Source organism: Arthrobacter psychrolactophilus, assembly GCF_003219795.1.
Taxonomy (GTDB): Bacteria; Actinomycetota; Actinomycetes; order Actinomycetales; family Micrococcaceae; genus Specibacter; species Specibacter psychrolactophilus.
Window position 1 is genome coordinate 114,943 of the sequence record NZ_QJVC01000001.1, and the last position, 112,679, is coordinate 227,621.

The 112,679-nt window shown below is 61.8% G+C and carries 111 protein-coding genes and 4 tRNA genes (2 of these 115 only partly in view); 70 read left to right on the forward strand and 45 right to left on the reverse strand.

The features are described from left to right. A protein-coding gene (gene dacB / locus CVS30_RS00495) for a D-alanyl-D-alanine carboxypeptidase/D-alanyl-D-alanine endopeptidase (protein ID WP_110483377.1) crosses the window boundary here: on the forward strand, positions 1 to 112 show its end. 1,325 nt of this gene lie to the left of the window's left edge; 112 of the gene's 1,437 nt are visible here — the last part of the coding sequence; its start codon lies off the left edge, out of view; it ends in the stop codon at positions 110 to 112. On the opposite strand, the gene CVS30_RS00500 is transcribed toward dacB, so the two are convergent. The 8 genes from CVS30_RS00500 to CVS30_RS00535 all read right to left on the reverse strand — a co-directional run bounded on the left by CVS30_RS00500 (position 109) and on the right by CVS30_RS00535 (position 9,133). Further along, a complete protein-coding gene (locus CVS30_RS00500; protein WP_110483378.1) occupies positions 109 to 1,620 on the reverse strand; it encodes a CotH kinase family protein in 1,512 nt (503 codons plus the stop codon). The two genes, dacB and CVS30_RS00500, sit on opposite strands and share 4 nt — an antisense overlap. 50 nt (positions 1,621 to 1,670) lie before the next feature. After that, entirely contained in the window at positions 1,671 to 3,272 is a 1,602-nt protein-coding gene (locus CVS30_RS00505; RefSeq protein WP_110483379.1) for a carbohydrate-binding domain-containing protein, read from the reverse strand. A gap of 10 nt (positions 3,273 to 3,282) precedes the next feature. Then, positions 3,283 to 4,068 (reverse strand): polyphosphate polymerase domain-containing protein, encoded by a 786-nt coding sequence (locus CVS30_RS00510; protein ID WP_110483380.1) that lies wholly within the window; start codon positions 4,066 to 4,068, stop codon positions 3,283 to 3,285. Then, entirely contained in the window at positions 4,065 to 4,700 is a 636-nt protein-coding gene (locus tag CVS30_RS00515; RefSeq protein WP_110483381.1) for a DUF4956 domain-containing protein, read from the reverse strand. Before CVS30_RS00515 ends, CVS30_RS00510 begins: the two co-directional genes overlap by 4 nt. A 33-nt stretch (positions 4,701 to 4,733) precedes the next feature. Further along, positions 4,734 to 5,846: a GtrA family protein gene (locus CVS30_RS00520; RefSeq protein ID WP_110483382.1), complete on the reverse strand. Its 1,113-nt coding sequence runs from the start codon at positions 5,844 to 5,846 to the stop codon at positions 4,734 to 4,736. A 6-nt stretch (positions 5,847 to 5,852) separates the two neighbouring features. After that, positions 5,853 to 6,848: a phosphodiester glycosidase family protein gene (locus CVS30_RS00525; RefSeq protein WP_110483383.1), complete on the reverse strand. Its 996-nt coding sequence runs from the start codon at positions 6,846 to 6,848 to the stop codon at positions 5,853 to 5,855. Positions 6,849 to 6,914: 66 nt separating this feature from the next. Then, positions 6,915 to 8,390: a sensor histidine kinase gene (locus CVS30_RS00530; protein ID WP_245934362.1), complete on the reverse strand. Its 1,476-nt coding sequence runs from the start codon at positions 8,388 to 8,390 to the stop codon at positions 6,915 to 6,917. Then, positions 8,390 to 9,133, reverse strand: coding sequence for a response regulator transcription factor (locus tag CVS30_RS00535; protein ID WP_110483384.1), 744 nt, complete (start codon positions 9,131 to 9,133; stop codon positions 8,390 to 8,392). The genes CVS30_RS00530 and CVS30_RS00535 overlap by 1 nt, the downstream gene beginning before the upstream one ends. 202 nt (positions 9,134 to 9,335) lie before the next feature. Here CVS30_RS00535 and CVS30_RS00540 point away from each other — a divergent pair, with 202 nt between their 5' ends. The 13 genes from CVS30_RS00540 (at position 9,336) to panC (ending at position 21,615) form a co-directional block, all read left to right on the forward strand. Then, complete coding sequence (locus CVS30_RS00540; RefSeq protein ID WP_110483706.1) at positions 9,336 to 10,460, forward strand: Rv3626c family coenzyme F420 biosynthesis-associated protein; 1,125 nt, start codon at positions 9,336 to 9,338, stop codon at positions 10,458 to 10,460. Continuing rightward, positions 10,461 to 11,606, forward strand: coding sequence for a tRNA lysidine(34) synthetase TilS (gene tilS / locus CVS30_RS00545; RefSeq protein ID WP_110483385.1), 1,146 nt, complete (start codon positions 10,461 to 10,463; stop codon positions 11,604 to 11,606). Positions 11,607 to 11,659: 53 nt separating this feature from the next. After that, positions 11,660 to 12,211 (forward strand): hypoxanthine phosphoribosyltransferase, encoded by a 552-nt coding sequence (hpt, locus tag CVS30_RS00550; protein WP_110483386.1) that lies wholly within the window; start codon positions 11,660 to 11,662, stop codon positions 12,209 to 12,211. A gap of 307 nt (positions 12,212 to 12,518) precedes the next feature. Then, the gene (gene ftsH / locus CVS30_RS00555) at positions 12,519 to 14,525 is read left to right on the forward strand and encodes an ATP-dependent zinc metalloprotease FtsH (protein ID WP_110483387.1); all 2,007 of its coding nucleotides are present in this window, start codon (positions 12,519 to 12,521) and stop codon (positions 14,523 to 14,525) included. 98 nt (positions 14,526 to 14,623) lie between these two features. Further along, positions 14,624 to 15,184, forward strand: coding sequence for a GTP cyclohydrolase I FolE (gene folE / locus CVS30_RS00560; RefSeq protein WP_110483707.1), 561 nt, complete (start codon positions 14,624 to 14,626; stop codon positions 15,182 to 15,184). Between the two features lie 9 nt (positions 15,185 to 15,193). Continuing rightward, complete coding sequence (gene folP / locus CVS30_RS00565) at positions 15,194 to 16,153, forward strand: dihydropteroate synthase (protein WP_110483388.1); 960 nt, start codon at positions 15,194 to 15,196, stop codon at positions 16,151 to 16,153. After that, positions 16,150 to 16,560, forward strand: a complete 411-nt coding sequence (gene folB, locus CVS30_RS00570) for a dihydroneopterin aldolase (protein WP_245934363.1) — start codon at positions 16,150 to 16,152, stop codon at positions 16,558 to 16,560. Before folP ends, folB begins: the two co-directional genes overlap by 4 nt. Then, positions 16,557 to 17,096: a 2-amino-4-hydroxy-6-hydroxymethyldihydropteridine diphosphokinase gene (folK, locus tag CVS30_RS00575; protein ID WP_110483389.1), complete on the forward strand. Its 540-nt coding sequence runs from the start codon at positions 16,557 to 16,559 to the stop codon at positions 17,094 to 17,096. The genes folB and folK overlap by 4 nt, the downstream gene beginning before the upstream one ends. Positions 17,097 to 17,207: 111 nt before the next feature. Beyond that, positions 17,208 to 17,723, forward strand: coding sequence for a DUF3180 domain-containing protein (locus CVS30_RS00580; RefSeq protein ID WP_245934364.1), 516 nt, complete (start codon positions 17,208 to 17,210; stop codon positions 17,721 to 17,723). Beyond that, entirely contained in the window at positions 17,716 to 18,237 is a 522-nt protein-coding gene (locus tag CVS30_RS00585) for a PH domain-containing protein (RefSeq protein WP_110483391.1), read from the forward strand. Before CVS30_RS00580 ends, CVS30_RS00585 begins: the two co-directional genes overlap by 8 nt. Further along, positions 18,234 to 19,718 carry a PH domain-containing protein gene (locus tag CVS30_RS00590; protein ID WP_245934365.1) on the forward strand — a complete coding sequence of 495 codons (1,485 nt, stop codon included), beginning with the start codon at positions 18,234 to 18,236 and terminating at the stop codon, positions 19,716 to 19,718. Before CVS30_RS00585 ends, CVS30_RS00590 begins: the two co-directional genes overlap by 4 nt. Further along, complete coding sequence (locus CVS30_RS00595; RefSeq protein WP_245934366.1) at positions 19,708 to 20,634, forward strand: Rossmann-like and DUF2520 domain-containing protein; 927 nt, start codon at positions 19,708 to 19,710, stop codon at positions 20,632 to 20,634. Before CVS30_RS00590 ends, CVS30_RS00595 begins: the two co-directional genes overlap by 11 nt. A gap of 66 nt (positions 20,635 to 20,700) precedes the next feature. After that, the gene (gene panC, locus CVS30_RS00600; RefSeq protein WP_110483710.1) at positions 20,701 to 21,615 is read left to right on the forward strand and encodes a pantoate--beta-alanine ligase; all 915 of its coding nucleotides are present in this window, start codon (positions 20,701 to 20,703) and stop codon (positions 21,613 to 21,615) included. 120 nt (positions 21,616 to 21,735) lie between these two features. On the opposite strand, the gene CVS30_RS00605 is transcribed toward panC, so the two are convergent. After that, positions 21,736 to 22,668, reverse strand: coding sequence for a ribokinase (locus tag CVS30_RS00605; RefSeq protein WP_110483393.1), 933 nt, complete (start codon positions 22,666 to 22,668; stop codon positions 21,736 to 21,738). Then, complete coding sequence (uriH, locus tag CVS30_RS00610; protein ID WP_110483394.1) at positions 22,665 to 23,624, reverse strand: uridine-preferring nucleoside hydrolase UriH; 960 nt, start codon at positions 23,622 to 23,624, stop codon at positions 22,665 to 22,667. The genes CVS30_RS00605 and uriH overlap by 4 nt, the downstream gene beginning before the upstream one ends. 233 nt (positions 23,625 to 23,857) lie before the next feature. Here uriH and CVS30_RS00615 point away from each other — a divergent pair, with 233 nt between their 5' ends. The 9 genes from CVS30_RS00615 (at position 23,858) to dhaM (ending at position 32,802) form a co-directional block, all read left to right on the forward strand. After that, entirely contained in the window at positions 23,858 to 24,844 is a 987-nt protein-coding gene (locus tag CVS30_RS00615) for a LacI family DNA-binding transcriptional regulator (protein WP_110483395.1), read from the forward strand. A gap of 134 nt (positions 24,845 to 24,978) precedes the next feature. Next, complete coding sequence (gene lysS, locus CVS30_RS00620; RefSeq protein WP_110483711.1) at positions 24,979 to 26,427, forward strand: lysine--tRNA ligase; 1,449 nt, start codon at positions 24,979 to 24,981, stop codon at positions 26,425 to 26,427. A gap of 13 nt (positions 26,428 to 26,440) precedes the next feature. Next, positions 26,441 to 26,593 (forward strand): hypothetical protein, encoded by a 153-nt coding sequence (locus CVS30_RS17880; protein WP_181419639.1) that lies wholly within the window; start codon positions 26,441 to 26,443, stop codon positions 26,591 to 26,593. 96 nt (positions 26,594 to 26,689) lie between these two features. Beyond that, positions 26,690 to 27,028: a histone-like nucleoid-structuring protein Lsr2 gene (locus CVS30_RS00625; RefSeq protein ID WP_110483396.1), complete on the forward strand. Its 339-nt coding sequence runs from the start codon at positions 26,690 to 26,692 to the stop codon at positions 27,026 to 27,028. 158 nt (positions 27,029 to 27,186) lie between these two features. After that, on the forward strand, positions 27,187 to 29,676 hold the full coding sequence (locus tag CVS30_RS00630) for an ATP-dependent Clp protease ATP-binding subunit (protein ID WP_110483397.1): 2,490 nt from the start codon (positions 27,187 to 27,189) through the stop codon (positions 29,674 to 29,676). Between the two features lie 147 nt (positions 29,677 to 29,823). Then, positions 29,824 to 30,345 carry an amino-acid N-acetyltransferase gene (locus CVS30_RS00635; protein WP_110483398.1) on the forward strand — a complete coding sequence of 174 codons (522 nt, stop codon included), beginning with the start codon at positions 29,824 to 29,826 and terminating at the stop codon, positions 30,343 to 30,345. A gap of 118 nt (positions 30,346 to 30,463) precedes the next feature. Then, complete coding sequence (gene dhaK, locus CVS30_RS00640; RefSeq protein WP_110483399.1) at positions 30,464 to 31,465, forward strand: dihydroxyacetone kinase subunit DhaK; 1,002 nt, start codon at positions 30,464 to 30,466, stop codon at positions 31,463 to 31,465. Beyond that, on the forward strand, positions 31,466 to 32,113 hold the full coding sequence (gene dhaL, locus CVS30_RS00645; protein ID WP_110483400.1) for a dihydroxyacetone kinase subunit DhaL: 648 nt from the start codon (positions 31,466 to 31,468) through the stop codon (positions 32,111 to 32,113). Beyond that, positions 32,110 to 32,802, forward strand: a complete 693-nt coding sequence (gene dhaM / locus CVS30_RS00650; protein ID WP_110483401.1) for a dihydroxyacetone kinase phosphoryl donor subunit DhaM — start codon at positions 32,110 to 32,112, stop codon at positions 32,800 to 32,802. Before dhaL ends, dhaM begins: the two co-directional genes overlap by 4 nt. Before the next feature lie 19 nt (positions 32,803 to 32,821). Here dhaM and CVS30_RS00655 read toward each other — a convergent pair whose 3' ends face one another. Beyond that, a complete protein-coding gene (locus CVS30_RS00655; protein WP_110483402.1) occupies positions 32,822 to 33,769 on the reverse strand; it encodes an iron-sulfur binding domain-containing protein in 948 nt (315 codons plus the stop codon). A 50-nt stretch (positions 33,770 to 33,819) separates the two neighbouring features. Beyond that, a complete protein-coding gene (locus CVS30_RS00660) occupies positions 33,820 to 34,080 on the reverse strand; it encodes a helix-turn-helix domain-containing protein (protein WP_110483403.1) in 261 nt (86 codons plus the stop codon). A gap of 197 nt (positions 34,081 to 34,277) precedes the next feature. Here CVS30_RS00660 and CVS30_RS00665 point away from each other — a divergent pair, with 197 nt between their 5' ends. Next, positions 34,278 to 34,958, forward strand: a complete 681-nt coding sequence (locus CVS30_RS00665) for a hypothetical protein (protein WP_110483404.1) — start codon at positions 34,278 to 34,280, stop codon at positions 34,956 to 34,958. A gap of 12 nt (positions 34,959 to 34,970) precedes the next feature. Here CVS30_RS00665 and disA read toward each other — a convergent pair whose 3' ends face one another. From disA to CVS30_RS00690, 5 genes are all read right to left on the reverse strand, one after another. Further along, a complete protein-coding gene (gene disA / locus CVS30_RS00670; RefSeq protein ID WP_110483405.1) occupies positions 34,971 to 36,035 on the reverse strand; it encodes a DNA integrity scanning diadenylate cyclase DisA in 1,065 nt (354 codons plus the stop codon). 144 nt (positions 36,036 to 36,179) lie between these two features. Further along, positions 36,180 to 37,589, reverse strand: coding sequence for a DNA repair protein RadA (radA, locus tag CVS30_RS00675; RefSeq protein ID WP_110483406.1), 1,410 nt, complete (start codon positions 37,587 to 37,589; stop codon positions 36,180 to 36,182). A 47-nt stretch (positions 37,590 to 37,636) separates the two neighbouring features. Next, a complete protein-coding gene (locus tag CVS30_RS00680) occupies positions 37,637 to 38,773 on the reverse strand; it encodes an FUSC family protein (protein ID WP_110483407.1) in 1,137 nt (378 codons plus the stop codon). Positions 38,774 to 38,870: 97 nt separating this feature from the next. Further along, positions 38,871 to 39,359, reverse strand: a complete 489-nt coding sequence (locus CVS30_RS00685) for a MarR family winged helix-turn-helix transcriptional regulator (RefSeq protein WP_146233282.1) — start codon at positions 39,357 to 39,359, stop codon at positions 38,871 to 38,873. Further along, positions 39,356 to 41,011 (reverse strand): MDR family MFS transporter, encoded by a 1,656-nt coding sequence (locus CVS30_RS00690; RefSeq protein ID WP_110483712.1) that lies wholly within the window; start codon positions 41,009 to 41,011, stop codon positions 39,356 to 39,358. The genes CVS30_RS00685 and CVS30_RS00690 overlap by 4 nt, the downstream gene beginning before the upstream one ends. A gap of 348 nt (positions 41,012 to 41,359) precedes the next feature. Between CVS30_RS00690 and pstS the strand changes: the two genes are divergently transcribed. Genes pstS through pstB form a run of 4 tightly spaced genes read left to right on the forward strand, consistent with a single transcriptional unit; the run spans position 41,360 to position 45,377 of the window. Continuing rightward, positions 41,360 to 42,481, forward strand: coding sequence for a phosphate ABC transporter substrate-binding protein PstS (gene pstS / locus CVS30_RS00695; RefSeq protein ID WP_110483409.1), 1,122 nt, complete (start codon positions 41,360 to 41,362; stop codon positions 42,479 to 42,481). Between the two features lie 36 nt (positions 42,482 to 42,517). Further along, the gene (pstC, locus tag CVS30_RS00700; RefSeq protein WP_110483410.1) at positions 42,518 to 43,465 is read left to right on the forward strand and encodes a phosphate ABC transporter permease subunit PstC; all 948 of its coding nucleotides are present in this window, start codon (positions 42,518 to 42,520) and stop codon (positions 43,463 to 43,465) included. A gap of 11 nt (positions 43,466 to 43,476) precedes the next feature. Beyond that, on the forward strand, positions 43,477 to 44,571 hold the full coding sequence (pstA, locus tag CVS30_RS00705; RefSeq protein ID WP_245934367.1) for a phosphate ABC transporter permease PstA: 1,095 nt from the start codon (positions 43,477 to 43,479) through the stop codon (positions 44,569 to 44,571). A gap of 26 nt (positions 44,572 to 44,597) precedes the next feature. Next, positions 44,598 to 45,377, forward strand: coding sequence for a phosphate ABC transporter ATP-binding protein PstB (gene pstB / locus CVS30_RS00710; RefSeq protein ID WP_110483412.1), 780 nt, complete (start codon positions 44,598 to 44,600; stop codon positions 45,375 to 45,377). Between the two features lie 80 nt (positions 45,378 to 45,457). Here pstB and CVS30_RS00715 read toward each other — a convergent pair whose 3' ends face one another. The 3 genes from CVS30_RS00715 to CVS30_RS00725 form a co-directional block, all read right to left on the reverse strand. Then, entirely contained in the window at positions 45,458 to 46,468 is a 1,011-nt protein-coding gene (locus tag CVS30_RS00715; RefSeq protein WP_110483413.1) for an inorganic phosphate transporter, read from the reverse strand. A gap of 3 nt (positions 46,469 to 46,471) precedes the next feature. Beyond that, positions 46,472 to 47,089, reverse strand: a complete 618-nt coding sequence (locus CVS30_RS00720) for a DUF47 domain-containing protein (protein WP_110483414.1) — start codon at positions 47,087 to 47,089, stop codon at positions 46,472 to 46,474. Between the two features lie 193 nt (positions 47,090 to 47,282). Then, on the reverse strand, positions 47,283 to 47,930 hold the full coding sequence (locus CVS30_RS00725; protein ID WP_110483415.1) for a hypothetical protein: 648 nt from the start codon (positions 47,928 to 47,930) through the stop codon (positions 47,283 to 47,285). 160 nt (positions 47,931 to 48,090) lie between these two features. Here CVS30_RS00725 and CVS30_RS00730 point away from each other — a divergent pair. From CVS30_RS00730 to CVS30_RS00745, 4 genes are all read left to right on the forward strand, one after another. Beyond that, positions 48,091 to 48,163 (forward strand) — tRNA-Lys (locus tag CVS30_RS00730). 134 nt (positions 48,164 to 48,297) lie between these two features. Continuing rightward, positions 48,298 to 49,131: a hydroxymethylpyrimidine/phosphomethylpyrimidine kinase gene (locus CVS30_RS00735; protein WP_181419640.1), complete on the forward strand. Its 834-nt coding sequence runs from the start codon at positions 48,298 to 48,300 to the stop codon at positions 49,129 to 49,131. Between the two features lie 78 nt (positions 49,132 to 49,209). Next, positions 49,210 to 49,545 carry a GNAT family N-acetyltransferase gene (locus CVS30_RS00740; RefSeq protein WP_110483417.1) on the forward strand — a complete coding sequence of 112 codons (336 nt, stop codon included), beginning with the start codon at positions 49,210 to 49,212 and terminating at the stop codon, positions 49,543 to 49,545. Then, positions 49,546 to 50,307, forward strand: coding sequence for an SDR family NAD(P)-dependent oxidoreductase (locus CVS30_RS00745; RefSeq protein WP_110483418.1), 762 nt, complete (start codon positions 49,546 to 49,548; stop codon positions 50,305 to 50,307). It begins immediately after the preceding gene. 21 nt (positions 50,308 to 50,328) lie between these two features. Here CVS30_RS00745 and CVS30_RS00750 read toward each other — a convergent pair whose 3' ends face one another. The 7 genes from CVS30_RS00750 to CVS30_RS00780 all read right to left on the reverse strand — a co-directional run bounded on the left by CVS30_RS00750 (position 50,329) and on the right by CVS30_RS00780 (position 60,272). Beyond that, a complete protein-coding gene (locus tag CVS30_RS00750; protein ID WP_110483419.1) occupies positions 50,329 to 51,933 on the reverse strand; it encodes an MFS transporter in 1,605 nt (534 codons plus the stop codon). 179 nt (positions 51,934 to 52,112) lie between these two features. After that, on the reverse strand, positions 52,113 to 52,388 hold the full coding sequence (locus CVS30_RS00755; RefSeq protein ID WP_110483420.1) for an HPr family phosphocarrier protein: 276 nt from the start codon (positions 52,386 to 52,388) through the stop codon (positions 52,113 to 52,115). A 77-nt stretch (positions 52,389 to 52,465) separates the two neighbouring features. Continuing rightward, positions 52,466 to 54,184, reverse strand: a complete 1,719-nt coding sequence (locus tag CVS30_RS00760; protein ID WP_181419660.1) for a putative PEP-binding protein — start codon at positions 54,182 to 54,184, stop codon at positions 52,466 to 52,468. Between the two features lie 29 nt (positions 54,185 to 54,213). Further along, on the reverse strand, positions 54,214 to 56,238 hold the full coding sequence (locus tag CVS30_RS00765) for a PTS fructose transporter subunit IIABC (RefSeq protein ID WP_110483422.1): 2,025 nt from the start codon (positions 56,236 to 56,238) through the stop codon (positions 54,214 to 54,216). Positions 56,239 to 56,255: 17 nt separating this feature from the next. Next, positions 56,256 to 57,203: a 1-phosphofructokinase family hexose kinase gene (locus tag CVS30_RS00770; protein ID WP_110483423.1), complete on the reverse strand. Its 948-nt coding sequence runs from the start codon at positions 57,201 to 57,203 to the stop codon at positions 56,256 to 56,258. Further along, entirely contained in the window at positions 57,200 to 57,988 is a 789-nt protein-coding gene (locus CVS30_RS00775; protein ID WP_110483424.1) for a DeoR/GlpR family DNA-binding transcription regulator, read from the reverse strand. Before CVS30_RS00775 ends, CVS30_RS00770 begins: the two co-directional genes overlap by 4 nt. Positions 57,989 to 58,220: 232 nt before the next feature. Continuing rightward, positions 58,221 to 60,272, reverse strand: coding sequence for a PhoX family protein (locus CVS30_RS00780; RefSeq protein ID WP_110483425.1), 2,052 nt, complete (start codon positions 60,270 to 60,272; stop codon positions 58,221 to 58,223). A gap of 125 nt (positions 60,273 to 60,397) precedes the next feature. On the opposite strand from CVS30_RS00780, the gene CVS30_RS00785 reads away from it, so the two are divergent. Both CVS30_RS00785 and CVS30_RS00790 read left to right on the forward strand, forming a co-directional pair. Then, positions 60,398 to 61,036, forward strand: coding sequence for an alpha/beta hydrolase (locus tag CVS30_RS00785; protein ID WP_110483426.1), 639 nt, complete (start codon positions 60,398 to 60,400; stop codon positions 61,034 to 61,036). Positions 61,037 to 61,161: 125 nt separating this feature from the next. Further along, complete coding sequence (locus CVS30_RS00790; RefSeq protein WP_181419641.1) at positions 61,162 to 62,037, forward strand: hypothetical protein; 876 nt, start codon at positions 61,162 to 61,164, stop codon at positions 62,035 to 62,037. Positions 62,038 to 62,059: 22 nt separating this feature from the next. Here the strand turns inward: CVS30_RS00790 and CVS30_RS00795 are convergent, their stop codons facing one another. Then, positions 62,060 to 63,343, reverse strand: coding sequence for a DUF445 domain-containing protein (locus tag CVS30_RS00795; RefSeq protein WP_110483427.1), 1,284 nt, complete (start codon positions 63,341 to 63,343; stop codon positions 62,060 to 62,062). Between the two features lie 22 nt (positions 63,344 to 63,365). Between CVS30_RS00795 and CVS30_RS00800 the strand changes: the two genes are divergently transcribed. The 7 genes from CVS30_RS00800 to CVS30_RS00830 all read left to right on the forward strand — a co-directional run bounded on the left by CVS30_RS00800 (position 63,366) and on the right by CVS30_RS00830 (position 69,501). Then, positions 63,366 to 64,226, forward strand: a complete 861-nt coding sequence (locus CVS30_RS00800) for a glycerophosphodiester phosphodiesterase (protein ID WP_110483428.1) — start codon at positions 63,366 to 63,368, stop codon at positions 64,224 to 64,226. 12 nt (positions 64,227 to 64,238) lie between these two features. Beyond that, positions 64,239 to 66,086, forward strand: a complete 1,848-nt coding sequence (locus CVS30_RS00805; RefSeq protein WP_110483429.1) for a glycoside hydrolase family 15 protein — start codon at positions 64,239 to 64,241, stop codon at positions 66,084 to 66,086. Between the two features lie 62 nt (positions 66,087 to 66,148). Beyond that, a complete protein-coding gene (locus CVS30_RS00810) occupies positions 66,149 to 66,928 on the forward strand; it encodes an AzlC family ABC transporter permease (RefSeq protein WP_110483430.1) in 780 nt (259 codons plus the stop codon). Further along, positions 66,925 to 67,236 (forward strand): AzlD domain-containing protein, encoded by a 312-nt coding sequence (locus CVS30_RS00815; RefSeq protein ID WP_110483431.1) that lies wholly within the window; start codon positions 66,925 to 66,927, stop codon positions 67,234 to 67,236. The genes CVS30_RS00810 and CVS30_RS00815 overlap by 4 nt, the downstream gene beginning before the upstream one ends. A 43-nt stretch (positions 67,237 to 67,279) precedes the next feature. Next, complete coding sequence (locus CVS30_RS00820) at positions 67,280 to 67,612, forward strand: thiamine-binding protein (RefSeq protein ID WP_110483432.1); 333 nt, start codon at positions 67,280 to 67,282, stop codon at positions 67,610 to 67,612. 123 nt (positions 67,613 to 67,735) lie between these two features. Next, a complete protein-coding gene (locus tag CVS30_RS00825) occupies positions 67,736 to 68,638 on the forward strand; it encodes a variant leucine-rich repeat-containing protein (RefSeq protein ID WP_110483433.1) in 903 nt (300 codons plus the stop codon). Then, on the forward strand, positions 68,638 to 69,501 hold the full coding sequence (locus tag CVS30_RS00830) for a spermidine synthase (RefSeq protein ID WP_110483434.1): 864 nt from the start codon (positions 68,638 to 68,640) through the stop codon (positions 69,499 to 69,501). Before CVS30_RS00825 ends, CVS30_RS00830 begins: the two co-directional genes overlap by 1 nt. Here CVS30_RS00830 and CVS30_RS00835 read toward each other — a convergent pair whose 3' ends face one another. Further along, entirely contained in the window at positions 69,502 to 70,905 is a 1,404-nt protein-coding gene (locus CVS30_RS00835; RefSeq protein WP_110483435.1) for an amino acid permease, read from the reverse strand. 191 nt (positions 70,906 to 71,096) lie between these two features. On the opposite strand from CVS30_RS00835, the gene CVS30_RS00840 reads away from it, so the two are divergent. From CVS30_RS00840 to CVS30_RS00855, 4 genes are all read left to right on the forward strand, one after another. Continuing rightward, entirely contained in the window at positions 71,097 to 71,942 is an 846-nt protein-coding gene (locus CVS30_RS00840; protein WP_110483436.1) for an IclR family transcriptional regulator, read from the forward strand. 113 nt (positions 71,943 to 72,055) lie between these two features. Then, positions 72,056 to 73,627 (forward strand): histidine ammonia-lyase, encoded by a 1,572-nt coding sequence (hutH, locus tag CVS30_RS00845; RefSeq protein ID WP_110483437.1) that lies wholly within the window; start codon positions 72,056 to 72,058, stop codon positions 73,625 to 73,627. A gap of 290 nt (positions 73,628 to 73,917) precedes the next feature. Next, positions 73,918 to 75,648: an ABC transporter ATP-binding protein gene (locus CVS30_RS00850; RefSeq protein WP_110483438.1), complete on the forward strand. Its 1,731-nt coding sequence runs from the start codon at positions 73,918 to 73,920 to the stop codon at positions 75,646 to 75,648. Further along, on the forward strand, positions 75,648 to 77,675 hold the full coding sequence (locus CVS30_RS00855) for an ABC transporter ATP-binding protein (RefSeq protein WP_110483439.1): 2,028 nt from the start codon (positions 75,648 to 75,650) through the stop codon (positions 77,673 to 77,675). Before CVS30_RS00850 ends, CVS30_RS00855 begins: the two co-directional genes overlap by 1 nt. Before the next feature lie 3 nt (positions 77,676 to 77,678). Here the strand turns inward: CVS30_RS00855 and hutG are convergent, their stop codons facing one another. After that, positions 77,679 to 78,632, reverse strand: a complete 954-nt coding sequence (gene hutG / locus CVS30_RS00860) for a formimidoylglutamase (RefSeq protein ID WP_110483440.1) — start codon at positions 78,630 to 78,632, stop codon at positions 77,679 to 77,681. 170 nt (positions 78,633 to 78,802) lie between these two features. Then, positions 78,803 to 80,257, reverse strand: coding sequence for an NCS2 family permease (locus CVS30_RS00865; protein ID WP_110483441.1), 1,455 nt, complete (start codon positions 80,255 to 80,257; stop codon positions 78,803 to 78,805). Between the two features lie 236 nt (positions 80,258 to 80,493). Between CVS30_RS00865 and CVS30_RS00870 the strand changes: the two genes are divergently transcribed. Next, positions 80,494 to 81,105 (forward strand): copper resistance CopC family protein, encoded by a 612-nt coding sequence (locus CVS30_RS00870; RefSeq protein WP_245934385.1) that lies wholly within the window; start codon positions 80,494 to 80,496, stop codon positions 81,103 to 81,105. A gap of 3 nt (positions 81,106 to 81,108) precedes the next feature. Here CVS30_RS00870 and CVS30_RS00875 read toward each other — a convergent pair whose 3' ends face one another. The 3 genes from CVS30_RS00875 to CVS30_RS00885 form a co-directional block, all read right to left on the reverse strand. After that, on the reverse strand, positions 81,109 to 81,753 hold the full coding sequence (locus tag CVS30_RS00875) for an NAD(P)/FAD-dependent oxidoreductase (protein ID WP_110483442.1): 645 nt from the start codon (positions 81,751 to 81,753) through the stop codon (positions 81,109 to 81,111). 86 nt (positions 81,754 to 81,839) lie between these two features. Beyond that, positions 81,840 to 83,147, reverse strand: a complete 1,308-nt coding sequence (locus tag CVS30_RS00880; RefSeq protein WP_110483443.1) for a D-arabinono-1,4-lactone oxidase — start codon at positions 83,145 to 83,147, stop codon at positions 81,840 to 81,842. Beyond that, a complete protein-coding gene (locus CVS30_RS00885) occupies positions 83,144 to 84,487 on the reverse strand; it encodes a type III PLP-dependent enzyme domain-containing protein (protein ID WP_110483444.1) in 1,344 nt (447 codons plus the stop codon). Before CVS30_RS00885 ends, CVS30_RS00880 begins: the two co-directional genes overlap by 4 nt. Before the next feature lie 236 nt (positions 84,488 to 84,723). Between CVS30_RS00885 and CVS30_RS00890 the strand changes: the two genes are divergently transcribed. Further along, positions 84,724 to 85,719, forward strand: a complete 996-nt coding sequence (locus CVS30_RS00890) for a universal stress protein (protein WP_110483445.1) — start codon at positions 84,724 to 84,726, stop codon at positions 85,717 to 85,719. Between the two features lie 488 nt (positions 85,720 to 86,207). Here CVS30_RS00890 and CVS30_RS00895 read toward each other — a convergent pair whose 3' ends face one another. Both CVS30_RS00895 and CVS30_RS00900 read right to left on the reverse strand, forming a co-directional pair. Then, on the reverse strand, positions 86,208 to 87,728 hold the full coding sequence (locus tag CVS30_RS00895) for a C40 family peptidase (protein ID WP_110483446.1): 1,521 nt from the start codon (positions 87,726 to 87,728) through the stop codon (positions 86,208 to 86,210). 154 nt (positions 87,729 to 87,882) lie between these two features. Further along, positions 87,883 to 88,290, reverse strand: a complete 408-nt coding sequence (locus CVS30_RS00900) for a metallopeptidase family protein (protein ID WP_245934368.1) — start codon at positions 88,288 to 88,290, stop codon at positions 87,883 to 87,885. 183 nt (positions 88,291 to 88,473) lie between these two features. Here CVS30_RS00900 and CVS30_RS00905 point away from each other — a divergent pair. The 9 genes from CVS30_RS00905 (at position 88,474) to CVS30_RS00945 (ending at position 91,673) form a co-directional block, all read left to right on the forward strand. Further along, positions 88,474 to 88,546 (forward strand) — tRNA-Glu (locus CVS30_RS00905). A gap of 99 nt (positions 88,547 to 88,645) precedes the next feature. Beyond that, positions 88,646 to 88,719, forward strand: a tRNA-Asp gene (locus tag CVS30_RS00910). Positions 88,720 to 88,777: 58 nt separating this feature from the next. After that, a tRNA-Phe gene (locus tag CVS30_RS00915) sits at positions 88,778 to 88,853 on the forward strand. 172 nt (positions 88,854 to 89,025) lie between these two features. Then, positions 89,026 to 89,529, forward strand: coding sequence for an Asp23/Gls24 family envelope stress response protein (locus CVS30_RS00920; protein WP_110483447.1), 504 nt, complete (start codon positions 89,026 to 89,028; stop codon positions 89,527 to 89,529). Positions 89,530 to 89,531: 2 nt separating this feature from the next. Continuing rightward, a complete protein-coding gene (locus CVS30_RS00925) occupies positions 89,532 to 89,723 on the forward strand; it encodes a hypothetical protein (RefSeq protein WP_110483448.1) in 192 nt (63 codons plus the stop codon). After that, positions 89,720 to 90,094 carry a xanthine dehydrogenase family protein molybdopterin-binding subunit gene (locus CVS30_RS00930; protein ID WP_245934369.1) on the forward strand — a complete coding sequence of 125 codons (375 nt, stop codon included), beginning with the start codon at positions 89,720 to 89,722 and terminating at the stop codon, positions 90,092 to 90,094. Before CVS30_RS00925 ends, CVS30_RS00930 begins: the two co-directional genes overlap by 4 nt. Beyond that, the gene (locus tag CVS30_RS00935) at positions 90,091 to 90,696 is read left to right on the forward strand and encodes a DUF6286 domain-containing protein (RefSeq protein WP_110483450.1); all 606 of its coding nucleotides are present in this window, start codon (positions 90,091 to 90,093) and stop codon (positions 90,694 to 90,696) included. Before CVS30_RS00930 ends, CVS30_RS00935 begins: the two co-directional genes overlap by 4 nt. Beyond that, on the forward strand, positions 90,693 to 91,313 hold the full coding sequence (locus CVS30_RS00940; protein WP_110483451.1) for an Asp23/Gls24 family envelope stress response protein: 621 nt from the start codon (positions 90,693 to 90,695) through the stop codon (positions 91,311 to 91,313). The genes CVS30_RS00935 and CVS30_RS00940 overlap by 4 nt, the downstream gene beginning before the upstream one ends. A 69-nt stretch (positions 91,314 to 91,382) precedes the next feature. Beyond that, the gene (locus CVS30_RS00945) at positions 91,383 to 91,673 is read left to right on the forward strand and encodes a hypothetical protein (protein ID WP_110483452.1); all 291 of its coding nucleotides are present in this window, start codon (positions 91,383 to 91,385) and stop codon (positions 91,671 to 91,673) included. 67 nt (positions 91,674 to 91,740) lie between these two features. Here the strand turns inward: CVS30_RS00945 and CVS30_RS00950 are convergent, their stop codons facing one another. Continuing rightward, positions 91,741 to 93,471, reverse strand: coding sequence for a glycoside hydrolase family 13 protein (locus CVS30_RS00950; protein ID WP_245934370.1), 1,731 nt, complete (start codon positions 93,469 to 93,471; stop codon positions 91,741 to 91,743). Positions 93,472 to 93,616: 145 nt separating this feature from the next. Here CVS30_RS00950 and CVS30_RS00955 point away from each other — a divergent pair, with 145 nt between their 5' ends. From CVS30_RS00955 to CVS30_RS00975, 4 genes are all read left to right on the forward strand, one after another. Beyond that, positions 93,617 to 94,903 carry an ABC transporter substrate-binding protein gene (locus CVS30_RS00955; RefSeq protein ID WP_110483716.1) on the forward strand — a complete coding sequence of 429 codons (1,287 nt, stop codon included), beginning with the start codon at positions 93,617 to 93,619 and terminating at the stop codon, positions 94,901 to 94,903. A gap of 123 nt (positions 94,904 to 95,026) precedes the next feature. Then, positions 95,027 to 96,058, forward strand: a complete 1,032-nt coding sequence (locus CVS30_RS00960) for a carbohydrate ABC transporter permease (protein ID WP_110483453.1) — start codon at positions 95,027 to 95,029, stop codon at positions 96,056 to 96,058. Beyond that, the gene (locus tag CVS30_RS00965; protein ID WP_110483454.1) at positions 96,055 to 96,945 is read left to right on the forward strand and encodes a carbohydrate ABC transporter permease; all 891 of its coding nucleotides are present in this window, start codon (positions 96,055 to 96,057) and stop codon (positions 96,943 to 96,945) included. Before CVS30_RS00960 ends, CVS30_RS00965 begins: the two co-directional genes overlap by 4 nt. Positions 96,946 to 97,248: 303 nt before the next feature. Next, the gene (locus CVS30_RS00975) at positions 97,249 to 98,262 is read left to right on the forward strand and encodes a LacI family DNA-binding transcriptional regulator (protein ID WP_110483456.1); all 1,014 of its coding nucleotides are present in this window, start codon (positions 97,249 to 97,251) and stop codon (positions 98,260 to 98,262) included. On the opposite strand, the gene CVS30_RS00980 is transcribed toward CVS30_RS00975, so the two are convergent. Both CVS30_RS00980 and CVS30_RS00985 read right to left on the reverse strand, forming a co-directional pair. Next, the gene (locus CVS30_RS00980; protein WP_110483457.1) at positions 98,259 to 99,101 is read right to left on the reverse strand and encodes a DUF8083 family protein; all 843 of its coding nucleotides are present in this window, start codon (positions 99,099 to 99,101) and stop codon (positions 98,259 to 98,261) included. The genes CVS30_RS00975 and CVS30_RS00980 overlap by 4 nt on opposite strands. 3 nt (positions 99,102 to 99,104) lie before the next feature. Then, complete coding sequence (locus CVS30_RS00985; RefSeq protein ID WP_110483458.1) at positions 99,105 to 99,908, reverse strand: exodeoxyribonuclease III; 804 nt, start codon at positions 99,906 to 99,908, stop codon at positions 99,105 to 99,107. A 546-nt stretch (positions 99,909 to 100,454) separates the two neighbouring features. Between CVS30_RS00985 and CVS30_RS00990 the strand changes: the two genes are divergently transcribed. From CVS30_RS00990 to CVS30_RS01000, 3 genes are all read left to right on the forward strand, one after another. Next, positions 100,455 to 101,768, forward strand: a complete 1,314-nt coding sequence (locus CVS30_RS00990) for a quaternary amine ABC transporter ATP-binding protein (protein ID WP_245934371.1) — start codon at positions 100,455 to 100,457, stop codon at positions 101,766 to 101,768. An 8-nt stretch (positions 101,769 to 101,776) separates the two neighbouring features. Next, the gene (locus CVS30_RS00995) at positions 101,777 to 102,622 is read left to right on the forward strand and encodes an ABC transporter permease (protein WP_110483718.1); all 846 of its coding nucleotides are present in this window, start codon (positions 101,777 to 101,779) and stop codon (positions 102,620 to 102,622) included. Between the two features lie 75 nt (positions 102,623 to 102,697). Further along, positions 102,698 to 103,588, forward strand: coding sequence for a glycine betaine ABC transporter substrate-binding protein (locus tag CVS30_RS01000; RefSeq protein ID WP_110483459.1), 891 nt, complete (start codon positions 102,698 to 102,700; stop codon positions 103,586 to 103,588). Positions 103,589 to 103,663: 75 nt separating this feature from the next. Here the strand turns inward: CVS30_RS01000 and nadE are convergent, their stop codons facing one another. Beyond that, a complete protein-coding gene (nadE, locus tag CVS30_RS01005) occupies positions 103,664 to 104,485 on the reverse strand; it encodes an NAD(+) synthase (protein WP_110483460.1) in 822 nt (273 codons plus the stop codon). 61 nt (positions 104,486 to 104,546) lie between these two features. Here nadE and pyrE point away from each other — a divergent pair, with 61 nt between their 5' ends. Continuing rightward, positions 104,547 to 105,113 carry an orotate phosphoribosyltransferase gene (gene pyrE, locus CVS30_RS01010; protein WP_110483461.1) on the forward strand — a complete coding sequence of 189 codons (567 nt, stop codon included), beginning with the start codon at positions 104,547 to 104,549 and terminating at the stop codon, positions 105,111 to 105,113. On the opposite strand, the gene CVS30_RS01015 is transcribed toward pyrE, so the two are convergent. Then, positions 105,110 to 105,358, reverse strand: a complete 249-nt coding sequence (locus CVS30_RS01015) for an SCO4226 family nickel-binding protein (protein ID WP_110483462.1) — start codon at positions 105,356 to 105,358, stop codon at positions 105,110 to 105,112. The genes pyrE and CVS30_RS01015 overlap by 4 nt on opposite strands. A 149-nt stretch (positions 105,359 to 105,507) precedes the next feature. On the opposite strand from CVS30_RS01015, the gene CVS30_RS01020 reads away from it, so the two are divergent. Further along, positions 105,508 to 106,134: a thymidine kinase gene (locus CVS30_RS01020; protein ID WP_110483463.1), complete on the forward strand. Its 627-nt coding sequence runs from the start codon at positions 105,508 to 105,510 to the stop codon at positions 106,132 to 106,134. A gap of 19 nt (positions 106,135 to 106,153) precedes the next feature. Here the strand turns inward: CVS30_RS01020 and CVS30_RS01025 are convergent, their stop codons facing one another. After that, a complete protein-coding gene (locus CVS30_RS01025) occupies positions 106,154 to 106,669 on the reverse strand; it encodes a GNAT family N-acetyltransferase (protein ID WP_110483464.1) in 516 nt (171 codons plus the stop codon). Between the two features lie 50 nt (positions 106,670 to 106,719). Further along, positions 106,720 to 107,514, reverse strand: coding sequence for an HAD-IIA family hydrolase (locus tag CVS30_RS01030; protein WP_110483465.1), 795 nt, complete (start codon positions 107,512 to 107,514; stop codon positions 106,720 to 106,722). Positions 107,515 to 107,682: 168 nt separating this feature from the next. Between CVS30_RS01030 and CVS30_RS01035 the strand changes: the two genes are divergently transcribed. From CVS30_RS01035 to CVS30_RS01050, 4 genes are all read left to right on the forward strand, one after another. Next, complete coding sequence (locus tag CVS30_RS01035; protein WP_245934386.1) at positions 107,683 to 108,300, forward strand: TrmH family RNA methyltransferase; 618 nt, start codon at positions 107,683 to 107,685, stop codon at positions 108,298 to 108,300. 184 nt (positions 108,301 to 108,484) lie between these two features. After that, positions 108,485 to 109,507 carry a class II fructose-bisphosphate aldolase gene (fbaA, locus tag CVS30_RS01040; RefSeq protein WP_044579260.1) on the forward strand — a complete coding sequence of 341 codons (1,023 nt, stop codon included), beginning with the start codon at positions 108,485 to 108,487 and terminating at the stop codon, positions 109,505 to 109,507. After that, positions 109,508 to 109,933, forward strand: a complete 426-nt coding sequence (locus CVS30_RS01045) for a DUF3151 domain-containing protein (RefSeq protein WP_110483467.1) — start codon at positions 109,508 to 109,510, stop codon at positions 109,931 to 109,933. It abuts the gene before it with no gap. Positions 109,934 to 110,051: 118 nt separating this feature from the next. Then, on the forward strand, positions 110,052 to 110,384 hold the full coding sequence (locus CVS30_RS01050; RefSeq protein WP_110483719.1) for a hypothetical protein: 333 nt from the start codon (positions 110,052 to 110,054) through the stop codon (positions 110,382 to 110,384). Between the two features lie 149 nt (positions 110,385 to 110,533). Here CVS30_RS01050 and CVS30_RS01055 read toward each other — a convergent pair whose 3' ends face one another. Beyond that, entirely contained in the window at positions 110,534 to 111,331 is a 798-nt protein-coding gene (locus tag CVS30_RS01055) for an SDR family oxidoreductase (RefSeq protein WP_110483468.1), read from the reverse strand. Next, positions 111,328 to 111,816, reverse strand: a complete 489-nt coding sequence (locus CVS30_RS01060; protein ID WP_181419643.1) for a MarR family winged helix-turn-helix transcriptional regulator — start codon at positions 111,814 to 111,816, stop codon at positions 111,328 to 111,330. The genes CVS30_RS01055 and CVS30_RS01060 overlap by 4 nt, the downstream gene beginning before the upstream one ends. A gap of 379 nt (positions 111,817 to 112,195) precedes the next feature. On the opposite strand from CVS30_RS01060, the gene CVS30_RS01065 reads away from it, so the two are divergent. Beyond that, on the forward strand, positions 112,196 to 112,679 hold the beginning of the coding sequence (locus tag CVS30_RS01065; protein WP_110483470.1) for an adenylosuccinate synthase. 806 nt of this gene lie beyond the right edge of the window; only the first 484 of its 1,290 coding nucleotides appear in the window; it begins with the start codon at positions 112,196 to 112,198; the stop codon falls past the right edge of the window.

Consider the following 112,679-nt stretch of genomic DNA (forward strand, 5'->3'; position numbering starts at 1 on the left):
CAGCGATGGGCGTCTCCTCGTCTTTTCCATCCTGGGCAATGGCCTCACAGATGGCGCGGCGGTCGCTCGCCCCGTGGTCGATGCGGCCGCCGCCGTCCTAGCCCAGAGCTAGTTCGCCAGGGCCTTCTCCAACGCCTCGCCACGCTGGGTGAGGAAGGTGTTCAGAGTCTTGGCTTTCGCCGCGATCTCATCCTGGGTCAGGTCGTCGCTGACGGGCACCGAATCGGTAATGGTACTCAGAAGCGAGGTGGCCGTTCCGTCGCTAAAGACCTTCGTGTAGAGCTCCTGGTAGGCGGCGTCGTAGAGTTTCTTGAAACTCGTCGAGGCCAGGAAGCGGGTCTTGAGCGAGTTGCCGCCCTTTCCTGTTCCGGCGGCACCCTTGCCTCCACCACCCATGGACAGGGAGGTGTCGGGGCTAGCCGTGGCATTGCCACTCAAGGCCAGATTTAGATCCCAGGAGATGACCGAGATCTTCTTGCTCGTGAGGTCATAGCTCAGATAGTAGTTTTGTCCCGGGCCCGCCATGTCATCGGAGTTAGCCAGCAGATTCTGTGTTGCCGCGTACTTGGCAAAGGAATCCACATCAACATAGTTGGCCAATTCGGCGTCAAAGGTAGCATCGTCAGCTGCGTCCAACCACTTGAGGAAGGCGACGATCGGGGTAGCGTCCTGGGTGTCCTCCTTGTTCAGCTGCTTGAACTGATCTTTATAAGTCGCCAGGTCATCGCCTTGATACGTGAAGCTTGACTCGGCGTCGGCCTTGAAGACCACGCTATTGCCGTCGTCGATGCTCTCGCCGTAGGACTCGTCAGGGTTTTCCAAGAGCAGGCGGGTCTGGGTGTCCGAGCCGTTGACGGAGTACGTCGTGTAGGCGTAGCGCTGCGTGGGCTGGTCCGTTGCGGCCGTGATGGACAGGGCCAACGCCTCGTTGATGACGGGGGATCCCGGGCGGAGCGCCAACTGAGTCAGGCCCTCGTACTCGGTGCCGTCGACGTACTTGTCGAAGCGGATCAGCAACGGCAGGGAAGCCGGATCATCGAAGGAGATACTCGAGGAATCACCCATGCCGCCCATTCCTCCGGCAGGGGCGCCGCCACCCATCTGGGCCATATCGGTGGGCCTATCCGTGGGCAGGGTGCCGTCGAATCCTTCCGGGGGAGTCCCGCCCGGGCGGCCCTTTCCGCCGCCCATGTTGGCCATGTCTGTTGGCAGGTCTGTCGGCATGGTGCCGTCTGCGCCCCCGGGGGCACCTGCTCCGGCTCCGCTGCTATCGCCGCCTAAGGAGCGCAGCGTGGAGTTTCCCTTGAGCCGGACCCCGACGTTGTTGATCAAGGTGCCATCGATCGTCATGTCGGCGCTGATCCAGGCCTTGTCCGAGCCGCTTTCATAGGAGGCGATCATGGCGTTGTAATCGGCTTCGTCCCAGACCAGGCTGACCGTGTGGGCGGCCGTGGCGTCAAAGAGGTCAACAGCTCCGGTGATGGAGGTTCCGACCATGCCCGTGGTTGCGGAGTCGCCGGAGGTGGAGCAGCCGGACACAGCCAGGGCGAGGACGGCGGCCGTCGCGGAGACGGCCTTGAGGCGTTTGCGGAGCTTCTTAAATCGTGGCTTAGTAGCCATGGTGGGTGATCCTTAGCTTGAGATTGGGAGGTGGGGCGGGGCCGGCGCTCTTAGCGCATGCCGGGTCCGCCGCCCATGCCGCCGCTGCTCGTGTATTCACCGGCAACCGCTGTGGTGATTTCCGTGGCACCCGTGGCAGATCCTGCGCCGAGTCCCGCCGTAACCTCTGCCGTACCGCCGCTGAGGACGCTGTACTGCTCGCCGTCCTTGAGCTCGGGGCTGGAGAAGACGATGGACGCGGCTTCCTTTGCGGTGACAAACGTGGCCACCACGGCCCCGCTGGAATCGACGATGTGAACCGTCGTCCCGGCGGCGAGAGGCGTGTCGAAGCTGAGCTGGAGCCCGGACTGGGAGGAGGTTTCGCTGGGCGTCACGACCATGCCGGAGCTTCCAGCCGCCGCGATGGTGCCACCGGTGACCGTGAGATCACCGTTGACATCCAGCGAGCCGTTGCCATTTGAGGTGGGCCCATTGACGACAACCGTTCCGCCGCTGATGGTGGCATTGCCATTGGAATCAAGGCCGTCACCTTCGGCATTGACCGTCACGGTGCCTCCGGAGATATCGAGGGAGAAATCGCCCGCGGTATCCATACCGCCGCCGCCCATGCCGCCTTGCTGGGAGCTGGCTGCGGTATCGGTGGAGGCGCCTGCGGCGTTGAGTCCGTCGTCGTTGGAGGTGACCGTCACGGCGCCACCGGAGATGGCAATGTGCGGGGCCTCGAGGCCTTCTTCGGATGTGGAGACGGTGGCTGCGCCATCACTGATGGTCAACGTCGTGGCTGCCTTGATGCCGTCATCACCGGCTGCCACGTTCAACGTTCCACCGGCTATCAGCAACCAGCCGCGATCGGTTTCAGTTTCAGTGTCATTGGTGGCTTTAACACCATCACCGCCTGCGGTCACCGAATAGTTACCGTCGAGCAAGACCGTGTAGTCCTTGCCCTTGATGCCATCGTCGACGGCCTTGACGGTGACATTTCCGGCGGCCAGGACGAGTCCGTCCTTCGTGACAATGCCGTCGTTGTAATTGCCGTTGACGGCCAGCGTGCCCGTTCCAGCAATCGTCAGGTCCGCCAGGGAGTACACGGCGGCGTTGGCGGCGTCCGTTCCGGTATCCGCGTAGGACTGTGCGTCGCTGAGCGTGTTGCTCGTACCGTCGGCGAGGAAGAGCAACACCTCGTTGGCGCTGAGAATGTTGACTGCCGAGCCGCTGGAACTAGTGACGGTGGCGTTGTCCAGGATGATGCGGACCACGTCTTCTTCTCCCGCGGCAACCACGAGGGAACCCGCGTCCAGCGTTCCGGACACCCGGTAGGTGCCGCCGGCGGTGATGGTCACCGTGTCGCCGTCCACGGAAACGGCGTCCGCGTTAGTCCCGGAGGCGGTGGTGGCGCCATCGGCCAGGGTCACGGTGGTTTCCTTGGCCGCGTCCCAGGAAAGGTCGTCGGCGTCGAAGTGGGTTGACTCGGCAATGCTACTGGCAAGCTCGGCCGTCGTTCCTCCCGTGACCACGCTGGTGGCTGCCGAGGAGGAGCTGACGGAGGTATCCGCCGTCGTACTCGCGGTCTGCGCTGAGCAACCGGCCAAGGCAAGAGCTAGGGCGAGGGCGGCGACGGAGGTGGCGCGGCGGGTGCGGGAGAAGAAGGCCATGGGGTGTTCCTTACGGGGTTGGGGGCTGGGGCATGTTGTGACTGAGCGTGCGATGCCAGCGATTGGCGGGTAAATGGGGCATGAGGAGCGCCATGCCGGTGGCGAATTTTGAGATGCGGGAGGGGCGGATGCCGTGGTGCCAGAGGTACTTGTCCAGCTGGCCGGGGGCGGAACCGGATTTGGTTTCCACGACGAGTTGATCGTTCATGATCAGGGGCGGCTGGCCGAGGAGGGACCAGGCGACCTCGACGTCGATCGTTGCCCGGCTGTTGGATGCCGGGAGGAAGAGCGTGATGCGGCCGTAGGTGGTTTCTAGGACGGGGGACAGGCCACGTGGGGGAGCTTGGCCCGTGCTCAGGAGTGTCTCGGTGATGTACGCGGCGCCCTCCTGCGTGATGGTGGAGCGGTTCGCGAGCTCGTAGGGGATGCGTTCCTTGACGGTGGCGCTGCGGGCTCCCTCCGTCTTGACCTCCAGAAAGCTCACGCCGCTGTTGAGATAGCTGCGGGTGCGGATCTTGTACCGGCGTCGGCGGCCAAAAGCAGCCAGATGGTAGCTGTCGAGTTCGGGGGTGTCGAAGTAGACGGAATCGTAGGGGAAGATCTGCAGGCCGTCGGTGTCTAGGACGTGCATCTCGGCGTCAAAACTGTTGAAGATCTGGGTGAAGTGCTCCGTGGGGACCAGATATTTTCGGTCGATGCGGGTCTGCAGTGCTGCCGTGGTGTTGAGCTCTTCGAGGCTGATGGTGGGCAGCTCCCGGAGCCTGGGGCTGAGGGTGCTCTGGTATGAAAGGGTCATGAGGCCCGGACCTGATTGAGGCTGTCTTGCTCGACCGCGGGAAGCTGCTCCTGGAGCGGGCCGCGCGGCGCGGGGACGGTTTTGCGGCCCGTGCCAGCCTCGAAACGCACATCAACCGTGGTCTTGTCGTTGACCAGGTCAAGACACTGGACAATGACGGTGTGGACGGTGCCGCCGAGGATTTCTTCCAGCCGGGCCTTGAGCGCGGCAGGATCGGCGATGGCCTGATCCAGCACCACGTTTTGGGCGCGGTAGGAGCGGAGCACACCGGGGTGGTCAACGATGAACATGACGCCAAGGATCAACGCCATGAGGGAGAGCGAGAGCCACATGGGCTCAACACCCAGTCCGCCGATGAGGCCGAGCGCCAAAGCGCAGAAGTAGTAGGCGACCTCATGCTGGGTCAGTTCGGTGGACCGCAGGCGGATGATCGAGAGGACGCCGAACAGGCCAAGACCCAGTCCGGCGGTGGCTGCCGACGACGAGAGCGCCGTGGCGACGGCCAGGACACCGATGTTGATGCCGATGTAGGAAACAACCAGATCACGCCGCCGATGCCGGGGAAGGTACAGGCCAAAGGCCATCACAATAATTGCCACAAGATCGGCGGCTACGAATATCAATGCGTTCACAGTTGTCTCCAAATTCAAGGTTCAGGGGGTCTACTACAAGATTTCCGCGTGAAGCTGTGCTGAATCTGTGTTGCCGGGCAGCTGGGCTTGTGAATAACTTTTAGTTGCTGGAACCTTGACGCCTGTGGTGCTGCGGTCCCGGAAGAGGAAGCGTTTTTGCACGGCAAAGCTCGTCATAAACAGCAAGAGTTCGGTCAAGATCTTGGCCGGGAGGGCCGGCAGCCCGGCGTCCGTGAAGCTCAGGAGCAGCACATAATTGGCGAGCAAGAGCAGCACCGCCAAGGCCAGGTACCGCACGGAGGTGCCCTTAAGGGAGACAGAACGGCTCTCGGGAAAGACGAGGCGCCGGTTGACGGCAAAATTCGCGCCGGCGCTGATGATGCGTGCCCCCGAGACGGCCAGCCACAAGGGCCCGCCGAGCGCCATCAAGATCAGGAACACGGCCGTGTCCACGAGAAATCCCATGAAGGAGGACAGAGAGAACTTCACAAGGGGCGCGTAGATCCGCAGCGAGTCCCGGAGGGGGCGGAAATGCGAGGATTCGTTCTTAGCCAGATAAATCGTGGCGATCGTGACGCTGGCAAAGTCGTAGCCCTGTGAGCGAGCCGCCAGGAGCACATTAAGCTCGTACTCATAGCGATCACCGGGCACGGAGAGCAGCCAGGGGAGCATCTGCTCCGGGTAGCCGCGTAAACCCGTCTGGGTATCGCTGAGCCACGTTCCCGTGGACAGCGCGAAGAAAAAGCGCGTCATGGTATTGCCGAATCGGCTGCGCAACGGAACCTTTCCGTCGAAGTGCCGCTCGCCGAGGACCATCGTGGCACCGGGTCGAATTTCGGCGGCAACACGGAGAATATCGACCACGCGATGCTGCCCGTCGCTATCGGCGCACACCACGTCATGACCGGGCAGATTGGCGGCAATGTAGCTGAAAGCAGTCTTAAGTGCCTGCCCCTTGCCGTGGTTATTGGGGTAGCCAATGACCGTGGCGCCTAGGGCCTGAGCCTGGGCAAAGACCGGATCGAAGCGTGGCCCGCTGCCGTCGTTGACGATCAGGATCGGGGCCGTGCTGTCCGCCGCATGCAGCTCGCGGATGAGCTCGGGGAGCTTTTCATCGGGCTCAAAAGCGGGAATCAAGATAATCATGGCCGCCTACCGCCCTACATAGAGAATGTCGGAGGTGCCACGTTCACTGCTCTTGCCCAGCGGCTTGTTCACCAGCGCGCCGTTGAAGTACATCGTGGAGGAGCCTCCGCCGTCGATGTTGTAGGCTGTCGTGGCGCCCAAATCAAGCATGATCTGGGCTAATCCGGGGAGCGTGACGCCCGTGCTGTATCCCGTGGAGCGGCCATCGACCACGACGAAGATGAGCTGATTGGGGCCGACCACGCCCACGGCCGTGCGAGGTTGCAGCCCCTGAATCGAGTGGTTGCCAAAGTTGGTGTCGACCTCGACGCTATCGATGCCGTCCTTGATGGCCCCGTTATCCAGGAGCGAGGGCCCGAAGGAGAGCGTATGCCAGACCCCCTTCTCGAGGAGGGCGGCGGCGTTGGTGGCCGTCTCGTCGTACACCTCGACGGTGCCGTCGCGATAAAAGGCGAGGCCCTCTCGCGCGCCGGCATCCCGGTAGGACACTCCGTTGCGGATCACGATGCCGGTATCGCGGAAGCCGTAGTAGTCGCCGTTGATGGCGAAGATGGCGTCGTGATCTTGGGCGATCGCCGAGGTGGTCTCGGTGATGTTTTCCCCAAAGCTGTTTTGCGCAAACGCCGATTTCAAGGCCGTCGCGTCGCTGAGGTCAAGCCGCGCCGTGAAATACGTCAGCGTGTCATCTCCGCTGCCACTCGTGGTCGTCGCCAGTGTCAGCGCGGCATTCGCTGAGGTGAAGGAGTTTTCACCAACGACGGCGGACGAGGCTTGGGTGGTTGCGGCGGCGCTCGCCGTGGTTCCGGAGGCTGACGCCGCCGCGCTGGCCTCGTAGGCGGCGACGTCACTGATTTCTACGTGTTCTATCACGAAGCGGTCAAGGGCCCAGGCGGTGGCACCACCTGCGGAGAGGAGTAGGCCAAATGCTCCGCCGAGCACCGCGCGGCGGGTAGGGGTTTTCTTGGTCGAGGTAGCCTCGCTGGGAGGGGAAGAAGTATTCATACTTCTTTTCTACGCAGCCACCCTGTGCCGGGGACGTGCCCTATCTTGTGCTGAAGCTGTGAGCCGCTACAGGCTCGGAAGGGTGAGGGTAAAACAGGTCCGGCCAGGGACGCTTGTCACGCTGACGGTGCCCTGATTGGCCATCGCGAGGGCCTCGACAATGGCCAACCCCAGCCCCGAACTATTGCTGCCGTTGCTGCTGGCCCGCGCCTCATCTGCCCGAGAGAACCGGGTGAAAATTTTCTCGAGGAACTCCGGGGCGATACCCGCGCCGTCGTCCTCGATCGACAGCGTAGCTACGCCCTGAGCAGCGGCGAGACCCACCCGAATGTGGGTGCCGGCGGCCGTGTGCTTGGCAGCGTTGGAGAGCAGATTGATGAGAATCTGCCGCAGTTCAGACTCGACGGCGTGCACCATGACAGGTTCTTCCGGAAGCTGCAGCGACCAGACATGATCTTGGGCCGCGACCTTGCTGTCCTGCGTGCTTTCCATCAAGAGATCTGTCAGGTCAACCGCTTCGCTTTCCCCTCGCTGGCCTTCGTCTAATCTGGCCAGAAGCAGGAGGTCCTCGACCAGGGCGGACATGCGCCGGGACTCGCTGTCGACGCGGCGCAGGGCTGAGGTGCCCGAGGGTGTCAGTTGTTCGCTGAGCAGCACGAGCTCGGTGTACCCCCGGATCGAGGTTAAAGGGGTGCGGAGCTCATGGCTCGCGTCGGCCACAAATTGCCGTACCTTCACCTCGCTGGCATGGCGGGCGGCAAAGGAACGGGTCAGGTGGTCCAGCATGTTGTTGAAGGCCACACCCACATCACCAATTTCGGTGCCGGGTTCCGCAGCCATGGGCGGGATCCGCACCGTGATGGCGGCCTCGCCGGAATCCAGGGGCAGAGAGGCCACGGTGGTTGCGACGGCGGACAGCTCATCCAGGGGGCGCAGGGAACGGCGAATGATGATGGTGCCGACTAAACCAATCAGCGCCAGACCGACGGCGGAGACCACCACCGTGGTCCATGCGAGCGAGTTCAGTGTGGAGTCTCGCTCAGCGGTGGGAAAGCCCACCACGAGTTTCCCGTCGGTCGGCATGAAGGTCGTGGAGGCGGCGAGCCGGTAGTTGCCACTACTGAGGGTTATTTCGGTGGCCGCCCCCGAGCTTGGCAGGTGTTGAATCTTTTGCAGATCCGCGGCCGTCAGGGCAACGGCCGAGCCATCGTCTTGGACCACGGAGGAGTCAACGACGGTGGATTCGGAGAAGAGCGCCAGCAGGGTACCCGGGCGCTGGCCACGGGTATCCAAGGGATTAGGCTGCCCCGTCGGCGGCAGGGTGACGTTGTTGGGCTGTTGCTGCGAGCCGGGAGAAAGCCCCTTGGGTCCGGAGGAACGGGCCGCCGATTCATGCAGGCTGCTATCGATCTGCTCCGTGAGGTAGCTGCTCATGGCCAGATGACTCACGATGCCAATCGTGGCGCAGATGGCCGCCAACAACGCCAAGACGGCGACGATCAGCGTGGTTCGCAGGCGCGGAGTTTGCGCTTTCCTAGCCACTAATTGGCCGGCTTCAAGACGTAGCCCACGCCGCGGACCGTGTGAATCATAGGTGAGCGGCCGGCGTCGATCTTTTTGCGCAGATAAGAGATATAGAGCTCCACAATGTTGGCTTGGCCGCCAAAGTCGTAGTGCCACACCTGATCGAGAATCTGGGGTTTGCTGACGACGCGCCGGGCATTCTCCATCAGGTAGCGCAGCAGTTCCCACTGGGTCGCCGTCAGATCGATGTCGGTGCCGCCCCGGGTCACCTCGCGGGTGTCAAAATTCAAGACCAGATCGCCCACCACAATCTCGGCACTATCCGAGGAGGCAATGCCGGAGCGCTGAACCAGACGGTGCAGGCGCAACATGACCTCTTCCATGCTAAAGGGCTTGGTGACATAGTCATCGCCGCCGGCAGCTAGGCCCGCAATGCGGTCGTGCACGCCGTCGCGGGCGGTCAGGAACAAGGCCGGAATATCCGTGGCGAATTCCCGGATCTTCCCCAGCGCCTCGATCCCGTCCATGCCGGGCATCATGACATCGAGGACCACCACGTCAGGGCGGAAGGCGCGGGCCGTGCGAACAGCCTCGGCACCGTCGCTTGCCGTGGCCACCTCCCAGCCAGCCATGCGCAGGCCCATGCTCAGAAGCTCCGTCAGGCTCGCCTCGTCATCGACAACAAGGGCCCGGATGGGACTGCCATCGGGGTGCGAGAGGGGAGTGAGGTCGGTGAAAGAATTCCGCGGAGCCTGCGTCATGAACGTCAATCTTTCGTGAAGGCGGGCTACGTGCTCCGCGTTTGGTAATCCCCACACTAATTGCCCGCGGCGCACTGCACGGGGCAAAAACTGCTGTATTTCAAGTGTGGTGGGCAATTCTAAGGCGGATCTAGCCCTATCCTGTGCGGCAGCTGTGAACGCTGGGAGCTTGCTACCAAAGAACTGTGATCTGATGGTATTTATGACCCCGCAGAGCAAAACGACATCCACGCAGCTGCCCAGCATGATCAATTGGGAGTTGGCCGCCAAGACCGCCGCGACACTTGCCCCCGCTGGTCCTGCGCTGAAGGGGTCGGAGATCTCCGCGGCCGTGGAAAACCTGCGGCTCATGGCGGACACCTCCGTGCCGCATGTGCACGAGATCAGCCGGCTCGAGGCCGCCAAGGACCTGCGTGACTCCGAGGTTCTCGTGGTTGACCGGGCTTCCTGGGCGAAGGCCAACACACAAAGTTTTGAGGTCATGATGGACCCGATCTTGCGCGCGCTTGCCGCTAAATCGTCCGGCTCCTCGCCAGGAACACCGGGCGCCCTGAGCGCCACCGTCACGGGTGCGCAATTGGGCGGTTTGCTGGCTTTCATGTCCAGCAAGGTCCTGGGCCAGTACGATCCCTTTGCCGCGCTGTCGCCCACCCGATCCGCCGCACAGCAGGCCTCCGGCGGCCGCTTACTGCTCGTGGCGCCAAACATCATCACGGTGGAACGCGAGCTCAAGGTGGATCCCTCCGACTTCCGGCTCTGGGTGTGCCTGCACGAACAAACACACCGCGTCCAGTTCGCCGCGGCCCCCTGGCTTCGCCACCACATGCTCAGCGAGATCGAAAAGCTTGGCTCTCTCCTGGTGGGCGACTCCGACAAGCTCGGCGAACGCCTGCTCGAATCCGCCAAGTCCCTCGGAACCAAGAAAACCCCCAAGGAGGGCGGCCCCGGCGGCGTCCTTGACCTCCTGCAGGATCCCGAGCAAAAGGCCGCGCTATCGCATCTGACCGCCGTCATGAGTCTGCTCGAGGGCCACGCGAACGTGGTCATGGACGGCGTCGACCAGCGCATCGTGCCGACCGTGCGCACCATCCGCCAGCGGTTCAACGGCCGGGGCAAGGATCGCGGCATCATTGAGAAGTTCATCCGCAACCTCATCGGCCTCGACGCGAAGATGCGCCAGTACAGCGACGGCGCCAAATTTGTGCGCGACGTCGTGGCCGTCGCCGGTATGGATGGCTTCAACAACGTCTGGACCCAGGCGGAGAATCTCCCCACGGAACCGGAAATTCACAACGCCCGGCTCTGGATTGAACGGATGGGCCTGTAAATGGACAACGATTTCGCACAGCCGCAGACGCGACGCGCTCGCGGCCGCCTCGACCCCACGGTCGGCAAGGCCCGCTCCGTGGTGGGTGAGCTCCTGGGCCTGAAAACCACGGGCAAGAATCGCCTCGTGGAGAACCCGCCGCTGATCCTGGTGGGCTGCAGTGGCGGGCCGGATTCCCTCGCCCTGGCCGCTGTGTGCGCGTTTTTCGCCAGCCGCGGAGAGGTGCGTGTTGGCGCCGTCGTGGTTGACCATCAGATGCAGGAGGGCAGCGCCGAGGTCGCTCAGGCCACCGCCGTGCAGTTGCGCGAGCTGGGTCTTGACCCGGTCGTGGTCCGCACGGTTGACCTCAACCACGACGGCGTCGGCCCGGAAGCAGCGGCTCGCGCCGCCCGCTTTGGGGCACTTGAGGCGACGGCGCTCGAGCTCGGGGCCGAGTCTGTCTTGTTGGGACACACCCTAGATGACCAGGCCGAGTCGGTGTTGTTGGGCTTGGCGCGTGGTTCGGGAACCCGTTCCCTGGCCGGCATGCGCGTGCGTCGCGGAATCTACCTGCGCCCCTTCTTGTCCCTGCGCCGTCATGAGACATTGGCCATATGTGACGCCCTGGGATTGGTGCCGTGGCACGATCCCAGCAATCAAGATCCGGCCTATTTGCGCGTTCGGGTGCGTAACAATGTGATTCCATATTTGGGTGCCGAGTTGGGCCCGGGGATCGCCGAATCGTTAGCTCGCTCGGCAAATATTCTCGGACACGACGCCGATTATCTCGATGAGCTGGCCGGGCTGGAATACGAAAAAATGGCCCTTCGCGGCGCGGCGTCACAGGGTGGAAATGACGCGGGAAATAGCGCCGAAAATGGTGCCGACAGCCAAGAAGTGCCGGAAATTTGCCTGTCCGAGGACGGACTGAGGGGACTGGCTCCGGCCCTGAGGATGCGCGTGTTGGCGCTGGCCGTCGTCGAACTTGGTGGAGTGCAGCCAAGCCTGGAACGACTCGCCTCGGCGGAAAAGCTGCTCGAGCGCAAGGGCTCCGCGGGGCCGGTGCAACTGGCCGGAAAAGTCAGCGCCTGGCGAATCTCCCGGAACCAGGCAGTTCCCCACGAGGGCCCTAGCTATGGGAAGCTAGTTCTTAGACGCAGCAGATAAGCGCCCATTTGTACTAAAACCAGTACCAAAACCTTCACAATCAGGAGTCATTGGTGGATTCACAAGACGTCCAAGCCGATCTTAAGCACGTTCTTTTTACCAAGGAACAAATCCAAACCCGCGTCGCCGAACTGGCCGCACAGATTGATGCTGACTACCAGGACCGCGATGTCCTCCTGGTCGGTGTACTCAAGGGCGCTGTCATGGTCATGGCCGACCTGTCCCGGGCGCTGCACAGCCACGTCACGATGGACTGGATGGCAGTTTCCTCGTACGGCTCCGGCACCCAGTCCTCTGGCGTTGTTCGGATCCTCAAGGACCTCGAAACCGACCTCATGGGCAAGCATGTCCTGATCGTTGAAGACATCATCGACTCGGGTCTGACCCTGTCATGGTTGCGCGCCAACCTGATGTCTCGCGGCCCGGCCTCGGTTGAGATCTGCACCTTGCTGCGCAAGCCTGACGCCGCCAAGGTCGAGATCGACGTCAAGTACGTCGGCTACGAGATCCCGAACGAATTCGTTGTTGGTTACGGCCTGGACTTCGCCGAAAAGTACCGCAACCTGGACTTCATCGGTACCTTGGCACCGCACATCTACGAGTAAGTCTCGTAGTTAGACGCCCGCTTCCCCTGTTGCTCTCGGGGAGGCGGGCGTTTTTTGTTTCGCGCGTGTTCAAGCGCCTGATCTGTCGTGTGGACGGGCTGCGGAAGACGTCGGTAGCAGTAGTTGTGCCTTTTGGGTGAGAATTATCCTCAAACGACTAAAATCGTTATGCCCTCAGGGAACTATTGGGCGTTCTCGTACGTGAAGTAAAGCGAACGGTGTAAAGCTATTACATGGGAACGTGTCGCCGCGTCCTGTATAGGTACGAATTGGTTGAGCAGGAGGGACGAGGCCTGGCCTCGAACACATGAAAGTCAAGAAACTCTTCAAAGGTCCATTTATCTGGATCGTTGTGGTGGTTGTGCTTATTGGAGCCGGCCTGTTCACATTGACCGGTACGAGTCAGAGCCGCATTGGGACCTCTGACGGCCTAGAGCTGCTCAAGAGTGACAAGGTTGCCTCGGCCAAGATCTTTGGCTCCGAAGGCCGCGTTGACATGGTCCTCAAGGACAAGTTCGTCGACGCCGACGGCAAGGACAAGGGCACCAACGTCCAGTTCTACTACGGCGGCTACCGCGCAACGACCCTGCCTGATGTCATTGACCAGGCCAATATGACCAAGTTCGATGACCAGCCGGCATCTAACAACTTCTGGTCCAGCATGCTTTCGCTGCTGATCCCCTTCATCTTGATCGGCTTGATCTTCTGGTTCTTGTTCTCCCGCATGCAGGGTGGCGGCTCCAAGGTCATGCAGTTCGGCAAGTCCAAGGCCAAGCTCCTGACAAAGGATCACCCGCAGGTGACCTTTAGCGATGTCGCCGGTGCGGATGAGGCCGTTGAGGAACTGCACGAGATCAAGGATTTCCTGCAGAACCCGGACAAGTTCACCGCTGTGGGCGCCAAGATCCCCAAGGGCGTACTGCTGTACGGCCCTCCCGGCACGGGTAAGACCCTGCTGGCCCGCGCGGTCGCTGGCGAAGCCGGCGTGCCGTTCTACTCCATCTCCGGTTCTGACTTCGTTGAAATGTTTGTCGGTGTGGGTGCCTCCCGTGTCCGCGACCTCTTCGAGCAGGCCAAGGCAAACTCCCCGGCCATCATCTTTGTTGATGAGATCGACGCCGTCGGCCGCCACCGTGGCGCCGGCATTGGCGGCGGTAATGACGAACGCGAGCAGACCCTCAACCAGTTGCTCGTGGAAATGGACGGCTTCGACGTCAAGACGAACGTCATCTTGATTGCGGCCACCAACCGTCCCGACGTCCTGGACCCCGCACTCCTGCGCCCGGGCCGTTTTGACCGCCAGATTCCCGTTGAAGCTCCCGACCGTTTGGGTCGCGAACAGATCCTGCGCGTGCACTCCAAGGGCAAGCCCATGGCTCCCGGCGTTGACCTGAACGCTGTTGCCAAGAAGACCCCCGGTTACACGGGTGCCGATCTGGCCAACGTGCTCAACGAGGCCGCCTTGCTGACGGCGCGCTCCAACGCCCAGCTCATCGATGACCGCGCCCTGGACGAATCCATTGACCGTGTCATGGCCGGCCCGCAGAAGCGCACCCGGGTCATGAAGGAGATGGAACGCAAGATCACCGCGTACCACGAGGGTGGTCACGCTTTGGTTGCCGCCGCCATGCACAACACGGCGCCGGTCACCAAGATCACCATCTTGCCCCGCGGCCGCGCCTTGGGTTACACCATGGTGGTTCCGGAGGACGACAAGTACTCGATCACACGCAACGAGCTCCTCGACCAGATGGCGTACGCCATGGGTGGTCGTGTTGCGGAGGAAATCGTGTTCCACGATCCCTCCACCGGTGCCTCGAATGACATCGAGAAGGCCACCGGCACGGCTCGTGCCATGGTGACCCAGTACGGCATGAGCGAACGGATCGGTGCCGTGAAGTTGGGTTCCGGTGGGGGCGAGCCCTTCCTAGGCGCCGGCGGCGGTCACGAACGTGACTACTCCGAATCGGTTGCCGGAATCGTGGATGCGGAAGTTCGCAAGCTCATCGATCAGGCCCACGACGACGCTTATGAGGCTTTGATCGCCAACCGTGACATCCTCGACCGCCTCGCTCTGGAATTGTTGGAGCGCGAGACCCTCAACCAGGCCGAGATTGCCGAGATCTTCAAGGATCTGCGCAAGCCGGCCGAGCGCCAGGTCTGGCTCTCCAAGGACACGCGTCCCGTCTCGGATCTTCCCCCTGTCATCACCGACAAGGAACGCCGTGAGGCTGCCGCCGCGATTGAAGCTGCAGCGGCTCCCGCACTGGACTTGACGAAGGATGACGCCCCGGAACTGCCCGGCCATCCGTAATCGAAGATAGGATCACATCCGTGACTTATTACGACGACGAACACGACTCCGCCCAGGGCGGCAGCTCAGCTGCCGCCTCAGCGGGAGACGACTTTCAAGTGGATCTGCCGCGCATTGAAGCGGCTGTCCGGGAAATCCTCATAGCGGTCGGCGAAGACCCCGACCGCGGCGGGCTCCTCGAGACACCCAAGCGTGTGGCCAAGGCCTACGCCGAGGTCTTTGCTGGCCTGCATCAGGACCCGGCCGAGGTCTTGGGTACCACCTTTGATATTGCGCACGAGGAAATGGTCCTGGTCAAGGACATTCCCTTCTACTCGACGTGTGAGCATCACCTGGTCCCGTTCCACGGCAGCGCCCATGTTGGCTACATCCCGTCGTCGGACGGAAAGGTGACCGGCCTGAGCAAGCTGGCCCGCCTGGTAGATATCTACGCCAAGCGCCCGCAGGTGCAGGAACGCCTCACCACCCAGATTGCAGATGCCTTGATTGAGCATCTAAAACCTCGCGGCGCCATCGTTGTCGTTGAGTGTGAACACATGTGCATGTCCATGCGTGGCGTGCGTAAACCAGGGGCCAAGACAGTCACAAGTGCTGTTCGCGGTCTGCTTCATGAGCCCGCAACCCGGGCCGAAGCCATGAGCCTGATTCTCGGAAGGTAACGACACACCATGGATTCTCTCGCAGCTGCTCCCGGCACGGGCCCGGCCACCTCACCCCTGCCCGTTCTTCGGGCACGACGGGCCGTGGCAAGCTTCGGCTCCCTGCCGCAGGACCGCACCGTGATCATGGGTATCTTGAATTGCACCCCTGACTCCTTCAGCGACGGTGGCGAGTATGACTCCACCGAGAGCGCCATCGCACACGGTTTGCGCATGTTTTACGGCGGAGCGGACATCATCGACGTCGGCGGCGAATCAACCCGCCCCGGCGCAGAAGACGTCGACGAGCTTGAAGAGCAGCGCCGCATCCTGCCCGTCATCTCGACCCTGGCCAAGGCCGGCGCCCTCATCAGCGTCGATACCCGCCACGCCTCCACGGCTGCCCTGGCACTCGATGCCGGAGCAGGCCTGATCAACGACGTGTCCGGCGCGCATGTGCACGAGGACATGATTGCCCTCATCGCCGAACGCCAGGTCCCGTACGTTTTGATGCACAGCCGCGGCGATTCCCGGGCCATGGATTCCTTGACCCAGTACACCGACGTTGTGGCCGATGTGGTGCGGGAGCTTGACGAGATCCGCGCCAAGTTCTATGCGGCAGGTGTCAAGGAAGAAAATCTCATCCTGGATCCGGGCATTGGCTTCTCCAAGTCGGCCGAGCAGAACTGGGAACTGCTGGCCAACCTCCACGTTGTCGCCGAAATGGGCAACAAGATCCTCGTCGGCACCTCCCGTAAGCGCTTCCTCGGTTCCTTGCTGAGCAGCGCCGGAAAAGCCGCGGCACCCAAGGAGCGCGACGACGCCACTTCGGCAACCACCGCCATCGCAGCCGCGCAGGGCATTTGGGCCGTTCGCGTGCACGACGTCGGCGCGAGCCTCGACGCGGCCAAGGTCGCCGCCAAGCTGGTGGCTGGCCAGAGTGCCCGTAAGGCACGGCTGCGCGCCGCGGCTGAGGATGCCGGCCAGTGACGACGCAGACCGCTGTCGCCGTGAAACACCGGGATTCCATCAAGCTCTCCGGCGTCACGGCGATTGGCTACCACGGCGTTTTTGACTTTGAAAAGCGTGACGGCCAGCCGTTCATCACCGACGTGGTGTTGTTCATGGACGTCTCAGACGCCGCAAAGACCGACGATCTGAGCAAAACTGCTGACTATGGCGCCGTGGCCGACACCATTCTGTCCTTGGTGACGGGCGAGGCTTTCGACCTGATTGAAACGCTCACATCCCGCATCGCCGAAAAGCTCTTGGCGGACTTCCCCGTTCTGGACGCCGTCGAGGTGACGGTGCACAAGCCCAAGGCACCCATTCAGGTGCCCTTCGGTGATGTCAGCATCACGGTCTTCCGAGCCCGCACCGGAACCGAAGCACTATGAGCACGGTCCGGCCGATGGTCAGGGCAATTCTGGCACTCGGCAGCAACCTTGGCGAACGCCAGGGCACGCTGCACAGCGCCGTCGCGGAGCTCGTGGATCTGCCAGAGGTGCGGCTGCAAAACGTCTCACCTGTCGTCACCACGAAACCCGTGGGCGGCCCCGCCGGGCAACCAGATTTCTTGAACATGGTCATTGCCATCGACACGCGGCTGAGCCCGGAAGAGCTTTTGGCGCATTGCCAAGCCGTGGAGCTGGCCCACCATCGCATCCGTGAGGTGCGCTGGGCGGCCCGCACTCTCGACGTTGACATCATCAGCTACGGCGATGTGCACAGCGACGATCCCGTACTGACGCTGCCCCACCCGCGTGCGGCTGAGCGCGCCTTCGTGCTGTATCCCTGGTCGCTCATGGATCCGAACGCCACTCTCGAGGGGCAGTCCGTGGCAGACTTGGCAGCCTCGGCCGCAGATATGCCGGGCATCACTCATGCCCAGGACATCGCGGCGGTGCAGAAAGCCGCGCCGTTCTCCGAATAGGCGGGTGCCAGGTAGCTACTCTCAGGAGATTCTGCGGGTACAAGAGTCCACAGCGCCAAAAAACCAGTACGGTTAATTTATGTAGTTCCAACGCGAATCGATGAGGCAGTCATGAGAAGCACCATGCGGACCATTAGGCCTAGCTGGCTTGTGGCCGTGGCCGTCAGTGTGGGCGTCATTGGCGCGGGGGTTACCGAGCTGACCTCCCGCGCAAGTCTGGCCTTGCCGGTCTTGCCCTTGAATTCCTTGGTGACCATGGGCCTGATCGCTGTTGTGTGCCTGATCCTTGGATTGAAGGTTCGCCGCTGGCGCGACGGCAAACGTGACAAGGTTCTAGACCCCCTTCTCGCGGCGCGCACCCTTGTGCTCGCGCAGGCCTGCGCCTATGCCGGTGCCATGCTGTTTGGCTGGCACGGCGGCATTCTCGTGGACCAGCTCACCACGATCGCGTTGCGCGAAGACCTCGGCGTGATTTGGCAGATTATTGCCTTGCTGACCGGCGGGGCCGTGATGGTTGTTGTGGGTATCGTCGTCGAACGTTTTTGTAAGCTGCCCCCGGAAGATAACGAGCCAAGCGCGAAGCCTCGCCCTAAGCGCGAAAGCCACGGGGAGGAAGAGTTTGCCTAAGCAACACAGCAGCGCGATCGACCCTACCGACGTCACCTTTTTACGTGTTTCTCCCAAGCTGACCACGGTGCGCCTGATCTCCGGCGCCATTGGGGCACTCATCTTCTTGGCCATCACCTCGGCGCCCCTGATCCTGAAGCTGACAGGCGTCTGGGCCGGATATCCGGCATGGCTGGCCTGGGCGGCCCCGGCCTTCGTTGTTCTCGTGGCTGCGTGGTCCATGATCTTGATCCCGCGCCAGGTGCGAGCCATCGGCTATGCCGAACGCAACGAGGATTTGCTGATTCGCGGGGGCATCATGTTCCACCGCGTCATGGTGGTCCCCTACGGGCGCATGCAATATGTCGATGTCACGATGGGCCCGCTTGAGCGCGCCTTCGGCCTGAGTACGATCCACCTCCACACCGCCTCTCCCGGCACCAACGCCGAGCTCAACGGGCTGCCCGCGGCGGAGGCGGCGCGCCTGCGCGAACAGCTCTCGGCCCGCGGTGAGGCAAAATTGGCGGGCTTGTGAGCACGCCAGCCTTTGAGCACGAGCCGGCCTTCACCACCGACGATGCCGACACCTGGCACCGTGTTCACCCCGTTTCCCCTTTGGTGCGCGGCTGGGTTGCTGTTGCGGCGATTATTTTTATCTTTGGCCGAAACTCCCTCGAGTCCGTGTTTTCACAGGGCTGGGACGGCGGAAAATCGCTGACGGGAGGCCCGCCTGCCCTGTTCATCGCCGCGGTGGTGGGGGCCGCCGTCGTAATTTTTGGCGTGGCCTTCTTCCTGTCCTGGCGCTTCACGCGCTATCAGGTCACGGATGAGCACGTGCACATTAATTCCGGGATCGTGTTCCGCCAACAGCGGCGCGCCCGGATCGACCGCGTTCAGGCTATCGACGTGGTGCAGCCGCTCGTGGCGCGCGCCTTTGGGCTCGCGGAGCTGAAGTTTGAGGTGGCCGACGGCGGGAAGTCGGCTCTGAAGCTCTCCTTCCTGAAGATCGGGGAGGCTAAGCGGCTGCGGGCGGCCATTCTTGCCCGGGCCGCCGGGGTGGTGGTCAACCCGGAAGCGCCGGGCGAGGTGCAGGAGGCGCCGGAGACTCAGGTGCTGGCCCTGAGCCCGGGGCGGATCATCGGCGCCGTCTTTTTGGGAAGCACCACGATCGTGGCGTTGTGCGTGATTGTCGCCGCCGCGGTGGCCGTGCTCTGGAGCGGGAAGCCCGGTATTTTGGTCGGTGCGGTGCCGCTCTTTATCGGTATTGTCGCCGGCTACTGGAAAAACATCACGGGCGATTTCAATTTTCGCGTCGCGATGTCCCCCGATGGTGTGCGCCTGCACTATGGGCTTCTGGAGACACGCTCACAAACCATTCCGCCCGGCCGTGTTCAGGCCGTGGGTATTACGCAGGGGCCGCTGTGGCGGATCTTTGGCTGGTACCGGGTCCACGTAAATGTGGCCGGATATGGTGCCGACGCCTCGGAGCATGGCTCGCGGACGGTCCTGCTTCCCGTGGGAACCCTGGACGAGGTCATGGCCGTGCTGGGCTTGGTCTTTCCCGATCCGGGCGTCGAGAACCCCTTCGAGGTCTTTGGCGCCGGGCTGCGCGGTCCCGCCGACGCCCACGGTTTTGTCCACTCGCCGCGTTCGGCCCGGTGGATCGATCCGCTGGCCTGGCGCCGCAACGCGTTCCGGGCCACCGAGACGGCGCTGCTGTGCCGTCACGGCGTGATTTTCCGCAGCCTGCAGGTGGTGCCGCATGAGCGGACCCAGTCCCTCGGGCTACGCCAGGGACCCCTCATGGCGGCGCTGGGACTTGTGGACTTTGAGCTGCATTCCACCGCTGGCCCCATCCGCCCGCTTGTGCATCACATGTCACTCGCTAACGGGCTACAACTTTTTGACGAGCAGGCTGCCCGAGCGGCAACAGCCCGCCGCATCCACCGCAGCGAGCACTGGCTCGCGGCGACTGCAACAGATTTGCGCATCGAGGAGCACGAACGTGGCAATTAAGCCGGGCCGACTAGGCATTGGAATCATCGGCGCCGGCAAGGTGGGTGCCGTCTTAGGTGCGGCGCTGCGCGGTGTCGGTCACGCCGTCGTTGGTGTTTCGGCGGTATCGGAGGCCTCCAAGGAGCGTGCCGAGCTGCTGCTGCCGGGCGTACCCGTGCTGGAGGTTGCCGAGATCGTGGAGCGGGCCGAGCTGGTTCTTCTCGCCGTGCCCGACGACGTCCTGCCCGAGCTCGTGAGTGGCCTCGGCGCCATGGGTGCCTGGCAGGTGGGCCAACTCGTAGCGCACACCTCGGGGCGATTTGGCGTGGGCGTGCTGGCCCCCGTCCGTGCCGCTGGCGGGATCCCGCTGGCCCTGCATCCCGCCATGACCTTTACGGGCATGAGCCTGGACCTGACACGCCTCACGGACTGCAATTTTGGTGTCACGGCGGATCCGGCCATGCTGCCCATCGCCCAGGCCCTCGTGGTGGAAATGGGTGCCGAACCGGTGGTGATCGCCGAGGCCGACCGTGTTCTTTACCACGCAGCCCTCGCCCATTCGGCCAACCACATGGTCACGCTCGTGGCCCAGGCGGCACAGATTTTGGGCGATATTGGCGTTGAATCGCCGAGCCAGCTGCTGGGCCCCCTGCTGCGCGCCTCTCTGGAAAATGCTCTCGCATCCGGCGAATCGGCGCTGACCGGCCCGGTGGCCCGCGGTGATGTGGGGACCGTGGCCGCGCATTCGGCCGCCCTGCGCGAGCACGCGCTCGACACGGGCGCCGGGGACGTACTCGATTCCTACCTCGCCATGGCCGGTGCCACCGCCGCGAGGGCGGCGCGGCGCCGCTTGCTCTCGACGGAGGCGTATCTTGGAGTTCAGGCCGCGTTAACCGCGGACGACGCCGGCCCCTCCACCGGGACCCCGGCGGCTTAGGAAATTGACTGGCCACGTGACGGCCTGCATGGTGCGATGTGCACGGAATTGAAGAGAGTGAAGAGCATGACTATTGCCCTGGTGACCACGATTGCCGAACTGCAGGCCCTGATACGTGAGAAATTGCGCGAGCAGGACGCCGCGGGTAATCCCCAGTCCTTGGGATTGGTGCCCACCATGGGCGCGCTGCACCACGGCCACGCCACGTTGGCGCGCCGGGCCGTTGCCGAGAACTCGGTGGTTGTCTCCTCGGTCTTCGTGAACCCGCTGCAATTTGGTGACGCGCAGGATCTAGCTCGCTACCCGCGCACCACGGAGGCCGATCTGGCGCTCCTGGACGAGGCCGGCGTCGACATCATGTTTGCCCCCTCCGTGGAGGAGATGTACCCCCATGGGGAACCGAGCATTCGCGTCACCGCCGGCAAGATGGGCGAAATCCTTGAGGGCGCCTCGCGCCCGGGACACTTCGACGGTGCCCTGACGGTTGTTGCGAAGCTGCTCCATGTGGCACTGCCGCAGTTCAGCCTCGACGACAGCGCCGGCCGCCCGGCCTACCGCGCCTACTTTGGCCAGAAGGACGCCCAGCAGCTGGCCCTCGTGCAGCGCATGGTGGCGGATCTGAACTTCCCGATTCAGATCATCCCGGTGCCGATTGTGCGCGATGAGGACGGTTTGGCCACCTCGAGCCGCAACCGCTTCCTGTCCGAGGAAGAACGCACGGCAGCCTTGGTGCTTTCCCGCGCCCTGCGCCTGCTCGAGAGCCGCGCTACGGCACATGAGCCGCTGGATATTACCTCGGTGGAGGGCCTCATTCGCAGCGCCCCGGGCGTGGAACTGGATTATTTGGAAGTTGTCGACCCGCAGACGCTCGCACCACGTGCCGAGAACTGCCAGGACACGCCCTTCACGGGAGTGGCGCTAGCGCTGGTGGCAGCCAAGGTGGGTGCGGTTCGCCTCATCGACAACATGCCCCTCGGCTAATTCCCGTCGCCTTCTTAGAGTTGTCTCTGGGATCTGTGTGGCAGTTGTTACGAAAAAACCCCGCTTTTCGGCGTTTTTTCGGTAACAACTGCCACACAGATCTGGGGAGGGGTTGGGGAATTACTCCGCGCTGGAGAGTTCCGCTGCCGTGGCGTACGCGGCCTGCGTACCCTTTTTCGTCGTGGCCAGCGCCGCGGCCACCGAGGCGTAGCGGGCAGCCGCCACGAGCGTGTCGCCGGCCGCCAAACGCGCGGCAACCCCACCCGTGAAGGCATCGCCGGCACCCGTGGTATCGACGGCGTTCACCTGTGTCGGCGCAATCCGCACCACGGGGGCGGCGGAATTCGTCGAATCCAGCACGAGCGATCCCGCGGCGCCTAGCGTCACAAGGACCTTGTTCAGCCCCCGCCCGGCAAACTTCTCGATCGCGCCACGCCACTCGTCCACGGGAGCGTCCGCGGCGGGCATGGCGAAGCCGCCCAGGAACTCGGACGCCTCGTGTGAATTGACCAAGAGTACGTCCGTGAGCTGCGCCAGCTCGGTGGTGATGGGGGCGTAAGGCGAGAGATTGAGCAAGACCGTTGCTCCGGCGTCGTGCCCTGCCTGGGCCGCGGCCTGCACCGTCTCCAAGGGGACCTCGAGGCAGAGGCAAACCACTCCGGCGCCCTCGAACAGGGCCGGAGCCATGTCGGCGGGGGACAGGGTGGCATTCGCGCCGGCGGAAATGATGATGCTGTTCTCGCCGCGAGCATCCACCGAGATGACGGCAACACCCGTAGGCTCGGCCACCCGCTTGACGGAACTGACATCCACTCCGGCGCTCGAGGTGGAGGCCAGGAGCATCTCGCCGTTGGCGTCCTGGCCGACGGCGCCCAGCAGCGTCACGGCCCCGCCCAATTTGGCCGCCGAAACGGCTTGATTGGCGCTCTTACCGCCCGGGTTCACGGCAAAGCCGTGGCCGTGCAGGGTTTCCCCGGGAGAGGGAAGACGCTCGGTGTAAATCGTCAGATCGGCGTTGAGCGAGCCGGCCACGATGATCCGGGAGGCGCTCATGCGTCGACCTCGCCAATGCGCACGAGGGCATCGGTGACCAGGTCCCAGAACTTTGCGTGGTCCAGCGTCACGGCCACGGAGGTCTTGCAATCGGCCGGGGCGGGTGCGCGGAAATCGGCCACCGTCATGCCCAGCGTCAGCGTCCCGGTGAGCTCGATGTCAACGGGCACCTTGACCGTGGTCATGACGGAGGGGTCAATGACATAGGCGACGGCGCACGGGTCATGGACCGGCGGGAAGTCGAAGCCTTGATTGTCCTTGTACGCCTTCGCGAAGAAGTCCATGAGCTCCATGACAAACTTGGCCGGCTTAGTGCCCACGGCGTCGATCGCGGCGACCACCTCATCCGTGGCCAGCGCCTGATGTGTGAGATCCAGGCCCACCATGACCACATTCCAGCCCGCGTTGAACACGATGTGCGCGGCTTCCGGGTCGATCTTGATATTAAATTCGGCCACGGGGCTCCAGTTGCCCACGTGGTAGCCGCCGCCCATCAGCACAACTTCCTTCACGCGCTCCACGATGCGTGGTTCCTTGCGCGCGGCCATGGCGATATTGGTCAGCCCGGCCGTGGGCACCAGGGTGATCGTGCCCGGCTCGTGGGACATGACAAGTTCAATGATGAGGTCGACGGCGTGACGCGGGTCGAGCTCGATGTTCGGCTGGGTCTGTTGGGGACCGTCCATGCCGGTGTCGCCGTGAATGTCCCCAGCGGTTTGAATATCCCGGACCAGGGGGCGGTCGCAGCCGGCCGCAAAAGGAATGCCCGTGATGCCCGCGATGGTGCCAACGATCAAGGCATTGTTCGTGACCTTTTCCAGGGTCTGGTTGCCCACCACGGTCGTGACCGCCAACAGTTCGATGTTGGGATTTCCGTGTGCCAGCAGCATGGCCACGGCGTCGTCATGTCCGGGGTCGCAGTCGAGAATGATCTTGCGAGGTACTTCCGTGGTCACTTATGTCTCCGCGTGGCTAGGCTGGTCCCATGAGGGGTGTACTTAGAATGTAGTCTGGCAGCTGCCACACGGAGCGTCAAGCGCTTAACGTTCTGTGGATCACATCGCATCCTCAGATCTTTTCTCTAAACCTCGTGACGCGGCTATACGATCTATTCATGCATCCCCCCGCAAGTAGCCCGACGTCCCGCCCCGCGCAGCGTACTTCCGCAACCCCGCGAGTCACCGCCGCCATGGTCGCCGTGCGAGCCGGTGTTTCGGCGGCCACGGTCTCCCTCGTTACGAGCGGAAAGACCGCGGGGCGTGTCTCTGTTGGCAATATTGCCAAGGTTGAATCGGCTATTGCCGAGCTGGGTTACGTTGTTGACGGGTTGGGTAGCTCCTTGGCTAAGGGGCGCAGTGACATTGTCATTCTCGTGGCGCCGGATGTCTCCAACCCCTTTTACGCCAATGTTATTGCCGGAGTTCGGGCCGCCATTGCCAAGGATTTTCAGCTCCTGCTCTCCGTGACCGACGCCGGGCAAACGCCAGATCCCAAGGACGTGCGGCGGCTCCTGGCCCTGCGCCCAGCCGGGATGCTCGTGGATGCACCCAGTGCGCACTTCCTCGATGAGCTGCGGGTGCCAGATCCCATGGTCTTGCTTGACGCCGTCGGGGTTGTCAGTGATGCACCATCCGTGAACTTTGATGTCGCCCAAGGTGCCCGACTGCTGGCAGAACACCTGGCCGGGCTGGGGCACCGCAAGGTGGCGTATTTGGATAGTTCCACGGGAACGGAAACCTTCCAGGTGCGACGCGAAGCTTTTGGCGTTGCGGCAGCGAAGCTGGGGCTGGCCGTGGTAGCCAAGAGTTCGGTCACTATCGATGTGGGAAAGGCTGCGCAGGTTTTCGCCCAAGAATGGGAGGGGTGGCAGCACAAGGGGGTGACCGCCGTCGTCTGTGCCACCGATACACACGCCTACGGAGTGCTGCAGGAGGCGCGTGTTGCCGGGGTTTGCGTTCCTGACCAGCTGGCCGTCACGGGATTTGATGATCTGCCCTACTCGGAATCCACCAATCCGCCCCTGACTTCGGTACATCTTCCGGCCTTTGATATGGGCCGGCTAGCGGGGGAGCAGTTGCTGGCTTTGATTGCAGGTCGGGAGCCCACCCAGACACACCAGACCCTAGAGTCGACACTTGTTGTGCGTGGCTCAACCTCTCCGGCCCGCGGAATGTGATTTTCGCCGGTTCAGCAGCTATTTGGCGTCTTTAATGCTGGTACGGAGGGTTCACTCAGAATCACCCTCTAAACTGGTATCTCGTGAGCGCAGAAAATAACCTGACCCCTGAACCCAGTGACGTTTCCGAGCAAATGCTTGTCCGCTTGGATAAGCGTGCCCGATTGCTTGAACGGGGCGAACAGGCCTACCCGGTTGGCGTGGGTCGCACCCACACGATCGAGGAAATCCGGGCCCAGTACCCCGATCTTGAAGCCGACACGGCCACGGGTGAAATCGTTGGCGTGAGCGGCCGCGTTGTGTACGTACGCAACAAGGGCAAGCTCTGCTTCGCAACGGTTCAGTCCGGCGAGGGTGCTCGCCTCCAGATCATGCTTTCCTTTGCCAATGTCGGCGAAGACGCCCTGGCGGGCTGGAAGTCCCTCGTTGACCTCGGAGACCACGTGTTCTTCAAGGGTGAGGTCATCAGCTCCCGCACCGGCGAGCTCTCCATCATGGCCAGCGAATGGTCCATGGCCTCCAAGGCACTGCGTCCCCTGCCGGTTCTGCACGCCGAGCTTTCCGAAGAGATGCGCGTGCGTCAACGCTATGTTGACTTGATCGTTCGCGAAGAGGCTCGCACCCAGGTGCGCGCTCGCTCGGCCGTCGTCAAGGCTATCCGCGACACCCTCCATGGCGAGGACTACATCGAACTCGAAACACCGATCCTGCAGCTGGTTCACGGTGGCGCCTCGGCCCGCCCGTTCCGCACTCACCTGAACGCCTTCGATCAGCCCATGACCCTGCGCATCGCGATTGAGCTATACCTCAAGCGTGCTGTTGTTGGCGGCATGGATAAGGTCTTTGAAGTGGGTCGTATTTTCCGCAATGAAGGCGTTGATTCAACGCACAGCCCGGAATTCACCATGCTTGAGGCATATGAAGCATATGGTGATCAATTCACCATGGCTAAAACAATGCAGCGTATTATTCTTGCTGCTGCTGATGCTCTTGGTTCACGCGTTATTGAAACCGAGCGTGGCCCCATTAACCTCGACGGCGAATGGCCCTGGCTGCCTGTTTATGAGGGTCTTTCCAATGGCGTAGGCCGCGAAATCACCCCGGAAACTACCGCCGAGGAACTGCGCGCTATTGCCGCCGAGCGTGATATCAAGATTGATCAAGCCTGGGACGCGGAGAAGCTCGTCACCGAACTATTTGGTGAAATAGTTGAACCTACACTTATTCAGCCGACCTTTGTTTGCGATTATCCGCCGTCGGCCCAGCCTTTGGCCCGTCCGCACCGCGATAAGCCGAATCTGATTGAAGCCTGGGATCTTATTATTGACGGCCGGGAAACCGGTACCGCATTCTCAGAACTTATCGATCCGGTTATTCAGCGCGATCGTTTGACTCAGCAGTCGCTGGCCGCGGCCGCCGGTGACCCCGAGGCTATGCAGCTGGATGAAGACTTCCTGCGGGCCCTGGAATACGGCGCACCGCCCATGGGTGGCCTTGGGTTGGGTGTGGACCGCCTGGTTATGCTCTTCACGGGTGTCGGTATTCGTGAAGCAATTCTCTTTCCCTTGATGAAACCAGAGTAGGAGCGGCACGAATATGGAATATGTAGCAGTTATCCTGCCTTCTTTAGGCGTAGGCGCGCTTTTCTACTTCGCTATGAAGGCAATCTTTAATGCGGATCGACATGAGCGAGATGCTTTGGCTCAGGCCGAACATGAGGCTGATTCGAAGCTTGAGCGCGACGCGTAAAGATTTAATCCATTACGGGTCTTTGACGTAATTGAATTTTGCAACCATAATCGATTATGAAGTACTCATCAATACTATGTGAGGCGATTAATCACCATGGCACAGAAAATTCACATCTCCCTCGTGGATGATATCGATCAGACTCCGGCCGAGGAGAATATTACGTTCGGCCTGGATGGGATCAATTATGAGATTGACCTCTCCGCTGAGAACGCAGAATCATTGCGCGAAGCCCTGAGCAAGTACATTGCTGCAGGCCGCCGCGCAGGCGGCCGAGCTGTTCGCGGTAGGGGACCCGCAGCAGCCGCCGCAACCAAGGGCAGCAGCGATGTTGCCCAGATCCGTGCCTGGGCACGCGATAACGGTTTTGAGGTTCACGAACGTGGCCGCATCCAGGCCGAAATCCGCGAAGCGTACTACGCAGCGCAGGCTTAAAGCTCCAAAAACGACGGCGAGATTACCTCACGAGGTGATCTCGCCGTCGTTCTTTAATGAGCAAAGCAAGAACTGGTATTTCCCCTGTGGCGAACATGCCCCCATAATTGCCGGGTACTGCGTAGCATCAAAGTACGCAGTAAAAGGAGTGTGGCGAAATGTTTGAGCGATTTACTGATCGAGCCCGACGTGTTGTTGTGCTGGCCCAAGAAGAGGCCCGCATGCTCAACCACAATTACATTGGCACTGAGCATATTCTGCTCGGCCTCATCCATGAGGGTGAAGGTGTTGCCGCCAAGGCCCTGGAGTCCTTGAACATTTCCCTAGACGGTGTCCGGGAACAGGTTCAAGAGATTATTGGACAGGGACAGCAGGCCCCCAGTGGCCACATCCCTTTCACTCCGCGCGCCAAGAAAGTTCTTGAACTTTCGCTGCGTGAGGCCCTCCAGCTGGGTCACAACTACATCGGCACGGAGCACATTCTGCTCGGGTTGATCCGCGAGGGTGAAGGCGTTGCCGCGCAGGTGCTGGTGAAGCTTGGTGCCGATCTGGGCAGTGTACGCCAGCAGGTCATCCAGCTCCTCTCCGGCTACCAGGGCAAGGAACCGGTTGCGAGCGGTGGCGGACAGCCTGAAGGCCAGCCCGCCGGCTCGGTGGTTCTGGACCAGTTCGGACGGAACCTGACTCAGGCTGCGCGCGAAAACAAACTTGATCCCGTCATTGGGCGCGAGCATGAGATGGAACGCGTCATGCAGATCCTCTCTCGCCGTACCAAGAACAACCCGGTGCTCATCGGTGAACCCGGTGTGGGTAAGACAGCTGTTGTTGAAGGTCTGGCTCAGGCCATCGTGCGCGGCGACGTGCCCGAGACCATCAAAGACAAGCAGCTCTACACCCTTGACCTTGGCTCACTCGTGGCCGGCTCACGCTACCGCGGTGACTTTGAGGAACGCCTGAAGAAGGTCCTCAAGGAAATCCGCACCCGCGGCGACATCATCTTGTTCATCGACGAAATCCACACCCTTGTCGGTGCCGGTGCCGCCGAAGGGGCTATCGATGCCGCCTCGATCCTCAAGCCCATGCTGGCTCGTGGAGAACTGCAGACCATCGGCGCCACCACGCTCGATGAGTACCGCAAGCACATCGAGAAGGATGCCGCGCTCGAGCGCCGCTTCCAGCCCATCCAGGTTCCCGAACCCACGGTTCCGCTGACCATTGAGATCCTCAAGGGCCTGCGCGACCGCTACGAGGCACACCACCGCGTCTCCATCACCGACGGTGCGCTCACGGCTGCGGCAACGCTGGCCGATCGTTACATCTCTGACCGTTTCCTGCCGGATAAGGCCATTGACCTGATCGATGAGGCCGGTGCCCGCCTGCGTATTCGTCGTATGACGGCTCCGCCGGAGCTCAAGGCCATGGACGTTGAAATTGCTGCCGTGAAGAAGCGCAAGGAAGACGCCATTGACGCCCAGGACTTCGAGGGTGCCGCATCGCTGCGTGACGACGAGCAGAAGCTCATCACCGCCCGCGCCGAGAAGGAACGCCTGTGGAAGTCCGGCGGACTCGATGAGATTTCCGAGGTTGATGAGGAACTCATCGCCGAGGTGCTCGCGAACTCCACCGGTATCCCGGTCTTCAAGCTGACCGAGGCCGAGTCCACGCGTCTGCTCAAGATGGAAGACGAGCTGCACAAGCGTGTGGTTGGTCAGAACGAAGCCATCAAGTCCATCTCGCAGGCTATCCGCCGTACGCGTTCTGGTCTGAAGGATCCCAAGCGTCCGGGTGGCTCGTTCATCTTTGCCGGCCCCACAGGTGTTGGTAAGACTGAGCTGGCCAAGGCACTGGCCGAGTTCCTCTTCGGCGACGAAGACGCGCTCATCACCTTGGACATGTCCGAGTACTCCGAGAAGCACACGGTTTCGCGTCTCTTCGGTGCCCCTCCCGGATACGTTGGCTACGAAGAAGGTGGCCAGCTGACCGAGAAGGTCCGCCGTCGTCCGTTCTCCGTGGTCCTCTTCGATGAGGTTGAGAAGGCGCACGCCGATCTCTTCAACTCGCTCTTGCAGATCCTCGAAGACGGTCGACTGACCGACAGCCAGGGTCGCGTCGTGGACTTCAAGAACACGATCATCATCATGACCACGAACCTCGGTACGCGCGACATCTCCAAGTCGATCGCCACCGGTTTCCAGTCAGGATCGGACACGCAGACCGGTTACAACCGCATGCGTGCCCGGGTCAGCGAAGAGCTCAAGCAGCACTTCCGCCCCGAGTTCTTGAACCGTGTCGATGACGTTGTGGTGTTCCCGCAGCTCACGCAGGATGAAATCATCGAGATCGTTGACCTCATGGTTGCTCGCCTGGAGACGCGTCTTGCGGATAAGGGCATGGGCATTGAGCTCACCCCCGCGGCGAAGGTCCTGCTTGCTACCAAGGGCTACGATCCGGCGATGGGTGCCCGGCCGCTGCGCCGCACCATCCAGCGCGAGATCGAGGATCACCTCTCTGAGAAGATCTTGTTCGGCGAACTCAAGGACGGCGACATTGTCACCGTCGGTGTTGAGGGCGAGGGCGACGACGCCAAGTTCACCTTTGTGGGCACGGCCAAGCCGCAGGTTCCCGAGGCCATCACGGCTTCTGCCTAAGGTTCCTTCGCACTAAAAGTACGACGGCGGCACCCTCCCTTCGCGGGGAGGGTGCCGTTTCGCGTTTCCTCACCAGTTTCCGCCGCTAGGAGCTCGTCCCCGCGCAATACGTCATGCGGGGACGTCCAAGAGTCATAGACTTAAACGGTGACTTTTGAATCCACCGCCCCCGTAGTAGTCCTCCGACCCGCCCGTACCTCCGACGTTCACGCGATTAAGGATCTGGTTGCGCCACTGGCGGAGCGACGAATCTTGATCTCCAAGGAATCGGTCACGTACTTTGAGGCGATCCAGGAGTTCATGATCGCCGAGATCGACGGCGAAATCGTGGGCTGCGGCGCCCTGCACGTCATGTGGGAAGACCTTGCGGAGATCCGGACGCTGGCCACCTCGGATGCGTGGCGTGGCAAAGGCGTTGGTCGAGTACTTGTAGAGAAGCTGCTGGAAAACGCCCGCACCCTCGGCGTCAGCCGCGTCTTCTGCCTGACCTTTGAGGTGGACTTCTTCGTCCGTAATGGCTTCTCCGTCATGGCGGATCAAAGTGCCGTGGACCCGGCCGTTTACTCCGAGCTGCTGCGCTCCGCCGATGAGGGAATTGCCGAGTTCCTCGACCTGGCCCGCGTTAAGCCAAACACCTTGGGCAACACGAGGATGATTCGCCAGCTCTGAGGGGGCGCGGAAGCTGACGTAATCCCTACCAACCGTCCGTGCTCCCGGGTAGTGTTCATGTGAGGCCGGACTCACACCGGCTTGCTACTTACGGTTGTGTGAATCGGAGGACTACGGCATGAAAAAGCTCATAAATGATCCCAGGACTGTTGTCGACGAAGCGGTAGCCGGTTTCGGCCAAGCGCATGCCGCTCACGTCAAAGTGAATGCGGATCCGTTGTTCGTCACGCGCAAGGATGCTCCACGCGAAGGCAAGGTCGGTCTGGTATCTGGTGGCGGCAGCGGGCATGAACCGCTGCACGCCGGATATGTTGGCTACGGCATGCTGGATGCTGCCGTTCCCGGAGCCATGTTCACCTCACCCACGCCGGATGCCATTATTCCCGCCACGATTGCTGCCAATGCCGGCGCTGGCGTGGTGCATATCGTGAAAAATTACACCGGCGATGTCTTGAACTTTGAAACCGCAGCGGAGATGGCCGAGGCGGAGGGTGTGAGCGTGCGCACCGTGCTCGTCAACGACGACGTCGCCGTGGAGGACTCGCTGTACACTGCGGGCCGCCGCGGCGTGGCCGGAACCGTGCTGATCGAGAAGATCGCCGGAGCTGCTGCGGAACGCGGAGACGATCTGGACGCCGTGGCCGCCATCGGAAACCGGGTCAACAACAACGTCCGGAGCATGGGTGTGGCCCTGTCAGCCTGCACCGTTCCCCACGCAGGGGTTCCGAGCTTCGAATTGGCTGACGACGAGATCGAGATCGGCATTGGCATCCACGGTGAACCGGGCCGCCACAGGATCCCCATGGAAAGCGCCGATGGAATCACCGCGCGCCTCCTCGGGCCGGTCCTGAACGATCTGGCTCCCATCGCCGGAGACAAGGTGCTGCTCTTCGTCAACGGTATGGGCGGCACCCCGGCCAGCGAGCTGTACATTGTGTACCGCGCGGCCGCGAAGCTCCTGGAAGACGCCGGCCTCGTGGTGGAACGTTCCCTCGTGGGTAACTACATCACGGCCCTTGAGATGCAGGGCTGCTCGATCTCGGTGCTGCTCCTCGACGATGAAATGACCGAGCTGTGGGACGCGCCCGTCAACACACCTGCACTGCGCTGGGGGATGTAAATGGTCAACACAACACTGGATGTCACGTGGGCTATCGACTGGCTGCGCAAGAGCGCCGCGGTGGTCGCCGAGCATCGCATGGCCTTGATCGAGCTGGACCGCGCCATCGGCGATGGTGATCACGGGGAGAACCTCGATCGCGGCTTTAGCGCCATTCTTGAAAAGCTCGACGCCGAAGCACCCGCCACCCCGGGTACCGCCTTTAAGCTGGCCGCCATGACCTTGATGTCCAAGGTGGGAGGGGCCGCCGGGCCGCTCTACGGCACAGCGTACCTGCGCGCGGCAACTGCGGTGGGTGACGCCGTCGAACTTGATGCGGCGACCCTCGTGGCTGCCCTAACCGCGGCCCGTGACGGGGTGGTGGCCCGAGGTAAGGCCGAGGCAGGGGAGAAGACCATGATCGACGCCTGGACTCCAGCCGTCGATGCAGCCACAGCAGCCGCCGACTCGGGAGCGGCACCCGCCGAGGTGTTGGCGGCCGCGGCAACGGCGGCCGAGGTCGGAGCCGTCGCCACCGAACCACTCATTGCCAGAAAGGGGCGGGCCAGCTATCTGGGCGAACGTGCCATCGGGCATCGCGATCCGGGCGCCGAATCCTCTGCCCTGATCCTTCGCGCGGCCGCGCAGGCAGCCGGGGTGGAGGCATGAGCGTTGCACTCGTCATCGTCTCCCACAGCGCCCAGCTCGCCGCTGGAGTTGTGGAGTTAGCTGCCCAGATGGCCCCGGATGTGGTCCTCATTGCCGCCGGAGGAATGGACGACGGCGGCATCGGGACTTCTCTGGAAAAGGTCATGTCAGCCCTGGGGCTGGCAGATACCGGGGACGGAGCCGTGGTCCTCACGGATCTGGGCTCCGCCGTCATGACGGCCGAGGCCGCCTGGGAATTCCTGGGCAGTCCGGAGACGGTACTTCTCGCGAATGCCCCCTTGGTCGAGGGCTCCATAGCGGCGGCCGTCACGGCACAATCCGGCGCATCCCTGGCCGCGGTGTGCTCGGCGGCCGAGACCGCGCTGCAGGCCCCTGCAGCGGCGCCTGACCCGGGAGAGAACACGCCCGCAGCCGTCACCGAACAAGCCGAAGACTCTGTCACCGCGGTGCTCACCTTGATCAATCCGATGGGTCTCCATGCCCGCCCGGCCGCTGTTCTGGCGGGCGTGCTGGGAGCCATGGACGTGGAGATTGAGATCAACGGTGCCGATGCGCAATCGGTCATGATGCTCATGACCCTTGGCGCCGCGCAGGGTGATGAGCTGCAGGTCAGTGCCACCGGCCCCGACGCGAAACGCGCCGTGGAACTGGTTCGAACAGAGGTCGCGGCGGGCTTCGGCGAGCTCTAAACCAGTCCGCTCGGGGGGATCAGCGAGGCAGCTGGTAGCCAGCCTCGGAGACCTGGGCGAGACCGTCGGCCACGAGACCGGCCAGGGCGCGTTCCAGCTGCGGTGCGTGGGTGTTGAGGGCATGCAATTTGCCCAGCTCCGTGGCCACCTCGTCGTGCCGCGAGGCGGCTTCGGCATCCCACATGAGATCTGCATGGACCGGCGCTCCGGCAGCGCGCAGCACCGCCATGACGGCCCCGCGCACCTGCCGATCCGTGCCCGCCCACGGCTGACCCTTGGGGATATAGCTGGGCTCGGGTTGGCCGGCCGCGATCCAGGCACACTGCTCAAAGACAGGGCATTGTCCACACTTGGGACTCCGTGCTGTGCAAATCAAGGCCCCCAATTCCATGACGGAGGCATTCCACAACACCGATTCTTCCGTGGCTTCGGGCAGCAAATCCGCGGCAAGAGACATTTCGGCGGCGGTCAGCGCGGGCGCCGGAAGTGCCTGGCCGATGACGAGGCGGGCGTGGACGCGGCGAATATTGGTATCCACGACGGTGGTGCGCCGCCCGTAGGCGAAGGCCGCAACCGCGGCCGCCGTATAGCTGCCGACTCCGGGAAGGCTCAGGAGCTGCTCATAGTTGTCGGGGACAGCGCCGTGGTGCTCGGCAACAATCTGTGCCGCGGCGGCATGCAAACGCAAGGCGCGGCGCGGATAGCCAAGCTTGCCCCAGGCCCGCAGGACATCGGCGGCGGGTGCTGCGGCGAAGTCGGCAGGGGTAGGCCAACGCTCTAGCCACTGTTCCCAAATGGGACGCACACGCACCACGGGGGTCTGCTGGAGCATGATCTCGCTGACCAGAATGCCCCACGCCGAACACTCGCCGCGCCACGGAAGATCCCGGGCCTCGTCCCGGAACCAATCATTGATCGTTGCGTGCAGGACGCTGGGAGGCACAGCGGGTGAAGCAGGGAGCGGCATAGATTTCCTTGGAAAGTGGGTGGTGGTTGCGTTGCACGGGGAGTGAGCTGTTAGCCGAGCGATTCTGCGGCGGTCATCGCGGGAGCCTGCGGCAAGGGCTTGAGGAGCTCTGACGGGTGGACGCCCAGTCCCTGAGCCAACCGAACAATAATCTCCAGTGTGGGGTTGCGGTGGCCGCGTTCAAGCCCGCTGATGTAGGAGCGGTCCATGAGCACATAGCTGGCGAACTGTTCCTGCGTTTGGCGCAGCTTGTTCTTGCGCAGTGCCCGCAGATTCTCACCAAAGGCACGATAATCGGGACAGACACTCACTCGAGGGCTCCCTTAATTGTGGATTATCGTCAACACTGTAGTGCTCGACAGCCAGTCTAAGCCACAGACATCCGCCGCCGTACTTTACCGCAGCAGAAACGGATGCGGAACTGCCAGGGATGTGACCTTGCCCTACGCCAGTAGCCCGCAGCGGCGTGGATTCACGAAGCGTGGCCCGCGTTCGCTACGCTTGAGGGGTGGGAACAACAGGCAACTCCGGACGCGGCAAGGGTTCTTCTGCTGTGCCGGGAGGAAAGCCGCGCACTGGCGCCCCCGCACGAAAGCCGAAAGTCTCCGCTAAGGTGATGCGCCGGCGTCGACTCGCAGCCGCCCTCGTGGCCCTCCTGGTCATCGGTGCCCTCGTGGCCGGCGGCAGCTACCTCGCCAGCCTGCTGGGTGGGAAAAACGACGCCGGAACTGAGTCGGGCGCAAACGGAGGCACCGAAGTGGTCAAGGATGCGGCGAAAGCCGGGACCGCGCCGTCGGCCGTTTGCGACGAGGCCGGTATCAAGGTGACGGCCGCGGTCGACAAACCCTCCTACGGCCCCGACGAAAAGCCCGTGCTGACCCTACACGTCACTAATGCAGGGAAGGCGCCGTGCGACATTAACGTGGGCACGAGCCAGATGAAGTATGAGATCACCAGCGGCGCCGACATTATTTACAACTCCAAGAACTGCCAGCTAGACCCAAGCGATCTGGTCAAGAATCTCGCGCCGGGCGCCTCGGAAAGCGCCAATATGGTGTGGAAGGTCAAACGTAACGCCCCCGACTGCGCCGAGGTCGTGAGCACACCCGGACGCGGGGGAGCCACCTACGCGCTCGTCGTGACGCTCGGTAAGTGGTCCAGCGACAAGGTCACCTTCACGCTGCAGTAACGGCGCTCCGCTTTAGAGGAAGCGGTCCAGCAGGCTTGCCTCGGCGATACGCGAGAGGCCCTCGCGGACATTGCGGGCGCGAAGCTCGCCAATGCCATCAACCATCATGAGCTCATCGATCGTGGCCGCCATAAGATTCTGCAATCCACCAAAGTGGTCGACGAGGCGTCCGGCAACCGCGCGAGGCACGGCCTTCAGGCCCGAGACAAGACGGTAGCCGCGGGGCTGAATGATGCTATCGAGGGCATCACCCCCACTGGGCAGGCCCACGACGCTGGCAATCAGATTCAGATCGATCAGATCGGCCTGATCGATATCCTGCAGGGCAACAACGGCCGCATCGACATCCGTGGTTTCCGGATCCGTGTAATCACGGATGACGGTGTCGGCGCCGCGCGTGGTGGAAAGCTCCTCCAACTGCAGCGAGAGCAGGCGGCCATCGACACCAAGCTCTAGGACGTACTGGGCGATTTCCTCGGAAATGCGGCGCACCATCTCGTGGCGTTGCAGCGTGACGGCAACGTCACGCACCGTGACCATGGCCTCGATTTCCAGGGCCGAGAGGGAACTGGTGACCTGATCCAACCGGGCGCGGTAACGCTCCAGGGTGGCAAGAGCCTGATTGGCGCGGGCCAGAACCTTTTCAGAGCCCTCCAGAACGTAGCGCAAGCCGTCTACGTACAGGGCAATGATCTGCATGGACTGGCTGACCGAGACCACCGGAACGCCCGTCTGAATGGCGACGCGTTCTGCAGTACGGTGTCGGGTTCCGGATTCCTGCGTTTCAATGCTGGGATCGGGGACGAGCTGAACGGCGGCTCGCAAAATCTTGGTGACGTCCTTGTCGCAGACGATAGCGCCGTCCATCTTGGCCAGCTCGCGCAGACGTGTGGGAGCGAAGTCGATGCCGATTTCGAAACCACCGGAGCAAAGACTTTCAATTTGCTTGTCGTAACCAAGCACGATCAGGGCGCCTGTGCGCCCTCGAAGGATTCGTTCCAGTCCATCACGCAGCGGCGTTCCCGGAGCGACACGGGCAAGAGTGGCCTTGAGGGCCTCTTCGGGGCTGCGAAGCATGGGCAGTTCCTTCTTTCCATGCGCGGGAATCCGCGCAAGTCACACTGCCCATGATAGTAGGAACTACACGCCATTACCGGCCGGTATGGCCGTAAAGTAGACCGATCTTGACCGATCTGTGTCCTTTAGGTGGACAATGAGCGCTTAGAGCCGTGGCTCGGGTGATCCATGGAGGATAACCTCGGTCGCTTCTGCGATGTGCTCGATCTCCTTGACGGTAAAGTTGGGCGGGATTTCCCCGGGGCCGTTGGGGCTGCGCGGCACGAGTGCGTGCGTGAATCCCAGGCGACTGGCCTCGTGAATGCGTTGGCTGATGCCGGGCACGGGACGTACCTCGCCTGCCAATCCGACCTCGCCAAAGGCCACCATCTTGGCGTGCACCACCTTGTTGGTTTTGGCCGACACGATGGCCAAGGCCACGGACAGATCCATGGCGGGTTCGCTCAAACGGGCACCGCCAACAGTGGCCACGTAGCTGTCATCCGAATCCAAGCGCAGCCCGGCCCGCTGTTGCAGGACTGCAAGGAGCATGCCGATGCGAGTGGAATCTAGCCCGCTCACTGTGCGTCGGGGTTGTGAACCCACGGCGGGCGTCAGGAGCGCCTGAACCTCGGCCAGCAACGGCCTGCGCCCCTCCATGGTCACGGTGATGCAGGTTCCCGAGACGGGCTGGGACGTACGAGAGGTGAAGAGTCCGCTGGGATCGGCCAGGCCCTCGATGCCGTCGTCCGTGAGGTCGAAACAGCCAACCTCGTCGGTTTGCCCATACCGGTTCTTGACCGCACGCAGGAGGCGCAGGCGGGAGTGGCGTTCGCCGTCGAACTGGCAGACCACATCCACGAGATGTTCCAGCAGACGGGGTCCGGCAATGGAGCCGTCCTTGGTCACATGGCCCACGAGCAGGGTTGTCATGTTCAGTCGTTTGGCTGCCGCGATGAGGGAGGCTGCTACCTCGCGCACCTGCGAGACACCACCGGCCGCCCCGTCCACCATGGCGCTGCTGAAGGTCTGCACGGAGTCCACGATGAGCAGAACGGGCTGCACGGCCTCGACCTGACCAAGTGCCGTGCCCAAATCGGTTTCGGCACCTAGATACAGGGTATCCGCCACCGCGCCAATTCGTTCGGCCCGCAGCTTGACCTGTGCGGCGGATTCCTCACCCGTCAGGTACAGCACCTTTTTGGGTTCCTGTCCATGTTCGTTGCGGGCAAACTTTGCCGCAACGTCCAGCAACAGCGTGGACTTTCCCACGCCGGGCTCTCCCGCGAGAAGGATCACGGCACCCGGGACCATGCCGCCGCCGAGCACGCGGTCCAGCTCGGGAACCCCTGTGAGGTTATGGGCGGCCTGGGAGGCATCGACCTCGGAGATCAGCTGCGCGGGGCGCACCACGGTGGTCGCGGCCGTTGTCCTGACAACAACGGTTCCGACCTCCTCGAGGGTTCCCCAGGCTTGGCATTCGCCGCAGCGGCCTACCCACTTGACGGCCGTCCAACCACATTCGGTGCAGCGAAAGTTTTGGCCGGCGTTTGCTTTCGAACTCTTTGATGCCATGGAACAACCCTAGCGCTGGGGTCTGACAAATACGCGCTCGCCTAGGACTACTGCAGTTTGGGCAGCAATGCCCTTGCCTCGACCGGATCCATCTCGGCGGCCTCCAAGAGATCTACCATCAGGGTGCGGAAAAGCAGGACCACGGTCTGACCCTCCATCAAGGTGATTTCTAAGTCACTGGGATGGAGCCGGATAGCAATCTCGGCCAGTGAGTTGCGGGCGTGACTCATACTGGAGTGCGTTTTGGCGCCGGAGACAGCTGCCGCGAGCTCATCCACCGCTGAGGCCGTTTGTCCTACTACCTCGGCAAGATGCATGGTTCCGGCATCGGAGAGCGCGGCGTTATTGATGGCGGTGGCGAGGCGGCGGGCCAGCACCCGGCTCGACCGCATGGCGTAGTCCACTCGGGTCATGAGCTGGGCCATACCCTCCACCTCTTGCAGGTGCCGGCGGTACATGGGTGAGAGCTTGGCGATCTCCAGCGAGCCTCGCAGCCCCTGACGCATGTTATCGATGCGTTGCTGCTGACCGCGGGCGCGAACCAGTGCGTGCCAGGCCGTGGTGGAGTCGTTGTAGGACAGCGCGGCCGCGCACTCACGAAGAACCAGGGTGAGCTCGGCTAGGACTTCTTTAAGGTCTTCCTGGGGTTCCCTGCGGGGATCTTTGGGAATGAGGAAGGTTGCGGCTAGGGCAAAGCAACCGCCGATGACGGCGTCGAGACTGCGGGAGAACGGCCCACCCTCCGGGATGGGAAGCAACACCACCAGGAGTGATTGCAGCGCCAGCTGGGTTGTGAAGATGACACCGCTATCGAGGAATCTGGCCAACAAGATGGAGAGGAACACGACCAGGGCGGCCTGCCAGATGCCGGAACCGAGCCAATGCAGCAGTAAATCGCCCACCGCAATTCCGATCGTGCAGCCCACGCCGACCTCAAGTACGCGACGCAGCCGGGGGTCTCGGGTAAAGCCGAGCGCCACGATGGCGCTCGTAGCGGCAAACAGCGGGCCCTGATGTCCGAGTACCAACTCGGAAAAATAGTACGCTCCCACGGCGCAGAATGACATGATGAGGGCGCGACTCACTGAGTTCGCACTGCGGCGCAGACCTAAGCTGGTGCGCTGCTTCAGGAACAAAAATGTGGCAGCAACCTTGGCGGATTCGCGCTGCACAGACTCTGGCATGGCCCTAGTCTATGCGCGAAAAGCGGCCTCCCTGCCCGTGAAGTCTGCAGGAAGGCCGCTCGTGAGGCATAAGCCCAATAGCTAAGGAATTAACTTTTCAGTCGAGATCCTCGTTGAAGTGGGCCAAGAGCTGAGCGAAAAGACGAACCTCTTCGAGATCCCACTTGGAGAGCCGGTTAAACAGCGCCTGACGAGCGCTGTCCTGCGTTGCCTCGTACCGCTCGTGGGCCTCTTGGGTCAGGGCCACAATCATGGCCCGACCATCAGCAGGATCAGGGGTTCGGGAGATGAGTCCGAGCTCTTCAAGTTGTTTCAAAAGCCGGCTGACAACAGCCTTATCGGTATCCAACTGCGCGGTCAGCGTCACCTGATGCATGGCGCCGCAACGGGAAAGGAGCATCATGGCCGAAAACGCCATGGGCTTGAGATCCGGATGGATCATCGCTGCCCGGACCCCGAGACTTTTCCGTGCCCTGATGAGCAAGGTTCCAATGTTTTGTTGGGCGGTCTTGATGACCTCGGCCATCTCATGTTCCTCGGCTGCGCTTAAGGTCGGCACAGCCGAGGCTTGTTCCGCGGTACTCACTTGCGGCCCGAGAGCTCTTCAGATTCCGGGGTAATCGCTACAGATGCTGCACTGACCTCAACAAGGAGTTCCTCAGCTTCTGCAAGCACGGCGCTCTTACCGTCTTCTGCGGCGTCACTTGAGGCGCGCTGAGCTCGGGTTTGGTTACTCAACTCCAGGTTCGGCAAGAAGATGATCGCCAGGATCGTCAGGATGCTCAGAGGTGCGGCAACGAAGAAGACATGCGCGACGCCGTCACCGTAGGCCGACTCGATGATGACTCGAACAGAGTCCGGCAGCGTGTGGACAGATGGAATATTGCCACTGCTCAGGGCAAGGCCAATTTCCTGACCCTTTTCGCCTAGGGCGCCTAGGGCGGCCTGCAGTTCCTGCGACTTCTGACCCATCAGGTCAACAACCTTGCTGGCCATGATGGCACCCAAGACCGAGACGCCCACGGTGCCGCCCAAAGAACGGAAGAACGCGATGCCAGAGCTGGCCACACCAATCTCGGCCGGGGTTACGGCGTTCTGAACCACCAAGACGAGGTTCTGCATGACCATGCCCAAACCAGCTCCCAGAAGGAACATGAAGAAGGAGACCAGGATGAAGTTGGTGTCGTAATGGATCGTGCCCAACAGGTACAGGCCCGCGAGCTGCAAGACGGAGCCGATGACCATGATGGCCTTCCACTTACCGTGCTTGGAGATCAATGCGCCAGCAATCGTGGAAACGATCAGCAATCCCGCCATCATCGGGATGGTCATCAAACCCGACTGGGTGGCATTGGCGCCACGTGCCAGCTGCATGTACTGCGCCAGGAAGACCGAGGTGCCAAACATGGAGACACCTACAGAAATGGAGGCAACCACGGAGAGTGTAAATGTGGAATTCTGGAACATGCTCAGCGGGATGATGGGCTCGGAAGCCTTGAATTCCACAATGACAAAGGCGGCAAGGGCAACGAGTGCACCACCGACCATCCAGACCGAAGCCATGGAAGCCCAGTCGAACTGGCTACCGGCCAGTGATACCCAAATCAGGAGCAAGGAAACGCCTGCGGACAGCAAGACAATACCGGCGTAGTCGATTGAGACCTTACGCTTGGCCTGTACCGGGAGGTGCAGGGTCTTCTGGATCAAGATGATGGCAACGATGGCGAACGGCAGTGCCACGAAGAAGTTCCAGCGCCAGTTGATGGCGTCCGTGATGAAGCCACCGATCAACGGTCCACCTACGGTACCCACGGCCATGACGGCGCCGAAGAGGCCCATGTACTTGCCGCGCTCGCGGGGAGAGATGATGTCAGCCATGACGATCTGGCTCAAGGCGGTCAAGCCACCGGCGCCCAGACCCTGGAAGACGCGCATCGTAATGAGCATCGAGGTGTCCTGCGAGAAGCCAGCGACGGCCGAGGCCACGACGAAGATGACGAGCGAAAGCTGCAGAAGTAGCTTGCGATTGTAAAGATCGGCAAGCTTGCCCCAGATCGGGGTGGAGATCGTGGTGGCCAGCAAGGTTGCCGTGACAACCCAGGTGTACGCGGCCTGATCTCCGTTAAGGTCAGAGAGAATGACGGGCAGTGAGGTCGACACGACCGTGCCGGCCAGGATTGAGACGAACATACCCATCAGGAGGCCGGTGAGTGCTTGCAGCACCTGGCGGTGGGTCATGCCCGATTCGGACAGCGCGGGGGCTGCCTTAGCGGTGGTTGAATTCTTGGACAAAAAGGACTCCAAAACAAAGCAGGAATATAGTTGATTAACATCAACTATATTGAAGTAGTTGTCATAGAGCAACCATTTTTCCCTGTGATGTGCATCTAACGCGCGGCGCTCGCAGTCTGTGCGACGGCCAATCTTGCCGCAAAACCAGCAAAATGTGACCGATGTCGCGCTTAACTTCCAAGAATCCCCGCTGCGTTAACCTTCTGTTCACCTAGTTCGGGTCGTTGCTTTACCTCCGCCTTTTACGCTCGAGAAGTAATGAATCGAAAGCAACCCATCGAAGAGGTAAATAGCGTGAAGGCACTTCACATTGGCCGCGTGGCAGCAGTTCTCACCGTCGGCGCATTGGCACTGACAGCTTGTGGCACCGACAACGTAGTGTCCACCGGCAACGGCGGAACCTCGGCAGCAAGCAACGGCACTGCAGTGACCGGCACCTTGACCGGAACCGGCGCCAGCTCCATCTCGGCAGCCATGGACGCCTGGAAGGCCGGCTTCGAGTCAGCTAACTCCGGCGCCAAGATCCAGTACTCCCCGGAAGGCTCCGGCGCAGGCCGTAAGGCCCTCATCGCTGGCGCAGTTCAGTTTGCCGGCTCGGATGCTTACATGAAGGACGAAGAACTCGCCTCCGCCCAGGAAAAGTGTGGCCCCGCTGGCGCCATCAACATCCCCTGGTACATCTCACCGATCGCAGTCGCGTTCAACGTTGAAGGGGTCAAGGACCTCAAACTCGACGCCGACACCATCGCCAAGATCTTCCGCGGCGACATCAAGAACTGGAACGACGCCGCCATCAAGGCAGCCAACCCGGATGCAACCCTCCCGGATCTGGCCATCACGCCCGTTCACCGCTCCGATAACTCGGGCACCACCGAAAACTTCACCGACTACCTGGCCGCGGCAGCCTCCACTGTCTGGACCGACAAGAAGTCCGGCGACTGGCCCACCGCCCTGCCGGGCGAAAACGCTAAGGGTACCTCCGGCGTCGTCAAGACCGTCACCGAGACCCCCGGCGCCATCACCTACGCTGATGACTCAGCCGTCACCGAAGCCCTGGGCAAGGTGGAACTGAAGGTTGGCGACGCTTACGTTCCCGTCACGGCAGAAGCCGCAGCCAAGGCCGTTGACGCGGCAACCGTTGTTGAAGGCCGTTCCGCGAACGACCTGTCCCTGAAGCTCGACCGCAAGACCACCGTCGCCGGCGCTTACCCCGCCGTCCTGGTCTCCTACGGTGTCTTCTGCGCCTCCTACCCGGATGCTGCCACGGCCGATCTGGTCAAGGCTTTCGGCACCTTCGTCCTGAGCGAAGACGGCCAGAAGCAGGCTGCGGATGCCGCCAAGAGCGCCCCGCTGTCCACCGAATTGGCAGCCAAGGCCAAGACGGCACTTGACTCCATCACCGTCGCCGCTAAATAAGCGCGTCGTAGCTAAGCGTCAATAGAAAGTACTAGATTGTCCACCACAAAGCTCATACCCAAAGCGGGAGCTGGGCAAGCCGCGTCAGGTCGTACCGGAGATAAAGTTTTCTCCGGTGCGGCCTTGACCGCCGGTGCGCTGATTGTTGCCGTGCTATTTGCTGTGGCCCTGTTCTTGATCGTTCAGGCGCTCCCAACCTTTAGCGCGGCCGCAGCAGACATCACGGGAGGCAAGGGGTTCTTCTCCTACATCTTCCCGATCGTTGTCGGCACGCTCATTGCAGCCACCATTGCCCTGCTCATCGCCACCCCCATCGGTGTGGCCGTGGCCTTGTTCATCTCCCACTACGCTCCCCGCAGTCTTGCTCGCGGATTGGGCTATGTGGTGGACCTTCTGGCAGCCATCCCCTCAGTTGTTTACGGTGCCTGGGGCGCAAGCTTCCTGGCCTCGAACCTCAAAGTCCCGTACCAGTGGCTTGCCGAGAACCTCGGCTGGATCCCCATCTTTGGCGGTCCCGCTTCCGGAACCGGCAAGACCATCTTGACCGCCGGCATTGTGCTGGCCGTCATGGTGCTGCCGATCATCGCCTCACTGACCCGTGAGATTTTCCTGCAGGCCCCCATGCTGCACCAAGAAGCGGCGTTGGCGTTGGGTGCCACTCGGTGGGAAATGATCCGTATGGCTGTTCTGCCCTTCGCTCGTGGCGGCATCATCAGCGCCGTCATGCTGGGACTGGGCCGTGCGCTGGGTGAGACCATGGCCGTTGCCCTTGTACTGTCCTCCGGCCCGTTGATCGCTTCCTTGATCCGCTCCGGAAACCAAACCATCGCCGCAGAAATTGCCCTCGACTTCCCTGAAGCCTTTGGCCTGCGCATGCACGAACTGATCGCCGCCGGTCTGGTGCTCTTCCTGATCACCCTCGCCGTCAACATGGTGGCCCGTTGGATCATCAACCGCCACAAAGAATTCTCGGGAGCCAACTAATGGCCACGCTCATGACTGAACGTAAGCGCTCCGCCCTGACCCGCGGCCGCCTCCCGCGCTACACCCCGTACGCGATTGCGGTTGCCGCGATCATCATCTCCGCCGCGCTGCTGTCCCTAGTCGGGTTCAATGTCTTCGGCTGGGCCGTGCTCTCCGCGGTGTTGTTTGCCGCAGGCAACGTCACCAGTGCCGCCATCGTCGAGGGACGCCGCAAGGCGACCGACAAGTTCGCCACCTCCCTCGTGGTGGGTGCCTTCCTTGTCGCCCTGCTCCCGCTCGTTTCGGTCATCTGGACGGTGCTTGTCAACGGCGTTCCCGGGCTCATGGCTCCGGGCTTCCTGACAACATCCATGAACGGTGTCACCGGTGCCGTGGATAACGCCGCGGTCAAGGATGGCACCCCCGTCCTCGGTGGTGTTTACCACGCTTTGGTTGGCTCCGTGCTGATCACCCTGTGGGCCACGATCATCTCGGTGCCCGTCGGCTTGCTGACCGCCATCTACCTTGTGGAATACAGCGCCGGAAACCGCTTCTCCAAGGTCATCACCTTCCTGGTCGATGTCATGACCGGCATCCCCTCGATCGTCGCCGGCCTCTTCGCCGCAGCCTTCTTCGCCATGATCCTGGGCCCGGGCACGAAGACCGGCTTCGTGGCCGCCGTCGCGCTGTCGGTGCTCATGATCCCCGTGGTGGTGCGCTCCAGCGAGGAAATGCTCAAGATCGTTCCCAATGAATTGCGCGAGGCAGCCTATGCCTTGGGTGTGCGTAAGTGGCGCACCATCGTCAAGGTGGTTATTCCGACGGCGATCTCCGGTATTGCCTCGGGTGTCACCTTGGCCATTGCTCGCGTTATCGGCGAGACGGCTCCGCTGCTGGTCACGGCCGGCTTCGCCACGAGCATCAATATGAACGTCTTTGCCGGGTGGATGTCCTCCCTGCCCACCTTTATCTACACGCAGATCATGACGCCGACCTCGCCGTCGAACGCCGATCCGTCCACGCAACGTGCCTGGGCTGCGGCATTGCTGCTGATCATTCTTGTCATGCTGTTGAATCTCGGAGCCCGCCTCGTGGCCCGCGTATTCGCGCCGAAAACCGGCCGCTAAATTTTTGTGAAGAAGGAACTCTAGTTATGTCCAAACGTATCGATGTCAGCGATTTGAATGTCTACTACGGCGATTTCCTCGCCGTGGAGGACGTCAATATCAACCTCGAAGCCAAGTCCGTCACGGCCTTCATCGGCCCCTCGGGCTGTGGCAAGTCCACCTTCCTGCGCACTCTGAACCGCATGCACGAGGTCATCCCCGGCGCCCGCGTCGAGGGCAAGGTCCTCCTTGACGGCGACAACCTCTACGCCGACGGCGTTGACCCTGTGACGGTGCGCAGCCAGATCGGCATGGTGTTCCAGCGCCCCAACCCGTTCCCCACCATGAGCATCCGTGACAACGTCTTGGCCGGTGTGAAGCTCAACAGCCGCCGCATGCCCAAGTCCGACGCCGACGACCTCGTCGAGAAGTCCCTCCGCGGCGCCAACCTGTGGAACGAGGTCAAGGACCGCCTCGAGAAGCCCGGCTCCGGCCTCTCCGGTGGTCAGCAGCAGCGCCTGTGCATCGCCCGTGCCATCGCCGTCTCACCCGACGTGATCCTGATGGACGAGCCCTGCTCCGCCCTCGACCCGATCTCCACGCTCGCCATTGAGGACCTCATCAACGAGCTCAAGGACGAATACACCGTGGTGATCGTGACGCACAATATGCAGCAGGCAGCCCGCGTCTCCGACAAGACCGCCTTCTTCAACATCGCCGGCACCGGCAAGCCCGGCAAGCTCATCGAGTTCGCCGACACCACCACGATCTTCAACAACCCTGGCGAGAAGTCCACCGAGGACTACGTTTCAGGTCGCTTCGGATAAGCACTTTTCAAAGCACGACGGCGGCCCTCACCTTTTGGTGGGGGCCGCCGTCGTTGGTGTTCTTGGAGTTTGTCTGTGGCCTAGGTCAGCGGGGAGAGGGCCAGGAAGAAGATGGCCCCTAGGAGCACACAGGCCAACGGAGTCAGGAGCCACGCGGCCGTGACGCGGGCCAGGACCCGGCCATTCGTGGCGCTGAAGCGCTGGTTGGCGCCTGCCCCGACAATGGCCGCCGTGACGGTATGCGTCGTGGAGAGCGGCATATGAAGGGCAATGGCACCCACGAACAACAGTCCCGCGGCCACGATCTGGGCCACAAAACCACGCATGGGGTCGAGCCGGACCAGCCGATGTCCCAGCGTGTAGGAGATCCGCCAACCGCCAAATAAGGTCCCGAGGGTCAGCAGTCCGGCCGTAAACAGCGGCACCCAGAGGGGGATCTCCCCAGCCCCGGCGACACCGGCCGCTATCAGCGCAAACAAGACGATCGCCGTCGTGCGTTGTCCGTCTTGCAAGCCGTGACCAAAGGCCACTGCCGCCCCAGCCACCGACTGTAACTGTCGAGTGCGGCGATTGACTTGATTAGGGGCGGTATTCCGGGCGGCCCACGACGTGGGGTAAACGGCCGCAAAGCCCAGCACAAAAGCCACGATGGGGGAGACGAACATGGGCACGATGACCAGCATGAGGAGCGTGTAATTAATACCATCGAGCGGCGGATGACCAATCGCGGCCGAGCCCAGCGACGCACCCACGAGCCCGCTGATGAGCGCATGGGTGGACGAGGACGGGTAGCCACGCCACCACTGGTACAGGCCCCAAAGGCTCGCCCCGATGAGCGCGGCCAGCAGCAATATCAGGCCATCGCGTCCGGCAGGCATCGTGAAAAGTTTGTCGGCAAACACCGCTACGAGGGCCACACTTGCCAGGGCGCCGAGGCAGTTGAAAAATCCGGCCAGCAGGATGGCGACTGAGGGTGTGAGGGCCCGGTTTCGTACGGAAAGGGCGACGGCGGATGAGGCATCGCGAAATCCGTTGAGAAAGGCGAAAATCGCGGCCGTGACAATCACGGCCGTCAGCAGGACGGTGATCAAGGTCTAAGATTCCTTGACGATGATGCTGCCGACGTGGGTGGCAACGGTGCGCATCTGCCGGCTCGCCGATGCCAGATGGTCGGCCAGTGAGCGGTACTTGGCGAAGGTCGTGGCGCTGTGTGCGGCCAGAAGTTCGGCAACGACCACGCGGTGCGTGTGGTCGGCTCGCTTGGCCAGACGCAAGATCTCCAGCCAGTAATCCTCGAGGCTGTCGAGATCATCGAGGGACTTCATGGCGGTGACCGTCAATTCGGCCTGCCGCGAGAGGATCTCCAGCTGGTCGCTGACGCGGGCCGGAATTCGGTCTAGGGAATACAGCTCAATGGTTTCGCCCGCGCCCGTGAGTTTTTCGCTGCATTCATTCAGTAACTGGCCCAAGGCATAAAGATCTTCGCGGGGCAGGGGATTGATGAAGCTGGTCCGCATCCCGGTCAACAAGGTGGAGAAGTTGGCGGTGGAGGCGGCTTCCTCCTGCCGCAGGGATTCAACCAGGGAAACAAAGTCGCTGCGGGAGGCTCCAAGGAGCTCTGCTAGGGTCTGAGTTCCGGCGCTGATATGTTCGGCCATACTGGCCAACGCCTGAAGTCCGGCAGTCTCCTGAGGGAAAAGTCGAAGCTTCATTTTGAGGCCTTCGTGGTAGCGGAACAGTTGCGTGATCCGTTGAATTTAGGGCAAAAAAGTGGTGCCGAACCGGGAGCGCCTCTCGGCACTGGGCCGCTCAAAGCGGCTATAAAATGGAGCCCGGGGGTTCCACGGTTCGACACCACTTTCAGTCTTGTACGTCTTGGCTCGCGTGTCAACTGGAGTCTATGGATTAGTCCAGTTCGCCCTTCCGCCAGGACTTCGCAGCGCCCTCTAAATCTTCGGCTGTACGCACTAATTGGTGCGCTTTTTTGGTCAATTTGCTGGCGTGCTCAGGGTGAGCAGCCTCACGCTCGGTGGCCAGGGTTGCCTGGCCCAAGGCGATGACGCGGCAGAATGCAGCCGTGCGGTTCAGCGCAACATCAAAGTCGCCGTCGAACGCCCCCGAAAGGATGGCGTTGGACATGGTGATAATCTCCTCGGCCGTGGCAGACGCGGCAACTCCTGCCACGGCATGCGCCACCTGAGCCTTTTGCTGGCCAGCCTGGAAGAAGATGCTGATGCCCTCAGGATCTTGCAGGGTGGCGGTGCGCAAAGCGTAGAGACGCCAGAGCGCGCCGGGGAGCGATTGGGCGGGGCTGGCCGCCCAGATTTCCGCGATTTCTTCCAGACCTTCGTCATCGGCGAGGCTGACCAATCGTTTGGTGACCTCGGGATCGTTGCTGGCCTGGTCGCTGTGCACCAGTGCGCGGGCAGCGAGGTGCGCGGCCTCAGATATTCGTGCCGGATCACCGCCACCTTCGAACGGCTCAAAGTCGATAGGCGCAAAAGGCAGAGGCTTGTGCGGTCGGGGAGCTGTGCTGGCTGGTCGATCGTTCATGACATGACATTACCCCCGCCGCCCCGGTGCGGTCGAGGGAGGCAAAGTGCTGTCGCGGATTTCGGCGGTTCGATTGCATTCTGGCGCTAGGCGTGCGGTAGTCTAATAGGCGTCAACTTTTGCAAAGCTGAATTCATCTTTGTCGAGTTGTTATTAGCTCGGGCCTTTAGCTCAGTTGGTAGAGCATCGGACTTTTAATCCGTGGGTCGCGGGTTCGAGCCCCGCAGGGCCCACCGAGCGAGTAAAAAATCCCCTGCACCGTCATGGTGTAGGGGATTTTTCATGCCCCGGGTTCCCGCATCCAGGCGTTGCCACCATGAGTAACAGGAACTGTAAGAAGAGCCACAGGTGGTGGCAAGATAGTTTCATGACTACGAACGCGCCCGCACTTGCCCTGACCATCGCCGGATCCGAAGCGACAGGCGGTGCCGGCGCCCAGGCCGATTTGAAGACCTTCCAGGAGCTCAATGTCTTTGGCATCGTGAATCTCACCTGCATTGTCTCCTTTGATCCGAATGACAACTGGAACCACCGCTTTGTCCCGGTTGACCAGCAGACCATCGCCGACCAGCTGGAAGCCACGACGGCGTCCTATGGTCCCGCGTCAGGCGCACCGAGCGTGTTGGAAACCGTCAAGATCGGCATGATGGGCAGCCCCGCCACGATCAGCACGGTTGAAGCCGCGCTCAAGGCCACATCCTTCAAGAACGTCGTGTTGGACCCCGTACTGATCTGCAAGGGTCAGGAACCCGGACACGCCCTCGACACGGACCAGGCTCTCAAGGCCCAGATCCTGCCGCTGGCCACCTTTGTCACGCCCAACCACTTCGAGGCCGAATCCCTCTCCGGCATCACCATCAACAACATCGAGGACCTCAAGGCCGCCGCCCGCAAGATCCACGAGATCAGCGGTGCTGCCGTGCTCGCCAAGGGTGGGGTTCGCATTGCAGGTGCCGACGCCGTCGACGTCTTCTTTGATGGCGAGACGCTCGAGGTTCTCACGGCTCCCAAGGTGGGCGAGGTTGCCGTGTCGGGTGCCGGCTGCTCGCTGGCCGCCGCCATCACGGCCGAATTGGCCAAGGGCGCCACGCCGCTCGAGGCCGCTCGCACGGCCAAGGCCTTCGTCACCGAGGGCATCAAGCACCGCGTCACCTCCGGTGCGCCGTTCACGGCCCTATGGCAGGGTGGCGCCCGCGGCTAAGGGCAGGTAACGCGGTGCGGGAGTAGCCGTGCGCTCAGCACTGTTGCCAGCACCGCGTTGGTGTGCCAAGCTCGGTTCATGAGCGCCACTGAAGCCCAAGAACCTGACCCCTTCGACGCCTCCGTCCGGATGACCCGCCACGATGAGCGGCATCGCTATGAGCTGTATGAGCACGACGAATTAGCCGTGATCATCACGTTCAAGGACTTGCCCGGGCATATCGATTTCGAGCACACCATTGGCCAGCCCGGCTTCGAAGGCCGTGGCTTGGCGAAGATCCTGGCCCGCTACGCCCTCGACGATGTGGTGGCTTCCGGCAAACGCATCATCCCGCATTGCCCCTATGTTGCCCGGTTCATTCAAAAGCATCCGGATCTGTACACCCAGTACACCGATGTCCCCGAGGAAGCCTAGATGGTGCGCCCCACCGCGTTGATCACCGGCGCCACCTCCGGCCTGGGGGCTGAGTTCGCCCAGCAGCTGGGCCGGTCTCAGCATGACTTGGTCTTGGTTGCCCGTGACGCGGCCCGACTCGAGGTCAAGGCGGTGCGGCTCCGCAACGACTTTGGTGTGCAGGTTGAGGTCTTGCCTGCTGACCTTGTGACGGACGACGGCGTCTCCTCCGTCAGCGCCCGGCTCGCGGATCCCGCGCGTCCCATCTCGGTCTTGGTCAACAACGCCGGATTCTCCCTTGTTAAGGCATTTGAAAACAATGCCATAGAGGAGGAAGTGGCACATCTGCGCATCCTCGCCCAAACGCCGATGGAGCTCGCGCATGCGGTCTTGCCAGGCATGCTGGAGCGAGGCGGCGGGAGCATCATCACCGTCTCAAGCGTCTCGGCCTTCATCCCCCGGGGCAGCTATGGTGCGGCGAAGGCGTGGGGCGTGAGCTTTAGCCGCTCCGCGAATCTGCGCTATGGCCCGCGAGGCGTCAACGTCACGGCCGTGTGCCCCGGATTTGTGCACACCGAATTTCATGAGCGCATGGGCGCCAATATGGGTGGTGTGAAGCCCTGGATGTGGCTCGATGCCGAGCGGGTTGTGCGCGAAGGACTGACGGACAATGCCGCGGGTAAATCCGTTTCGATTCCATCGCGCCGCTATGCCACACTCATGGCGCTGAGCCGGATGGTGCCGGATCGGCTTGCGGCCGCGGCGGGAAACCGCGGCCGCTAAACGGCCCGTGCGACTCCTCGATTAGGCGTCCGTTTCGGGGCGGCCCACGGTGACGGGAATCCCGGTACCCGGCGTTGCCGGCTCGTAGCTCTCGTCAAAGGGCATATGGTCCATGTCCAGCAACGGGTTTTCATCTTGTGTGGCCACCAGCTCCCGGGCCTCCTCCATGCTGGCCACGCTCGGCATGGAGCCGGGCAGCGGCTTCTGGGCGGATTCCCGCAGGAAGTAGATACCCACCGCGCCAATCGCCGAGGTCAACATCAGGTAGTACGCGGGCATCATGGTGTTGCCTGTGAGGGTGATCAGGCCCTTCATGATGAAGGGGGCTGTGCCGCCAAAGATCGCCACGGCAAAATTGTAGGAGATCCCCATGCCGCCGTAGCGACTCGAGGTCGGGAACAACGCCGGTAGCGCCGAGGCCAGGTTAGAGACATAGAACGTCACGGGGAAGGCGATGAGCGCTAGCCCGAGCATGGTCGACCAGATCGGGCCGAGGCTGATCAGGAAGAAGGCAGGGGTGGCCAGCACCACCGTGCTGATCGCACCAACCCACAAGACCGGCCGGCGACCGATTTTATCGGAGAGGCGACCCGTCAGAGGGATACACAAGGCCATGGCGACCAGGATGGGGATGGTGAGGATGGTTCCGTGCACCTCGTCGTACCCCATGGAATCAGTCAAATACGTTGGCATGTAGGAGGTGAGGGCGTAGCCTGCGGTGTTGGCTGCCGCCACCAGAATCATGGCCAGCAGAACTTGGCGCCAGTAAACCTTGACCAGTTGGACGGGTCCACCTGAGGCTGCTTCGTCGCTTGCCGCGGCGGATTTGGAGTGCTCCTCATTGGCGTCCAGAGTTGCCTGGAACTGAGGGGATTCCTCGATTTTCAGGCGGAAGTACACGGCGATGAGACCGAGTGGACCGGCAATCAGGAATGGCAGGCGCCAACCCCAAGCCTCCATGGCTTCCTGTCCAAGGGTCAGCTGCAGTACCGAAACGAGCGCGGCACCGATGGCGAATCCAAGATAGCTACCCAGGTCAAGGATGCTGGCAAAGAAGCCGCGTCGGTTGTCGGGCGCGTATTCGCTGACAAACGTTGTTGCACCGGCGTACTCACCTCCGGTGGAGAAGCCCTGGACCAGCTTCAGGAGGACCAGCAGGACCGCCGCCCACATGCCGATTTGTGCGTATCCGGGCAGGAGCCCCACCGCAAACGTCGAGGCGGCCATGACGATCAACGTCGCGGCCAGGACCTTCTGGCGTCCCACCTTGTCACCGAGCCAGCCAAAGACCACGCCGCCGAGGGGACGTGCCAGGAAGGTGGCAGCAAAGGTGCCCAGGAGGAACAATGTCTGGACATCCGGGTCAGAGTCCGGCAAGAATACCGGTCCCATGGTGCCGATCAGGTATCCGAAGACACCTACGTCGTACCATTCCATGGTGTTTCCCACGACGGTTCCGCCGAGGGCTTTTTTCAACATGGGCTTGTTGACGATATTTACGTCAGCAACGGCCAATCGCCGTTTTTTAAGTTTGGGCAGACGGGGCTTTTTGAGCCTAGTCTGCGATCGATCTGCGGTGTCCTTAACACCTGATTCCGGTTGAGTCATGCTTCGGTCTATGGGCATTTGTTCATCCCCTTAAGGAGGTCATTTGCTTGCGACTTTCTGCTGCATCGCTACGGGCAGACTATAAATTCTATCAGATGGACTAATTTCGGCCCGAAAAAGAGGTCCTGCCCGGAATGCAAAAACCCCGCGTTCTTGCCGGTATCGAGGGCAAAAACACGGGGTCGCGGGAACACGAATTAAGCGTCGTGATTCGTCTCCAGGATGCGTGCCAACGTTTCCAACGCCTCCGTGGCGGAGTCGTCCTCGGTGCGCAGGACCACGGCCTCGCCGTGCTCAACTCCGAGGGACATGAGGGAGAGCATGCTGTCTGCATCGACGGCCTCATCGAGGGGCTCGCCAACGCGGGCGATGGTTACTTCTACGTCCAGATCTCCTGCGGTTTCGGCGAAGAGCGCGGCCGGGCGGGCGTGCAGTCCAGCGGTGCTGGCAATGACGGCGGTACGTTCAATCATGAGGTGCTCCAGTTCTTTGTATTTGATAATCGGGGGGAGTCTGTCGAGATGACTCGCGACAGACTCCAGTATCGAGGTTATAGACCCAGTTCACTCAGGGCAGGCAGCCCGGCGCGCACGAGATCACGGGCTTCGGCGGCCGATGCGGCAGCCACGGCACGGTTGGCCAGCCGGCGAGCCTCATCCTGGGTCACGGTGCGGAGCACGGCGGCCACAGCCGGCAGCGCTCGCGCCGTCATGGACAGTGAGCTCACGCCTAGTCCGGCAAGAACGACGGCGAGAGCCGGGTCCGCGGCGGCCTCACCACAGACTCCAACCGGCTTGGGCAGGGCGTCCTCGAGTGCCAGGGACGCTGAGTGCTTGGCCTGTGCGACGGCGCCCTCAACAGTTGCCTGGATGAGCGCCAGCACGGCCGGCTGCCACGGATCGTTGAGCTCGGCCAGGGGGCCAAGCTGGCGGTCCGCCGCCATGGCGTACTGCGTGAGATCGTTGGTGCCGAGGCTGGCGAACTCCACCCGGTCCAGCAGATGCCGGGAGGTGAGGGCCGCCGAGGGAACCTCAACCATGACGCCGGGAACCTTGAGGCCCGCGGTGGTGCACAGGGCGGCAAAGTCGGCTGCCTCGGCCGGGGTGGAGATCATGGGAGCCATGACCCAGACCAAGGCCTGTGACTGAGCGGCAGCATCGGCAATGGCCGCAAGCTGCCGGGCCAGGACGCCGGGCGTTGTGCTGTCTGTGCGGTAACCGCGCACACCCAAGGCCGGGTTCGGCTCGGTGCTGTCGGTGAGGAAGGGCAACGGCTTATCTGCTCCGGCGTCAAGGGTTCGAACAACAACCTTCTGGCCCGGGAAAGCATCAAAGACACCCTTGTAAGCTGCTACCTGATCCTCATGAGTAGGCTCGGTGCTGTTACCGAGGAAGCAGAATTCGGTACGTAGCAGGCCAACACCCTGGGCGTTGGCTGCAGCAGCTTCCTGCGCATCCTTGGCGCCGCCAACGTTGGCCAAAAGGGCCAACTTACTACCATCGGCCAGCTGGCCGTCGCCATCAAAAACGTCTAAAAGCGAGGCCTTCTCGAGCCAGCGCTTAACCGCGGCACGCTCGGTGTCACCGGGCTCGGAACTGACAACTCCGGCGGAGCCATCGACATACAGCTGGGAGCCTTCAACAAGCTCGGCAACACCCTTGGCCGCAACGACGGCTGGCAGTCCGAGGCTGCGGGCGATGATGGCCGTGTGAGACTGCGGACCGCCGCCGGCCGTGACCAGCGCGATGACCTTTGCGGGGTCAAGGGTGGCAGTGTCCGCGGGGGCCAGGTCATCGGCAACCAGGATGAAGGGTTCCTCGGAATCCGGAATTTCCGGAGCGGGAACACCGCGCAGGGCAGCAACAATGCGGGAGCGGACATCAAGAACATCGTGGGAACGCTCTGCCATGTAGCCACCCAGGCTGATGAGGGTTGCGGCGACTGTGTCGCCGGCATCCCAGATGGCGCGTTCGGCAGAGCTGCCCTTGTTGATGAGCTTGATCGCGGCCTTGATCAGCATGGGATCGGTCGCCATCAGTGCGGTTGCCTGAAGAACTTCCTTGCCATCGCCACTGGCCCGACCCGCCCGCTCGAGGAGGGTGGCCTTGACCTGCGCCCCGGCCTCCTTGAGCTGGGCAGCGGCCGTCTCGGCCGACGTCGAACTATCCAAACCTTCACCGCTGGGAGGCGGGGTTAAGGCGGGCGGCATGTGCCGAATCGGGCCAATGACACGGCCGCGGAAGACGCCGACTCCAACAAAGCTTTGCACGGTTGCTCCTTCGAAAATCATGTCAGATCCTAGTTGCCCTGGCTTGCAGGCTGTGCTGTTGCAAGGCTATCAACGGGCTTGCGAACAGCCCAGCGTTTGAGTGCCACAACTCCGAGGGCTGACACGATGGTGCCAACAACAATGGACAAGATGAACATACCGACGTTGCCGATGGCGAAGAAGACAAAGATTCCGCCGTGGGGTGCCTGCGAGGTGACATGGAAGCCCATGGTCATGGCGCCGGTGATGGCACCGCCAACCATAGTGGCCGGGATGACGCGCAGGGGATCGGCCGCAGCGAACGGGATGGCACCCTCGGAGATGAACGAGGCTCCGAGCAGCCAGGCTGCCTTACCGTTTTCGCGCTCAGCGAGTGAGAAGCGCTTCTTATCCAGCACGGTGGCCAGGGCCAAGGCCAGTGGCGGAACCATGCCCGCGGCCATGACGGTCGCCATGATTTCCCACGGAGCCTGGTTCAAGGCGGTGCCCGTGCCAAGGCCGGCGACGGCGAATGCGTAAGCAACCTTGTTGACCGGGCCGCCGAGGTCGAAGCACATCATGAGGCCGAGGATCATGCCAAGAATGACGGCGGAGGTGCCGGTCATGCCTGTCAGCCAGCTGTTGAGGCCGTTGGATAGGGCGGCGATGGGTGCGCCGAGGAACAAGAGCATGGCGCCGGAGGCAATGATGGAACCCAAGAGCGGGATGATGACAACAGGCATGAGGCCACGCAACCAGCGCGGTACCTGCCAGCTGCCGATCCAGTACGCCGCGAGGCCGGCAAGAATACCGCCCACAAGGCCACCGAGGAAGCCCGCGCCCATGAAGACGGCGATGGCGCCGGCCGTGAAGCCCGGTGCAATACCTGGCCGGTCTGCGATGCCGAAGGCTATGTAGCCGGCCAGTGCGGGGACCAGGAAGCTCATGGACAGGTTGCCGATAGTGAAAGCAACGGCGCCGAGGTAAATCATGAGTCCGCCGTCAGGCAGGTTGAAGAGGCTGTTCTGCAGAACCACATCCTTGGCAACGTCGGTCACGTCGTAGCCACCGAGCAAGAAGCCCAGTGCGATCAGCAGACCTCCTCCGGCGACGAAGGGGATCATGTAGCTGACGCCCGTCAGCAACACCTTCTTGATCTTGGCGCCTAGGCTCTCGCCCGATGACTGCGCCTTCTGGTCAGCGGTTTCCTCGGCGCCAAAGTGCGGCACCCGGTGCGCGTTGGGATTGTCGGCGGCCGCGAGGGCCTCCTGAATCATCTTGGCCGGCTCATCAATGCCGCGCTTGACGGGTGCGTTGATGACGGGCTTGCCGGCAAAGCGCTCCTTGCCACGCACATCGACATCCACGGCAAAAATCACGGCATCGGCGGCGGCAATCACTGCCGGATCCAGGGGAGTTACCGCCCCGGAGCCCTGTGTCTCGACCTGCAGGTCAACGCCAGCTTCCTGGGCTGCGAGCACCAGGGAGTCGGCGGCCATGTACGTGTGAGCAATGCCCGTGGGGCACGCCGTTACGGCAACGATCCGCTTCTGGCGGGTAGTTGCGGTATCCGCGGCGGGCTCTGCAGCTGCCGGAACTGCCGGTGCGGCTGCCGCCTTGGGCTTGTCCGCGAGGGCTTCGTCAACGAGGGTCACGATCTCGGCAGGGGTGGTCGCTGCGCGCAGGGCCGCGGTGAAGTCCTTCTTAATAAGAGAGCGGGCCAGCTTGGAGAGCAATTTCAGGTGGGCGTTATCGGCGCCCGCGGGGGCGGCGATGAAGAAGATAATATCCGCGGGGCCGTCTTTAGCGCCGAAGTCAACGCTCGGGTTCAAGCGGGCCATGGCCAAGGTGGGCTCAAGAACAGCCTCGGAACGGCAATGCGGGATGGCGATGCCCCCGGGAACTCCCGTGGCAGTTTTTTGTTCGCGGGCCAGGGCGTCGGCGAAGAGGCCCTCAACCGCTGAAGCTCGGCCGGTCTCTGCAATGAGTTCGGCCAGATGGCGGATAACGGAGGTGGTGTCCGTGCCGAGATTGGCATCTAGGAGCACCAAGTCGGTGTTGATAAGAGTGGTCATGTCAGCTTCTCTTCGACTTAGGCCAGGGCCGTCACGACGACGGCGGCGGGGTTAGTTTGTGCGACGGACGGAACCATGGTTCCGGGGAGGGAAGCGGCGGCCGCCCCATGGGCCACTGCTTGCTGCAAGCAGGCCTGCGCGGAATCGCCGCGGAGGGTGCTCAACAGATATCCGGCCAAGGCGGAGTCGCCCGCGCCGACGGTACTTTTTGCCTCGATGGCAGGTCCATTTCCGTGCCAGCTGCCATCCTTGGATACGAGCACGGCGCCTTTGGAGCCCAGGGTTGCCAGGACTGCTCCAACACCACGTGTCAGCAACGCTGAGGCCGTGTGTGCGGCCAGGGTGGGATTGGATTCGAGTTCTGCCCCGTTGTCGGTGCCCAACAGTTCGGCCAGTTCCTCACCATTGGGTTTGATGAGGTCCGGAGCCGAACGCAGGCTTTCTAGCAGGGGTGTTCCGGAGGAATCTACGGCAATCTTGGGGGCCTTTGCGCCATAGGCGGCACGCACAGCGTCGATGACGTGAGCGTAAAAATCATCCGGCGCCCCCGGCGGAAGTGAGCCGGCCAGCACGAGCCAGCCCGCGCCGTCGGACTTCTCCACCGTCAAGGCCAAGAGGGCCGCGAGCTGCTCGGGGGAGAGAGTGGGGCCAGGCTCGTTGACCTTGGTGGTGGTGCCGTCGGGCTCCGTGATGGCCACATTGCTGCGCAGGGCCGCGCCGATGGGCAGCGTCAGGTGCGGAATGTTCTCCACGCAGAGGGCACGCACGACGGCGTCATCCGCGTCACCGGGGATCAGCGCGAGTGACTCGATGCCCGACGCCGCCAGGGCGCGGACAATGTTCACGCCCTTGCCGCCGGGGTGCTGGGAGGCGGCGGTGGCGCGCTGCACCTCGCCACGCTCGAGGACACCCGCGAGCTCGATCGTGCGGTCCAGGCTGGGATTGGGGGTCAGGGTGAGGATCATGCGATCACGGTCTCAACGCCTGCAGCGGCCAAGGCGGCGGCAAGCTCGGGGGAGGGTGCTGTTGTAGTGATCAAGGTGTCGATCTCCTCGAGGGTTGCAAAGCGGACAAGAGTTTCGGTGCCGAGCTTGGAGGCATCGGCGAGGGCGACCACCTGGCGCGCTGCCCGGACCATGGCGGTCTTGGTGGCTGCCTCAACGGGGTCGGGGGTGCTCAGGCCAAAGTCTTCGTGGATGCCGTTGGCGCCGATGAAGGCGATATCGGGGCGCAGCGCGCCGAGCTGCTCGGTGGCGCGGGCTCCCACGACGGCGCTCGTCAGACCACGGACGCGGCCGCCAACGATGTCCAGAAGGAGGTGTTTGTTGTTGCTCAGGGACGCCGCGGTGGGCAAGGAATTCGTGATGACCAGGAGTTCGTCGCCGACGTTGACGGGTGTCCAGCCGGTCAAAAGTTCGGCGAGAGCCGCCGTGGTGGTGCCGGAGTCGAGCAGGATCGAGGCCGTGGGGGCGTTGGGGACCAAGGCCATGGCCGCTGCGGCGATGCGCTGCTTCTCGTCCAGGCGCTGGCTTTGGCGTTCGCTCAGGCTCAGCTCGGAACGCGTGAGCCGATCGCTGCCAACCGCCCCGCCGTGGACCCGGCGCAGATGGCCAGATTCTTCCAGCGTGGCGAGGTCGCGGCGCACAGTTTCCTGCGTGACGGAAAAGAGTTCGGCCAGTTCATGGACGCTGACGCGGCCCTGAGCGGCGACGAGTTCGGCGATTCTGCGTTGCCGTTCTTCAGCAAACATGGCGGTCCTTCCGCAGCGACTTTGATGCGTGACGGGCGTCACGATGTTGATTCATATGACTCTATCTGTGTTTATCTTTGTTTGTCAACGCAGTTCCCACATAAACACAGATTCCGCTGTTGGTGGTGCGGCTGATACTCCTCGCCACAACACAAAAACCCGCCCCTTATCAGTGCGGCAAGCGGTGGGAACCGTTCGCCGCACCGATAAGGGGCGGGTTGGGGGGAGGAGGCTAGCTCTTCGGGAAGATCTGGACCACCGAGGGACGGGGCGCACGCACCTGGCCAGGTGCCGGCGTCGTTCCTTGAGCTACGTAGTCGGGGAAGAAAGATGTGTTGGCGCCGTAGCTGCCGTCCTCGCCAGGGTGCTGCACGGCAACAAACACGAGGGATTCGTCATCGTGGATGACCGGTCCGCAGGTCTCGGCGTCGCGCGGCATGGAGGCAAACTGCTGGACGTTGCCGCGGTTCTTACCTTCCAGTCCCACCTTGAACAGACCATCGTTGTAGCCAATGACCGAGGGGGCGCCGTCGGTGGAGATCCACAGATTGCCCTGCGTGTCGAAGGCCAGGTTATCGGGGCAGGAGATGGGGCTGACCTGCGAGGCCGGGAAGCCGCTGAAGTACGCTTCCGTGTTCTTCGCCGGATCGCCGCACAGCATCAGCAGGTTCCAGCTGAAGGAGGTGGCGGTGGCGTCGTTGCGCTTCTCGGTGATCTCGACAACGTGGCCATCGCGATTTTCGCTGCGCGGGTTGCTCTCGTCGGCCGCGGCCTGACCAGGAAGTCCACGCTTGGTGTTGTTGGTGCAGGCCACGTAGACCTTGCCGGTCTGCAGGCTCGGCTGGACATCTTCGCAGCGGTCCATCTTGGTGGCACCGGCCTTGTCGGCCGCCAGGCGCGTGTAGACGAGGACTTCCTGGACACTCATGCCGGCGATGGCACTCTTACCGCCCACCACCAGCGGCAGCCAGCTGCCGGAACCATCGAAGGCGCCGTCGGCGGGAACCGAGCCGGAGCCATCGATTTCCGCGGCCGAGTTGCCTGCGAACTGGGCAACGTACAGATCGCCCTCCTGCAAGAGCGTCATGTTGTGGGCCTTGTTGTTCTTCTTGTACTTGTTCTTGGAGACAAACTTGTACAGGTAATCGAAGCGCTCGTCATCGCCGGAGTAGGCCACGACTTTGCCGTTGTCGGCGATGATGACGTTGGCGCCCTCATGCTTGAAACGGCCAAGGCTCGTGTGCTTCTTCGGGGTGGAGTTCGGGTTTTCGGGATCGATCTCCACGATGTAGCCGAAACGGTTGGGTTCGTTGCGGTAATCTTCGCCGCGAGCGTCAAAGCGCGGGTCTTCCTGCTCCCAGCCCATGCCCGTGGCGCTGTTGCCCAGACCGTAGCGGCGGTCCTCAACCGAGGTGCCGTTGGTGCGGAAGAAGCCGTTGAAGTTCTCCTCGCCCGAGAGGATGGTGCCCCACGGCGTGGTGCCGCCAGCACAGTTGCCCAAGGTGCCGAACACCTTGGTGCCGGCGGGATCGGCCAGGGTCTTGACGAAGTCGGAGCCTGCCAGTGGGCCGGTCAGTTCAAATTCCGTATCGACGGTGATTCGGCGGTTCAGCTTGCCGCCACGAATATAGCTCCACGGCTGGCCCTTCTTGTCCCGTTCCAGCTCCACAACACTCATGCCCACGGCATTGCGGAAGATCGCGCGACGTTCGGCCGCTTCGGCGGGGGAGGCCGCTGCCGCAGGGAACATGATCTGCGGGTTGACGTACTCGTGATTGCAGATCAGCAGGCCCTTTTTGCCATTGGGTTGGCGCAGGATCTCGGTGTAATCGTTGTTGTATCCAAACTGGCCGGCCTGCGCTGCGGGGCTTTGCTGCGCAAAGTTGAAATCGGGAGCATCGGCAAAGATCGGATCGCCCCAACGAATGATGGGCGACCAGTCAAAACCCTCGGGAACGTTGAACGCGTCAACAGAGGCGTCAACGGGGGCGATGGGAGTAAAGGCAAACTTGCCGCCCTTGCCGTTGTTACCCACACCGTTGTGCCCTTGGTTGGAGTTCTGTCCCTGCACCAAAACGGCGGCACTGAGTGCGCCGGCCAGGCCGATGCCCAGCGCCGAGCGGCGGGAGAATTCGGCGGAGGCGATGTCGCGGAAGTAGTTGTTCGAGGAGGTGTTGCAGACGGCCTTGGAACAAGCGTTGTCACACTTGAGCATGCATGTGACGGCGCTCCGCTTTCCTCGTGTGTGACCGAGCATCGGCAAAAGCTTCTTCAAATCATTCATGGCTTACCTTCCATCGAAATGTGCGTTGCGCCCACCTTGTCAGCCATGGAAAACGGCAAGGGGTCCAACGGTTGAATGAGAGGTGAACAGGGCACAAACCATGCGTTGCCCAGTAGTCTTGGGGCATGGATACCGTGGTGTGGTCCCGGCCGGAGGAACAGCGAGGCGGCACCCCGCTGCTGCTGATGTTGCACGGCTACGGTTCGGACGAGTCCCGCATGGCTGAGCTCTTCGCCTCCCTGCCTCAGGGTTTCACCTGCGCGGCGCCCCGGGCCCCCAAGGACATCTCGGGCGACTATGGCTGGTTCCTGCTGGACTATTTCCTCAACAATGACTTTGCCGAGGTCGTCGCCGCGGCCTCGGGCGTTCTGGCCTGGCTGGACACCGTCATGGCCCGATATCACTTCAGCAGTGTGTCTGTGCTGGGCTATTCCCAAGGCATGGCCATGGCGACAACCCTCATGCGCCTGCGCCCGCAGAGCTTCACGGCGGGTGTGGGCTTATCTGGTTTTGTGTTGCACAACGAGCTCCTGGCCACGATGGAGCCACTCGAACGAAAAATCCCGTTCTTGTGGGCCTACGACTCCGCCGACCTCGTGATCAATCCCGACGCTACGGCCTTCACGCAGGAGTGGCTCGCGGCCAACACCGAGTTATCCACCGCGCGCTATGCCGGGATGGGGCATGCCACGAGTCCCGCCGAACTGGCCGACGTCTCCTCCTTCTTGACCGGGCACGTCACCGGCTCCTTCGTGCCTAGCTGAGGAACGACGTCGACCATCCCGTCACGTCCATAGCGTCACGGGCCGCTGTTCTCCCGTGAGTGAACTCGGCCTTCCTGTCAGGATTGCCGGTTACCCTTAGACCACAGACTCTGCAGGGAGAATTTATGGCAAGCAAAGACCTTAACCACGTAGGAATGCCCGCTGGTCCCGGATTCACGAAGTCGGCAATCAAGCCCAATCCGGCAGTTCAGATCGCGGCCAATGCGGCTTTTGATCAGCAGGGCATGCCCACGCCCGTGGTGCACAATATGCTGCTCAAGGCCGTCGAGGTGCAGCGTCCGCTCGTGCTGGCAAATTTGCGGCGGCTGCGGAAGCGTCATCCGAACGCGACAGCCTTTGAACTCAGCCAGCGCCTCGAGCGCGACTTCCTCAATAGCGTCACCGGCGGTGGCGCAGCGATTGGTGCCACGGCCATCATCCCCGGCGTGGGAACCGTGGTGGCGTTGTCGATTTCGGCGGCCGCAACCGTTGTTTTCCTCGAGGCGACGGCGCTGTATGCCCAATCCATTGCCGAGCTCCATGGGGTCAGGCTCCAAGATCCGGAGAGCGCCCAACTTGCCGTCATGACCATCATCCTCGGCAAGGAAGGTCAGGCACTTCTGGCCGGACTGACGGGTCATGCGCTGGGCACCGGCAAAACACCCATGCAGGCGTGGGGCAAGACGGTGAGCAAGGGCCTGCCGTTAACCACCGTCAAGGGCCTCGTGGCACCCATGCAAAAAATGTTCCTCAAGAAACTGGCGGCCAGGGGCAGCGCCTCGGTTGTGGGCAAGGCCCTGCCCTTTGGCATCGGCGCCGCCTTTGGCGGTGTCGGGAACTTCATGATGGGCCGGGCCGTGATCGCCTCGGCCAACAGTGCGTTCGGCCCGGCGCCGCTGGAGATCCCGGAACTGCTGCTCGCCGAACTAGAAGTCACCGCGAAGGCACCGAAAGCACTTAAAGCGCCAAAGTTACCTAGGGCTCTGCGCCGCGGGAAGTGACTCGGTGCTCGGGAGGTAAGTTCTAGCCGAACACGAGGGTGGCCACCGTGAAGATCGCCAACCCCGCGAGGGAGCCCACCACGGTGCCGTTGATCCGGATGAACTGCAGGTCCTTACCCACCTGAAGCTCGATCTTTTGCGAGGTCTCCTCGGCATCCCAGCGGGCCACCGTGTCGGTGATGAGCGAGGTGATCTCGTGCTTGTAAGTGCCCACCAGGTAGGAGGCCGCATTGGCGATCCAGGTGTTGGCCTTCTGCGCCAATTCGGCATCTTCCACGAGACGGGTGCCGAATTCCTGCACGACACCGGTGAACTTGAGCCGCAGCTCCGAGGTGGGGTCCTCGACGGCGGTCGTCAAAGCGGTCTTGATGGTGTCCCAGGTCTTCCCGGCCAACTCCCGCACCTCGGGATCTCCCAGAACCTGCGCCTTGATCGACTCGGCCTTGGCGATCATGGCCGGGTCATGCTGGAGTTCCTGGGCCAGCTGCTGCAGATAGTTGTCCAGCTGCAGACGCACCTCGTGGCGGGGGTCATCCTGCACGGCGCGGGCAAACTTATAGATCTCGGTGTAAATCTTGTCGCCCACCAGGCCGTCCACAAATTGCGGAACCCAGCTGGGGGAGCGGTCGGTGACCAGACCAGAAATGGTGGTGTGATTGCTACGCACCCAGGTCGTGGAGCGGTCAACCAACAGATCAACGAGGGCGTGGTGGTGCCCCTCCGCGAAGATTCGCTCGGCGACCTTGCCGATGGGCGGTCCCCACGGAGGATCCAGCAGATGCTTGCGCACCATGGATTCGATGACGTCCTTGACGTCGTCGTCCTTCAATACCTCGATGGCTCCGCGCAGCGCCGCGGCTCCCTCGGTAGCCACCCGCTGAGCGCTGGCCGGTTTGGAGAGCCACTGCCCCACTTTTTGAGCGATCTGGGTCGTGGCCAGTTTTTGTGAGATGACGTCTTCGGAGAGAAAGTTGGTCTCGACAAAGTCGCCCAGCGATGCACCGATCTCATCCTTGCGGTTGGGGATGATGGCGGTGTGCGGGATCTTCAGACCCATGGGGTACTTGAAGAGCGCCGTGACGGCGAACCAGTCGGCCAAGGCACCCACCATGCCGCCCTCGGCCGCCGCGCGCACATAGGCGAGCCACGGGAACTGCTGCTGCAGCGCGAAGGCAAAGCAAAACACCACCGCCATGAAGATCAGCAATCCCAGAGCAATATTCTTCATTCGTTTCAGGGCCGTGGCCTTGGCAACGTCGGGATGGGGTGTGGTGCTTGGTCGATCGAGCCTCTGTGTCTGCGCCATGAAGTAAGCGTAGCGTGATGATATGACAGTTCAGATTTACGCCCATCGAGGATCCAGTGCGGCCTATGCCGAACACACCCGTGCCGCTTATTTACAGGCCCTGTCCGACGGCGCCGACGGGGTTGAGTGCGACCTTCACCTCACGGCCGATGGTGAGCTCATCCTGCTCCACGATGAAAATCTGGACCGCACCTCCAACGGCACCGGGCCCGTGTCGACCAAGACGCTGGCCCAATTGCGCGAACTAGATTTCAGCTCCTGGCACGGGGCCACCGTCCCGGCCGAGTATGGCACCACGGAAAATCAGTTACTCACCCTGCCGGAGTTGCTGGAGATTCTGGCGGGCGCCGACAGGCCCATTGGTCTGGCCATCGAGTTCAAGTACGGCACCAAATTTAGCCCGCGCCTGATCGAGACCACCCTGGCCACCTTGCGCAGGCTTGGCTGGACCCCGGAAACCTCCGTGGTGGGCAACATCGAGATCTCGTTCATGAGTTTCCGTCCCTCGGCCGTGAAGTATCTGGCCGCGAGGATTCCACGCGCCCATCTCTGCCAGCTGCTGGAGTTGATCGATGTGAAGAGTGTCACCAAGAAATTCCGTGGCGGGCCCCTCGTCGGTCAACTCGTTGCCTTCGTCATGCGCCGCGCCCGGGCTGTCGGGGAAAAATTAGTGAACGACGGCGTCGCTCATCTCGCCGGACCCGGCGTCGAGTACCTGCGCACCTACCCAGACAACGGCGAAAAATGGGTGCGGGAAGGCCGAACCATGCGGGTCTGGACGGTGGATAGTCCCGAAGATCTCGCTTTTTGCCTGAGGTCCGGAGTCACCCAGGTGACAACCAATAAGCCGCGTGAGATCCGGGCCGGGCTTGACGGCATGTGATTGCATGTAACCATGGCATCGCGAATCGAAGACTATGCACTGCTTTCGGATCTGCACACGGCCGCCCTGGTGGGCCGGGATGGGAGCATCGACTGGTTGTGTTTTCCGCGTTTTGATTCCCCCTCGGTCTTTACCGCGCTCATGGGGACGGCAGACCACGGCCGCTGGCTGCTCGCGCCCAGCCATCCGGAGGCCACCGTCGCGCACCGGGAGTATCTGGGCAGAAGCTTTGTGCTGGAAACCGTCTGGGACACCCCGGAAGGCTCCGTCAGGGTCACCGACTTTATGCCGGTCAAAGACCGCCGCGCCTCCGTGGTGCGCCGCGTCGAGGGATTGCGCGGCAGCGTGGAAATCAGTGAACGCATCAGTGTGCGTCCCGGCTACGGCAAGGTGTTGCCCTGGGTGCGTCGCATGGACGCCGACGACGGCTCGGAGGCGATTGTGGCCGTGGCCGGACCCGACGCTCTGGTGTTGCGCGGCGACGAGCTACCCGAGGCCGTCGACCTGGAACACGCTGGCACATTTTTGGTCGCGGCGGGGGAGATGATGCAGCAAGAACTCACCTGGTATCCCTCGCATCGCCCGGTTCCTCACGCGATCGACATTGACTTTGCCCTGGAACAAACCGTCAATTACTGGGAAGACTGGGCTATCCGGTACAACCAGGACGGGAAATACGCGGCCATCGTGGAACGCTCCTTGCTGGTCCTGCGAGCCCTGACACACGAGGACACCGGCGGCATTGTCGCGGCGCCCACCACCTCCCTGCCCGAAGATTTTGGTGGCGCCCGGAACTGGGATTACAGGTTCTGCTGGCTGCGCGATGCGGCTCTGACGCTTGAGGCCATGCTGACCCATGGCTTCGATGACGAGGCGCTGAAATGGCGTGACTGGCTGTTGCGCGCCGTCGCGGGAGCTCCAGAAGATCTGCAAATCATGTACGGGCTCTCCGGAGAACGTGAGCTGCCGGAAGGGGAGCTCAGCCACCTGCCCGGCTACGAGGGCGCCCTCCCTGTCCGTATCGGCAACGGGGCCGTGGGGCAGTACCAAGCAGATGTGGTGGGCGAGGTCCTCGTCGCGTTGGAGAAATTGCGGCTCGCCGGAGGTCACGAGGACCACTTCTCCTGGCCGTTGCAACAGGCCATGCTGGGCTTTGTCGAAAAGCACGTTGCGGCCAAGGATCACGGCATCTGGGAGATGCGCGGGGAGTTGCTGCACTTCACACACTCCCGCGTCATGATGTGGGCCGCCTTTGATTGTGGCGCTCGGGCCGTCCGCGATCACGGATTGGAAGGCCCCCTGGAGCGGTGGGAAGAACTTCGCGACATGCTCCACGACGAGATCATGGAGCATGGTTTCAACAAGGAGCTCAATACCTTCACGCAAACCTACGGTGGCACCACCACCGACGCCTCCTTGCTGGTCCTGCCACAGGTGGGCTTTGTCAGTTATCGCTCCCCGGAAATGCTGGGCACCGTTGCCGCCTTGGAACACGAACTCGTCGACCGCCATGGGCTGATCCTGCGCTATCAAACAGCCTCGGGCCTGGACGGGCTTGAACCGGGTGAGCACCCCTTCCTGGCGTGTTCCTTCTGGCTCGTGGAACAATACGCGCACTCTGGCCGACGGGACGACGCCCTTGCGCTCATGGACACCCTGGTGGGCCTGGCCAATGAGGTGGGCCTGCTGAGCGAAGAATATGACATGGAGCAGGGACGGATGGCCGGGAACTTCCCCCAGGCGTTTTCGCATCTGGCGCTCGTGCGCGCGGCCGACGCCTTGCACGGCACCGAAAACCTCAGCCTGTCCCCGGATGCAATTGACACCAACACCAAACCCATCACGCTCATTCAGGGGTGAGAGCGTTCTTGCCATATGGACGGACATGAGTTGCCCGGCCAGGGCATGAAAACATAGGGACGATGAAACTTAGGGATTCGCCCGCAGCCAAGATCGGGGCCTCGATCGCCATCGCCACGGGACTCTATGGGGTGTCGTTCGGCGCACTCTCGGCCGCCTCCGGCATGACGTTCTGGCAAACCATGGTGTTGAGCCTGCTGCTCTTCAGCGGCGGCTCACAATTTGCCTTCATTGGCGTCGTGGCGGCCGGCGGCACGGGGCTGGCTGCCATGAGTGCCTCCGCCCTGCTAGGTATCCGCAACGGCGTGTATGGCATGCAGCTCAACGCACTGCTGCGGCCAACCGGCTGGCGGCGCTTTGCCGCGGCGCATGTCACGATCGATGAATCCACAGCAACCGCCACAGGGCAAAGCGATCCGGATGAGCAAAAGCGTGGATTCTGGGTGGCGGGTGTTGGGGTCTTTATCCTGTGGAACATTATGACGGCGGTGGGGGCTGCCATTGGCGATGCACTTGGAGATCCCAAGCAATGGGGCCTCGACGGTGCGGCCGTGGCTGCCTTCCTTGGCCTCCTATGGCCGCGCATCAAGGCCCTCCAACCCGCCGCGATCGCGATCGTGTGTGCCGTGGTGACCTTGTTAGTGGTGCCGTTCGTGCCGCCCGGCGTCCCCATTTTGGTGGCGGCTCTTGTGGCAGCGTTGATCGGCTGGTTCCGTCGCGATACGGCGCCCGATCATGCTCCGGGGCACATCGGCGATGGCCTAGAACCCGACGTTGACCCGTATCAACGCCCCGCACACTCACACCAGGCCGGGACAACCCGAGAAGAGGAGACACCATGAACATGTGGTTGTGGATCCTCCTTGTCGCCGCCGTGGCCTATGCGACAAAACTACTGGGCTATTTAGTGCCCGCCAAGGTGCTCGCCAATCCGCGCATGTCACGCGTCGCCGGCACGCTCACGATTGGCCTCCTGGCCTCGCTCACGGTCGTGAACGCCGCGGCGGCAGGAACTGGCGTCGTCATCGATGCCCGGCTTGGCGCTCTTGTGGCAGCGGCCATCGCCCTATGGTTCAAGGCTCCCTTTCTGGTGGTTGTTCTGGCCGGGGCCGCGGCGGCCGCCGGGTTACGGTTACTGGGTTGGGCTTAAACTCATAGCGCCAAGGAATACATAACCGCACGAGGAGACAACCATGATTGTGGCATTTTCAGTAGCACCCAGCGGAACCCCGGGAGATACCCCGGCGGGCACGGGCGATGACGCCTCGGTGCACACCGCCGTGGCGGCGGCCGTGAAGGTCGTGCGCGAATCGGGCCTGCCCAATCACACGAGTTCCATGTTCACCGAGATCGAGGGTGACTGGGATGAGGTCATGGACGTCGTCAAGCGAGCCACAGAGGCTGTGGCGCAGTATGGAAGTCGGGTCTCCCTCGTGCTCAAGGCCGATATTCGCCCCGGCCACACGGGTGAACTGAGCGGCAAAGTAGCCCGTCTGGAAGGTGCGCTCGACGCCCTAGCCGAGTGAGCGCCGTCGTACTTTTCCGGGCCGAGAATCTGACACCCCAGTTAACCTAACTATGATTTACATCTGGTGGGGGCCAATCGAGACGGCGGATCCTCCACGGGAAAATGTAAAGGAACCGAAAAGATGACTGTACGAGAACCGGCAAGCTACACCCTGGCCGACATGGCGGATGCGAGCATCGGCGCGGCGACCCTGGCCGAGCTTGCGGGCGCCCGTGAGGATCTGTGGCCGGCCATCTCGGCACACCCGAACTGCTATCCCGCGCTGGCCGAGTGGATTGCCCAGCAGTCCGTGCCGGCCCCGGCACCGCAGCTTGCTGCCATGAGTTCCGAGGCCTGGGCCGCACAATTCCAGAGGAACAACGGCCGCGAGGCGACGATGAGCGAGTATCAAAACGCCCTCGCCACGGGTGAAATCATGCAGGAAGCAAGGTCGGCCGAAGACGCCGTGGCCCAGATCGCCGGTGGCGCGAAGCAACTGGCCTCGGAGGCGAAGGACTTCCTGACAACCCGTGTGGCTCCCGCGGCGGCCGACGCCGCACGCACCGCACAGCGCGACGGTGGCTGGCAGATGTGGGCCCCTTTCGCTATCCCCGTCCTGGCGTTTATGGGCTTCATGAGCTTGTTCCTGCCGGCCGCGAGTGCCTCGGCCTCGATATTTGGCAACCGAATCTCGCAAAAGGTGTCGTTCTTTGGTGAAGACGCAGAGGGCGTGGGCGTCATGCTGCTGGTGTTCCTGCTGGCCGTTCTCGCGCTAGGCGTGACCTCGATCGTGAAGAACGCAAAATGGGCCAAACTTGCAGCCGCCATCGTTGGAATCGTGGTGGGACTCATTAGCTTGATTGTCACGATCAGCTTGATGGCCAATGTGGGTGACTCATCCAGCAACTTTGGTGCGTTCTCCGTGAATGCTTCCGTGGGATCCGGAACCGTGATGTTGTTCATCGTTTCCATCCTGCTCGTGGCCGCATCGGTCATCACCGTGCTCCCAAAGAAGGCCGCCGCACCTGCTCAGGACGGCATCTGATGGGCCGCCAACGCGCGCCCAAAAACGTCGTGGTGGAGCCGGATGTGGCACTCAAGGGTCCCGTCGCGGGAATGTACACGACCGACACGGGCAAGGCCGAGCTGATTCCGGACGGCGATAACCCCAACGGCTGGCTGCTCATGCTCAACGGTGTGCAGAGCTCGCACGTGGATCTCGCCGAGCCGTTGCGGCTGGACTTTGAATATATGCGCTGGATCATGGCCCTGGTGCAGGACCGCTGGACACCGGGGGAGAAGCTGCGCACCCTGAGCCTCGGCGGTGCCGCGTGCTCCATGCCCCGCTATTTAGTCGCGGCCTACCCGAATTCACGCAATGTGGTGGTCGAGATCGACGGCAAGCTGGCCAACTACGTCCGTGACTGGTTTGACCTGCCCCGTGCACCGCGTCTGAAGATTCGCGTGGGGGAGGCCCGGGAGGTCACGCAGTCCTTGACGGAGGCCAGCCGGGACCTGATCATCCGTGACGTCTTTGCCGGATCGAAAACCCCGCACGCCCTCACCACGGCCGAATTCACGCAGGAAGCCAAGAAGGTACTTATTCCTGGCGGCGTATATGTTGTGAACTGCGGGGATTCCTCCGCACTCATCAACGCCCGCCGGGAAGCGGCCACGATCGCTGACGCGTTTAAGTTCACGGCAATCATTGCCGATCCGCCCATGCTCAAGGGGCGCCGCTCCGGCAATATCATCATTGCCGGAAGCGACGCTCCGCTGGGTGACGGTGCCGGATTACCGCGCACGCTCCTCGGCGGAGCCATGCCAGCGCAACTGTGGGACAACACCAAGGTGCGCCAATTCGGCCAGAGCGCCTTAGTGCTCCGGGATGAGGAACTGCAGGAGTAGTTACTGCGCGGGTGTTGTATCGAGCAATTGCGCGCGTTCGCGGCCCTTGCCACGCACCCACAGCTTGAAGGCCAGCGTCAGAACGATGAGCCAGGCGGCGCCCACATACAGAGCCACGCGGGTGTCGGGGTAAATACCGAGCAAGACGATGACGCCGGCCATAAAGATCGCCGTCAGGACCGACGCCAGCGGCCACAGCGGGACCGGGAAGGCCGACGGCGCCAGGGTCTTGCGCCCGATTTCACGCTTCATCGCGATGTGGGAGACCAAAATCATGATCCACACCCACACGGTTGCGAAGGTGGCGATCGAGGCGATGATGAGGAATACATCCTCGGGAATCGTGGCGTTCAGGACCACGCCCACGAGCAGCACTCCGGTCATGAGGACCACCGTCATCCATGGCACTCCCGAGCGTGAGATCTTGCCAAAGACCGCCGGGGCATGACCCTGCTGGGACAGGCCGTAGAGGACCCGGCCCGAGCCAAAGATGTCGGAGTTGATGGCCGAGAGGGCCGCCGTGATCACGACAGCGTTGAGGATGTGACCGGCCAGCGGGATGCCGAGGGAGTCAAAAATCTGCACGAAGGGGCTCGTCTCGCCCGTGATCTCATTCCAGGGAATCAAGGTCATCAGGACACCCAGGGTCAGAACATAAAACAACAAGATGCGTACCGGGACCGTGTTGACGGCCGCGGGAATGCTCTTGCCGGGATTTGCCGCCTCGCCCGCGGTCACACCAATGGTTTCAATGCCACCAAAGGCAAACATCACGACGGCGAACGCTGCGAGCAGCCCCACCCAGCCATTGGGCATGAAGCCGCCGTGGTCCACGAGATTGTTCAAGCCGGGAACTGCTTCGCCGCCTTCTACATGGAAGCCAAAGACGATAATGGCAACGCCACCGGCGATCATGGCGATGATGGCGCTGACCTTGACGATGGAGAACCAAAACTCCAGCTCGCCAAAGACCTTCACGCTGAGCAGATTGATGGCGGCAAGGAAGAAGATGATGGCCAGAACCCAGATCCAGCGGGGCACGTCGTGGAACCAGAAGCCCATATAGATACTGAAGGCCGTCACATCGGCAATCGCCACGATGGCCATTTCAAAGACATATGTCCATCCGGTGATGAATCCGGCGAGTGGTCCGAGGTAGCGGCTAGCGTACTGGCCAAAGGAACCTGACACGGGATGGCGTACGGCTAGCTCGCCCAGGGCTCGCATGACCATGAAGACGGCTGCTCCAGCGATGATGTACGCCAAGAGCACCGCGGGGCCAGCCTTTTGAATGGCGCTCGAGGAGCCATAAAACAAGCCCGTGCCGATCGCCGAGCCAAGCGCCATGAAGCGGATGTGCCGGGCGTTCAAGCCGCGGGTCAGGACAGATCCCTTGGGGTTCATGCGTGAGCTTTCTAACACTGAGTGCCATGTGGGCTGAGCCACTCCTGGCGAATATGTGGTGGCGAGCCTCACTGTTTTGAGCAAATAATGCCCAAAAAGGCGTAACGGCGCCGCAAAATCTGGGATTTCAGACTGCAATATTCTATAGTGTGGGCACGGTGACCGCGTTACCGGACCTATTCTGAGGGGCTATGACAATTCCTGAACGGGCTTCAACTAAGAACGCGCCTTTGCCGTCAGCCGCTAAGCTGCCCGCGAAGGTCTCCTCCAAGGTTCCGGCCGCCGAAAATACCTTGCGCATCTTGAAACTATTGTCCTCGAAGCGTGGCCCTCTGGCGGCTTCCACGATTGCGACAACTCTGGAGCTTCCGCGCTCCAGCGTTTATCACCTCCTGGGCGTCATGGAGCAGAGCGGCTTTGTCATGCACCTGCATGAGGAACAGCGCTACGGCTTGGGTGTTGCGGCCTTCGAGCTCAGCAGTGCGTATTCACGGCAGGAGCCGCTGTCCCGGCTGGGGCGCCCCCTGTTGGCTAATCTCGTGGACAAGATTGGCGAAAGCGCCCATCTCGCCGTGCTGCACGGACGCGATGTGGTGTACATCGTGGAGGAGCGGGCCAAGAATCGTCCCTCACTCGTGACCGACGTTGGCGTGCGCCTGCCCAGTCACCTCACGGCGAGTGGCCGCGCCATTCTGGCGGCGCTGCCGAAATCTCAAGTCAGGGCGCTCTACCCCAACGCCGCAGCCTTCAGCACGCGCACCGACGTGCCGGAGCCCATCGCCAAGTACTCCACGCTTTCCTCGCATCTAGATCAGGTGCGAATCCGCGGATACTCCACCGAGCATGGTGAGGTGACCGACGGATTTGGCTCAGTCGCGGCCGCCGTGACGGATCATCTCGGGTGGCCCGTGGCCGCCGTCGCCGTGACGTTCCTCGAGGACAAGGTGCCAGCCGAGAAGTGGCCGGATCTAGCGCAGCGGGTCGCAAAAGCCGCCCAGGAACTATCGGTGCGAATCTACGGCCGACGCGAGGCCTAGTCCGCGGTGCCGGGTCTGGCATCCCGGACAGTCCGCGTCGAGAGGCGAAGATTTCCGCGTGATTTAGCGCAATAGTGAGAGGTAAGACCACCGCACCACTAAAGGATTCCGCCATGACTGCCGCCGTTCGCTCCCACGAAGTCACCCTCTCGTCCTCGGGCGTCACCCCCGAAGATGTCATCGCCGTGGCCCGCCACGACGCCAAAGTCGTGATCAGTGCAGAGGCGCTGGCCGGCGTCGAACGCGTCAGGGAACATATTGAGAAGCTGGCCCACTCGGAAACACCGGCCTACGGAATCTCTACCGGCTTTGGCGCCCTAGCCAACCGCCACATCCCGCAGGACATGCGCACGCAGCTGCAAAAGTCGCTCATCCGCAGCCACTCCGCCGGCATGGGCCCGGCCGTGGAGCGCGAGGTGGTGCGGGCGCTGATGTTCCTGCGCGCCAAGACGCTGGCCTCGGGCCGTACCGGTGTGCGCCCCGTGGTGGTGCAGACCATGGTGGATGTCCTCAACGCCGGGATCACGCCCGTGGTCCGCGAGTTTGGTTCGCTCGGCTGCTCGGGGGATCTGGCTCCGCTCTCGCATTGCGCGCTCGTGCTTATGGGTGAGGGCGAGGCTGCCGGAGCCGATGGCGTGGTGCGTCCCGTGCCGGAACTCCTCGCCGAGGCCGGCATCACCCCGATCGAGCTCGCCGAGAAGGAAGGCCTGGCGCTGGTCAACGGCACCGACGGCATGCTCGGCATGCTCCTCATGGCGATCGCCGATCTGCGCCTCCTGCTGACCACCGCTGATATCACCGCCGCGCTCAGCGTTGAGGGCCTGTTGGGTACCGACCAGGTCTTCCTCCCTGAACTGCACATGGATTTGCGCCCGCATCCGGGCCAAGCCGCCAGCGCCGACAATATGTTGCGCGTGCTGGCTAAATCGCCCATCGTCGCCTCCCACCGGGTGGGCGATTCCCGTGTGCAGGACGCTTACTCGCTGCGGTGCGCCCCGCAGGTTGCTGGAGCCGCCCGCGACACCGTGGACCACGCCCTCATGGTCGCCACCCGCGAGCTCGCCGCCTCGATCGACAACCCCGTGGTTCTTCCCGATGGCCGGGTCTCCTCCAATGGCAACTTCCATGGCGCGCCCGTCGCCTACGTGCTGGACTTCCTCGCGATCGTGTCTGCCGATGTGGCCTCGATCGCCGAGCGCCGCACCGACCGCATGCTGGATCCGGCCCGCTCGCATGGCCTGCCCGCCTTCCTCGCGGGTGACCCCGGCGTGGATTCGGGCCTCATGATCGCCCAGTACACGCAGGCCGGCCTGGTCTCGGACTCCAAGCGTCTGGCCGTTCCGGCATCCGTGGATTCCATCCCGAGCTCCGCCATGCAGGAGGACCACGTGTCCATGGGCTGGCATGCGGCCCGCAAGCTGCGGAAGTCGGTAGAGAATCTGCGTCGCGTCCTGGCCATTGAGCTGGTCACGGCCACTCGCGCCATCGACATGCGTACTTCCATGTCCGACGGCGAACTGGTTCCCGGTCCGGCTGGCGCGGCTGTGCTTGAGGTACTTCGCGCAACGGTGCAAGGTCCGGGATCTGACCGCTTCCTCTCGCCCGAGCTCGAGGAAGCCGATCGTTTGGTGGGCTCCGGTGCGATCCGTGCGGCCGCCGAGCAGGCCACCGGCCCACTGAACTAGGGCCCTCCGGGCTACCTCCGCTTAAATGCCATAGTTAGGCATTCTCGCCATAGGTCGACTTGTGGCGAGAATGCCTAACTATGGCATTTTCGGCAGGAGCACCCGTGGCACGGCCAACCGGTGGCGGGGATGGCCTCGGATAGCTTCACAGGGGGCGAAAATGGCTCCGAAACACCACTCTCGAGGGGGCCGGTTTGGGGCAATTTTGGCTATTGCCAGAGTGGGGACGGGCATGGATAATGTTCGGAGGTAGCGAAAGTTCAAATATCTATTCGAATTGGATTCCCCCTGTGAAACTCGCCCGATTGGCCCTCCACCATGCGCGCCCCTATTGGACTTGGGTCGTTGCGGTGCTGATTCTGCAATTGATTTCCACGATTGCTGCACTGTACCTTCCCAGTTTGAATGCCAAGATTATTGACCAAGGTATCTCCAAGGGGGATACCGATTTCATCTGGTCAACGGGCCTGACCATGGTGGTGGTGTGCTTCGTTCAGGTGGTCTCCGCGATTGGTGGCATTTACTTTGGCGCCCGCACCGCCATGGCGATCGGCCGCGATCTGCGCCGCGAGGTGTACTACCGAGTCAACGCTCTCGGCGCCCTGGATGTGAGCCGTTTCGGCACGGCAACCCTGATCACCCGCAACACTAACGATGTGCAGCAGGTTCAGATGCTGGTCTTGATGACCCTGAACTTCATGGTCTCCACACCCATCATGTGCATCGGCGGCATCATCATGGCGCTGCGTGAAGACATCGGCCTGTCTTGGTTGCTGTGGGTTTCGGTGCCGCTGCTGTTCATCGTGGTGGGCTTCCTTGTCGTGAAGCTCCTTCCGCTGTTCCGGGAAATGCAGGAACGGATCGACACGGTCAACGGCGTGCTGCGCGAACAAATCGTGGGCATCAGGGTGATCCGGGCGTTTGTGCGTGAGAAGTTCGAGGGTGAACGGTACCGCGAAGCGAATGAAAATCTGACGCGTGTCTCTGTCCGCGTCGGTAACTTGTTTGTGCTCATGTTCCCCCTCATCATGATGATCCTGCACTTAGCCACGGCCGCAGTGCTGTGGTTTGGTGGGCACCGTGTGGACGCTGGCCAGATGCAAATTGGCTCCCTGACGGCCTTCCTGCAGTATCTCCTGCAGATCCTGGTGGCCGTCATGATGGGCGTGTTCATGGTCATGATGATTCCCCGCGCGGCCATCGCGGCAGAACGCCTTGACGAGGTCCTTTCGGCCGAGCCGAGTCTCGCGGTTCCTGCCGGGGTCGCGGCTCCGGTGAGTCACGCCGTCGAATTTTCCGAGGTCTCCTTTGGTTACCCGGGGGCAGAACGGCCGGTCCTGAACAAGGTCAGCTTCACCGCCCGGCAAGGAGCGACGACGGCGATTGTCGGCTCGACCGGTTCGGGCAAATCAACCCTGCTGAATCTCATCCCGCGACTTTTTGACCCGCAGGAAGGCACGGTGCGCATCGGCGGGGTCGACGTCAGTGACCTCAGCCGCTCCCAGATGGCCTCGCTCGTGGGACTCGTGCCGCAAAAGCCATACCTGTTCTCCGGCACCGTGGCCTCCAACCTTAAGTTTGGCCGCCCGGATGCAAACGACGACGAGCTGTGGGAGGCGCTCCGGGTGGCCCAGGCCAAGGACTTTGTCACGGAGAAGCCCAAGCAGCTTCAGACCCCCATCGCCCAAGGCGGCAGCAACGTCTCCGGCGGCCAGCGGCAGCGGTTGTGTATTGCCCGCGCGCTCGCGGCCAAGCCTCGCGTCTTCCTCTTTGACGATTCCTTCTCCGCGCTCGACGTGGCCACGGATCAGCGGCTGCGCGAATCCCTGCACAGTGCTACCGAGGGTGCCACCGTGATCATCGTGGCACAACGCATCTCCACGATTCGGGAGGCGGACCACATCATCGTCCTGGACAACGGCCAGGTGGTGGGCTCCGGAACGCACGATGAATTACTAGAAGGCAACGAGACCTACCGAGAAATTGTTGAATCGCAGCTGAGCATTGAAGGGGTTGCCTGATGGCGCGCAAGAGCAAGGGGCAAGACCCCAAGGCGGCCGTAGCGCTTGCCCAGCCTGACGACGAGCTCGTCGAGGAATACCGACCCTCCGAAGCCGACGGGGATATGTTCGGGGGTGCCCCGGCGAAGAAGGCCGAGCACTTCTGGCCCTCGGTCAAGCGGCTGACGGGCCTGCTGCGCCCCGAGCGCGTGATGTTCTCCGTCGTGATCGCACTCGTCGCGGCCTCCGTGGTCCTGACCGTCATCGCACCCAAGATCTTGGGTAAGGCTATGGACGTCATCTTCAACGGTGTCATCGGCGCGACGCTGCCAGCCGATGTTCCGCTAGAGGTTCTCGTCGCGGCGCAACGCGCCGCCGGCAACGAACAATTCGCCGACATGCTCACCAAGGCCAATATCGTGCCCGGCGCCGGGATTGATTTTGTCGAGCTCAGCCGCCTGATTCTCATTGTCCTGGTCCTGTACATGGTGGCCTCAACGCTCATGTGGCTCCAGGGATTCCTGCTCAACGCCCTCGTCATGCGCGTTGTCTTCAAGCTACGCGAGGACATTGAACGCAAACTCAACCGCATCCCGCTGGGCTACTTTGACACTCGTCAGCGCGGGGACCTGATGTCTCGCGTGACAAACGACGTCGACAATATTCAGGCCGCGCTGCAACAAGCCTTCTCGCAACTCGTCCAGTCCGCCCTGACCGTGATCGGCATCGGCGTCATGATGTTCATCGTGTCGTGGCAGCTGGCCCTCATCGCCCTCATTGCCTTGCCGCTCTCTGCCGTCATCGCCGGCGTCATTGGAACGCGCTCGCAGAAGCTCTTTGCCGCACAGTGGAAGCACACCGGATCGCTCAATGGGCATATTGAAGAGACGTTCTCCGGGCTGGAACTTGTCCGTGCCTACGGCCGCGACCGGGAAATGCTGGCCGAGTTCGATGACCGCAATGATCACCTCTTCAAGGCATCGTTCGGGGCGCAGTTCGTCTCCGGCATGATCATGCCAGCCATGCAATTTGTCTCGTATCTCTCCTACGTTTTGGTCGCCGTCGTCGGTGGCGTGCGGGTGGCCACGGGGCAGCTGACCCTCGGTGATGCCACAGCCTTCATCCAGTACTCGCGTGAGTTCTCACAGCCCATCGGCGAGATGGCGGGCATTGCCAACATGATTCAATCGGGCGTGGCCTCCGCCGAGCGAACCTTTGAGATTCTCGACGCCGAGGAGCAGGAGGCCGAGGAAGACTCGGCCAGCATGCCGGAGCGGACGGATGGACATGTCCGTTTCGAGAATGTCTCCTTCAGCTACGCCCCGGATGCCCCGCTCATCCGCGACGTGTCCCTCACCGTTGAGCCGGGCCAGACCGTGGCCATCGTGGGCCCCACAGGCGCCGGCAAGACCACGCTCGTGAACCTCATCATGCGTTTCTACGAGATCACCGGCGGGCGGATCCTGCTCGACGGTGTGGACACGCGTGAGCTCTCCCGCGAGCAGGTGCGCTCCCAAGTGGGCATGGTGCTCCAGGATGCGTGGCTCTTTGAGGGCACCATCCGCGAGAACATTCGTTACGGGCGCCTGGATGCCACCGACGAGGAAATTGTTGCCGCGGCCAAGGCCACCATGGTCGACCGCTTCGTCAGGCAGCTTCCCGACGGCTATGACACCGTCATCGACGCCGACGGCGGAACGGTCTCGGCCGGTGAACGCCAGCTCCTCACGATTGCCCGGGCCTTCATCGCTGCGCCCTCCCTGCTGATCCTCGACGAGGCTACCTCCTCCGTGGATACCCGCACGGAGCTCCTCGTCCAACACGCCATGGCCGCCCTGCGCACGGATCGAACCTCGTTCGTCATCGCGCACCGGCTTTCCACGATCCGCGACGCCCACACCATCCTCGTGATGGAGGATGGCGACATCGTGGAGCAAGGCAACCACGACGAGCTCCTGGCCCGCCGCGGCGCCTACTACAAGCTCTACATGACGCAGTTCGAGGGTGGCCACGGTCTGGAAGACGAGGTCACCGCCGGGGCGAACTGACGCTTAGCGCAGCAGCGTATCGATGAGCCGGGCGGCGACCTTTGCCGTCCGGCTGTCGATGTCGAACTCGGGGTTTAGCTCCGCCACATCGCAATGGAACAGCTTGCCGCTGGCCACGAGCTGACGGCACACGGAGACGATGACCGGCAGCGGCACCCCGTAGGCGGCCGGTGCGCTGACCCCGGGCGCCACGGCCGCGGGCAGCACATCCAGATCGATCGTCAGATACACCACGTCCACGGTGGCCAGAAACGCCTCCACGAAGGCGGCCGTGCGCTCCGCCGAGCAGTCCTCGTCCAGCAGATATTTCACGTCCAGCTCGTGGGCCGTGTCAAAGAGTGCGCGCGTGTTGTTGGCTTCACTGATACCAACGACGGCGTAATTGAGTTCGCGTCCAGCGGCGGCTTCGGCGTGGGCCATCTGGCGGAACGGGGTGCCCGAGCTTGGTGCCGGGGCGTCCCGGAGGTCAAAGTGGGCGTCAAGATTCAGCACACCGAGCCGTGCCCCATTGGCCACCGCCGCCGTGTTGGCCACCCCAAGGTAGCTGGCAAAAGCGATCTCGTGGCCCCCGCCCAAAGCACACGTGAGGTATCCGGCGTCGAGCAGTGTTGTCAGCGCAGCACCTGCACGCGCCTGACCCTCCTCGAGGGCGTCGTCGCTGACCGCGATATCGCCCGCGTCCAGAATGCTCCGGGAACCGTGGAAGGCGAGCGACCCAAGGGCCGAGCGGATGGCGGCCGGGCCCGCGGCCGCGCCAACCCTGCCGTGGTTGCGGAGCACCCCGGCATCGGAGCTGAAGCCAAGCAGCGCGGCGGGACCGGGCAGGGTGGCGCTCAGCGAGGGTTCGGGCGTGGTGGCCACGCGCTGCCACCAACGGCGGTGGGCGGGCTCTGCGCCGTCGTTCCTGCCAGTCCAGGAGGCGGGCGGAATATCAATCGTGAGGGAAGAAAAGTCCATGGTTCTAGCGAACCGCAGGTCGCCGGAGAAAACTAGCCCGAACGCAAGGCTGCCGTCTGCCATGACAGACCCACCCGGTGGCACCGCTTAAAAAACTAAGTGGCAGTTGTTACGTGAAAACGCCCCCAAAACGGCGAAATCAGGTAACAACTGCCACTCAGATCGGCAGCTTAGTTCACGCCGAAGATTTCTTCCACGACACCGATGCCGAAGAACAGCATGAACGCTGCGGCAACAGCCCACATCAAGGGGTGTACTTCCTTGGCACGGCCCTGGAAGAGACGGATCAGCACGAAGGCGATGAAGCCGGCGCCGAGACCGTTAGCGATGGAGTAGGTGAACGGCATCAAGGTGAACGTCAGGAAGGCCGGGATACCAATGCCCCAGTCGGACCAATCGATCTTGCCCACCTGGGAGACCATCATGAAACCAACCACCACGAGGGCGGGGGCAACGGCTTCGAAGGGAACCAGCTTGATCAGCGGGGTGGCGAACATGGCCGCGAGCAGGAGCAAACCGGTCACGACCGAGGCCAGACCCGTGCGGGCACCCTCACCGATACCCGCTCCGGACTCAACATAGATCTGGTTGGAGGAAGCGGAAGCGCCACCACCGGCGATGGCGCCGAAAGCGTCAACGAGCAGAACCTTGTCAACGTCGGGGATGTTGCCATCCTTGTCCACGGAACCGGCCTCCGCAGCAAGACCCACCATGGTGCCCATGGCGTCGAAGAAGATGCTCAGCAGGATCACGAAGGCCAGCAGAATGGCAGCCAGGGCACCCAACTTGCTGAAGGCGCCGAAGATGTTGACCTGACCGATGAGGGACAGGTCGGGCCAGGACCACGCCGAGAACTGCGGTGCAACAAGTGACCAGCCCTGCGGGTTCTCGGTGGTGCCGTCGAAGGACGGGCCGATGTGCAACGTCATTTCCAGGATGTTCGCCAGCACGGTGGAGACCAAGATGCCGATCAGAATGGCGCCCTTGACCTTGCGAACCACGAGGCCGATCGTCAGCACGAGGCCAACAACGAAGACCACGGTGGGCCAGCCCATGAGCTTGCCATCAAAGCCGAGGCCTACGGGAACGGTGGTTCCGGCAACGTCGGGGATGCGGCGTACGAAGCCCGCGTTGACCAGACCGATGAGGGCGATGAACATACCAATGCCCACCACGATGGCGGTTTTGAGCCCTTCCGGTACGGCCTTGAACACAGCCGTTCGGAAGCCTGTCAGCACCAGAACAAACATCGTGATACCGGAAATGACCACCAGACCCATCACGTCGGCCCAGGTCAGACCCGGGTTCGTGGCGACCGTGACGGCAATGAACGCGTTGACGCCCAAACCGGCGGCCATGGCGAAGGGGTGCTTGGCCCAGGCGCCCATGAGGATCGTCAGGATACCGGCCACGAATGCCGTCACAGCGGCAATGCGTTCGAGCCCGAGCTCGCCACCTGATGAGTCGGCACCGCCAAGGATCAGCGGGTTCAGCACCACGATGTAGCTCATGGCGAAGAAGGTGGCGAAGCCGCCGCGAATTTCTCGCGAGTAGTTCGAGCCACGTTCGGTAATCTTGAAATACTTGTCGACCGCAGACAGGCGCGGTGCCGTCTTCGTTGCCATATGGAGCCCTCCGGGCGAAGAAAAAAGAGAATAGTTAACCGAGGAAATCCTAGCCGCTTGCGCCGCGCCGTGGGATTGTGCGTCAATTGAGGTTTTGCCTTGATCCCAAGGCACGACGGCGGGACGTGAGTCAGTGATGCGGCTCGCCTAAGTGCCGGGTTCTTGGGGGAAACTCCCAAGTTTCTGCGTTACCGTGAGGTGCCCGTGCCATAACTTTCAAAGGATTACCTGCCGTGATGAATCCCGCCAGCCAGCGCTCGAGTGAGACGAACATGACACCACAGAAGCTGGTGCAACGCACTTTCGCCGCACTTTTCGCTGTGCTGCTCTTGTTGTTAGGGTCTTCGACGGCAGCTCTGGCGCACGACGCGGTGACCGGAACAACGCCCGCGAATGGCTCAACGGTTGATGCTGTTCCGGCGAAAATTGAGATCACGATGAGCAATACCCCCGCTGTGATTGGTTCGCAGATCATGGTCGTGGACTCCTCCGGAACAGACTGGAGCCTCGGGGGTGTGGATGTTTTAGATACCGTGGCCACGCAAAATGTGCGCCCGGGCGCACCGGCCGGCAAATTCACCGTGAAGTGGCGTCTGGTGTCCTCGGACTCGCACCCCATTGAAGGGGAATTCACCTTTACCGCCACATCAGCATCGACCGCAACTGCTGGCGCGGCGGTGGGTGCGGGGCCTGTTGTTTCGGTTCAAGCCCAGCCCGAAACTACCCCGGAAACGGCGCCCGATGAAAGTGCCGTGCCGTGGAGTGTCATTGGCCTCGGCGTCGTGCTGGTGGGTCTGGTCATCGCCTTGCTCGTGGTGGCTCGTCGCCGCCTAGGGAAAGACAGCTAGGCGTTACGCCATAGTGAGAGCGGGGCTGAACTCTCGAGAGAGCACCCGGCTCGCGATGGACTGACCGGCACGCTTGGCCTGGTGCAGGATTTCCGTGGTTGTGGGAATCGTAAGGTCGCCAACGCCCACCAGATACAGTCCCAACGCATGCATGCCCGTTCGCATGTCTGCCGTGGTGGTGACCCCAACACTGTGGAGGACCTGGCGTAGCTGGCTCAGTGCCCCTCGTGTGAAGACGACGCTATGGGCGGTAAGTATGCCGCTCGCCGTATGTATACGCCAAGGGTGTGTTGACGACGGTGACTGGTTCGTCCGCGTGAGCTCCAGGGCCTGAGTTTCCGGACGGATATCGAGTTCATGCCGGCGGGCGTAATGCTCGAGCAGGCGTACAATTTCGCTGCGCTCGGTCAGGTTATCTAGGCTGATGCTGCCCGTGGTGGGTGCCGGAGTGCTTTGTTTTACGGGGCAGAAGCTGTCCACCATGATGGCCTTGATGCCCTGCCGGTTGAGTTCGGCAGCAACGGCCAATGCCGAGAAGCCGGAACCAATGACCACCGTGGTCGTGGCCTCGCTGGGCGTTCCTTGGACTGCCCGGGCGGAAGCGGGTGCAGCAGTGCGGTGCCTGGCAAGTACGGGCGCAGCGGTCATGGGCAAATGCCTCCTTGAACGGTAGGAGAACGGTGGACGTCTCGCGCGCAACAGCGCGTGCGACGTAGGGGCAAAACAGCGGAAAACTACGGCAATACCCGGCCCAAATATGCGTTGCTAAAAACCCGTTTGGGATCGAGAACATCTCGAACCTTACAGAACTTTTCCAAGTCTGGATAGAGGCCCTCAAAGTCCTTCGATTGGAGAAAGTGCCACTTGCCCCAATGTGGTCTCCCGGAGTACGCGCGGAAGATTTCCTCGGCCGCCCGGAAATACTCGAAGGGCGCCGTATTGATGTGTTGATGGATGGCGATATAGCCGCGTTCCTGGCCGCTAGCTGTGGATAATGCAATGTCATCGGCGGCGGCGCTACGAACCTCCACGGGGAAGGAAACCCGCAAACCGCGACTCTCGATCATGGCGTCCAACTCGGCCAGAATCTTCGGGATGCTGGCGAGAGGGACCGCGTACTCCATCTCCCGGAAACGCACGGTTCGTGTCGTCGCAAAAACCTTGTGCGAGAGGTCGCCAAACTCCCGGTTTCCTGTCAGGGACGAGGCCAGCTGGTTGATAGGGGGAATGGCCGAGGGAATCTTCGAGGTGACCTTGCAGAGGGCAGAGAACAAGGTATTGCTCACCAGCACGTCGTCGACAAGGTGTGCACGGGCAGAGAGCGGCGAGACCCCTGCCGGAAGTCCTCCGAGAGTATGCCGGGTGTTGCTTTTGGTGAGCGCCATCTGGCTGTGTGGGAACCAATAAAACTCAAAGTGGTCAAGGGTGGCGTTGCGGTCGTCGAGGCTCTCCAGAACCGCGGGGAGCGGCTCGGCACGTTCCACGGCGTGCACCATGAAGGAATCCACACACTGCAGGGTCACCGAGGTAATGATGCCCAAGGCACCTAGGCCAACGCGGGCCACGGCAAAAATCTCCGGGTTTTCCGTGGAGGAACACCGCACCACCTCGCCCGTGCCGGTAACAAGCGTCAGGGCCCGCACCTGCGTGGCTAGACCACCGAATTTCAGGCCCGTTCCGTGGGTTCCCGTGGAGATGGCACCGGAGATGGATTGGTGGTCAATGTCCCCGAGATTTTCCATGGCCAAACCATAAGGGGCCAAGAGCGCCGGCACCTCAAAGAGCCGTGTGCCGCCTGCGATGGTCGCCTGCTTGGCTTCACGATCGAGTGACATCAGCCCGCTCAATCCGTCGAGTCGCAGCTGCACGCCACCTGTCAGGGCAATGTCGGTAAAACTATGGCCGGCCCCGACCGCTTTGACGGTACTGCCAGCGGCCGCGGCGTGCTCCACCTGTATCGCCACCTCGGCCACCGTGGCGGGCCGTTCGATCCGACTGGGAGTGCACCGTTGATCCCCGGCCCAATTGCGCCACTGACTCATATAAAAGCCTTGCCTTCCCCGCGATAGGTGGGTGTCTTGCCCAGCCATGTCTCGCCGTCGATCATCTCCAAGGCAGCAACATGCTCACACACCTCACCAGATTTGGCGTGTCTGAACCAGACCTTATCTCCGATTTTCAGCTGTGCAGCGGTGGCGCCACGCAGGGGTGTTTGCACCTCGCCCACACCCTCGGTCGGCACTAGGCTCAGGCCCTCCGGATAGACGGGAAGGGGGGAGCGGTCGGCGCCATGCGGGCCGGATGCACTCCAGCCGCCGCCCAGTGTCGTGATCATGTCAGCGGCCGGACGCCTGACAACGTGTGTGGCAAATCCGACGGCGTGAGCTGCGGTGAAGCGTGAATAGCCGTCAAAAAGGGTGGGGCCAAAGAGACCGGATCCGGCGGCCAGCTCCGTCACGGAGGGATCGGCCGTGGTCAATTCCAGGCTGCCCGTGCCCCCGCCATTGACGAATTCCAGATCAACGATGTTGTGCAGTGCCGCCATGACCTTGCCACGGCGATCCACGAGTTCGGCCATCGAGGTGCGCTGCAGCTGTTTCAGGACTGCGCCCTTGGCACGATTTGCGACCTTAAACGCCGTATGTGGAGTGTCTTGGAGACCGGCAATCTGGGCCTCGTACGCCATGACCCCAACGAGCGTGAAGAGCTGAGTGGCGCCGTGCTTGTAGCTGTCGATCGACAACGCCAGGGCGAGGGCGTCGGCGCCGTTGCGCAGTGGTGAACGATGCACACCGACATGACCGAGGGTCTTGCCGCCCACAGTGGGACGCCACGACATGTCGAGATCCAGGCAGAGCCGGATAGCTGCCGCGGGTGCCACCTGCTCGAGGGCGGCGGCAAGCCACGCGAGATGTTCCGTGGAGTCCACCATCAAGGTGATGCGGGAGCAGGCCACAGGATCCGCCGCGAGGGCACGCAACGCGGTGGCATCGGCGCTGGGGTAGGCCACGACAATGTCGGTGAAAGCATCGGAAGGATCGGCAGCCAGCCACAATGCTTCCGGAAGGGTGAAGCCAAGAATGCCCGCGAAACCCGGCTGAGCTAACACTGCTCGCAGAACTTCCTTGCTGCGGATGGATTTACTGGCCACTCGGATGGGTTTTCCTGCAGCGCGGCGCAACAATGAGCCGGCATTGAAGGCGAGATCCTGCACATTCAAGGTGGCCAGCGGTGCGGGAAGCGCGGCGCACGCGGCATCTATCTGTGCCCAGCTGCTAGGTGGCACGGGAGCGCCCTGGCGGCCGGCATCAAGTGCGGCCTGCGGCAACGGCACGAGTCCCGCGGAATCGGCATAGTCGCTCGACGGTGTGTTCTGCTGCATCACAAGAAACCTCTCCGTGGCTGATCGTGCACCTAACTCTGTCATAAAAGATCTGTCACAGGGAGAAGCGTGCCATGCAACTTTTTGGCTCCTGCATTACGCCGCGCCTGTCATGAATTCAAGGGGTGGCTTGACGTGTTCAGCTGAACCGGCAATAGTCACAAGTACAGGCCGCGAAGGGGAGGCGCTTTGGCGTTTATGCACCTTTCAGCGGAGAAAGTATAAGGAGGCGCAGCATGAGCAGCTCAGAGGAATCCACGCAGGGCACCACGCCCGAGCAGGTACCCAGCCCCACCGGAATCGTGGTGGGAATCGATGGTTCCGAGCAGAGTGACTGTGCCTTGATCTGGGCGGCTCGGGAAGCCGAATCCCGCAAGGTCCCGCTACATTTAGTCACCGCTTACACGGTCCCCATCTTCGCCGCGTCCGGGCTCGACGGCGGTTACGCCACCGTGGACGACGACGTCATCCGGCAAGGTGCCGAGGCTGTCCTCCGCGAAGCAGCCGCCAAGGTTCCAAACATCAGTGTCCCGATGGATGCGCGGGTGGAAAATGGCGATGCCGCGGGTGTTTTGCTGGAATTGAGCGAAACTGCAGAACTTCTTGTCTTTGGCTCACGTGGCCGCGGCGGATTCATGGGTCGCCTGCTGGGAAGCGTCAGCACGGCACTGCCTGCACACGCCAAGTGCCCCACCGTGACGATTCCGCGCAGCTGCGCAGCCCGGCTCGCCGAAGGCAGCGAGCAAGCGGCCAAGGTTGAAAAAGTTGTTGTGGTTGGCGTCGACGGCTCCGATCAGGCCCGTTATGCCGTGCTCGTCGCGGCAGAACAAGCCGAACGCTCCGGAAGTAGCCTGCGCATCGTGTGTGCCGTGCAGCCCTACACCGGAACTCTGGCCTGGATGCCGGCGCCTGTAGACCGCGAGGCACTCTTTGCCGAGATTCAGACCCAGCTGGATGCCGGCGAGAAGTGGCTCCGCAGTCATTTCCCGAAGCTGCCCATCGAGGTTCAGCTTCTGGAAGGATCGGCGGTCGATGCGCTCGTGAAGGCCACCGAAACCGCTGAATTGGTCGTCATGGGAACACGTGGCCGCGGCGGCTTCGCCGGCATGATGCTGGGTTCCACCACAGACGGCGTACGCCACCATGCCAAGGGGCCCATCATGGTTGTGCGGGATCGGGAAGATCCTCGCCAGGGTGATCGCTCGGCGTTTGGCCCGCTGCTGCAGGCCTGAGAGTTAAAAAGCTGAGGGTGGGCGCCACACGGCGCCCACCCTCAGCTTTTGTGTGCCTCAATAAGGTGCGCGTAGGTGCGTCGAAGGCGGTGTGGGTGCTGTTTCGGGGTTAGAGCGATGGCATTGAGATGATCTGGGCCCAAAAGGTGAGTTTTCAGCGCCGGACACTCGCAACTCCGCGTTGAGTCGGCACATAACGCCCGTAAGACGCGCGGATAAGGGCGCGACGTGGCGACTCAACGAACGACAGGGGCCGGAACTAGAACAAACTGCGAACGATGGCGGCAGCCCCGCCGTCGGACACGAGAGTACGCAATTAACTCCGCGTTGAGTCGCCATGTAATGCCCTTAAGAGCGTGGTTTAGGGGCGTCATTTGACGGGTCAACGGAGGGAAGAGGAGGGGAAGGGCGCGCTGTCGTTCTTTGCCGGGGGTCGACAAAAATAGGGGAGTCTGCCACGCGGCAGACTCCCTCAGTGGCAGATTCTCTTAGTATCGAGCGGCGTACGGGTAAAGGCTCATGCCTGACATCCACGACAAAGACGTGACCGCAATGGGTTGGCCCGGGTTCAAGGCCTGCACCACCTGGTTGTTGCCGATGTAGATGGCAATATGACCAAATTGGCCGGATCCGTTGTCGTTGAAGACCAGCAAATCCCCGTAGCGCATCTGGGACAGTGGAACGCGTGTCGGCGCAGCCCAGAACTGGTCGGTACCTTGACGCGGCACAGAGATGCCGGCCGCGGCAAAGGCCTGCTGGACAAGACCTGAACAGTCAAAGGCTGTGGGACCATTTCCACCCCACTGGTACGGACCGCCAATCTTGGACATGGCGTAGTTGACCATGACCTGTGTGTAAGAGCCCGACGGTGCTGGTGCAGGCGCGGGGGCTGGTGCCGGGGCAGGCGCTGGAGCAGGAGCAGGTGCCGGGGCAGGCGCTGGGGCCGGGGCAGGCGCAGGTGCCGGCGCAGGAGCTGGCCTGACGGGCTTAGGTGCCGGTGCCGGTGCAGGAGCTGGAGCTGGAGCGGGCGTGACGGGTTTGGGAACCGGCACGGGTTTCGGTGCGGCGACAGCAGGGACCTTGACGGGCTCGGCGCCTGGTTGTGCCGGGGCGGCTGGCTGTGCGGGCTCCGGAGAGTTCGCCGAGGCCGCGATCTGCTTCGCAAGGGCCTCTTCCGCCGCCTTCTTCGCTAGCGCATCCACTCGGGCACCTTCTAGAGCAACCGTGGTGTTGTGCAAGGTTGCGAGACGCTCCAGCAGGATGCCGCGCTGAGCCTCGTTATCGGCAACGATGGCCGCCTGAGCATCCGCCGCGGCTTGCGCCTGGTTATGGGAGCTTTCTGCTGCCGCAATCGCCTCGTCGGCAGCCTTGCTGGCCTCTTCGGCTTGAGCCTGAAGGGCGGACGAGGTGGCGGCCGTTTCCTCGGCGGTCGTAAAGGTATGGGCGCGGTTGGCGCTCAAGGCCATCAGGGTTGAGGCCTGGTAGATAGCGTCGTCGGCGTCGGAGCTGCCAAGGATTCCCTGCACACTCAGGTCGAGGCCACCATTTTTGTAGAGGCTACCGGCCAGCTGACCCAGCTGGGCCTTGGCGACCTTATGTGCGCTATTGGCGGCTTCCGCCTTGGCCTTGGCCGTCTCGGCAGCACCCTGACGCTGCTCCAGAACCACCAGAGCATTCGTATAGGCGCTGTTGGCGCTCATGGCCGTGAGCGTTGAGGATTGCAGCCGCTCATTGGCTGAGGCGATCATGGCATCCAACGAGGCAGAGGCTGTGGCAGCGGAGGCCTCGGACTCCTTAGCCTTGGCGATCTCATCGGCGCTGGGAATAGCGGGGCTGAGGGGGCGCAAGGAAAACTGTTGTGCCGCCGTCGAACTTAAGACCGCTGAGCTGAGGGCGCCGAGGCTGGGGGAAAAGGTCTCGGCCGCGTGCGCGGGGGACAAGAAAGCGGAAGAAACCACCGCGGCACATGCCAGTGCTGACGTGCCGCGAACCAAAAAACGCAAAGTCATCCCGTTGCCTTACTGCAGATGGACGGTAAATGCTGCCTCATGCATGACGCGGGAGCGATTTGGTGGGGCTATAGACATTTACACAGCTATTTCTGACCCTACGGCCCGTCAGGTGCCTTTGGCAACACTACAGAGCGTCGCCGAGGCCCTAGATTTAGCCCCAGCCGAGTTCGTGGAGCCGTTCCTCAGCGATGCCGAAGTGATGGGCAAGCTCGTGCATCACCGTGATAGTGATTTCTCTGATGACTTCCTCGCGGCTGGAACAGATCTCCAGAATGGGCTCACGGAAGATCGTGATCCGGTCCGGAAGCGAGCCCGATTCCCACCACGAATCACGTTCCGTCAAGGGAGTTCCCTCATAAAGACCCAGGAGCACGGTGTCGGGATCCTCCCCGGAGGCGGGAACGTAATCATCGGCCGTGAAGAAGGTCACATTGCTCATGGCGGACTGGGCCTTCTCAGGGATTTGAGCGATGGCAATTTGCACTGCGGCATCGAATTCTTCCTCGTTCATGGTGAAGGGGGCGAAGGATGGGATGCCGGATAGCGGATTTTGCTGCATGACTTCAGACTAATTTAAATCGGTAAGAACGTTGAATTTCCGGGGTTTTTGAGCCAACTGGTCGAAAGTTTGCTCGTGGAGGCGACTCTCGTTTTGTATTCTGAGCAAATAGGCCCTATAGTTTTTGGAGTCCGCTTCGGACTGAAGCACTGGAAACAGCGCGGAGGGATGAAGAAGACTTAGGCCCCCATCGTCTAGCGGCCTAGGACACCGCCCTTTCACGGCGGCGGCACGGGTTCGAATCCCGTTGGGGGTACTTACGAGTGAGTGGTAAATCGGATGAAAAAAGTCTGGTAAGCTATTACTCGTGAAAATCACACAAACGTGTGAGAGAAATAAAAGTAGTAAATAGTATGGCCCTGTAGCGCAGTTGGTTAGCGCGCCGCCCTGTCACGGCGGAGGTCGCGGGTTCGAGTCCCGTCAGGGTCGCTTTGGTTGTCTTGGATATTGACAAGATGATCTGGTGACGATTTTTTCAGATCACCAAGGCTCTGTAGCTCAGTTGGTAGAGCGTTCGACTGAAAATCGAAAGGTCACCGGATCGACGCCGGTCGGAGCCACCAGCAAGTCCCCTTAGGAATAAGGGGGCTTTCTTGTTTAACAATGAAGTAATTACTTTCTGCGTTTGAGACCACATTTGGTCAAACAATTCTCTAATAGATAAAAAGCAACCGGCGTTGCCCCTTATCTTTGCGGTGCATAGGCTTACCGTAAGAGAAACAGAAAGGGCCCGTCATGGACTCGTACGATCAGCCTTCAGCCACAGTGGCCGATGCCAGCCCCGCCGACACTCAGGGACGCACCGTCATTTCCGATACTGCCGTGGCCAAGGTCGTCGGTGTTGCCGTTCGCAGTGTGGCCGGTGTTCACGCGCTAGGCTCAGGCGCATCACGTTCGCTTGGCGCCATTCGCGAGGTGGTCGGCGCTGCGGATCTGACGCAGGGCGTCCGCGTGGAAGTAGGCGAAACCCAGGTCGCCGTCGACATCATCTTGTTGGCCGAGTACGGGTATCCCTTGCAAAATCTCGCCGACACCGTTCGACGCGCCGTGTACTCGGCCGTCGAGGAACTCGTGGGCCGCCATGTGATTGAAGTGAACATCGAAATCACCGATGTCTTCATTCCCACGCACGACGCCGAGAAGCCGGCTTCGCGACCCCGGCTCACCGAACGCTTGGGTACGGCCGTCAAGACGCCGGTAGCCGCCGACAGCAACAACCCCCTAGAAACCGGAGAATAACCGTGAATCTCAGCGTAGTGTGTGCCGCATTTGGTGCTTTTTTGGCGTTCATGGCCTTTGCCTTTGGCTTCTGGGGCTTTGTCGTGTCCGCCGTCTTCATCGGCGTAGGTGTCTTCGTGGGGCGGGCCGCTGGAGGGAAGCTTGACTGGCGCGGCGTCCTCGACGCCCTAACTGGACGGCGCTCATCGTCGTGAGTGAACACCTCACAGCGCCCACAGAGTTTGCCGGGCACAACCGCATTAGTACGCAGGCGCTGACCTCGGTCGCGAAGGTTGCGGCCGCCGAGGTTTTGGCCGTGACGCCGTCCCAGGTGCGCGTTGTCTGGAATGACGACGCCGGATCCCTGGCTCTGTCGATCTCCGCACCTATGGGTGCGCCCTCCTTGAGTGAGATTCGGCGCAGCCCCGGCCGGATCGCCCAAAGCGGCGGCAGTATCTTGGCCCGGGCCACCGCGGCCAAGGCGCAGATTCTGGAACAAGTGGAACATTTGAGCGGGTCTGCGCTGAGCCGGGTGGACATCCGCATCTCACATCTAAGTGTTCGTGCCGATGGGAGAGTCCTATGAGCGGCGCCATGAAGCCTGAGAACAAGCGCAGCGATTATCTGCGGCAGGTTTTGCGGCGAGAAACCCATTCGGCGCGTTCCGGCGCAGCCATCGTGGCGGCGATCCTTGTTGCCGCTGGTGCCTTGTACTGCCTTCTGGAAATGACACTGGGGGCGACCGGTCAGGATCCGTGGCTCCTGCATCCCCTAGACGCTGCGCAGCGCGCCGCGGGTCTACCCGGCGCCACTCCCACCCCGCTCCTGGGTGCTGCGGGAGTGCTACTGGCGCTGCTGGGACTGATTTTTCTGTGCAATGGGCTGCTTCCGGGCAGGCGCGCGCGCCACATCATCGTGCATCCGCGCGTAGCTATTGTCGTGGACGACGAGGTGGTGGCCTCGGCCCTGGCCAAGCGTGCCCGGATGGCGGCCGGTGTGACGCGGGAACAGGTCATGGTGACTGTTTCGGCACGCACCGTGCAGGTCAATATTCGTCCCACCTCGGGCCGGCGCCTCTCCGAGGAGCACATCAAGTCCGCTGTCGAGGATGAGCTTGCGGCCATGGCGCTGGAACCCACCCCGACTGTTCAGATCAAGCTGGCCGAGAGTGGGGTGATTGGCGTATGAATGGGACCCCGCGAGGACTTAATCGCCTTCTCTTGACGCTCTTGGGCCTGGTCATGGTCGTGACCGGTGTCGGCGCCGTCGTTCTTGCCACGACCCCGCCTGCGGCCCGTTGGTGGCAGGCTTGGGCCGGCGCGCAGCTCGACTGGCTCGTCGATTACGCGGACCGCACACGGCTCCTGCTGACTTCCGAGAGCTGGATCTGGTTTGCCGGCGCCGCGTTCTTCTTGATCGTGGTCATCGTCATGATTACTTGGATTGCCAACCAGGGTAAGGGCCGGGCCAGTACCTTGCACTCTTATGAGGGCAACGCGGACGACGACGGAGCCTCCGGAGCTATCAGGCTCAGTTGCGCTGTGGCCGAGCAGGCGCTGAAAAGCGCACTTCTGGAACGCAGCGACGTCGTGGGTGTTTCCGTGACGAGTTATGACTTCCGGCGGCAGACGGCGCTGAAGGTGCGGGTTTTGCCGCGCCCGGGCGTTGCGCCGCATAAAATTGCCGCAGAGATCAGCGAGCTGGTTGCGGCCTTGGATGAATTGTTGGGTCTGGAGGTTCCTGTTTTGCTCAGTATTGGCTCGGGAGCCAGGTCACGCTTCACCAAAGCCGAACGAGTCCGCTAGTCTCGATTCATCACCTCCCTTAGGTGCCGCGCACTTAGGGGCCCGCAACGAATCACTATGGAGGGCAACATGACTGAGAACAACGCTGAGAACACCGGAGCCGAAGCCGTGGACAAGGCCAAGGATTTCGCTGCGGATGCTGCCGAAAAGGCAAAGGATTTCGCCGGGGACGCCGCTGAGAAGGCTAAGGACTTTGCCGGCGATGCTGGCGAGAACATCAAAGAATTTGCCGAAGACGCGGTTGGAAATGTAAAGGAATTCGCAGAAGATGCCGGCGAAAACCTGAAGGAATTTGCTGGCGAAGCAGCCGAAAAGGCCAAGGGTTTGGGCGCTAAGATCGCAGGAATTTTCAAGCACTAGAAGTAACACGCAGTATTTGGTGCACATAAGGTAGGTGCCGGGTTCCTTGGGAACCCGGCACCTATTTTCAGTTGGTGAACCAGACGGCAGAGTTCGGCGCCAGTTCTCCGTTGGACGCCGACTCCGCTGCGCTGGCCAGCACAATCTCGGCACCCGGAGGTAGCTCCAGCGGAGCGCTGCCGGTATTGGCGATGACGGTGAGCGGACCATTGTTGAAGGCCACGACGCCGGATCTCGGGTCATGCTGTGGCGCCCACGAATGAGTTCCCTCGCCAAGCGTATGTGCGGCACGTACGTGAAGGGCCGATCTGTACAACTCCAACGTGGACCCGGCCACGCCCATCTCGACGTCGACGGCGTAGTTGGCAAAGGACGGGGGTTGCGGCAGCCAAGGCGCTACGGTGTTCCCGTCCTGTGTGTCACATGAACTGAATCCGTAGCCTCGCTCGGAAGCCCTCCAAGGCAGAGGGACGCGGCAGCCATCGCGGCCGCGCTCGATACCGTTGGTGCGGAAGAAAGCCGGGTCCTGACGGAATGCTGCGTCAAGGGTGGTGTGCTCGGGGAGGCCCAGCTCCTCGCCTTGATACATATATGCCGAGCCTGGCAGGGCGAGCATAAGCAGGGCGGCCGCGCGGGCGCGCGCCAGCCCGAGAGCCTCATCAGGCTGTTCATCCTCGGCGCTGATTCCCTTGGGGAAAGTAGTCGGATCGGCCAAGCCAAAGCGGGAAGGGTGACGCACTGTGTCGTGGTTGGACAACACCCAGGTTGTTGGTGCGCCGACCGTGGCATTCGCGGCTAATGACTTCTCGATGGCGGTTGCCATACGTTCGGCATCCCAGCCAGCGAGCAGGAAATCAAAGTTGAAGGCCTGCTGCATCTCATCGGCTCGCACATACTGTGCCAATCGCTCAGGCTGTTCCACCCAAGCCTCCGCGACCAGCATACGGTCGCCCTGGTACTCCTTGAGGACTCGATTCCAGGATCGGTAGATCTCGTGGACACCATCTTGGTCAAAAAACGGTGACGGTGGATCCAGAGCCGGCTTTTGTTGGTGCACTGGGTCTTGTGGCGCTGGGTTTTCCGTCTCATCGCCGGAGACCATGGCCGTGTGTCCCTCCCAGTCCGGAAGTCCGGCGGCCTTGACCATCCCGTGTGCCACATCCACGCGGAAGCCGTCCACGCCGCGGTCTAGCCAGAATCGCAGCACGGACTCCATTTCGGTACGGACTTCAGGGTTGTCCCAGTTCAGATCTGGTTGCTTGGTATCGAAAAGGTGCAGATACCACTGGCCGGGGACCCCATTTTCGGTGATGCGAGTCCAGGCCCTGCCGCCAAAGATGGAACGCCAATTGTTGGGCGGCTCTTCGCCCCCATTGCCTCGTCCGTCCCGGAACATGTAGCGATCGCGAGCGGAGGATCCAGCCGGATGTGCCAGCGCCTCTTGAAACCACGCATGTTCATCGGAGGTGTGGTTGGGGACGAGATCCACGATGACTCGCAGACCAAGACCATGGGCCTTGCTCAGCATGGTGTCGAAGTCGTTCAGATCCCCGAACAAGGGATCAACTCGGCGGTAATCTGCCACGTCGTATCCGGCATCTGCCTGCGGGGACAGATAAAAAGGGGACAGCCAGATGGCATTGACGCCGAGCTCGGCCAGGTACTCCAAATTCTCGCAAACACCTGAGAGGTCACCCATGCCGTCACCGTTTCTGTCAGCAAAGGAACGTGGGTAAATCTGGTAGATCACGGCGCTGGCCCACCAAGGCTTGGTTGGCATTGACTGAAAAAATGTCATGTTGTTCCTCCTGAAACAAACTGGTAACGAAAATGTGTAAGCGCTTGCACTCTAGCATTGAAAGTGATTATTGTGAGCTATACCACCCAATGCGGAGCCTTGAACTGTGCTCCGCGGCTGAAAATTTTCATTGAGGAGAATGACCATGGGAATCAAGATTTCAAAGGTATATAGGCCAATGGCGGCCTTCGCAGTGCTGGCACTGGCACTGTCCGCCTGTGGTGGCGGAAACGGTGGAGGAGGCGACGGTGGAGGTGCGGCGTCGCAGAACCTCGACTCCCGTGGCCCCATTACCTACGTCCAGGGCAAGGACAACTCGGAAGTAATCCGGCCCCTCGTGGATAAGTGGAACGCGGCCCACCCCGATGAGCAGGTCACGTTCAAGGAGCAGTCAGACAAGGCTGACCAGCAGCATGACGATCTGGTCCAGCGCTTCCAGGCCAAGAACGGCGACTATGACGTTGCCAGCGTGGATGTCGTGTGGACGGCTGAATTCGCTGCCAAGGGCTGGTTGCAGCCGCTGAAGGACACCATGGCCGTCGACACCACCGGGTTCTTGCCGGCAACCGTGGCAGCGGCAACGTATAAGGACACCTTGTACGCCGCACCGCAAACCTCCGACGGAGGCATCCTGTACTACCGCAAGGACCTGGTGCCGACTCCGCCCAAAACCTGGGAAGAGATGATGGGCATGTGCTCCATCGCTAAGGAGAAGGGTATCGACTGCTATGCCGGCCAGCTTGCTCAGTATGAGGGGCTGACGGTCAACGTAGCCGAGGCCATCAACACCGCCGGCGGCACCATCGTTGATAAGGACGGTAAGGCCACCGTCGATGCGCCCGAGGCCAGGGCCGGGCTGAATAACCTGGTCCAGGCATACAAGGACGGCAATATCCCCAAGCAGGCAGTGACGTATCAGGAAGAGCAGGGCAGGGCGTCCTTCCAGGACGGCAAATTGATGTTCCTGCGTAACTGGCCGTACGTCTACAACCTGGCCAAAACGGACGGGGCCTCCAAGGTCAAGGACACCTTTGGCATTGCACCCTTGCCAGGCAAGGACGGTCCAGGTTCATCCTCTTTGGGCGGTCACAGTCTGGCAATCAGCGTTGATTCGAAGAACAAGGCCACGGCCAAGGACTTTGTGAGCTTCATGATCAGTGAAGAAACGCAAAAGTTCTATGCAACTCAGGGGTCCTTGGCACCGGTCTTGGAAAGTCTCTACAGCGATGCGGCGCTGGTTGAAAAGCTGCCGTACCTGCCGGTGCTGCTGACCTCCATCCAGAACGCCGTGCCGCGACCCGTGACTCCGTTCTACCCTGCAGTTACCTTGGCCATCCAACAGAACAGCTTCGCTGCCATCAATGGGAGCAAGAGTGTGGATCAGGCCATGACTGACATGCAGGCGGCCATCTCCGCTGCCGGAGCAAAGTAGCCGCAAAAGTGGATCCTGTGGCGTTCCCGGAGATGGCTAACTTCGCCGGGAGCGCCGCAGTGCCTGTTCTTCGCATCACGGTTTTCGTGGTGCAACACAGAGTCGTGGTGAAAGGAAAGCCGCATGTCTATACAGCTTGAATCCGGGGCAGACCCCGGTAGAAAGATAGCCCGTAAGGGTAGTGAGAATAAGGAAGTTGGCCAGGATCGCAAGGAAAAGACGCAGGGTCGTGCGGCGGCGTTGCTGGTTGCCCCGTCTTTGCTTGTGCTCGCCATCGTTATTCTGTACCCGGTGCTGAATGCAATTTACATGTCCTTCCAACAGGACGAGGGCCTTGACCCTGTAACGGGTAGCTTTGTGGCTGGTGGTTTTGCCGGATTCGCCAACTACATTCACTGGCTGTTCCAGCAGTGTGAAACACCTACGGGAGCCGCAAGCTGTCCGCCCGGGACCTTGGGCGCCCAATTCTGGAGCGCCACGGGCGTTACCTTCTTCTTTACCGTCGTCACTGTCTTCTTTGAAACCATCCTGGGTTTTTGGATGGCAGTGATCATGGCCCGTACCTTCCGCGGCCGCAGTGTGCTGCGAGCGGCCGTGCTGGTGCCGTGGGCCATCCCCACGGCAGTGACCGCCAAGCTGTGGTTCTTCATCTTTGCCTTTGACGGCATCGCCAACACGCTGTTTAACACCGAGATCCTGTGGACCGGCAGTCAGGGACCTGCCCAGGCCGCCATCATCATCGCCGACGTTTGGAAGACCACCCCGTTCATGGCATTGCTCATCCTGGCCGGGCTGCAAATGATCCCCGCCGAGGTCTACGAGGCAGCCAAGGTCGACGGCGCATCCGCTTGGCAACGCTTCCGCCTCATCACCCTGCCGCTGGTCAAGCCGGCGCTCATGGTGGCGATCTTGTTCCGAGTCCTGGATGCCCTGCGCATGTACGACCTGCCTGCCATCATGACGGGCGGCGCCAATGGCACCACCACATTGTCCATCCTGGTGGTCAACCAGATTCGTGTTGGCTTCAACTCCGCAGCGGCTCTGTCCACCATCACCTTCCTGATTATCTTCATCGTGGCATTTATCTTTGTCAGGTTCCTCGGAGCCAACGCTGTTGAATCCGCCAGTGGTGGGGAAAAGAGGAAAAACAAATGAGTACCTCAACAGCAAACGTGCAGGCCCACACCGCCGCCGCCAAATCGGTGGCCCGGCGTCGAGAATCCTGGGCTAATACCCGCACCTATATCAGTGCTGCCGTCATCGTGGTGTGGTGCCTGCTGCCGTTTTACTGGATGATCGTCACGGCTTTCAGGGACGTTGGCTACACCTTTGATTCCACACCTTTCTTTACGCACGTCACTTGGGACAATTTCAAGACGGCTTTTTCCGCTGAAATGGGCAATCATCTAGATAAGGCCCTGATGAACTCTCTGTTTATCTCGGGTGTGACGACCGTGGTGGCTCTGCTGTTCGGGGTTTTCGCGGCATATGCGCTGGCCAGGCTGAAATTCCGTGGCAAATTTATGGTGCTGGGCGTGGTCTTGGGCGCCTCCATGTTCCCCGGCGTTGCGATTGTCACTCCGCTGTTCCAGCTCTTTGGCAATATTGGCTGGATTGGCAGTTACCAGGCCTTGATCATTCCGAACATTTCCTTCGTGCTCCCCCTGACCGTCTACACTCTGACGTCCTTCTTCCGGGAAATGCCATGGGAACTGGAGGAAGCTGCCCGCATTGATGGGTGCACGCAAGGGCAGGCATTCCGCAAGATCATCATGCCCCTCGCGGCTCCTGCCGTCTTTACAACGGCGATTCTGGCGTTCATCGCTTCGTGGAACGAATACTTGATTGCGAGCATCCTCTCCAACGACGCTACCCAAACGGTCACCGTGGCCATCGCCCGCTTTGCCGGGTCCGAACCTCACCAGGAACCGTATACGGCCGTCATGGCGGCCGGAACGGTTGTCACGATTCCGTTGGTGATCCTCGTGTTGATCTTCCAGCGCAAGATCGTGGCCGGGTTGACCGCTGGGGCGGTGAAATAAGCGATGAGGAGTACCGACAGTGGGCAGCCAGAGAATAACGCCCTGCACATCCCCACAAGTAAACAAAAGAGTGGTGAGGACTTCGACATCATCATTGGCTTTCTTGGTTTTTGGGCTGTCATCCTTTTTGCCGTGACGGTGTGGCTTGAGCTCACCGGACAGCCGGCCCTGATGTGGGCGATAGGATTGTTGCTGGTCTGTTTGGGGCTTTGGGGCATGATTCGGCTTCGCCGGAAACTGCCGGCCAGACGCGGTAGGCGGCCCCACTAACGGAAGGCCGGGACGAACGAAAGGACGCAGGGCATGAGGGTCAGTATTGACGACGTTGCCGCGCGAGCAGGAGTCTCTACGGCAACTGTTTCGCGTGCCCTGAGGGGCCTTCCCAAGGTCAACGCCGTTACCCGGCAAAAAGTCCTGGACGTGGCTCACGAGTTGGGTTATGTGCCCTCTCCATCGGCGACACGATTGGCCACGGGGCGGACTAAAACCGTTGGCGTGCTGGTTCCCTTCATCGACCGGTGGTACTTTGCGCACGCGCTGGAAGGCATCGACCAAGAGCTGCGTGAGCGGGGCTACAACCTGCTGTTATTCAGTCTTGGCGGCTACCTGCACGGCCAACAGCGCGTGTTCACCGAACAAATGGTTCGTAAGCAGATCGACGCGCTCGTGGTGTTGTGTCTGGGGCTGACGCCCATGGAATTGGCGGAGCTGCAGCGAATCCAGATCCCCATGATTTCGGTTGGCGGTCCGGTTAAAGGTTGCCAGGGTGTGCATGTGGATGATGTGGCCGCAGCGACCGCAGCGACCCAGCATCTCATTGACCTCGGCCATCGTAGGATCGGGCATCTGCGCGGTGGCATCAATGATGAGCGGAACTTCGTGGTGCCGGCACTGCGCTCGGAGGCTTTCGAGGCCACCGTGCTCCGTGCCGGCCTGGAGCTTAAAGCTGAGTGGATTATCGCCGGAGACTTCACCGTCACCGAGGGCCTGGCTGCCGCGGTCCGCCTATTTGATCTGCCGGGTGAGCGGCCCACGGCCGTCTTCTGTGGTTCCGATGAAATGGCCCTCGGGCTGATGTTTGAGGCTCGGCGACGCGGCATTCGCGTTCCTGAAGATTTATCGGTCGTCGGCATCGATGACCATGATTTCTCGGCACCCGCCGGGCTGTCCACTATCGCGCAAAAACCTGTGGAACACGGGCGGCGGGCCGCACGCATGCTCCTTGCCGAACTTGACGGAGAAATTGGGGCGATTCAAGAAGAGCTCATGCCGTTCAACCTCGTTCAGCGTGAATCAACGGCGCCGCCGCAGGGCTAGTTGGCCCGGGCCAGCTGTCTGATGGGCATCCAGCGATTTGCGAGCCGACGGTAAGCAGCAGCCGCACCCGTGAAGTCGCCCTCCGCGAGGCATTCCAGACCCATATGCACATCCGCGGGGGAGTCATCGGGATGAACCCGGTTCGCCACGGGGCCGTAATCAAGCTCCAACATGCCCACCTCGCCGAACTCCTCGAGCCAGCCGAGCAAGTCCGTCAGATCCGCGAGAAGGTCAAGATCAGGAGCCATCGCGGCCAGCATCTTTAAGGTGCGTTCGGCCCTGGACCGGGCAGCGGCGAGCGGGATTTGGATGCGAACCGTGAGGATCTGACCGTTCGCCTCAACAACTTCCATGCGGTCGTTCGCATACACCAGAATGAACCAACTGAACGGGACGCCCCAGGTGGAGGAGCGGCTTTGCAACGGCATCTCAAAGTGCTGGCTCTCCGAGGCATGCTCGAGGCTCTGCGACCACTCGGCTTGTGAGAGCACCAGCGTGGCCAGCTGCTCCATGCCCCCAGACATCAACTCGGCCACGCTGGCGATGGACCGCGCCACCAGCTGATTGGGGGAATACAGCGTGGCCTCACCCTCGCCTAAGGTGAGGGTCCGCACCCGGTCCTCATCCGACGTCGGAAGTGGATTGTTTATCGTCTTGCTGACCCGGACCAGGGAGTCACCCAGTTCCCCAATATCGATCGAGACGGCGTTTTGCTCCGGCGCGATGAGGCGCTCGAGGTGGGCAAATTCGGCAAGGGAGTACGCCTCACGCGGCAGATAGACGCGCAAGGTGGAGACGAAGGGAAGTTGCACCCCGCCCAAGTACAGCGCACCTGTCATAAATCAGCCCAGCTCTACGATGACGGGTGCATGGTCGGAGGCGCCCTTACCCTTGCGTTCCTCGCGGTCGATCTCGGCAGAGCTCACGCGGGCAGCCAGCGCGGGGGAGGCCATGACGAAGTCGATCCGCATGCCCTCCTTCTTGGGGAAGCGCAGCTGCGTGTAATCCCAGTAGGTGTAGATGCCCGGGCCGGGATGCAGAGGACGGACGACATCGGTAAAACCGGCCGCCTCAAACGCCGAGAAGGCGGCGCGCTCGGGTTCGCTGACATGTGTGAGGCCCTGGGTGCGGAAAAAGTCGATGTCCCAGACGTCGTCGTCCTGAGGAGCGATATTCCAGTCACCCATGAGGGCGATCTGGGCGTTGGGGTCTGCCGCGAGCCAGCCCGTAGCCTGATTCTTGAGCTCGTCGAGCCACTGCAGCTTGTAGGGCATGTGCTCATCGTCAAGGGCACGGCCATTAGGCACGTAGAGGCTCCAGATACGCACGCCATTGCACGTGGCGGCGATGGCGCGGGCTTCCTGCACCGGATCTAGGCCGCCCTTGCCGAAGGCCGGTTGGTTCACGAAGGTGCGTTCCACATCTTCCAGACCAACACGGGAGGCAATCGCGACGCCGTTCCACTGGCTGAAACCAAAATGGGCTACCTCGTAGCCATTGTTTTCAAAGAGTTCCCACGGGAAATTCTCGTCCTTGCACTTGGTTTCTTGGATGGCCAGCACATCGGCGTCGGTACGGCGCAGCCAGTCCTCCACACGGTCGGCACGGGCGCGGAGCGAATTTACATTCCAGGTAGCGATCTTCACCTGTCCAAGCTATCAAGTAATTCTCTGAGGCGGGCCTGCGAAAACCCTCGCGAATGGAATAACTGTGGGAAGAGACACCCCGCAGATGAGGCTGCAGAGATGATTAAGGCCCCTATGGTCACAAAGCTGTAACGCCTACTGAGCCGCGAGTACTCGATGCGATGTGCGGACTTTGGAGATTATTGGGCCAAAAAACAGTCAAAATTACGCTGATAGTGAAAATGCCTTTGTTAGCGTGGGAATGAACCAGTAGACCGACAAGCCTGCGGGCAACTGCCATGTGGTCAATGCGGGGATGACGAATCATCCTGTCAATGCGTTGAAACGGGCAGCCAGACACAGGCCGTCGAACTGGCGGCAGGGATAGCTTCCCGTTCCCCCACCGAGGTGTGGGGCCGTCTTTCCTTGCTGCCCCGGCCGGGGCATGCGGGGGAGCGAAGAGTTTGACGCGTATCAACGCCTGCAGCACGAAACACCAATCGCGACTGTTCGCCGTGTCCCTCGCCGAAAGGCCGGGATCCGAACATCCGCGTAGATGGGTACTACGTGTACGAAGCAACAAACGAACAAAATAACGACGCCGAGAACGCCATTGCACTGAGCGTTAAGAATTTGTACAAAGTTTTTGGCAAGCGCCCGGCCGAGGTCATCAAACGCCTCAAGGGTGGCAAGAAGCGCGATGAACTGACCGCGTTGGGCACGGCCGCCGTCATTGACGCCTCCTTTGAGGTTAAAAAGGGCGAGATCTTCGTTGTCATGGGCCTGTCCGGCTCGGGCAAGTCCACGTTGATCCGCACCTTAAACGGTTTGTGGTCGCCCACCGAGGGCTCAGTGGTTGTCGGGGGAAGCGATATTTCCAAGGTCAGCGACAAAGAACTGCGCCGCGTCCGACAGCAAAAGATCTCCATGGTCTTCCAGCACTTTGCACTCATGCCGCACCGTACCGTGCTGGAGAACGCCGCCTATGCCCTTGAAGTTCAAGGCGTGGCGAAGCCGGAGCGTCTGGCTCGCGCCGAAAAAATCCTCTCCCTTGTGGGGCTGGAAGGCTGGGGCGAAAAGTACCCCGGCGAGCTCTCCGGAGGCATGCAGCAACGCGTTGGCTTGGCCCGCGCCCTGTGCGCCGAAACCGATATCTTGCTCATGGATGAGGCCTTCTCCGCCTTGGATCCCTTGATTAGGCGCGAAATGCAGGAGCAATTGGTGCTGCTGCAATCCGAGCTCGACAAGACCATCATCTTCATCACGCACGACCTCAACGAGGCCATGTTCCTCGGTGACCGGATCGCCGTCATGCGTGATGGTGAGATCGTCCAGATTGGCACCCCGGATGAGATCCTCACCCACCCGGCCAACGACTATGTGGCCCAATTTGTGCAGGACGTGGATCGCACCCGCGTACTGACGGCCGGTGGCGTCATGGAACCGCCCCTGGCCGTGGTTAACCTTTCTGGTGGGCCCCGCAACGCCTTGCGCACCATGCGCGATCTGCAGGTCTCCGCCGCATTTGTGGTGGACCGCCGCCGGAATTATCTGGGCATTGTGCGCGACCGCGACGTCATGAAACAGGTCGAGGCGCACAGCTCCGATTTGGGCGCCGTGGTGCGTGTTGGGATCGATCCGGTCAGCCCCGAGACGTCGTTGAACGATCTCTTTGGCCGCGCCGTCGAGAGTCCCATCCCATTGCCTGTTGTGGACGACGCCGGACGGCTCGTAGGTGCCTTGCCGAGAGTCACGCTCCTGGCCGCCTTGGGCAACGTCCCCTCCACCACCGGTGAATTCCCCGTGGTTGATGCGGTCGTGGCGCCCATCCCCGAACAAGTTGTCACCGCCGCTCTGGCCTTGACCGAAGGAGACGCATAGTGGAACCGATGTTTAGGATCCCGTTGGGCGACTGGGTTGAGATTGGCCTCGACTGGCTGACAACAACACTGGATGCCGTATTTGACTTCATCCGCGCCATCTTGGTGGGCGCCTATGACGGTATTGAATGGCTATTTTCGGCACCGCCGTACTGGGTTGTCATCGTGGTCTTTGCCGCGATTGCCTGGTGGGCCAGCGGCTGGAAATTAGGGGTCGGCACCGCCTTTGGTTTTGCCGTCATTGTGGGCGTCAACCAGTGGGAAAACGCCATGAACTCCCTCGCGCTGGTGCTCATTGCCACGGTGGTTACGGTTGTCATCAGTATCCCGTTGGGGATCTGGGCGGCCAGCTCAAACCGGGCCTCGGCCATCATTAAACCCATTCTGGATTTCATGCAGACCATGCCGGCCATGGTGTATTTGATTCCCGCCCTGGTCATGTTCCGTGTGGGCGTAGTCCCAGGCATCGTCGCCACCATCATCTTCTCGATGGCCCCCGGCGTCCGCTTCACGGAACTTGGCATTCGTGGCGTGGATCAGGAAGTTGTGGAAGCCGGGCATGCCTTTGGCTCCAGCCCGGCACGCATCCTGCGCCAGATTCAGCTGCCGCTGGCACGCCCCACCATCATGGCGGGCGTCAACCAGGTCATCATGCTCTCACTTTCCATGGTGGTCATCGCCGGCATGGTGGGCGCGGGCGGATTGGGCGGCGACGTGGTCGCGAGCCTGAGCCGCATCGATGCCGGGCTGGGCTTCGAGGCGGGTATCGCCGTCGTCATTTTGGCGATCTTCCTAGACCGGGTCACGGCCAGCTTCGGCAAGAATACGGCCGGAACGCGCGGCAAGAACAGCTAACTTCGCCCTTATGAAGAGTATGCAAACCAATCGCGGCAGCAAGGCATGTAGTGCTGCCAATGAAAGGAATGAATCATGAAGAAGAATTTTTTGAGCGTCGTTGCTATTGCGGCAACCACGGCCCTGGCCCTGAGCGCCTGTGGCGCCGGAAGTGCCGGGGCGGTCCTGGACAACGGGGACAAGAAAGACGTCACGGTTGCTGTTTTCAACGGCTGGGACGAGGGCATTGCGGCCTCGGAACTGTGGAAGGTGATCCTCGATGAGAAGGGATACAACGTCAAGCTGCAAAATGCTGACGTGGCACCCGTCTTCTCCGGGCTCTCCACCGGCGACTACGATCTGACGCTGGACACCTGGTTGCCCGTCACCCACGCCAGCCTGATGGAGGAATACGGCGAGAAGATCTCCGAGTTGGGCCAGTGGAACGACGAGGCTGCCCTGACCATCGCGGTCAACGAGGACGCCCCGATCGATTCGCTCGATGAGTTGGCTGCCAACGCCGATGCCTTCGGCAACAAGATCATCGGCATCGAGCCTGCCGCCGGCTTGACGAAGGTCACCACCGAAAAGGTCATCCCCACATACGGCCTGGACAAAATGGACTACGTCACCTCATCCACCCCGGCTATGCTCTCGGAGCTGAAGACGGCAACGTCTAAGGGCGAGAACATCGCCGTCACCTTGTGGCGTCCGCACTGGGCCTACGACGCTTTCCCTGTCAAGGATCTGAAGGATCCCCAGGGCGCACTGGGCGAGGCCGAGGGAATTTACGGCTATTCACGCCTTGATTTCGACGCCGATTACCCCACGCTCAATGGCTGGCTCAAGGACTTCACGATGGACTCCAAGACGCTGTATTCCTTGGAAAATGCCATGTTTGGCGGCGACAAGATTGACGACTACACCGAGGTTGTCAAGACCTGGATCGGCGAGAACCAGGAATATGTGGACTCCCTGACGTCCTAACTCTTTTCTGACAAGTTCGACGGCGGACCACCCACCTCAGTGGGTGGTCCGCCGTCGAACTTTAAGCGCTAGAGGTTAGCGCCACCAGTTATCGAGCAGGGACACCGGAACGGTGCGCTTGTGCCGGCTCTGAAGGAAACGGCGTTCGATGGCGGCGGCGGCCTCTTCGGGAATGGTCTTTCCCTCGAGGTAGTCGTCGATGGCGTCGTAGCTGATGCCGAGCTCGTCCTCATCGGTGCGGCCGGGGACCCCGTCGAGCAGATCAGCCGTGGGCACCTTGTTCCAGATCTTTTCCGGGGCGCCCAACTCCTGCAACAGGGCCCGGTTTTGGCGCTTATTCAAGGTGAACAGCGGCAGGATGTCCGCTCCGCCGTCGCCAAACTTGGTGAAGAAACCGGTGACGGATTCCGCGGCATGGTCGGTGCCGATGACGAGCAAGTTGTCGTGGCCAGCCAAGGCATATTGCGCAATCATCCGGGAGCGGGCCTTGATGTTGCCCTTGTTGAAATCGGTGACATCTTCCGTGGCGGTCTTGGCGAATTCTGCCTCAAAACCGTCCACCGCCGGGGCGATGTTGAAGGTCGATTCGGTCTTGGCATTGATGAACCTCAACGCCGCCTGAGCATCATCCTCATCGTGCTGGATGCCATAGGGGAGCCTGACGGCGATGAAATTCGCCTCGATGCCCTCGGTTGCCAGTTCTTCGACGGCTAGCTGAGCCAGGCGCCCGGCCAGCGAGGAATCGAGGCCGCCGCTGATGCCCAGCACGTATCCCTTAGTTCCTGTGGCCTTGAGATAGTCCTTTAGGAACGTGACGCGGCGGGTAATTTCCGCAGCCGGGTCAATCGTGGGTTGGACGCCAAGTTCTGCAATGATCTGTGCCTGTAGTTCGCGCATACGACTAGCGTAGCTTGTGCGTATTTCGGCGGTGTTGCGTGACCCAATTACAATGAAAACTATGACCTCAACACTTGCTGCTGACCGCGCCCGCCTACTCGAACTTGTTAAGGAGCTGGCCGTTGTTCACGGCAAGGTAATCCTGTCCTCCGGTAAAGAGGCCGATTACTACATCGACCTGCGTCGCATCACGCTCCACCACGAGGCTTCCCGCCTCGCCGGCCGCGTCATGCTGGCCATGCTGGATGATGCCGGCATTGAATTTGAAACCGCCGGTGGCCTGACCATGGGTGCCGATCCTGTCGGAACCGCCCTCATGCACGCAGCCGGCGATGCAGGCCGCGCCATCGACGCCTTCGTCGTCCGCAAGGCCCAGAAGTCCTACGGCATGGGCCGTCAGGTCGAAGGTCCCGGAGTTGACGGTCGCAACGTCGTCGTTCTGGAAGACACCTCCACCACGGGCGGTTCCGCCCTGACCGCCGTCGAGGGCGTACGCAAGGCCGGCGGCAACATCGTCGCCGTCGCCGTGATCGTTGATCGCGACACAGGTGCCAAGGAGCGCATCGAAGCAGAAGCTAATGTGCCCTACCTGTTCATCTTCGGCAAGGACGAACTCGGCCTGGACTAAACCGTCAAGGTGATGGTGTGGATTTCGTCAGCGGCATGCCCGGTGCGCTCATGAACGCCCTGCACGGCATCGGCTGAGGGTGCCTCGGACAGGCAAAAAACTTTGCCTGTCTCGGGGTCGGCCCAAGCGCTCTTGAAGACCACATTCTCTTCACCTTGCGCTTGCAGGTCGGCCTCATGGGCTGCCTTGAGGGCATCTGCGGTAATGCCCTGCATATGATGGTGGACGTCCATGAACTCGGGCATGGCGCACTTCCTTAGTAGTGGTGAAACCACATATTTCAATGCTTATATAACCCTATGGCGAAAGCTCGTGTCAGGGTAGAAGTACCAACGCGTAACTTCCATCCTGACCATCATTAACCAACCTTGCCTGAGGCAAGGAGAGGATTGTTTTGTCGAAGCTGTATTTCCGTCATGGTGCCATGAACTCCGGCAAGTCGACGGGTCTCTTGCAGGCGGCCTTCAACTATGAAGAACGCGGGCAACGGGTCCTGTTAGCCAAGCCCGGAGTGGACACAAAAGGGGAGAACTCGATTGTTTCTCGCCTGGGGGTGAGCCGCGAGGTGGACTTCATCATCCCGCCCGGAGCAGACGCGCGGGCCTTGTTCGCCGCTCAGGCCCGAGGCGATGATCCCGATGCGCTCCTCGAGCACGTCGACATGGCGCCCGTCGCCTGCCTACTGGTCGACGAGGCCCAGTTCCTAGACCCCGCACAGGTTGACGATCTGTTCCGCATCGCTGTTCTGGATGGAGTTCCGGTTCTGGCTTATGGCCTGCGGACGGACTTCCGCACCCGCGCCTTCCCTGGGGCTGCCCGGCTGCTGGAAATCGCACATTCGCTCGAAGAGCTGAAAACCATTTGCCGTTGTGGCCGGAAGGCCATGTTCAATACCCGCCGCGTGGGCGGGGATATTGTGTTCGACGGCGAACAGGTCGCCATCGAGGGTGCCGAGGTTTGGTATGAATCCCTGTGCGGCACCTGTTATCTCGAGGAGTCCGGCGGACAGCTGGGTTCCTAACAGCCTGCCCCGCTGAGCGTTAGCTCAGTGGGGCAGGTTCCAAGATGCGCGCGAACATGATGTGGTCCTGCCATTCGCCGGCGATCTTGAGATATTTTGGCGCCAGTCCGTAGCGGCTGAACCCGTTTTTCTCGAGCACCTTCTGCGAGCGAACATTGTGCACCAGCGTTTCAGCCTGAAGGCGGTGCAAGCCAAGCTGGTTCGCGGCATAGTCGGCGGCCTCCGCAACCGCGGCGCTGGCAAGCCCTGCGCCGTTCTCGGCTTCGGCCACCCAATATCCCAGGGCGGCCGACTGCAAGGCGCCGTGCACAATGCCGTTGATATTCAAGCGGCCGGCCAAGCCGCCTTGCGAGTTCACGATGACAAACGGCACCATGGTGCCGGCCTCATAAGCCTCTAAGGCGGCGCTGGCCAGTTCGCCCTGCTTCGCAACGGTAAAGAATTCATCCTCGCGTACCGGATCCCAGGGGCGCAAAAAATCCCGATTGTTCACGAAGAGCTCCGTGAGCTCCTCGACGTCGGATATTTGCAGCAAACGGGTGACGGTACGCGTGACGGACTTCCTTCTTCTGGTTGGTGTGCTGCTTAGAGGTGATCGAGCAGGTCTGCCACAGAGTTCAAGGCCTGATTCGGGCGGAACGGGTATGCATCGATGTCCGCAGGCTGCGTGATGCCACTGAAGACCAGCACGGTGTGCAGGCCAGCCTCCATGCCGGCAATGATGTCGGTGTCCATCCGGTCACCGATCATGGCGGTGGTTTCCGAATGTGCCTGAATCCGGTTCATGGCTGAACGGAACATCATCGGGTTGGGCTTGCCCACAATGTAAGGATCGCGGCCGGTGGCCTTAGTGATCAATGCGGCAATGGCACCCGTGGCAGGCAGGGGCCCTTCCATGGACGGGCCGGTGGCATCCGGGTTGGTGGCGATGAAACGGGCGCCGTCACCAATGTGTCGGATGGCCTTCGTGATGGCCTCGAAGGAGTAGCTGCGGGTTTCGCCGAGAACTACATAGTCGGGCTTCTGGTCGGTGAGGATGAAGCCGGCCTCATGCAACGCCGTCGTCAATCCAGCCTCGCCGATGACATAGGCGCGTCCGCCCGGCATCTGCGACTTCAAGAACTGTGCCGTGGCGAGAGCCGAGGTCCAGAGGTTTTCCTCGGGGACTTCTAGGCCCGACTGCTTGAGACGTGCAGCCAGGTCACGCGGGGTGTAGATCGAGTTATTGGTCAGGACCAGGAATCGCTTAGAGGTGTCTACCCAGCGCTGAATCAGGTCGGCGGCACCGGGGACAGCCTTATTCTCGTGGACCAGGACGCCGTCCATGTCGGTGAGCCAGCATTCAATATCTAAGGGCTGGCGATTTTGCACGTTGCTCATGGTTCCTCCTGAAGGGGCAATGATATTCAAGCTCCAGTCTGTCAGATCCATCACCGCACGAAGGAACGCCGGGGAACTAGCGGCTAAAGTTAACCGGTGAGCCATTCAGAGAACACTTCTCCCGCGCAGGATGAAACCACCCCCGCGGAAACGCCCGAATATCCCGAACTGCACCATGAGGTCGGCGTTGGGCCGTGGGAAGGTGAGCTGCCCGAGGGCGACCACTGGGACCCAGAGCTGTTGGCCATTGGCGACCGTCGCAACGTCCTGGACGAATACCGGTACTGGTCCATGGACGCCATCATCGCCGAATTGGACACGCGCCGCCACGAATTCCATGTCGCCATTGAGAACTGGCAACACGACATGAACATCGGCACCGTGGTGCGCACCGCCAACGCCTTCCTCGCCAAGGAAGTCCACATCATTGGACGACGCCGGTGGAACAAGCGCGGCGCCATGGTCACCGACCGCTACCAGCACGTCCGTCACCACCCCACGGTGGAGGACTTTGTGGTGTGGGCGAAGGGCGAAGGCCTGGCCATTATCGGCATCGACATCTTCCCGGACTCTGAGCAGCTTGAGAGCTATGAGCTGCCCCGCAACTGCGTCTTCGTGTTCGGCCAGGAGGGCCCGGGGCTAAGCGATGAGGTCCACACCGCGGCGGAGACCACCTTGTCGATTGAGCAATTTGGCTCGACTCGTTCCATCAACGCCGCCTCCGCAGCCGGCATCGCCATGCACGCATGGATCCGCCGCCACGTGTTCAACCAGCGGGTCTCCTAGCCTCTCCACGATGGGGGGAGGGGCGGCTGGTGAGGGGTTCGACGTCGGGCTTGAAAATGTCCACAGACTGAACCTTGGCTTCATCTTGTTCGCCACTCTGGGCGTAATCGCTAAGATGGAGCTAGCTATGCGGGGTTGACGTGTCGTCAGCCCCTTTGTACCGTTCAGCCCAGAGGAGCTTTTCATGCCCATCGCAACACCGGACAAGTATGCCGAAATGATCGACCGCGCCAAGGCTGGCGGATTCGCCTACCCCGCGGTCAACGTGACATCCTCACAGACCCTTAACGCAACCCTCCAGGGCTTCGCCGATGCCGGAACCGACGGCATCATCCAGGTTTCCACCGGTGGCGGCGCCTACTGGTCCGGCGCCAGCGTCAAGGACATGGTTGCCGGTTCCTTGGGCTTCGCAGCATTTGCTCGCGAAGTTGCCAAGAACTACCCGATCAACGTGGCTCTCCACACCGACCACTGCCCCAAGGACAAGCTGGACGGCTTCGTTCTGCCCTTGCTCGAAGCTTCAGAGCGCGAAGTTGCTGCCGGCCGTGACCCGATTTTCAACTCCCACATGTGGGACGGTTCCGCAGAAACTCTCGAAGAGAACCTGCGCATTGGCCGCGAACTGCTGGCCCGCACCTCCGCAGCAAAGATGATCCTCGAAGTTGAAATCGGCGCTGTTGGCGGCGAAGAAGACGGTGTAGAGAACGCCATCAACGACAAGCTGTACTCCACCATCGAAGATGGTCTGGCGACCGTCGAAGCCCTCGGCTCCGGCGAAAACGGCCGCTACATCACGGCCCTGACCTTCGGCAACGTGCACGGCGTGTACAAGGCCGGCAACGTCAAGCTGCGCCCGGAAATCCTGAAGGAAATCCAGGCAGCTGTTGGCGCCAAGATCGGCAAGGAAAACCCCTTCGACCTGGTCTTCCACGGCGGCTCGGGCTCCTCCGATCAGGAAATCGCTGACGCAGTTTCCTTCGGTGTCATCAAGATGAACATCGACACCGACACCCAGTACGCCTACACGCGCCCGGTTGTTGACCACATGTTCTCCAACTACTCCGGCGTCCTGAAGGTTGACGGCGAAGTTGGCAACAAGAAGCTTTACGATCCCCGCGTCTGGGGCGCCTCGGCCGAAAAGGGCCTGGCAGCACGCGTTGTTGAGGCTGCCTCGCAGCTCGGCTCCGCAGGCAAGACGTTCAAGTAAATGTCTGACGATTTCCGCAAGAACCTGCTCGGCCCGGAGCCCACATTGCTCCCGGTTGAGGAGGCTGTTGAGGCCCGTCTGGCTGCAGGTGACGAGGCTGTTGATCTCGCCGCCGGGAACCCGACCTCGTCCCTCTTGTGGGCGATCTTGGCAGACGAGGCGTTTGCGGAAGGCCGGACCATCGAGTCCTACGCCTACGCGCGTACCGGCTACCACCGCGGCCTGGACTCCCTGCGTCGCAATGGCTGGCGTGGAACGGGCCCTGTCCCGTACGCACACGAAGGAAACCGCGGCTTCCTGCGTGCGCTGTACGCGCTGGGCCGTGCGGCCGGAGCTATCGGCGAGTCCGATGAGGCTGCCCGCATTGCCACGTTCCTGAACGACTCCGACCCGTTGGCCACGGCCGCGATCGAAGCTGCTCTGTAGCGTTTACTCAAAGACGGAGCTTGTGTGTGAGTCGGTGAAAAATCACCGGCTCACACACAGGCTCCGTTTTTTGTGCCCGGATCTCGACGTCGGACCAACCATGAGTCATGCTGTGGGCATGGAAAAAGCAATTTCGTCCCCGCTGGCGGTCGCCGACTTCGAAGCCCTGGCCGCTGACCTGGCGGGGTTGGGTGTCACGGTAGGAAAAATGTTCGGAGCCACCTCGCTCATGGTCGGCAACAAGGCTATTGGCTGTCTTCACGGAGATGGTGTGGCCTTCAAATTGGGCCGCGACAGTAGGGCGCATGCCGCGGCCCTTGAACTTCCGGGAGCCACGCTCTTTGACCCGTCGGGCATGGGACGGCCGTTTAAAGATTGGGTCGTGGCTCCGCTGGCCTGCGCCGAACGCTGGGCGGACCTGGGTGAAGCCGCGATCGAGGCTGTGCGGTAGCTCGCCAGCAGGTTTTCGCCGGCGGGCATGCCTGGCTCAGCGTTGACCCGCCAGATCACGCCCTTAACCCACGGCCAAAGCGGCGCGACGTGACGGGTCAACGCAGGTATAGGGAGAATCTGCCCCATTTTTGAGGGCAGTGCCATCCCCTAGTCCCAGATGTTGTCTCCACGCAGTGTCGCGTCAACGCCACCATCGATGTAGATGGTCTGACCCGTGGTGTGGGTGTTTTCTTCGCTGGTCAACCAGGTGAGGAGGTAAGCCAGCGCGATCGGCTTCGAATGCCCGTTCAGCGGCATCGGCATGTTGTCATCAACCAGCTTGCGACCCTCTTCCGTGGAGAGTAGCTTCTCGGTCATGGGGGAGACCACGGTTCCGGGAGCGACGGCGTTCAACGGGATGCCGGCGCCGGCCCAGCGGGCCGTGATGCTTTCGCGGCGAACCCAGCGGCTCAGTGCGCGCTTGCTGGACGGGTAGTTGAGGTAACCGGCGGGACCCTGCGCCGTCAAGGCGGCACCAATTTCCAGAGCCTTGGCTTCGTCGCCTGCCAGGAGAGCGTCAACGAGTTCCGGTGAGTTGGTCTGCAGCGATGCTGCGGAACTGACGACGGCGGCACGCGGCGCCGGGCTCTTGGCCAGAACGGGGGCCAAAAGTTCCAGGAACTCAGTGACTCCGAAGTAGTTCACGCTGACCGTCAGGGGGATGGGTGCGGAGATGCCGGCGCAGGCGATAACGGCGTCGATCGTGCCGTTGGAGAGTTCGATAGCCTTTTCTGCGGCTTCCTTGCGGCCGGCCGCCGTGCTCAGATCGGCGTCGATCTCGGCGCCCTTGAGGTCAACGCCGATGACGGTCTCGCCGCGTTCGCGCAAGAGTGTTGCGGTGGTGAGGCCAATTCCTGAGCCTGCGCCGGTGACGATGTAGCTACGAGTAGTTGCTGTTTCAGTCATGATAGTTCTCCTTCGATGTGCTCCGGTGTTGAAGACTCCGGACGTTTTGGGGTGGTTCGTAGGTGGCGGGACAATTCCGTGGTGGAGTGTTCCAATTTGTTCAGCAAGCGCACCAGATCCAGACGGTCCTGTTGTTCCCATCCAGTGAGTAGCTCGGCTACCAAGGAGTCGCCGGCGTGAACAAAGGAATTCGCGACGGTGCGTCCGTTTGGGGTGAGTGTGACGAGACTGGCCCGGGCATCAGCAGGATCGGGAACGCGTTCCACAATCCCGGCCGTGCTCAGTCGTGCCAGGATTTTGCTCATATTGGAGGCGCCGGTCACCATTTTTCGTGCCAGGTCGGAGGGGCGTCGAGGCGCTCCCGTGGAGAGGAAGGTGATGACAGTGATGGATCCATGATCCAGTTCCAGTCCTTCCCGCGCCACAACTGCGGTCAGAAAATCCGGAGCGCTCCACTCGCCAATGATGCGAACGAGTGAGCTCATGAGCGTGTGGCTATAGGGCCTCACAGGGTGGTTCCCCTGGTTCTCGAATGCCGTCACGACTGCCTCCTTGGGTCGCCTCCTGAGAGGCGACCTTTTTACTTTCCTGAAGACAGTATATGTGTTTACTGTCGCGAAGACAATAAAAATGCAGGACATGATTTGTAGCAACCTCGTCCAAAGGTGGTGCGGAATGTGCGACTGCAGGGGCCGTGAAGTAAACTTAGGAGGTAAGACCCCCTTGATCGTTCGCTTGACTGGCACTCGTCAGATCCTGCGGTGCGGTTCCCAAGGGGTATTTTCGTGCCCGGACACCGTACGGCGGAACAACCGCTGATCAATGCAGCGTCCGGCTCAACTTATGAGCAAGGGGGAGGGTCCCATGCCAGCAATCGTAATCGTCGGCGCCCAGTGGGGTGACGAAGGTAAAGGCAAAGCCACAGACCTTTTAGGTGGTTTGGTCGACTATGTAGTGAAGCCCAACGGTGGTAACAATGCCGGGCACACCGTAGTCGTAGGCGGTGAGAAGTATGAGCTCAAGCTCCTTCCTGCCGGTATTCTGAGCCCCAATGCAACACCCATTATTGGTAATGGTTGCGTTGTGAATCTTGAGGCGTTGTTTGAGGAAATTGAGGGCCTAGAGGCTCGCGGCGCGGATACGTCCAAGCTGCGCATTTCCGCCAACGCCCACCTGGTGGCCCCGTACCACCAGGTTTTGGACAAAGTCACCGAGCGTTTCCTGGGTAGCCGAGCAATCGGTACCACGGGTCGCGGCATTGGCCCGGCCTACATGGACAAGGTGGCCCGCCTGGGTATCCGCGTTCAGGATCTCTTCGACGAGTCCATCCTGCGCCAGAAGGTTGAAG

What these genes read in the sequence shown, in the direction of transcription:
- CVS30_RS00500 (WP_110483378.1), bottom strand. Translation starts at nt 1,620, where the DNA reads ATGGCTACTAAGCCACGATTTAAGAAGCTCCGCAAACGCCTCAAGGCC.
- CVS30_RS00505 (WP_110483379.1), bottom strand. Translation starts at nt 3,272, where the DNA reads ATGGCCTTCTTCTCCCGCACCCGCCGCGCCACCTCCGTCGCCGCCCTC.
- CVS30_RS00510 (WP_110483380.1), bottom strand. Translation starts at nt 4,068, where the DNA reads ATGACCCTTTCATACCAGAGCACCCTCAGCCCCAGGCTCCGGGAGCTG.
- CVS30_RS00520 (WP_110483382.1), bottom strand. Translation starts at nt 5,846, where the DNA reads ATGATTATCTTGATTCCCGCTTTTGAGCCCGATGAAAAGCTCCCCGAG.
- CVS30_RS00525 (WP_110483383.1), bottom strand. Translation starts at nt 6,848, where the DNA reads ATGAATACTTCTTCCCCTCCCAGCGAGGCTACCTCGACCAAGAAAACC.
- CVS30_RS00535 (WP_110483384.1), bottom strand. Translation starts at nt 9,133, where the DNA reads ATGACGCAGGCTCCGCGGAATTCTTTCACCGACCTCACTCCCCTCTCG.
- CVS30_RS00540 (WP_110483706.1), top strand. Translation starts at nt 9,336, where the DNA reads ATGACCCCGCAGAGCAAAACGACATCCACGCAGCTGCCCAGCATGATC.
- tilS (WP_110483385.1), top strand. Translation starts at nt 10,461, where the DNA reads ATGGACAACGATTTCGCACAGCCGCAGACGCGACGCGCTCGCGGCCGC.
- ftsH (WP_110483387.1), top strand. Translation starts at nt 12,519, where the DNA reads ATGAAAGTCAAGAAACTCTTCAAAGGTCCATTTATCTGGATCGTTGTG.
- folP (WP_110483388.1), top strand. Translation starts at nt 15,194, where the DNA reads ATGGATTCTCTCGCAGCTGCTCCCGGCACGGGCCCGGCCACCTCACCC.
- folK (WP_110483389.1), top strand. Translation starts at nt 16,557, where the DNA reads ATGAGCACGGTCCGGCCGATGGTCAGGGCAATTCTGGCACTCGGCAGC.
- CVS30_RS00580 (WP_245934364.1), top strand. Translation starts at nt 17,208, where the DNA reads ATGAGAAGCACCATGCGGACCATTAGGCCTAGCTGGCTTGTGGCCGTG.
- panC (WP_110483710.1), top strand. Translation starts at nt 20,701, where the DNA reads ATGACTATTGCCCTGGTGACCACGATTGCCGAACTGCAGGCCCTGATA.
- CVS30_RS00605 (WP_110483393.1), bottom strand. Translation starts at nt 22,668, where the DNA reads ATGAGCGCCTCCCGGATCATCGTGGCCGGCTCGCTCAACGCCGATCTG.
- CVS30_RS00615 (WP_110483395.1), top strand. Translation starts at nt 23,858, where the DNA reads ATGGTCGCCGTGCGAGCCGGTGTTTCGGCGGCCACGGTCTCCCTCGTT.
- lysS (WP_110483711.1), top strand. Translation starts at nt 24,979, where the DNA reads ATGCTTGTCCGCTTGGATAAGCGTGCCCGATTGCTTGAACGGGGCGAA.
- CVS30_RS17880 (WP_181419639.1), top strand. Translation starts at nt 26,441, where the DNA reads ATGGAATATGTAGCAGTTATCCTGCCTTCTTTAGGCGTAGGCGCGCTT.
- CVS30_RS00625 (WP_110483396.1), top strand. Translation starts at nt 26,690, where the DNA reads ATGGCACAGAAAATTCACATCTCCCTCGTGGATGATATCGATCAGACT.
- CVS30_RS00630 (WP_110483397.1), top strand. Translation starts at nt 27,187, where the DNA reads ATGTTTGAGCGATTTACTGATCGAGCCCGACGTGTTGTTGTGCTGGCC.
- dhaK (WP_110483399.1), top strand. Translation starts at nt 30,464, where the DNA reads ATGAAAAAGCTCATAAATGATCCCAGGACTGTTGTCGACGAAGCGGTA.
- dhaL (WP_110483400.1), top strand. Translation starts at nt 31,466, where the DNA reads ATGGTCAACACAACACTGGATGTCACGTGGGCTATCGACTGGCTGCGC.
- dhaM (WP_110483401.1), top strand. Translation starts at nt 32,110, where the DNA reads ATGAGCGTTGCACTCGTCATCGTCTCCCACAGCGCCCAGCTCGCCGCT.
- CVS30_RS00655 (WP_110483402.1), bottom strand. Translation starts at nt 33,769, where the DNA reads ATGCCGCTCCCTGCTTCACCCGCTGTGCCTCCCAGCGTCCTGCACGCA.
- disA (WP_110483405.1), bottom strand. Translation starts at nt 36,035, where the DNA reads ATGCTTCGCAGCCCCGAAGAGGCCCTCAAGGCCACTCTTGCCCGTGTC.
- radA (WP_110483406.1), bottom strand. Translation starts at nt 37,589, where the DNA reads ATGGCATCAAAGAGTTCGAAAGCAAACGCCGGCCAAAACTTTCGCTGC.
- CVS30_RS00680 (WP_110483407.1), bottom strand. Translation starts at nt 38,773, where the DNA reads ATGCCAGAGTCTGTGCAGCGCGAATCCGCCAAGGTTGCTGCCACATTT.
- CVS30_RS00690 (WP_110483712.1), bottom strand. Translation starts at nt 41,011, where the DNA reads ATGACCCACCGCCAGGTGCTGCAAGCACTCACCGGCCTCCTGATGGGT.
- pstA (WP_245934367.1), top strand. Translation starts at nt 43,477, where the DNA reads ATGACTGAACGTAAGCGCTCCGCCCTGACCCGCGGCCGCCTCCCGCGC.
- pstB (WP_110483412.1), top strand. Translation starts at nt 44,598, where the DNA reads ATGTCCAAACGTATCGATGTCAGCGATTTGAATGTCTACTACGGCGAT.
- CVS30_RS00720 (WP_110483414.1), bottom strand. Translation starts at nt 47,089, where the DNA reads ATGAAGCTTCGACTTTTCCCTCAGGAGACTGCCGGACTTCAGGCGTTG.
- CVS30_RS00725 (WP_110483415.1), bottom strand. Translation starts at nt 47,930, where the DNA reads ATGAACGATCGACCAGCCAGCACAGCTCCCCGACCGCACAAGCCTCTG.
- CVS30_RS00735 (WP_181419640.1), top strand. Translation starts at nt 48,298, where the DNA reads ATGACTACGAACGCGCCCGCACTTGCCCTGACCATCGCCGGATCCGAA.
- CVS30_RS00740 (WP_110483417.1), top strand. Translation starts at nt 49,210, where the DNA reads ATGAGCGCCACTGAAGCCCAAGAACCTGACCCCTTCGACGCCTCCGTC.
- CVS30_RS00745 (WP_110483418.1), top strand. Translation starts at nt 49,546, where the DNA reads ATGGTGCGCCCCACCGCGTTGATCACCGGCGCCACCTCCGGCCTGGGG.
- CVS30_RS00750 (WP_110483419.1), bottom strand. Translation starts at nt 51,933, where the DNA reads ATGCCCATAGACCGAAGCATGACTCAACCGGAATCAGGTGTTAAGGAC.
- CVS30_RS00755 (WP_110483420.1), bottom strand. Translation starts at nt 52,388, where the DNA reads ATGATTGAACGTACCGCCGTCATTGCCAGCACCGCTGGACTGCACGCC.
- CVS30_RS00765 (WP_110483422.1), bottom strand. Translation starts at nt 56,238, where the DNA reads ATGACCACTCTTATCAACACCGACTTGGTGCTCCTAGATGCCAATCTC.
- CVS30_RS00770 (WP_110483423.1), bottom strand. Translation starts at nt 57,203, where the DNA reads ATGATCCTCACCCTGACCCCCAATCCCAGCCTGGACCGCACGATCGAG.
- CVS30_RS00775 (WP_110483424.1), bottom strand. Translation starts at nt 57,988, where the DNA reads ATGTTTGCTGAAGAACGGCAACGCAGAATCGCCGAACTCGTCGCCGCT.
- CVS30_RS00780 (WP_110483425.1), bottom strand. Translation starts at nt 60,272, where the DNA reads ATGAATGATTTGAAGAAGCTTTTGCCGATGCTCGGTCACACACGAGGA.
- CVS30_RS00785 (WP_110483426.1), top strand. Translation starts at nt 60,398, where the DNA reads ATGGATACCGTGGTGTGGTCCCGGCCGGAGGAACAGCGAGGCGGCACC.
- CVS30_RS00790 (WP_181419641.1), top strand. Translation starts at nt 61,162, where the DNA reads ATGGCAAGCAAAGACCTTAACCACGTAGGAATGCCCGCTGGTCCCGGA.
- CVS30_RS00795 (WP_110483427.1), bottom strand. Translation starts at nt 63,343, where the DNA reads ATGGCGCAGACACAGAGGCTCGATCGACCAAGCACCACACCCCATCCC.
- CVS30_RS00800 (WP_110483428.1), top strand. Translation starts at nt 63,366, where the DNA reads ATGACAGTTCAGATTTACGCCCATCGAGGATCCAGTGCGGCCTATGCC.
- CVS30_RS00805 (WP_110483429.1), top strand. Translation starts at nt 64,239, where the DNA reads ATGGCATCGCGAATCGAAGACTATGCACTGCTTTCGGATCTGCACACG.
- CVS30_RS00810 (WP_110483430.1), top strand. Translation starts at nt 66,149, where the DNA reads ATGAAACTTAGGGATTCGCCCGCAGCCAAGATCGGGGCCTCGATCGCC.
- CVS30_RS00815 (WP_110483431.1), top strand. Translation starts at nt 66,925, where the DNA reads ATGAACATGTGGTTGTGGATCCTCCTTGTCGCCGCCGTGGCCTATGCG.
- CVS30_RS00820 (WP_110483432.1), top strand. Translation starts at nt 67,280, where the DNA reads ATGATTGTGGCATTTTCAGTAGCACCCAGCGGAACCCCGGGAGATACC.
- CVS30_RS00825 (WP_110483433.1), top strand. Translation starts at nt 67,736, where the DNA reads ATGACTGTACGAGAACCGGCAAGCTACACCCTGGCCGACATGGCGGAT.
- CVS30_RS00830 (WP_110483434.1), top strand. Translation starts at nt 68,638, where the DNA reads ATGGGCCGCCAACGCGCGCCCAAAAACGTCGTGGTGGAGCCGGATGTG.
- CVS30_RS00835 (WP_110483435.1), bottom strand. Translation starts at nt 70,905, where the DNA reads ATGAACCCCAAGGGATCTGTCCTGACCCGCGGCTTGAACGCCCGGCAC.
- CVS30_RS00840 (WP_110483436.1), top strand. Translation starts at nt 71,097, where the DNA reads ATGACAATTCCTGAACGGGCTTCAACTAAGAACGCGCCTTTGCCGTCA.
- hutH (WP_110483437.1), top strand. Translation starts at nt 72,056, where the DNA reads ATGACTGCCGCCGTTCGCTCCCACGAAGTCACCCTCTCGTCCTCGGGC.
- CVS30_RS00855 (WP_110483439.1), top strand. Translation starts at nt 75,648, where the DNA reads ATGGCGCGCAAGAGCAAGGGGCAAGACCCCAAGGCGGCCGTAGCGCTT.
- hutG (WP_110483440.1), bottom strand. Translation starts at nt 78,632, where the DNA reads ATGGACTTTTCTTCCCTCACGATTGATATTCCGCCCGCCTCCTGGACT.
- CVS30_RS00865 (WP_110483441.1), bottom strand. Translation starts at nt 80,257, where the DNA reads ATGGCAACGAAGACGGCACCGCGCCTGTCTGCGGTCGACAAGTATTTC.
- CVS30_RS00870 (WP_245934385.1), top strand. Translation starts at nt 80,494, where the DNA reads ATGAATCCCGCCAGCCAGCGCTCGAGTGAGACGAACATGACACCACAG.
- CVS30_RS00875 (WP_110483442.1), bottom strand. Translation starts at nt 81,753, where the DNA reads ATGACCGCTGCGCCCGTACTTGCCAGGCACCGCACTGCTGCACCCGCT.
- CVS30_RS00880 (WP_110483443.1), bottom strand. Translation starts at nt 83,147, where the DNA reads ATGAGTCAGTGGCGCAATTGGGCCGGGGATCAACGGTGCACTCCCAGT.
- CVS30_RS00885 (WP_110483444.1), bottom strand. Translation starts at nt 84,487, where the DNA reads ATGCAGCAGAACACACCGTCGAGCGACTATGCCGATTCCGCGGGACTC.
- CVS30_RS00890 (WP_110483445.1), top strand. Translation starts at nt 84,724, where the DNA reads ATGAGCAGCTCAGAGGAATCCACGCAGGGCACCACGCCCGAGCAGGTA.
- CVS30_RS00895 (WP_110483446.1), bottom strand. Translation starts at nt 87,728, where the DNA reads ATGACTTTGCGTTTTTTGGTTCGCGGCACGTCAGCACTGGCATGTGCC.
- CVS30_RS00900 (WP_245934368.1), bottom strand. Translation starts at nt 88,290, where the DNA reads ATGCAGCAAAATCCGCTATCCGGCATCCCATCCTTCGCCCCCTTCACC.
- CVS30_RS00920 (WP_110483447.1), top strand. Translation starts at nt 89,026, where the DNA reads ATGGACTCGTACGATCAGCCTTCAGCCACAGTGGCCGATGCCAGCCCC.
- CVS30_RS00935 (WP_110483450.1), top strand. Translation starts at nt 90,091, where the DNA reads ATGAGCGGCGCCATGAAGCCTGAGAACAAGCGCAGCGATTATCTGCGG.
- CVS30_RS00940 (WP_110483451.1), top strand. Translation starts at nt 90,693, where the DNA reads ATGAATGGGACCCCGCGAGGACTTAATCGCCTTCTCTTGACGCTCTTG.
- CVS30_RS00945 (WP_110483452.1), top strand. Translation starts at nt 91,383, where the DNA reads ATGACTGAGAACAACGCTGAGAACACCGGAGCCGAAGCCGTGGACAAG.
- CVS30_RS00950 (WP_245934370.1), bottom strand. Translation starts at nt 93,471, where the DNA reads ATGACATTTTTTCAGTCAATGCCAACCAAGCCTTGGTGGGCCAGCGCC.
- CVS30_RS00955 (WP_110483716.1), top strand. Translation starts at nt 93,617, where the DNA reads ATGGGAATCAAGATTTCAAAGGTATATAGGCCAATGGCGGCCTTCGCA.
- CVS30_RS00960 (WP_110483453.1), top strand. Translation starts at nt 95,027, where the DNA reads ATGTCTATACAGCTTGAATCCGGGGCAGACCCCGGTAGAAAGATAGCC.
- CVS30_RS00965 (WP_110483454.1), top strand. Translation starts at nt 96,055, where the DNA reads ATGAGTACCTCAACAGCAAACGTGCAGGCCCACACCGCCGCCGCCAAA.
- CVS30_RS00975 (WP_110483456.1), top strand. Translation starts at nt 97,249, where the DNA reads ATGAGGGTCAGTATTGACGACGTTGCCGCGCGAGCAGGAGTCTCTACG.
- CVS30_RS00980 (WP_110483457.1), bottom strand. Translation starts at nt 99,101, where the DNA reads ATGACAGGTGCGCTGTACTTGGGCGGGGTGCAACTTCCCTTCGTCTCC.
- CVS30_RS00995 (WP_110483718.1), top strand. Translation starts at nt 101,777, where the DNA reads ATGTTTAGGATCCCGTTGGGCGACTGGGTTGAGATTGGCCTCGACTGG.
- CVS30_RS01000 (WP_110483459.1), top strand. Translation starts at nt 102,698, where the DNA reads ATGAAGAAGAATTTTTTGAGCGTCGTTGCTATTGCGGCAACCACGGCC.
- nadE (WP_110483460.1), bottom strand. Translation starts at nt 104,485, where the DNA reads ATGCGCGAACTACAGGCACAGATCATTGCAGAACTTGGCGTCCAACCC.
- pyrE (WP_110483461.1), top strand. Translation starts at nt 104,547, where the DNA reads ATGACCTCAACACTTGCTGCTGACCGCGCCCGCCTACTCGAACTTGTT.
- CVS30_RS01015 (WP_110483462.1), bottom strand. Translation starts at nt 105,358, where the DNA reads ATGCCCGAGTTCATGGACGTCCACCATCATATGCAGGGCATTACCGCA.
- CVS30_RS01030 (WP_110483465.1), bottom strand. Translation starts at nt 107,514, where the DNA reads ATGAGCAACGTGCAAAATCGCCAGCCCTTAGATATTGAATGCTGGCTC.
- fbaA (WP_044579260.1), top strand. Translation starts at nt 108,485, where the DNA reads ATGCCCATCGCAACACCGGACAAGTATGCCGAAATGATCGACCGCGCC.
- CVS30_RS01045 (WP_110483467.1), top strand. Translation starts at nt 109,508, where the DNA reads ATGTCTGACGATTTCCGCAAGAACCTGCTCGGCCCGGAGCCCACATTG.
- CVS30_RS01050 (WP_110483719.1), top strand. Translation starts at nt 110,052, where the DNA reads ATGGAAAAAGCAATTTCGTCCCCGCTGGCGGTCGCCGACTTCGAAGCC.
- CVS30_RS01055 (WP_110483468.1), bottom strand. Translation starts at nt 111,331, where the DNA reads ATGACTGAAACAGCAACTACTCGTAGCTACATCGTCACCGGCGCAGGC.
- CVS30_RS01060 (WP_181419643.1), bottom strand. Translation starts at nt 111,816, where the DNA reads ATGAGCTCACTCGTTCGCATCATTGGCGAGTGGAGCGCTCCGGATTTT.